Raw genomic sequence first — 115,030 nt, 5'->3', positions numbered from 1 at the left:
CGGGTGTCATGGGAGACACGGGGGTCGTGGGGGTCTCGGGTGTCACGGGGGCCGCCGGGGTCACGGGCGCCGTGGGGGACGTGGCCGCCCCGGGCGGCACGGGGGCTCCGGAACCTCCGGGTCCCCCGGGCCGCCCGGGCCCGTCGGAGACTCCGGATCCCCCGAATTCGTCGGAAGCCCCGGGCTCTTCAGGTCCCCCGGGCCCCGGAGGCCCCCCGGATCCGCCAGCTCCCCCGGATCCCCCCGATCCGCCAGCTCCCCCGGATCCCCCGGATCCGCCAGCTCCCCTGGATCCCTCGGATCCGCCAGCTCCCCCGGATCCCCCGGAAAGGAGATCCGTCGGGGACTCCGCCAGGAGGACGGTGCCGCTCAGCAGCTCGAAGGCGTACCGCAGCGCGTCCAGCGCCGGGCCGATCCGCCAGGCCGCCCGGTCGCGCGGGCCGATCGCGTTGGAGACCGCCCGCAGCTCCGCCACCGGCACACCGTGCAGGGCCGCGGCCTCCGCGACCCCGAAGCCCTCCATCGCCTCGGCGGCGGCGCGCGGGTGCCGGGCGGCCAGTTCGGCGGCGCGGGCGGCGGTGCCGGTCACCGTGGAGACGGTCAGCACGGGCGCGACCAGCTGCGACAGGCCGCCCGCCGCCAGCACGGCGGCGAACCGGGCGGGCAGCCCCGGCGGCGGCAGGTGGACCGAGCGGCCGAAGCCCAGCTCCTCGACGGCGAGGTAGCCGTCCGGCGTACCGGCGCCCAGATCGGCGGCGACCAGGGCGTCCGCGACGACGACCGAGCCGAGCGGGGCGCCCGGCGCGAACCCGCCGCCGATGCCGGCCGAGATCACCAGGTCGTACGGGACCGGCGCGGCGGCCAGCACGGTGGCCGTCGCGGCGGCCGCGGCGGCGGGCCCCACCCCGCCGGCCAGCACGTCCACGGTGTGCTGCGCGCGCGCCGGCGACCCTGCCGGCGGTGCGCTCCCCGGTACGGCACGGGGGGCGGCGTCCGGAGGCGGGAGGGCGCGGTCGTAGCGGCGTACCGAGGGCGTCCCGGAGCGGTACGGGCCGGCGGCCGGAACGGCGACCGGGCCGGACCAGCCGGTCAGCCCGCGGCCGACGGAGTCCGCCTCCGCCGCCACCGCCGTCACCACCAGGACCCGCAAGGTCAGGACGACTTCTTGAGCTTGAAGTGCCAGACGCCGGTCAGCTTGTTGCCGCTGCTCTCGACGATGCTGATGTTCTGCTCGGTGGTCGCCTCGCCGGACTGGGTGGAGAAGAAGGCGTTGGCCGGCAGCGTCCGGTACGTCTTCTTGTACGGCTCCTGCTCCGCCTGCTGGCCGCCGATGAAGATCGTCCAGCCGCGATCGGCGATCTCGGGGTCGACGCCGAAGCGGATCTTGTCGTCCGTCGAGACCTTGACCGCCTTCCCCTCCTTCTTCGTCAGACAGTCCTGGATCACCGACTCCTTGAGCGCCTTGCCGTCGTTGTAGCAGGCGGCCTCGGAGTTGACGGATTCCGACCCGACCGTCACGGTCGCGAGCGGGGTCGGCTTGTCGCAGGCGGACAGTACGAGGAGCCCGGCGGCGGCAGCGCCCAGCGCGGCCCCGGCCCGGCGGGCCCTACCGGAGAAAAACGCAACGGTCATGGGGCGAAGGCTATCGGGCGGTCCCGATCGCGCCACGCGCGGGTACGGCGTGCCGCCTCACGCCACCGTGCGGGTACGGCCCGCGCGCCGCCTCACGCCACGCGCGGGTACGGCGTGCCGCGCCGGGCGGCGGTGAGCAGACCGCGCAGGGTGGCCGCCGCGCCCAGCGCCAGGATCGCCGCCGCCACCGACATCCCGAGGCTTCCGTTGAGCGGCAGCGCGATCCCGATGGCGCCGCCCACCACCCACGCCATCTGGAGCAGCGTCTCCGAACGGGCGAAGGCCGAGGTGCGCACCGCCTCCGGCACGTCCCGCTGGATCATCGCGTCCAGCGACAGCTTCGACAGGGCCTGCGACAGACCGGCCACCGCGCCCAGCACCGCCACCGCGAACCCGCCGAAGAAGACGGCGGCCACGATCGACGCCGTCAGCGCCAGGGCCAGCATGGTGGCGATGATCGCCTCCGGGGCGCGGGACCGGAGCAGTGCCCCCACCGCCGTGCCGCAGGCGTTCCCCACCCCGGCCGCCACGCCGACGATGCCCAGCGACACCGCCGCGCTCTGCCCGGCCAGTGGCTGCTCCCGGAGCAGGAACGCCAGGAAGAAGATGAGGAAGCCGGAGAGGATCCGGTGCGCGGCGTTGGCCTGGAGCCCGTGCAGCACCGAGGGCCCCACCGTCCGCAGGCTCGGCTTCCGCTCGCCGTGCGGCAGCATCCGCACCCGGCGCTCGCCCTTGGCCGAGTCCACCTTGGGCGGCATGGACAGCGCCAGGAACGTTCCGGCGACGAAGAGCGCACAGGCGCCGTAGAGCGGCCAGCCGGGCCCGATCCGCTGGAGCCCGGCACCGATCGGCGCCGCCGCCCCGGTGGCGAGCAGCCCGGCCAGGGTCACCCGCGAGTTCGCCTTCACCAGCGAGAAGGCGGGTGGCAGCAGGCGCGGCACCACGGCGCTGCGCACCACCCCGTACGCCTTCGACGCGACCAGCACGCCCAGCGCCGCCGGGTAGAGCTCCAGGCCGCCGGTGGCCACCGCGCCGGACATGGTGAGCGCCAGCACCGCCCGGGTGAGCATCGCCCCGGCCATCGCGGCGCGCCGACCGTGCGGCAGCCGGTCGAGCAGCGGACCGATCACCGGAGCCAACAGGGTGAACGGGGCCATGGTGATGGCCAGGTAGAGCGCCACCCGGCCGCGTGCCTCGTCGGTCGGCACCGAGAAGAAGACGGTGGAGGCGAGCGCGACGGTGACCAGTACGTCCCCGGCGCCGTTCACCGCGTGCAGCTCGATCAGCTTGCCGAGCCCGGATTCCCCGGCGCCGTGGGCGTGGGTGGCTCTGCGGATGCCGCGCGCCGCGCCGGTGAACGGCAGGCGCAGGACACGTACGACCGACCGGCCCGCCCTGCGCAACGGCCCGGCACCCCTGCCCTCACCCTCGCCCCCGGACGAGCTCGCGGCTGCCATCTCGTCATAGTGCCCCAGGACCCCGCCGCACGAACCGGCCGACGGGCCGTGGCGGATCACCGGCGAGTCATCGGCGGACGACTGGCGGACGACCGGCGGATTGTCGTCGTGGACAGATCCGGCCACCGGCGGGTCCGATCGCCGTCCCGGCCGGATCGCCGGTACAGGCTGAACGCGGGTGGGCCGCCGGAGCCGCCCGTACGGGCTGAGCGCCGGGACGGGGCTGCTCGCCGTCGGAGGACCGGATCGCCGGCACCGGGGCTGCTCGCCGGAGGAGGGCCGGGTCCGCCGGTACGGGGGCCGGGGGACGGCCACCGGCGAGCAGGCGAGGCGGCGAGCAGGGGAGGCGGCGAACGGGGGAGACGACGAACGGGGGAGACGACGAACGGGGGAGACGACGAACGGGGGAGACGGGGCAGTGGCCGGGCGGCGGCCGGGGGGTTCGGGGCCGGCGAGACGGGCCGTCGGGGCGGGGGCGGTGGGCGCGGGGCGGCGGAGGAGGTAGCGTGCGTAGCGCGCCACCGGCGGTCCTTTCCGGCCGCGCGCCTCTTCGGCATCCCGCAGAATGGTTGACGTGAGGTGTGCCCGGTTCAGGTCGGGCGCGGACGTCGATGCGGCCCTCTGGTCCGCTCCGCCCGCCGCCCGTACGCCGTGATCCGGCAGGCGCATCCGTGAGACGGCGTAGAGAGAAGCGAGACCTGTGAGTGCTGCGACGACGCGAAGCCGTACTACGCGTACCCCCGCCCCCGACCGACTCTGCGCCGAGGCGGTCGAGCTCGCCCGGGAGGCGGCCGAGGAGACCGCGGCTCCCGGTGTGGTCGGCGAGCACGTAGGGGTCGAGGCGGACGGCGACCGGGTCGTCACGCACTTCTTCGAGTGCAAGGAGCCCGGCTACCGGGGCTGGCGCTGGGCCGTGACGATCGCCCGCGCCTCCCGCGCCCGGGTGGTCACCCTTGATGAGACGGTTCTGCTGCCCGGCCCCGACGCCCTGCTGGCCCCCGCGTGGGTGCCCTGGAGCGAGCGGCTCCGCCCGGGGGACATGGGCCCCGGCGACCTGCTGCCGACCGAGGCGGACGACCTGCGTCTGGAGCCCGGCTGGACCGGCGCCGACGAGCCGCTGCCCAATTCGGCCGTCTCCGACGAGGTCCGGGGCCCCGGGGACACCCCGGCGGCGGGCCCGGAGGCGTACGAGGACGGCAGGGGCGCGGCGGACGCCGGAAGCGCGGAAGCCGTCGGTGCTGCTCCCGCCCGGGGTGCCGTCTCCGCCGTCGCCGAGGAGCTGGGGCTGCGCCGGTCCCGGGTGCTGTCCCGGTACGGCCTCCATGTCGCCGCCGACCGCTGGGAGGAGGCGTTCGGCGCCAAGGCCCCGATGGCCCAGGCGGCGCCCGCGCCCTGTGTCTCCTGCGGCTTCCTGATGCCGCTGGCCGGCTCGCTGCGGCAGGCGTTCGGGGTGTGCGCCAACGAGTTCTCGCCCGCCGACGGCCGGGTGGTGTCGCTCACCTACGGCTGCGGCGGCCACTCCGAGGCGGCCGTCATGCCCCAGCCTCCGCGTCCGGCGCCGCCGGTGCTGGACTCGCTGGGCGCCGACGCCTTCCCGCTCCGGCCCGACCGGGACGCCGGTTTGGTCCCGGCCGCCGCCCCGGACGCGGAGGCGGAGGACCTGGGCCACTCCTGAAACCCCGGGAGCGCCCGGAGCACCCACGGCACCGGAGCATCCGGGCGTACCCCGTGGCCAGCCGCCGGCGGTGACGGTCTCGTGGCCGCCGTCACCGAACGGCGAGACGCGCAGACCGGTGACGCCGGCCGGGAACGAGTCGCCCGGGGAGATCCGCGGCCGATGGCTGCGCCGGGCGCCTTCCGCCGGGGTCCCGGTGGTCGGCCGGGCCCCGTGGCCCGAGCCGCCGGCCGGGCCCGCGGGCTTCCCGCCGCCGTCGGCCGGGTCGCGCGGTGACACCCGCGGGGCGCCGGGCCCGAGCGTGCCCAAGCCCCCCTTCACGGTGAGGGTCAGGATGCCGGCGGCCCGTTCCACCGGCTCGCCGCCCGTGGTTCCACCGTGGCGGTGAGGACGGCCGGGGTGCGCCGCCCGTGGTCGGTGCGAAGGTCCCGTGAGGGTTCCGGTACGCGCCGGTCGGCCGGGTCGTCGTCCGGCCGGCCGGCTCCCTCCGTCGACCGGACGGCTCGTCACGGGTGGGTGGACGCCCGCCCCTCGCGGGCGTTGTGGGCGACCCCCCTGGGCGTTGCGGGTGACCGGACCGGGCGTTGTGCGGGTGCCCCAGGTGTTGCGGGCGCTCACTCCTCCGACCCGCCTCCCCGGTTCCTCGGGGCCCCGGGCCCCGGTTCGCCCGGTCCCCCCGAGACATGGTCCCGGCTCCTCCGGGGACACGGTTCTGGCACCCCAGGGCGTCGGTGCCGGCTGCACGGTGGCCGTGCGGGGGCGATCCGGGGTACGCGATACCTTCGGCAACGGAGCCTCTACGGACCCGGCGGAAGCCGCCACGGCCGAAGCCTCTACAGAGCGGAGCACAACGTGAACGGGTGGGCGACGGCGGCCGGCGGGGCGGACCCCTTCGGGACCGCACGGCTGCGGCGCGGGGTGCTCGACTCCTGGGGCGCCGGACCGGCCCGGTTCCGGGAGGACGCCAACGCCGAGGAGGACCTGGCGCTCGGCGGCTACCGCGACCGGCTCGTGGTCGAGCTGGCCCAGAACGCCGCCGACGCCGCCGCCCGCGCCGGGGTGCCCGGCCGGCTCCGGCTCACCCTCCACCCGGCGGGCCCGGGGACCCCCGCCGTGCTGGCCGCCGCCAACACCGGGGCGCCGCTGGACGCGACCGGCGTCGAGTCGCTGAGCACCCTGCGCGCCTCCGCCAAGCGGGAGGGCCACGAGAGCGCGGTCGGCCGGTTCGGCGTCGGCTTCGCGGCCGTGCTCGCGGTGAGCGACGAGCCCGCCGTGCTGGGCCGCCACGGGGGCGTCCGCTGGTCCCTGCGTGAGGCCCGGGAACTGGCCGCCGACGCCGCCATGTTCAGCCCTGGCCTCGGGGACGAGCTGCGCCGCCGGGACGGCCATGTGCCGCTGCTGCGACTGCCGTTGCCCGCCGAGGGGGCCGCGCCCGAGGGGTACGACACGGTGGTCGTGCTGCCGCTGCGCGACCCGGCCGCCGAGGGCCTGGCCGAACGGCTGCTGGACGGGGTGGACGACGCCCTGCTGCTCACCCTGCCCGGGCTCGCCGAGGTGGTCGTGGAGACCCCGGGCGGCGGCACCCGGGTGCTCTCCCGCGCCCAGCAGGGCCCGTACACCGTGATCCGGGACACCGCCCGGGACACCGACCGGGTCGAGCGCCGCTGGCGGACGGTGACCCGCACCGGCGCCATCGCCGCCGAACTGCTCGCGGACCGGCCGCGCGAGGAGCGGCTGCGCCCGCACTGGACGGTGACCTGGGCCGTGCCGGTGGACGGCGAGGGCGCCCCGGTCCGGCCGGACACCGCCCCCGTGGTGCACGCCCCGACGCCGACCGACGAGCCGCTGGGCCTGCCCGCGCTGCTGATCGCCACCTTCCCGCTGGACACCACCCGGCGCCATCCGGCGACCGGGCCGCTCACCGACTTCCTGGCCGCCCGCGCCGCCGAGGCGTACGCCGAACTGCTCGGCGCCTGGCGGCCGGTGAGCACCGGCACCCTGGACCTGGTGCCCGGGCCGCTCGGTACCGGCGCCCTGGACGGGGCGATCCGGGCCGCCGCGCTGGAACTGCTGCCCCGGGTGCCGTTCCTGGCCCCGGCCGCCGGGCCGACTGCCGGATCGGACGCCGGGCACGCCGCAGGATGGGACGCCGGGCAGGCCGCCGGGCCGGTCACCGACGACCGGCCGGAGGCGGCCGACGGGGCCGAGGCGGACGAACACCCGCTCGCCCTGCGGCCGTTCGAGGCCGAGGTGGTGGAGGGCGCCGGCGCCGACACCGTACGGGTGCTCGCGGAGGTGCTGCCGACCCTGCTCCCCGCCGGGCTTGAGCGCCGGGCCGAGCTGCGGGCGCTCGGGGTGGGCCGGCTGCCGCTGGGCGACGCCATCGACCGGATCGCCGGCGTGGAGCGGGCCCCCGAGTGGTGGCGGCGGCTCTACGAGTCGCTGGCCGGTGTCGACCCGGACCGGCTGGCCGGGCTCCCGGTCCCGCTGGTCGGCGGGCGCACCGCCACCGGCCCCCGCCAAGTCCTGCTGCCGCTCCCCGACATGCCGGTGGACCTGACCCGGCTCGGGCTGAAGGTCGCCCACCCGGACGCCGCCCACCCGGTCCTGGAGAAGCTGGGCGCCCTGCCCGCCACCCCGCGCGCGGTGCTCACCACGCCCCAGGTGCGGGCCGCCGTCGCCGCCTCGCTGGACGACGGCGAACTCTGGGACGAGGACACCCCGGACGCCGAGGAGCTGGCCGAGATCGTGCTGGCGCTCGTCCGGGAGGCCGCCCTGGAGCCGGGCGACGAACCCTGGCTCGGCGCGCTCGCCCTCCCCGACGAGGACGGCGAACTCGCCCCGGCCAGTGAGCTGGTGCTCCCCGGCAGCCCCTTCGCCGCCGTGCTGCGCCCCGACGAACTGGCGCTCTGCGACGCGGAACTGGCCGAGCGCTGGGGCGAACAGCCGCTCACCGCCTGCGGGGTGCTGGCCGGCTTCGCCCTGGTCCGGGCCGCCGACGTGGTGCTGGACCCGGACGAACTGGAGCCCCGGGACACCGACTTCCCCGAGCCCGACGACGCCGGGCTGCTGGACGCCGTCGACGTCTGGTGCGAGGACGTGCTCGACCGGCTGCCCGAGTCCCCGGTGCCGCCGGTCGCCACCGAACTGACCGCCGTACGCGACCTGGAGCTGGTGGACGACGACGCCTGGCCGCAGGCGCTCGCCCAGCTCGCCCGGCCGCCGCTGCGGGACGCGCTGGTCCAGCCGGTGCGGGTGCTGCTCCCGGACGGCACCACCGAGAACGTCCGCTCCTACACCGCCTGGTGGCTGCGCGGCCACCCGGTGCTCGACGGCCGCCGCCCGGCCGGTCTCCGCGCCGCCGGGGCCGATCCGCTGCTGGCCGGGCTGTACGACGCGGCCGACACCACCGGCTTCGCGGACGCCCAGGTGCTGCGCGCCCTCGGCGTCCGTACCTCGGTCGCCGCCCTCCTCGACGAACCGGGCGGCGCCGCCGAGCTGCTGGCCCGGCTCGGGGACCCGGACCGCCCGGTGTCGGGCGCCCAGCTGCACGGGCTCTACACCGCGCTGGCCGGGCTCGACCCCGAGGAGGTCACCCTCCCCGACGAGCTGCGCGCGGTGGTGGACGGCGAGGTACGGGTGGTGGACGCGGCCGACGCCCTGGTGGCCGACGCCCCCGACCTGCTCCCGCTCACCGCCGGACTCCCGCTGCTCCCGGTCGCCCCGGCCCTGGCGGGCGCCCTCGCGGAGCTGCTCCAGGTCCGGCGGCTGGGCGAGGCGGTGGTGGCCGAGGTGACGACGGACGGCGAGGAACACGACGTACCCGATTCGGTGCACGCGCTCCTCGGGCCCGGCACCCCGGCGACCTACCAGGAGCACGAGGAGCTGCGGGCCGGCGGGGTCGAGCTGGACTGGCGCCGGACCCCCGACGGCACCCTGCACGCCGCCACCCTGGAGGGCGTCGCCGCCGGTCTCGCCTGGGCCGCCGGCCAGTGGCCCCGCCGCTTCGAGGTCGCCGCGCTCCTGGAGGACCCGTCCCGCACGGCGGAGCTGGCCCGGGACCGCTGGTTCGACTGACGGGCGGTACGGGCGCCGGCGGCGGCGTACGAGAACGTACGAGAAGGGGGCCGGCGGCGTACGAGAGGGGGCCGACGGCGTACGAGAGGGGGCCGGGCCCGGTTCCACGACCGGGCCCGGCCCCCTCCCCGTACGGCCTGCCCCGTACGGCCTGCCCCGTACCGGCATGACCCGTACGCTCCTACCTCTTCGCCTCCGCCGTCTCGGTTGCCGCCTCCGCCTCCGCCACCCGCAGCCGGCGGTCCGCCTGCCGCCAGCCGAGCTCCAGCAGCACCGCGCTCACCGCCGCGACGGCGACCGCCGTCCAGGGCACCACCGTCCCGACCAGCCGCAGCGCGAAGAAGTTCTGGAGCCAGGGCACCACCAGCACCACCAGGAACGCCCCGCCCATCGCCGCCACCAGCGCCACCCGCCACCAGGTGTAGGGCCGGGCGATGATCGCCAGCACCCACATCGACACCAGGAACAGGGTGAGCGTGGCCGCGCTGGTCTCGGCGCCCAGCGCGTCCGTACCGGTGTAGTGGTGGCGGGCGAACAGATAGGTGGCGAAGGTGGCGACCGCCGCGACGATGCCGCTGGGGACCGCGTACCGCATCACCCGGCGGACGAAGTGCGGCCTGGCCCGCTCGGTGTTGGGCGCCAGCGCCAGGAAGAACGCCGGGACGCCGATGGTGAGCGTGGAGAGCAGCGTCAGATGGCGCGGCAGGAACGGATACTCGACGCCGGTGCAGACCACCAGGATCGCCAGCAGCACCGAGTAGACGGTCTTGGTGAGGAACAGGGTGGCGACCCGGGTGATGTTGCCGATCACCCGCCGCCCCTCGGCCACCACCGACGGCAGGCTGGCGAAGCTGTTGTCGAGCAGCACGATCTGGGCGACCGCCCGGGTGGCCTCGGAGCCCGAGCCCATCGAGACGCCGATGTCCGCGTCCTTGAGCGCGAGCACGTCGTTGACCCCGTCGCCGGTCATGGCGACCGTGTGCCCGCGCGACTGGAGCGCGCCGACCATCTCCCGCTTCTGCTGCGGGGTGACCCGGCCGAAGACCGCGCCGTCGTCCAGCGCCCGGGCCATCTCGTCCCGCTCGGCCGGCAGCTTCCGGGCGTCCACGGTCTGCTCGGCCCCGGCCAGCCCCAGCTTTCCGGCGACCGCGCCCACCGAGACGGCGTTGTCGCCCGAGATGACCTTGGCGGCCACCCGCTGGTCCGCGAAGTAGCCGAGGGTGTCCGCCGCGTCCGGCCGGAGCCGCTGCTCCAGGACGACCAGGGCGGCGGCCCGGGCGTCCCGGGTCACCTCCGGGTCGGCCAGCCCGCCGGTGACCCGGGCCAGCAGCAGCACCCGCAGCCCCTGCTGGTTCAGCTCCTCGGTCTCGGCCAGCACCGGGTCGCCGTCGGCCAGCAGCACATCCGGCGCCCCCAGCAGCCAGCGGCTCTCCGCCCCGCCCCGCGCCCCGGCGTCCCCGTCCCGCGTTCCGGTCCCGGCGGCCTCCTCGCCCCGCGCCCCGGTCCCGGCGGCCCGGTGGCTCGCGCCGCTCTCGCCGCTCTCCTCGAACACCGCGCCGCTGTACTTGCGGGCCGAGGAGAACGGCAGCGCCTCGGCGCACCGCCAGCCGTCGCCGTCCGGGTAGGCGTCGATGATCGCCTGGAGCGAGGCGTTGGGGCGGGGGTCCGCGCCGCCGAGCGCGCCCAGCACCTTCCGGGCGTACGCCTCGTCCGTGCCGTTCAGCGTCCGCAGCTCGCTGACGTCCATGCCGCCCTCGGTGAGGGTGCCGGTCTTGTCCAGGCACACCACGTCCACCCGGGCCAGCCCCTCGATGGCGGGCAGCTCCTGCACCAGGCACTGCTTGCGGCCCAGGCGTACGACCCCGATGGCGAAGGCGACCGAGGTGAGCAGCACCAGCCCCTCGGGGATCATCGGCACGATGCCCCCGACGGTCCGGGCGACCGAGTCCCGGAAGGCGGCGTTCTGGGCGACCAGCTGGCTGATGACCAGCCCGATCGCGGTCGGGACCATCATCCAGGTCACGTACTTGAGGATGGTCGAGATCCCGGAGCGCAGCTCGGAGTGGACCAGGGTGAACCGGGACGCCTCCTCGGCGAGCTGGGCCGCGTACGCCTCCCGGCCGACCTTGGTGGCGGTGAACGCGCCGCCGCCCGCCACCACGAAACTGCCGGACATCACCTGGTCGCCCGGCTTCTTGACCACCGGGTCGGCCTCGCCGGTGAGCAGCGACTCGTCGATCTCCAGGCCGTCGGCCTCGCTGATCTCGCCGTCCACCACGACCTTGTCGCCGGGGCCCAGCTCCACGCAGTCCCCGAGGACGAGCTCCGAGGTGGGTACCGCGACCGCCGCCCCGTCCCGCCGGACGGTGGGCTTCGACTCCCCGATGACCGCGAGTCCGTCCAGGGTCTTCTTGGCGCGCAGCTCCTGGATGATGCCGATGCCGGTGTTGGCGATGATCACGAAGCCGAAGAGGCTGTCCTGGATCGGCGCGACGAACAGCATGATCACCCAGAGCACGCCGATGATCGCGTTGAACCGGGTGAAGACATTGGCCCGGACGATCTCGGCGGTCGTGCGCGAACTGCGCACCGGTACGTCGTTGACCTCGCCGCGCGCCACGCGCTCGGCCACCTCGGCCGCGCTCAGCCCGCCCGCCCGGTGGTCCACGACGCGTTCCGGCCGGTCCTCACCCGTCCCGCCCGGCCGGGCGTCCGGCCGCTGCTCCACCGTCCCGCCCGCCGTCCCGTCGTCCGGCCGGTGTGCCGCCGTCCCGTCCGCGTCCGCCGCGCCGTCCACGTCCGCCGCGCCGTCCGCGTCCGCCTTGCCGGCCGTCGTCCCGCCCGTCTTGTCGCCCGTCACCCGCTCCGTCATGGTTCCGACGGTACGGGCGGTGCCCGCGCCGCGCGGCCGGAGCAGGGCCAAGATCCGACCGGCGGATGACCAGGACCCTTCTCAGGTCGGACCCCGGGTCCCTTCCGCCCGGCCGGCTACGAGGCGGCCGGGCCGGGCCGCTCCGCCCGGGCGGCGTCCCGCTTGATGGCGGCGTCGCGGCGGCGTACGTACCAGATGCCGATCAGCCCGAGCCCGGCCCCGGCGAGGCAGGTCCAGATCCACCAGGTCAGGTCGCGGTCGGCGTACCAGCCGTAGAAGGGGACCTGCGCCAGGAAGAGGACGAACCAGATGATCGTGCCGCCGGTGATGGTGGCGACGACGGGCCCCTCCAGGGGTTCCGGCGCCTCGTACTTGGGGGTCCACTTGGCCATACGCCCAGTCTAGGTGCCCCCTGTTCCGGCCCCACCGGGCACGGCCCGGCCCCCACCGGACACCGCCGGGTCTCGATTTCCTTTCTGTCTACGCGCGAAGATGGCGATCTTCGCCTTATCTCTTCATACTGAAACAGCTTGCTACTGACCGGTTCTGTTCGGATGAACCTCCAAAGAACGGGTAAAGATCCCGGGTCGCTCCGGGGCGCCGCGTCCCCGGGTCGCTCCGGGGCGCGGAAGAGCGAGCCCCACCGTCCCTCCCCGCACCCAGAGGTTTCGCATGCCCTCCTCGGCCACCGCTCCGGTGGACGCCGGCGCCCAGCCGCCGTCCCCCCGGCAGCCGACCAGCGGCCTGGACCGCTTCTTCAAGATCTCCGAGCGCGGCTCCACGGTCGCCCGGGAGGTGCGCGGCGGGTTCGCGACCTTCTTCGCGATGGCGTACATCATCGTGCTGAACCCGATCATCCTCGGCAGCGCCAAGGACATGTACGGCCACCAGCTCGACAGCGGCCAGCTGGTCACCGCGACCGTGCTCACGGCGGCCTTCTCCACCCTGCTCATGGGCGTCATCGGCAATGTGCCGATCGCCCTCGCCGCCGGGCTCGGCGTCAACACCGTGGTCGCCCTCCAGCTGGCGCCCCGGATGTCCTGGCCGGACGCGATGGGCATGGTCGTGCTGGCGGGCGTGGTGGTGATGCTGCTGGTCGCCACCGGTCTCCGCGAGCGGGTCATGAACGCCGTGCCGCTGGGGCTGCGCAAGGGCATCGCCATCGGCATCGGCCTGTTCATCCTGCTCATCGGCCTGGTCGACTCCGGCTTCGTCTCGCGCATCCCGGACGCCGCGCACACCACCGTCCCGCTCCAGCTCGGCGGAAACGGCCATCTCACCGGCTGGCCGGTGCTGATCTTCGCGCTGGGCTGTCTGCTCACCCTGGCGCTGATCATCCGCAAGGTGCCGGGCGCGATCCTGATCTCCATCGTGGTGATGACGGTGGTCGCGATGGTGATCAACGCCGTCGCCACCGTCCCGTCCTGGGGCCTGACCACCCCGAAGTGGCCGGGCAACCCGGTGGCCTCCCCCGACTTCGGCCTGATCGGCAAGGTCAGCCTCTTCGGCGGCTTCGAGAAGGTCGGGCTGCTCACCGGCTGTCTCTTCGTCTTCACCGTGCTGCTGTCCTGCTTCTTCGACGCGATGGGCACCATTCTGGGCGTCGGTGACGAGGCCGAGCTGATGGACAAGGACGGCAACTTCCCGGGCATCAACCGGGTGCTGCTGGTGGACGGCCTGGCGGTCGCCTCCGGCGGCGCGAGCAGCTCCTCCGCCGCCACCTGCTTCGTCGAGTCCACGGCGGGCGTCGGGGAGGGGGCCCGTACCGGCCTCGCCTCCGTCGTCACCGGCGGGCTCTTCTCGGTGGCGCTCTTCCTGACCCCGCTGGCCACCATGGTGCCGTCCCAGGCCGCCACCCCCGCCCTGCTGGCGGTGGGCTTCCTGATCCTGGCGGGCTCGGTCCGGGACATCGACTGGAGCGACTTCACCATCGCGGTGCCGGCGTTCCTGGCGATGCTGATGATGCCGTTCACGTACTCGATCACCCATGGCATCGGCATCGGCTTCATCGCCTTCAGCGTGCTGCGGCTGGCCGCCGGGCGCGGCCGGGAGGTCCCGGTGGCGATGTACGCCGTCTCGGGGGTCTTCGTCTTCTACTACGCGATGCCGGCGCTGGGCCTCACCTGAGCGTCTCGCGTATGTACGCGGGTGAGCGTCCCGCGTACGTGTCGCACGAGCCCGTCCCGCGCGAGCGCCCCGGACCACCCGGTCCGGGGCGCTCGCGCCGTCTCCGGCGCCCGTACCGGCCCGGCCGGCCGCGCCGTTTCCGCTCCGCGGGCACCCCGGGTGCGGGTGGTCAAGGCCACGTCCGGCGGCGGTCGTTCCGGTGGTATTTAGCCAGGGTAATGAGTTAAGCTAAGGACATGCCAGTCCTCTTCCACGGCGACCCGGCCGACACGGCTGCCGTGAACTCCCTTCGCTCGGCCGTCATGCGGCTGGGCCGACGCCTCAAGCACCAGCGGGTGGACGAGTCGCTGAGCCCCACGGAGATGTCCGTGCTCGGCACCCTCGCCCGCTGCGGCTCCGCCACCCCCGGCGAGCTGGCCCGCAAGGAGCACGTCCAGCCGCCGTCCATGACCCGGATCGTGGCGCTGCTGGAGGCGAAGGGCCTGGTCGGCCTGGAGCCGCACCCCGAGGACCGGCGCCAGAAGGTGGTCAGCAGGACCGAGCTGGCCGAGGCCATGCTGGAGGAGTCCCGCCGCAAGCGGAACGCCTGGCTGGCCCAGCTGGCCGAGGGCCTGGACGAGGACGAGTGGCAGAAGCTCCGCGCCGCCGCCCCGGTCCTGGAGAAGCTCGCGCACCTCTAGCGCCGGCGCTCCCGGGCACCCGTACCTCCCCTCCTGTTCTCCCACCCGCCCACTCCCCTGATCCCACGGCCCGAAGGACGTCCCACGAGTCACCCCACACCGCACCCCGCCCACCAGCGACCGAGGAGGCGAACCCCTTTGAGTTCGGGACCCGGAGCAGACTCCGCCCCCGCACGCAACCACGACGACGACATCACGACGACGCCTGCCGCCTCGGGGACGTTCTCCTCGCTCAAGGTGCGCAACTACCGTCTCTTCTTCAGCGGCGCCATCGTGTCCAACACCGGCACCTGGATGGCCCGCATCACCCAGGACTGGCTGGTCCTCAGCCTCACCGGCTCCGCCGCCGCGGTCGGCATCACCACCGCGCTCCAGTTCCTGCCGATGCTGCTCTTCGGGCTGTACGGCGGAGTCGTCGCGGACCGGTACCCCAAGCGGCGCCTGCTGCTCGCCAGCCAGGGCGCCCTGGGCCTGCTCGGCCTGGTGCTCGCGGGCCTCACCCTCTCCGGGCACGTCCAGGTCTGGCACGTCTATCTGATCGCCTTCCTGCTCGGCATGGTCACGGTGGTGGACACCCCGTCCCGGCAGTCCTTCGTCTCCGAGATGGTCGGCCCGGCCCAGCTCCGCAACGCGGTCAGCCTCAACAGCGCCAACTTCCAGTCCGCCCGGCTGGTCGGCCCGGCGGTCGCCGGTGTGCTGATCGCCTCCATCGGCAGCGGCTGGTCCTTCCTGGTCAACGGCCTGTCCTTCCTCGCGCCGCTCGCCGCCCTGCTGCTGATGCGCCCCGAGGAACTGCACAAGGTGGAGCGCGCCCCGCGCGGCAAGGGCCAGCTCCGGGAGGGCCTGCGGTACGTCGCCGGGCGCCCCGAGCTGATCTGGCCGATCGTGCTGGTCGGCTTCATCGGCACCTTCGGCTTCAACTTCCCGATCTGGCTGACCGCCTTCTCGGACGGTGTCTTCCACGTCGGCGCGGGCACCTACGGCTTCCTGAACACCCTGATGGCGGTCGGTTCGCTGATCGGCGCCCTGCTGGCCGCCCGGCGCGGCAGCTCCCGGCTGCGGATGCTGGTGGTCACCGCCATGCTGTTCGGCGGGCTGGAGATCGCGGCCGCCTTCTCGCCGTACTTCTGGCTCTTCGCGGTCCTGCTGGTGCCGGTCGGCATGCTGGGCCTGACGGTCAACGTCACCGCCAACTCGTCGGTCCAGATGGCGACGGACCCGGTGATGCGGGGCCGGGTGATGAGCCTGTACATGATGGTGTTCGTCGGCGGTACGCCGCTGGGCGCGCCCCTGCTGGGCTGGGTGACCGACACCTTCGGCGCCCGGATCGGCTTCGCCACCGGAGGGGCGGTCTCGCTGGCCGCCGCCGCCGTGATCGGCCTGGTGCTGGCCCGGGTGGGCGGCCTGAAGCTGCGCTTCGAGATGCGGCACGGTCACCCGCAGGTGCGGTTCGTCCCGCGCGAGCGCCTGGCGACGGCGGCCTGACGCCGTGCGGCTCTTCGCGGCCGTGCTGCCGCCGCCGGAGGCCCTGGCCGAGCTGTCCGCCGAGGTGGAGCGCCTCCGCGCCCGGGAGCTGCCCGGAGCGGAGGCGCTGCGCTGGACCGGGCCGCCCGGCCGGCACTACACGCTGGCCTTCATGGGCGAGGTGGAGGAACGGCTGCTCCCGGAGCTGGGCGAGCGGCTGGGCCGGGCCGCCCACCGCACCGCGCCCTTTCCGCTGGCCGTGCACGGGGGCGGGCGGTTCGGCCGGCGGGTGCTCTGGGCGGGTGCCTCCGGCGGGGTGGACGCGCTCCGGGTGCTGGCCGGCCGGGCGGAGGCCGCGGCCCGGCGGGCGGGCGTCCCGATGGCGGAGCCCCGCCGCTACCAGGCCCACCTGACGCTCGCCCGCAGCCGGGTGGACGTCGACCTCCGCCCGTACGCCGAGGAGCTGACCGCCTTCGCGGGTACGCCCTGGCGGGTGGCCGAGCTGGTCCTGGTCCGGAGCAACCCGCCGGCCCCGGGCGTGCCGGGTGCCCGGCCGCGCTACGAGGCGGTCGGTTCCTGGCCGCTCGGCGGCGCCGGTTAACCTCGGACGGTGGACCCGAAAACCCGTAACCGCGTCATGGCGGTCGTGCTCGTCCTGATGTTCGTGATCATCGCCGTGGCCGCCGCGTTCAACTGACCGCCGGCCGGGGCCGCCGGCCCGCCCGTCTGCCTCCCCCGACCGCCCGGGTGGCCCGGCGCCGACCGTGAGCCCCCGGGGCCGCTCAGGCCGCGAGCCCCCGGGTGGCCCGGCGCCGGTGAACCCCGGGGCCGCTCCGGCCATGAGCCCCGGGTGGCCCGACCGGCCTCCGGATGACCGCCCAGGTGGCCGGCCCCGGCCGTGGCTCCCGGACCGCTCAGGCCGTGAGCCCCCGGGTGGCCCGGCCATGAGCCCCGGGTGGCCCGACCGGCCTCCGGATGACCGCCCGGGTGGCCCGGCGCCGACCGCCAGCCCCCGGGGCCGCTCAGGCCGTGAGCCCCCGGGTGGCCCGGCGCCGGTGAACCCCGGGGCCGCTCTGGCCATGAGCCCCGGGTGGCCCGACCGGCCTCCGGATGACCGCCCAGGTGGCCGGCCCCGGCCGTGGCTCCCGGACCGCTCAGGCCGTGAGCCCCCGGGTGGCCCGGCGCCGGTGAACCCCGGGGCCGTGTGCGTGAACGCCCGGGCCGCCCGGTCCGTACCTCTCCAAGACGGGCGCCCGGCCACTCCCTCCCCCCTCCGGGCGCCCGTCCCGCCTGTCTCCCCCGGGTCTGCCCACCGGGCCGAGGCCCCCACCGGGCCGAGGCCCCCACGAGGCCGAGGCCCCCGCCAGGCCAAGCCCCCAGCCCCCACCGCCCCCTGTCAGGGCCCGGGGCCCCTACCAGGCGAAGGCCTCCGGCGAGGGACCGGGACCCGGGAAGATCGCGTCCAGCCCGGACAGCACCTCGTCGCTCAGCTCCAGCTCCGCCGCCCGGAGCGCCGAGCCGAGCTGCTCGGCCGTCCGCGGCCCCACGATCGGCCCGGTCACGCCCGGCCGGGTGAGCAGCCAGGCGAGCGCCACCTCGCCGGGCTGGAGGCCGTGCTTGTCGAGCAGGTCCTCGTACGCCTGGACCTTCTCCCGCACGGCCGTGTTGGCCAGCGCGTCCGCCGAGCGGCCCGAGGCCCGGCGCTTGCCCTCGTGCTCCTTCTTGATCACCCCGCCCAGCAGTCCGCCGTGCAGCGGCGACCAGGGGATGACGCCCAGGCCGTACTCCCGGGCGGCCGGCAGCACCTCCATCTCGGCGCGCCGCTCGGCCAGGTTGTAGAGGCACTGCTCGCTGACCAGTCCGAGGCTCCCGCGCCGGGCGGCCAGCTCATTGGCCTGAGCGATCTTGTAGCCGGGGAAGTTGGACGAGCCGGCGTACAGGATCTTGCCCTGCTGCACCAGGACGTCGACCGCCTGCCAGATCTCCTCGAACGGCGTCTTCCGGTCCACGTGGTGGAACTGGTACAGGTCGATGTGGTCGGTGCCCAGCCGCCTGAGGCTGGCCTCCACCGAGCGCCTGATGTTCACGGCCGAGAGCTTGTCGTGGTTGGGCCACCACTCCCCGTCCGGCGCCATCGAGGCGTACCCCTTGGTGGCCAGCACCACCTTGTCCCGCCGGTCCCCGCCCTTGGCGAACCAGGAGCCGATGATCTCCTCGGTCCAGCCCTTCCGGGCGCCCCAGCCGTAGGCGTTCGCCGTGTCGAAGAAGTTGAGGCCCGCGTCCAGCGCCGCGTCCATGATCGCGTGGCTGTCCGCCTCATCGGTCTGCGGGCCGAAGTTCATGGTGCCGAGGACGAGTCGGCTGACCTTGAGTCCGGTACGTCCGAGCTGCGTGTACTCCATGCCCGCCAGCCAAGCCCTTCGAGCCCGCTCCAAGCAAGAGCCCCCGCCGCGCCGCCCCTCAGTCCCGGGGGAAGTCGCCGGTGTCGAGCGTGATCCCGGCGGGCGTACCGGTGAGGTCGACCGGCTCGCCGAAGTCGACGGTCGTCCGCACCCCGTACGCTCCCTCACTCGGTCGCGTGGCCAGATGGGAGCGGCCCCGGCCCCGGGTCGACGATCAGATACCCAGGCACGCCTGCCCGGGCGCACACGTCCTTCTTGAGCCCGTAGTCACGGGCAGCGGTACCCTCCGAGGCCACTTCCACCACGAACTCCACCCTTTCGTACCGGCCCCGACCCCTCGTGTCCTTCTTCTCCTCCGGCCCCTCCGCCTTCTCCTCCGCCCGCAACTGGGCGGCGTCCGGGCAGGAGCCGTTCAGTCGCCCCGGAAAGCCGATCCGCACATTCGACAGCAGGCGCTGCCTCGGATGGACGCCGCGCAACTGCTCGACGACACTCAGCAGGATCTCCCGGTGCCCCTCTGCCTGCGGCGACATCAGTACGGCCCCCTCCACCACGTCCACCCGGTAACGACTGAACTCGGGCACTGCCTCCACCATCTCGAACAGGGAGTCCAGCATCCGCTGATCGTCCTCGTCACCCTCCATGCGTCCACCCCTCCGGCACCCGCCCGCGACCCTTCACCCCCCCAACGGCCCCTCACGCCCCTCCGACACGGTTGGACCGGCTGCTGTGGGCCCTGTGGCCGAAAAGGGATGTCGACTGCGAAAGGGCGGGACAGACGCCTTGGGTGTGCGTCATGGTCCCGGCATGAAGAAGGTCGCAACGCTGTCCGTGACAGCCCTCGGTGTAGCGTCCCTCCTGATCTGCCCCGCCGCGTCTGCGCAAGCAGCGCCCTACTGGAACAAGGCCCGGGCAAGCACAACATCAAGAAGTGCAAGGTGGTCAACGGCCCCCTCAACGGCAAGCCGGACAAGGTGAGCGGTGCCCGCCTGGAGTACTGGGGCTATGCCATCAGCGGCGGGCGTCAAGTGAAGATCATCGTCATCGCGCAGTACGCGCGCAAGACGTCTGACGGGAAGTACGATGCCGGCCCCGGCCAGAAGATCGGCGTCATCACTGCCTACTGCAAGGGCATGAACAAGTGCCCCAACTGGATCAACGAGTGAGCAGTATGTGTGAAGAGATCACCAGGCGGCAGGCGGACATCACCCGCCTGCTGCTGCGCCACATCCAGGCGCCCCTCTCCGGTGACCTGTGCCTCCGGGGCGTCCTGCCCGCCCCGGCCGCCGCCGATGCCGTCCGCGTCGTCGTGGGGCCCCCGGGCGCCCACGCCCCGGACGGTTGCACGGCCTACGAGATCCCTCTCCACACGGGTGACGACGAGGCTCTGACGGGGTACGACGTCATCGGCCTGCTCCGCGCCCTGGGCGCGAGCACGCACATTCATCCCAGCGACCGGGTCAGCGTCGTGCTGGGCATGACCCTCGTCCGGATCGACCCCGCCACGCTGAGGCCGGCTCCGCTCACCCGCGACGACAACGCCCTGACGATCCTCCGGACCCTCGTCCACCCCTATACCGAGGAACAGCCGGACCCCCGTCTGCTCGGCTTCCTCTTCCTGGGGGAGGACCGGCTGCGCCTCTACCTCGACGCGCAGGATGTCCCCGGCGTGGTCGCGGCGGACGTGGGCCTCTTCGGTGCCGTCACCGCCCTGCTGGCGGCCCTGCCGGCCCTGCTCACCGAGGAGGAACGCGCGACGGTGGACCCCGCGGACCCGCACTGCTCCCGCCTGGTGGACCTCACCCACTGGTGAGCGGCCCGACCTACCGGGCCCGCCCCACTGGGGCCGTCATGCCTGCGCGATCGCCTCGAAGATGTCGGCGTCGGTCTCTCGCTGCCAGGCCGGCAGGTCGGGCCGGTCCGCGCCTTGGGCCGGCCCGCTGATCCGCCCGGCCGGGGGAGCGGCAGGTGTACCGGGCGGCCGGGGAGCGGGGCGCGTGAGGACGCCGGCCGGCCGTAAAAATACGGCGCCCGGTGCACCCTCTTCCGCCTCCGGGGCCGAAGTGGATGCGGAGAGGCGGCAATTGACCTTCCCGAGCGAACGGAGGCCGAGCCGCTCTACCGAACGACCATCGAGCCACCGACGAAGGCTGACGCACGACCATGAACCACAGCGAAGCGGCCCGGCAGACCGCCCTGCGCGCCCTGTCGCGCGAGATCACCCACGACCTCGGCAAGCCCCTGGAACCCGCCTGGGACAAAGTGTTCTGGACCGTACCCCGGGAACGGTTCCTGCCGGACCTGATCCACCAGGGCCCGGACCTCACTCCGATCGACCGGTCCACCGACCCGGAGCGGTGGTTCTGGGCGGCGTACGGGGACGAGCCCGCGATCACCCAGCTCAACGGCGGCGACGAGCCGGGAGCCGGGGAGGTGCGGTGGGCCTCCTCCTCGGTCCCGGCGCCGTCCGTCGCCTTCCGGATGCTCGACATGCTGGACGTACGCGACGGTCACCAGGTGCTGGAGATCGGCACCGGCACGGGCTGGAACGCCGCACTCCTCGCCCAGCGGGTCGGCGCGGAGAACGTGACCAGTGTCGAGGTGGACCCGCTGCTGGCCGTGCGGGCGGCGGAGAAGCTGCGGGAGAACGGCCAGGACGTGGAGGTGATCTTCGGGGACGGGGCCGTCGGCCACCCCCGCAACGCCCCCTACCGGCGGGTCGTCGCCACCTGCTCGGTGCGCCGGGTGCCGTACGCCTGGATCGAGCAGACGAAGCCGGGCGGGATCGTTCTCACGCCCTGGAGTTCACCCTGGTTCGACTACGGGCTGTTGCGGCTCACCGTGGACGGCCACGGGCTCGCCTCCGGCTGGTTCGCGCCGGACGCGGTCTGCGCGCCGCTGGCCCAACAGCGGTCCTATGGCATGGATTTACGGAACCTGGTACGTCAGGAGGGCGCGGCCGAACGGTCGTTCACCAGGCTCTCACCCTGGGCGGTCACGGGGGACGAGTGGAGCGCCCGGTTCGCCGTCGGCCTCCAGGCCCGGGACGTCCGGCACGTCTGGGACGAGGACGGGCCGGCCCTCCGGCTCTGGCTGGCCACCACCGACGCCACCTCCTGGGCCGCCGTGGACGACAACGGGGGCGGGGAAGGGCGGTACGCCGTACGCCAGTTCGGGGTCCGTCGGCTGTGGGACGAGGTGGTGGCCGCGTACCACTGGTGGCGCGGCGCCGGTGAGCCCGGACCCGGGCGCTTCGGCCTGACCGTCCACCCGGGCGGAGGCCACGTCCCCTGGCTCGACACCCCGGACCGCCCGGTCCCGGTGACGGGTTAGGTCCGTTCCCGGGCAGGACCGGCAGTGGACCCGGGGCCGGACGCGCACCCGGGAAGGGGCGCGGACCCGGGAGGGGTGCGTGCCCGGGAAGGGGCGCGGACCGGGAACGGGTGTGGTGGCTACCAGGGCACGACCTGGCCCTGGTGGTCGACGAAGTGGAGACCGGGCTTCCCCCGGTGGTTCTCCATGGTCTCCACCACCCCGGGAACGGACTCCTCCACGCTCAGCTCGGCGTACGGACCGCCGAGTTCGGTGCGCACCCAGCCCGGGTCCATCAGCAGCAGGGCCCGCGGGTCCTCGGCGTTGCGCGCGGCGTAGCAGCGCATCAGCTGGTTCAGCGCGGACTTGCTGGCCCGGTACAGGTCCTGTCCGCCCCGGGTGTTGTGGGTGATGCTCCCCTGGTCGGAGGACATGACGCCGATGGTTCCGTCCGGCGCGACCAGCGAGCGGAGGGTCTCCACGACGCGCATCGGGCTGAGCGCGTTGGTGACCATCACCTCGGTGAACATGTCCGTCGGCACCTCACCGATCGGCAGGTCGCCGCGCGTGATGGCGGCGCTGACGAAGAGCAGGTCGAGGGTGCGCCCGGCCAGCCGGTCGCGCAGGGCTGAGATCTGCTCGGGCTCGGTCATCTCCAGCGACTCGACGGTCAGCCGTCCGCCGGAGGTCTCGGCCAGGTCGTGGAGGCCGGTGCGCCGGCTGCCGCGCACGGTGCCGATGACGTCCCAGTCCCGGCGGAGGTACTCGGCGGCGATGCCGAGGCCGAGGGTGCGGGAGGCCCCGACGACGAGAGCGGTCTCGCGGGTGTCAGTCATGTGGTCCGGGTCCTTCGTGGATCGGGTGGCCGGGCGGCCGGGTGGTCTGCCCGGTTTCGGGCGGCCGGATGGTCGTGGGCCGGGTGGTCTGCCCGGCTTCGGGCGGTCGGGTGGTCGGTGGCCGGGTGGGCTGGACGGGTCGAAGCGGTCGGGGCCGGCGCGAGCGTCGTCCACGGCCGTTTCCGGGGTCCTCGCTCCGGGCGTGCGACCGGCCGTCCGGGCGTCCGGAGCACGCGGGTCGTCCGGTACGGCCGCATGATTCGGAACACCCAAGTCGTCCGTATCGACCGGGTCATCCGACCTGTCCGGGTCGCCCGGTTCAAGTTTCCGAGTGGTCCGGCCGGGCGTCCAATACCCTTTCCGACCCTTCCGGCCGCATTGATACCGTCCGGGCATGGACCTGGATCTGCGCAAGCTCCGCTACTTCGTCGCGGTCGCCGAGCACCGGCAATTCGGCCGGGCGGCACAGGCGTTGTTCATCACCCAGCCGGTCCTGAGCCGCCAGATCCGGGCGTTCGAACAGGAGTTGGGGTGCCCGCTCTTCACCCGGACCACCCGCAGTGTCGAACTGACCGCCGCCGGGCGGCAGCTGTACGACGAGGCGCGACTGATCACCTCGGTGGTGGACACGGCCCTGCGGCGGGTGCACGAGGCCGAGCGGGGTGAGCAGCGGCTCGTCGTCGCCTTCGCGCCCGGTCTGCGGGTGTCCGACGCGATACGGGCCTTCACGGCCCGCCATCCGGAGGTCGGGATCGATCTCTTCCCGCTCCGCTGGTGGGAACAGGACGCGCCGCTCCGCGACGGCCGGGCGCATGTCGGCTACGTCAGGCGCCCGTTCGACGACTCGGGTCTGCGGACCGTGCCCATCGGACACGAGACCAAGGTGGCGTGTCTGCCGGTGACGCATCCGCTGGCCGGCCGTGACTCGCTCACCTCGGCCGACCTGGACGGCGAGCCGATGCTCGACATCAGAAAGCGGCGGACGTTCTCCGCCGAGGAGAAGTTCGAGGCCATCGCCTCCGGGCAGGGCATCGCGCTCGTCCCCGTCAGCGTCGTGGGCTGGTACTCCCGCCCCGACCTGGTCTATCTGCCGGTCACCGACCTCCGGCCGGAGGAGACGTGCCTGGCGGTGCCGGAGGACGGCCGCGCGGATCTCGTACCGGCCTTCCTGGAGATCGCCACCCCCACCCTGCGCGGGCTCTCCGCCGGCGCGGCGACCGGGCAGGGCTGAAACAGGGGCTGAAACGGCCCCAGGACCGCGTGATCCCCCGCGTCCATCAGGGCCCCGGCGGGCCCCGCCGCGTCGCCTCAGCGGCCCTCGTACGCCCCGCCCAGCCCCCAGGCCTGGTGCATCGCGGTGGCGAAGGCGGCGGCCAGCTTGTGTTCGCCGGACGGGCTCGGGTGGGTGCCGTCGTAGGTGTCGGCGCGCAGGTCGTACGCCTCCGGGGGCGAGGCGAGCAGCAGCGGGGAGGCCGGGGTGTCCAGGTCGGCGACGGCCTTGGCGAGCAGGTCGTTGAAGCGGGCGCACTCGGCGGCGAAGGGGGCGTCGGCCAGGGCGCGGGAGTTGGGGATCACCGGCAGCAGCACCGCCCGGACGGACGGGTTGGCGGCACGGGCCCCGGCGAGGAAGGCGCGGACGTTCCCGGCGGTCTGGTCGCTGTTGGTGTAGAAGCCCAGGTCGATCAGGCCCAGCGACACCAGCAGCACATCGGCCTTGGTGCGGGTGACCGCGGGGCCGATCAGCGGCGCCATGTGCTGCCAGCCCTCGCCCCAGCCCGCCAGGTGCTTGCGCGCCTTGTCGGGGAAGGCGGGGTCGGCGTACGCGTCGGAGACCGGGGCGCCGGCGGCCGGGTCGTACAGCTCGGAGCGCGGGCCGACGATCCGGTAGGGGCCGCCGAAGGTGGCGTTGAGGTGCTGCCACATGCGGTAGCGCCAGGTGTAGTCGCCGGCGCGCCCGATGGTCATGGAGTCACCGACGAACAGGAAACGCATGTCGGCCATCATCCCCGACCGGGGCCACCGGCCGGGAGGCGAGCGGTGTGACCATGGACACTGGGACCATGCGTCCGCTGCGTACCGTCCCGGAGAGCCGGGGTCGGGTCCGGGGCCCGGCCCGGGACCGGGCCCCGCGTCCGGCCCGCCTCCGGGCCCTGCCCGCCGCCCTGCTGCTCGCCCTCGCCCCCGTACTCCTCCCCCTCTCCGTGCTGCTCCCGGCCGGGCCGGCCGCGGCGGACGACGGCGACGGGGGATTCACCCTCCGGGACCCGCGCATCACCGAGTCCAGCGGCCTCGCCGCCAGCCGGGCGCACCCCGGGGTCTACTGGACCCACAACGACCAGGACGGCCCCCGGGTCTTCGCGGTCGACGGGCGCACCGGCCGGACGGTCGCCACGGTCACCCTGCGCGGCATCGGCACCCCCCGGGACATGGAGGCGATCTCGGTGGGCCCGGACGGCGACGTCTACGTCGGGGACATCGGGGACAACCGCAACGGCAGCTGGCCCCATGTGTGGATCTACCGCTTCCCGGAGCCCCGCGAGCTGCGCGACCAGACGGTGAACGCCACCCAGTTCACGGTGGTCTACGCCGACGGCCCCCGGAACGCCGAGGCGCTGATGGTGCACCCGAAGACCGGCCGGGTCTACATCGCCTCCAAGAACGAGGACGGCGGCGGGCTCTACGAGGGCCCCGAGCGGCTGTCGACGGGTGGCAAGAACGTCTTCCGGCGGATCGGGGAGGTGCCCTGGGTCACCGACGGCGCGTTCTCCCCGGACGGTACGGAACTGGTGCTGCGCAGCTACTTCAGCGCGCGGGCGTACGCCTGGAAGGACGGCCGGCCGGGCGCCGAGAAGCCGGTCCCGGCGCCGTTCCAGCGGCAGTCGGAGTCGGTGACGTACACCCCGGACGGCTCGGCGTACCTCTTCGGCTCCGAGGGCGCGGGCAGCGGCGTCACCGCCGTGGAGCGGGAGGGGCGGCGCGAGGGAGACGGTACGGCTCCGGGGGCGTCCGGCGCTCCCTCCGCGTCCGCCTCCGGCCCGTCCGGGAGCTCGGCCGGGGGCGGGGACGGCGGCGGTACGGGGAAGGGGAGCGCCACGATCGGCGCCCTGGTCCTGGCGGGCGCAGCCGCCGTCTGGTTCACCACACGCAGGCGCCGCCGGCAGGGCTGAGCGCGGCTCCACCGGCAGGGGCTGAGCGCGGGCGCCGCCGGCAGGGGCTGAGCGCGGGCGCCGCCGGTCCGGCTCGGAAGCCCTGACAGAAGCTGTCGATCAGGTGGCTGCCGGCTCGGTCGGTCGTCGGTCTTGTCGCGTCGCGTCGCGTCGCGGGGAAGGGGATGGCGCGGCCTCGGATCGTCTCGGACGAACTGCGGTCGCTCATCGAGCCGTTGCCGCCCGTGCCGGGTCCGAAATCGGTCGAGGGCGGATCGCGGGTCCCGGATCGGCAGACGTTGTGCGGGATCCTGTTCGTCCCGCACACGGGCATCCAGTGCCCGCACACGGGCATCCAGTGGGAGTACCTGCCGCAAGAGCGGGGAGTCGCTCGGGCACGACCTGCGGGCGGCGACCGGCCGCGCGGAACGAGGCCGGCGTCCGGGGCCGCCGCTACGACCTCGGGCCGGATGATCCCTCGCGCACTGCCGCGTCGAGGTTCTTGCTCCGGAGCCAGGTGCGGATGGCCTGGACGTGCTCCGCCTTGCGTTCCAGCGGCAGCCAGTGCCCGGCGGGCAGACGCGTGACCGTGAGGTCCGAGCAGGCCGCACGCATGGGGTCGCCCTGGCGGTTTCCCGTGATGTTGCAGATCGCGTCCCACTCGCCGTTGACGAACAGCACCGGCTGCGACAAGCGGCCACCGTGGGGTGCCTCGCGCGCGTAGGCGATGTTGGCGTCATCGTTCGTGTACCACGCGGAGGGGCCGCGGAAGCCGCGCGCCGTGAACGCCCGGACCAGCACGTCGAAGTCCGCCGGTGGCCAGAGGCCCGGGTCGGCCGGAGTCGGCGCGGCGCGGTGCGCGGCGCCGAAACGGCCGCCGTCGCGCGTGACCGTCGCTGCCGGCGAGACCTCGCCGGTCGCGGCGGGGCTGCCAGGCCGGTAGACCGAGGCCAGCGTCGCCGCCTGGTCTGCGTCGAGGTCGGTGACGGCCGCCTCGAAATGCGTCGTGTAGTAACGGTAGTAGTCCCATTGGCCATCCGGATACCGGTCTGCCGGATAGACCGTTCGGTCGACCAGCGGCACGAGGGTGGCCAGGCTGGTCGCGTCGGGAAAATACGCCCACGACGTCAGCACGACGCCACGGCAGCGCGCGGGCTCGTGCGCGGCCAGCGCACCGGCCACGGCGCTGCCCCAGTCGTGGCCGACCCAGATCGCGGTCTCGCCGCCGAGGTGGTCATGGAGTTCCGCCATGTCGGCCACGACTTCGCTGACGGTGTAGGCGTCGTTGGCCGCCGGGGCGGAAGATCCGCCGTAGCCGCGCAGGTCAGGAGCGACACAGTGCCAGCCATCGGCGGCGAACGCGTCCATCTGGGCGCGCCACAGCAGACCGATGCCCGGCCAGCCGTGGAGAAAGATCATCAGCGGCCCGTCGGCCGGCCCGCACTCGAGGTAGTGCGTTGTCTGCCGAGGCGTGCCGAACGTGCGCGATGCCAACGCCGGGGACGCGTCCGGCCGAAGCCCGTTCTCGCCGGCCCGCCGGCTCGCCCGGACGATCCCGGCGGCCGTCGCGACCAGAACCAGCGCGATGTCCGACACCCCGTACGCGACGGCTGTCGGCTTGAGCCCGAACCGTTCGACGGCAAGCCCGGCCGCGAGCGCCGGCACGCTGAACGCGAGGTAGCTGACGAGGTACATCGTCGCGTACACCTGCCCTCGCCGGGCGGCCGGCGCGGCCTCGCCGAGCGCGTTCACGGCGAACCGGAACGCCGCGCCGAAGCCGAGTCCCGCGACTGCCGATCCCGCGACGTAGAGCGCCGGCGCACCCATCAGCAGCGCCGCGATCGTGACCAGCACGCCGGCGGTGAGAGCGCCGTAGCCGAACCACTCGCGCAGTCGCGGCGGCAGGGCTGCCGAGACGACGGTGCCCGCCGTCCCCGCGGCGAAGAACACCCCGAGCACGATGCCCACGACGAAGTGACTGCGCACGCCGAGGACGGTGCCGAGTATCGACGACCCGAGCGACAGGTACAGGCCGGCGAGCGCCCATGTCGCGCCGATCGACGGAACCAGTACGAAGAAGGCCGGCCGTGTGCCCCGGGGAAGCCCGGCGCTCGGCAGAAGCGCCTGCCGGATCGATGCTCGCGTCACCGGCTCGGGGCGAGCGCGTTCGGGAACCAGCCATACGAGCGCCGCGAGTACCAGATAGGCGGCGGCGAGGATCCAGAAGACGAGTTGGCGAGGGCGGGGCGCGAACTCCACCAGGGTGCCGGCGAGGATCGTCCCGATCGCTATTCCCAGCGCGGGGACCGCGCTGCTGACGATCGACCCGAACCGCGGGTTCGGCGCGGAGTCCATGATCATGGCGGTAGTGGTGCCGGCGGCGGCGCCCACGGCGAAGCCCTGCACGATACGCGCGGCCATGAGGCCCCCGGAGCCTCCGGCGATCGCGAAGAGCAGCATGCCCAGCGCGAGAAGCATCAGGGCTCCGGAAGCGACCGGCCGTCGGCCCACCCGGTCGGAGAGCGAGCCGACGGTCAGCAGGGCGGCGAGCAACGCGAAGACGTAGACGGCGAAGACGACCGTCAGCGTGAACGCGGAGAAGCCCCAGAGGCGCTGATAGATCGGATACAGCGGCGACGGCGCGGAGGCGGCCGTCAGCGTCGCGGCGCCGGTGGCCCCGGCGACGAAGAAGGAGACTGGACGGTTGAGCACAGGACCTCCGTCATAAAGCAATGATCTTTGCTTTAATCACGGTAGAGCACGGCCTGGTAAAAGCAAAGGACTTTGCGTAGGGTGGTCATGTGCCTTCTCACGCAGCTGCGCGTCGCCCCGGAGGGCGGAGCGGACGGGTCCTGGCCGCGATCCACGCGTCGGTCGGCGAACTCATGGGCGAGGGCGCCGACAAGATCACCTTTCCCGTCATCGCGGAGCGGGCCGGGGTCAACCCGACGACGCTGTACCGACGTTGGAGCAACGTCAACGCACTCCTCGAGGAAGTCGCGGTAGCCGCACTGACGCGAGACGGGGAGTCGGCACCCGACACCGGATCGCTTGAGCGGGACCTGACGGAGTGGGCGGACATCATCGCCCGCGACATCACCCGCCCCGAGCGGGTCCGCTACCTGCGCGCGATGCTGGCGGCCCGCGTCGAGGCCGTCTCGCACTGTCCGGTCACGGAGACCCGCCGCGACCAGGCGGCGGAGATGGTACGCCGCGCCCGCGAACGCGGAGAGCCGACGCCGACGGCCTCGCAGATCCTCGACCACGTCATCGCGCCGCTCTATCACCACGTCGTCTTCGCACTGCGCGTCGATCACGAGTACGCACGACGGCTGGTCCGCGACGTACTGGCCATGGTCCGCTGAGCCGGTGTCGGGGGCTCGTCCGGGGTGCCCTGGTGCCGCCGCCGTCCCGCTGAACGCCACCACGGGCCGGACCGGGGACAAGGATCGCGAGGCACGCCTTGTACGACCGCGCCGCCGGCTGTTCGGGCGCGCCGCCGGCTGTTCGGGCGCGGCACGCCGCCTTTGTCAGGATCTCCGTCAGGGCCTCTGTCAGGACCTCTTGGGCGCGGCTTGCCGGTCCTCGCCGCCGGTGGACTGCCGGTCGCGCGCGGCGACCTGCGCCTCGACCCCGCGCAGCAGGGCGGCGAGACCGAACTCGAAGTGGTCGAACTCGTACGAGAAGGAGTCCTCGGAGAGCCCGGCCATCGTCGGGAACTCCCCGCTCTCCATGGCCTGGACGAGGAACGGTTCCTGCCGCTTCCAGAACTGGTCGATCGCCATCCCGGACTCCCGGACGGCCGCCGCGGTGTCGGCCTCCAGCCGGGCGATGCCGGAGACGAAGGCATGGACGGAGATCACGACGGAGATGGTCTCCGGGTCGCTCAGCCCCATGCCCCGCAGTCCGCGCAGTGACGCCTCGAAGCTCCGGAGCGTGCCGGGGCCCAGCACGGTCCGGGCCTCGTTGACCTTCAGCAGCCAGGGGTGGCGCCGCAGGAGGGCGAGTTCGGCGCGGGCCATCAGCTCGACGGCGGCCCGCCAGTCGCCGTCGGCCGGCCGGGGAGCGTCGGGCGGCGGCGTCTGGAGGTGGTCGAGCATCAGGTCCAGCAGTTCGGCCTTGCCGGGGACGTACCGGTAGAGCGACATGGTGCCGACGCCCAGCTCGGCGGAGAGGCGGCGCATCGAGACCGCCTCCAGTCCCTCGGCGTCCGCGACCTCGACGGCGGCGGTGACGATCCGCTCCAGGGTCAGCCCGCGCTTGGGGCCCCGGGTGGGCCGCTCGGCGGTACCCCAGAGGAGCTCCAGGCTGCGGGTGATGTCCCCGCCACCGCCCTTGTCGCCCCCGGGGGCCTTCGGGGTCGCCCTGTCGCCGCCACCGCTGCCGTTCATGCCGAACAGATTAAACCGTGACAGCGAGACTGAGTACGGTGTACTCTGCGGCGAAACAGCGTACGGCGTACTCAGTGATCGGGGCATCGCCGTATGCCGGCTGACCGCTGTCTCCGAGGGGGCGAGGACATGCACGACTGGGCGGTACGGGCCGAGGGCCTGGAGAAGAGATACGGCGAGAAGCGCGCCCTGGACGGGCTGGACCTGGCGGTGCGGCCCGGCACCGTGCACGGACTGCTCGGGCCCAACGGAGCGGGCAAGTCCACGGCGGTGCGGGTGCTGGCGACCCTGCTCCGGTTCGACGGCGGGCGCGCCGAGGTCGCCGGGGTCGATGTGGCGCGCGAACCCCGGCGGGTGCGGGGCCTCATCGGGCTCACCGGGCAGTACGCGGCGGTGGACGACCAGCTCACCGGCCGGCAGAACCTGGAGATGTTCGGCCGCCTGTTCCATCTGGGCGGCCGGTCGGCCCGGAGCCGGGCGGTCGAGCTGCTGGAGCGGTTCCGGCTGACCGAGGCGGCCGACCGGGGTGTCGAGAGCTACAGCGGCGGCATGCGGCGCCGGCTCGACCTGGCCGCTTCCATGATCCTTTCTCCCCGGGTGCTCTTCCTGGACGAGCCGACGACCGGGCTCGACCCACGCGCCCGGGGCGAGGTGTGGCAGTCCGTCCGGGACCTGGTGGCAGCGGGTACGACGGTCCTGCTCACCACCCAGTATCTGGACGAGGCGGACCAGTTGGCCTCGCGCATCACGGTGGTGGACCGGGGCCGGGCCATCGCGGACGACACCCCCGAGGCGCTCAAGAACCGGGTCGGCGGCGACCGGATCGAGGTCGTGCCGGTCGAGGCCGCCGACCTGCCGGCGGTCGCCGGGGTCGTCGCCCGGGTCTGTCTCGGTGAGCCGCGCGTGGACGAGGCGGCGCGCCGGGTGCACGCCCCGGTCCGCGACCGGGTGTCCGCGCTCTCCGAGGTGGTCCGGGCCTTGCACGACAAGCGAGTCGCCGTCGAGGACGTCGGGTTGCGCAGACCCAGTCTGGACGACGTCTTCCTGCGCCTGACCGGGCGGGAGGCCGTCACCGTATGAGCACCACCGCAACCGCATCGTCCGCATCGTCCGCATCGACACCGACCGGGCGCGGCAGGCTGTACTGGGCCCTGGCCGACAGCTGGACCGTCGTCCGCCGGGTCCTCACCCACTACCGCCGCAAGCCGGTCCTCATCGCCTGGCAGCTCGGCTTCCCGATCGTCTCGGTGCTGCTGTACGGCTATGTGCTGGGCGGCGCCATGAGGCCGCCCGGCGGCGGCGAGGCGGCCGACTACCGGAACTACCTCCTCCCCGGCATGTTCGTGATGACCATGAGCTTCGGCTTCATGCACACGGCCACCGCCGTGGTGCACGATCAGAGCAAGGGCGTCATCGACCGCTTCCGGTCCATGCCCATGGCCCCGTCGGCCGTCGTCACCGGGCGCGGGCTGACCGACCTCATCGTGGCCTGCGCCGAGCTGTCCATCCTGCTGGCCACCGCCCTCGCGATGGGCTGGCGCGCGGAGAGCGGGGTCGCGGGGGCGGCCGGCGCCTTCGGGGTGCTGCTCCTCCTGCGGTTCGCCCTGACCTGGGTCGGTGTCTGGCTCGGGCTGCTGGTGCCCAACCCCGAGGCGGCCGGCGGGCTCTTCGTGGTGGCCTTCCCGCTCACCATGGTCTCCAGCGTCTTCGCCGCGCCCAGCACCATGCCCGGCTGGCTGGGCACGGTGGCCGCCTGGAACCCGCTCTCCGCCACCGCCGGCGCGGCCCGAAGCCTGTTCGGCAACGAGATCGGCAGCGACGGCAGTTGGGTCCAGGAGCACGCGCCGCTGATGGCGGTGGTGTGGCCGCTGGCGATCACAGCCGTCTTCCTGCCACTCGCCATCCGCCGCTACCAGCGGCTGAGCCGCTGAGGAGGGGGCGGGTGGGCCCGGCACAGGGGGGGAGTGCGGGGCCCACCCGAGAGGGGGGATGCCTCCCGGCTACCCCGCCCCGCCCCACTCAATCAGCCCGATTCTCAAAACCCGACCACCCCGGCCCGCCGGAGCCACCACGTCCTGGCCCGCCCCCGGGGCCGAGCCAGTACGAGGCCGGCACAGCTCCGCGCCCGAACCGGGTGCTGGCCCGCCACCCCGCGCGTGCGGGGACGACACCGATGAGGAGATCGAAGGACTCGGCCTGCTCGGACCACCCCCGTGCGTACGGGGATGACCACTAGGTCCGTGAACATCGCCATGCGGGCCTCGGACCACCCCCGTGCGTACGGGGACGACCACCCCCGGGAGCACCGGGAGGTAGTAGACGCAGGAACACCCCCGTGCGTACGGGGACGACGGGCCGGTGGGGAGGGGCGGCAGATGCTCCGCCGGAACACCCCCGTGCGTACGGGGACGACACTTGCTGAGCTGCAGCGATGCTAGCAAGTGCGCCGGTTTTCGTTTACCGGCTCACAATGCTTCTTGGCATCAAACTGCGTGAGAAAGCACCCCATTTGCTCTCACTCCGTGCTTGCGCCGAGTCCCTCGCCGCCAGTTGGCGAGCGAGTCGAGGAACGGGGAAATGAGGAGCTGGGCCGTCGTGGCGGGGTCGATGCCGAGGATGCCGCCGACGACCGGGTTCCAGTTCTCCTGGGTGGCCTCGGTGACCTCGCCCACCTCAAGGGCGGAGTAGACGGCCACCCTCTCGGGGTTTCCAACGAGGACGCGGAAGTGCGCCCCGGGCGCCAGCCCCTCGGGCTCCTCGAACACCTGGCCGTTGAGGCGCATGCGTGTGGTCGGGTCACCACCGAAGTCGAGGATCAGGCCACGGTAGGAGTCAGCCATTGAGCACTCCCGGTGCGGTAGCGGGAAGCGGGGAGAAGGAGATGAGAGTGGTCGTCAAATATCCCTGAGGACGGGCCCAGTGACCAGAGGGCAGGCAGGCCGGGGCCGAAGCCGCGTCAGTCGGGCGTTGGGATCAGGGCTGCCGCACGGGCCGGACCATCGCGGCGAACACCGGAGAGTCGGGAAACGGTTGCTGTTCCCGCAGCTTTCGATAGCCCCACGCCTCGTACACGGCCTGCACGGCGCCGTCGCCGGCGGAGGGGTTGACCAACAGGGTGACCCGCTCCTCGCGGCGACACGACAGCCACGCCTCGTGGATCTGCCGGGCCACCCCGCGCCCGCGCCAGGGCTTGCGGACGACGATCTCGTTGAGGGCCACGGTGCGCTCTCCGTCTTCGCGGACGGCCTCCGGTGGGAGCTCAGTGATCATTGGCCTCCACCAGCGAGTGTCAGCGCCGAGTGTCATACCGAAGCAGAATCCCACCGGTTCACCGCCCTCCCGGGCGAGTGCGGCGGTCCATCCAGGGCGCGAGGCGTATGTGCTCAGGCGCTCGTCGAACCGGGCGACGGAGTAGAAGTCCCCGGTCAATCCGAAGTCCCGGTGCCGGACCTCGGCATGGATAGCGAGGATGTGCTCTCTGATCTCGCCCAGCCGGGCCACGTCGTAGTGGTCGATCTCCGCCGTCACTGAGGGTGCCCCCTTCGCTCGGTGTGACCATTTGTCCATTCCCTCGCACAGCGCGTTCCACCCACCGTGCTCGCCCCCCCCGCTGAAGCCGGCCAACAGCTCAAGCGGGGACTGCGTAAGGACTTTTGCCTCGATGGCGCGGCTGTGCGGGGAGCCGAAGGACCGACGCGGGAGCATTCGTCAGAAGACGGGCGCTTGCCACTCCCGCTCCAGGATGGCGTGAACGACGGAGTCCCGCCATCGGCCGTTCTTGTTGATGTGCTCGCGAATGGTGCCTTCTTCCACCATCCCGGCCGCGCTCATGGTGCGCGCGGAGGCGATGTTGTCGGGTGCCCGGGCACCCCAGACGCGATGCAGGTCCAGTTGCGCGAAGGCCAGGCCCAGCAGCAGGTGCACGGTTTCGAGTCCGTACCCGCGCCCCCAGACGTCCGGGCGGAGAGCGAAGCCCATGGTCGCCGCCCGTGGCTGATGCGGATCGGAAGCCAACCGGGCGAAGCCGATCAACCCGTGCCCTGGGTCCCCATGCACTGGGCCGATGACAGCCAGGGCGTACTCGCTGCGGGGGTTCTCCCGAGCAGCGGCAAGCGACCGCTGCACGATGCCGCGCACCTGTTCACGGGTGCGCGGCCCGAACGAGAGGTGGGCGGTCGCCTCGTCGCTCCCGTAGATCGCGAGGACGGCGTCGGTGTCACCCTGCCGGAGTTCACGGAGCCGCAGACGGGGGCCCCTACGCGATACCGGGTTCACGAGCGCACCGTACCGGGTCAGTTGCGGCGCCCCGCCAGCAGGGCCGGCCGCTGCGGTGGGAAGGAGTCGATCTCCTCCCGCAGCTGCCGCGCACCGGCGGCCGTACAGGCAGGCCCGAGCGTCGAACTGCCTTTGCATCACCCTGGGATGGTGCAACGGAACCCGGTGTCGTCGTCGAGCATGTCGGCGCTCGCGGTGTTGCGCAGCGAGGGGGTGGCGCGTTCGAAGGGACTGGTGAAGGCGGAACCCTTCAGCTCGTACCGGCCAGGTCCGTCAGCTCCTGGGCTGGAGCACCACTCCCAGACGTTGCCGCACAGGTCGAAGACCCCATAGGGGCTGATCCCGCTCTGGTAGCGGGTGACGGGCGTGGTGGTGTCTATCCCGGCCTCAGCGGTGTTGCATTTGGCGGCGGTAGGCTCGTTGCCCCAGGGGTAGGTGCGTCCCTTCGTTCCACGTGCCGCCTTCTCCCACTGCTGTGCGGTGGGGAGGGTTTTGCCGCACCAGTGGGCGTATGCAGTGGCGTCGTGCCATGTCACCCAGACGACGGGATGCCCGCCCAGGCCCTCGGGGCATTGTCCATCGGGCCAGTGGGGCGGAGTGCGGTGGCCGGTGGCATGGACGAAGCGTGCGTAGTCGAGGTTCGTCGTGGGATGGACGTCGATCAGGAAGCTGGCGATCCATGTGGCTCGATTCTGGGGACCTGCGAGGTAGATGCCCTCTTCGACGGGGACCATCAGCTTGCCGTCCCCGGAGTGCCGGATGGTGCGCGGGTCGCGGCGCAGCAACTGTTCCGTCCGTGCGTCGTGGTCAGCGGCGGCCGTCTCGGTGAGCAGCGCGGCGAAGCGCTGCTGCGCGGGGATACCGGCGCGGGCGAGGAGGGTGTCGAGGGCCTCCTGGTTACCGGGGCGCAGCCGGATGCCGGCGCCCCGGTGTTCCCAGGTGACGACCTGGCGTTGGCTGACGCCTACCAGGGCGGCGAAGTCTCTGCCGCTCTTGCGCATGGCCGCGCGTAAAAGAGCCACTTCTCGACCGGTCCATCGGGGCACTCCTGACATGCCGCCCGCCTAGATAGTGTCGCCGGGGATGGCGCGGTAGGCGTCGCGCAGGGTCGTGAGCACGGGGTGCTCTATGGCCAGGGGGGTGTGGTCGATGGCGGAGATGGCTCGGACGCCGACGGAGACATTGGTGGCGAACGCGGCCTTCATGCCCTTGGCTTCGTCGAGCGTGATGGGCGTGACCTGGTGGGCAGCGTGCTGCTGGAGCAGAGCCATGGTCACTCCGGGCAGGACCGGGGCCTGGGGCCACACGACGGAGTCGTTCTGATCGATGAAGCCGATGTTCCAGGTGACGCCCTCGCTGACCCGGTCGTCGGGCCCGATGAACAACGCGTCGTCATAGCCGGTTGCCTGGGCGGTACGGCGGATGTGCAGGGAACCGAAGAGACCGGTGTGCTTCACCAGTGGCAGGTCGCGTTCGTACCGGACACTGCGAACGCGCATGGGCGGGGGTGACAGCTCACCGGCCGGGCGCACGGTCACCAGGACGGCGGGCTCAACCGCGTCCACCGGGCGCCCCATGTTCACGGCGGGGTCGTAGACCGTCACCCGGATCGTGCACGGTACGTCGTCCCGACCTTCCAGGGCGAGACGAATGTGGGTGAGAACGCAGTCGGGGTCCAGGGTGGCTCCCCAGACCACCTCGCAGTCCCGTACCAGGCGCTCCAGATGCATGGACAGACCCCGTACACGGCGTTCAGCGTCCACGCGCATGGACGTGAAGTGTCCCAGGCTCGTCAGTGCCAGAGGCAGCAAGTCCTCAGCTGTGGCGGGCCTTCCGTTCAATGTGGCCATGCCCGACAGCATGTCAGGACAGACGGGCACATCGATGCCTGACGGGCGTTACTGACGAGTCAACTTCATCGCTACTTCCTTCCACTGCCCTTCCCTGTGGGTGTTCTCTGGTCACCAGCCGGACACACAAGGTGATCGCCTTGGAGGCGCGCCCAAGTGGTCCCTCCTGTGCTCCTCGTCACTGGAGACCCCGCATGCCCAAGACCTGCACGTACGACCTGTCGCCGCGCACTTTCGCGACACCCATCGCCATTGGGTGTCAAACGGCGGCCATACAGGACAGCAGTGATGCCAGGACGCGCCGATGCGCTTGGTCGCGCAACGACGACCGCTCCGGTGCCGGGGACACCAACGGCTGGGCGCCGATCCACTCGGACGACGAGTTGGCTCGGATGGCCGACCTTCTCCGGGTCGGGCAGCCGGTGGAGCCGCTGTACGACGTGCTGGAGCTGCTCCTTGGGCCCAGCGGCGCGTTGGCCGACGCGGAGATCGAGGGGCTGGTCGGGCGGCTTCAGGGCGTGCCGGGCCGGCTTGCGGCCGTGGTGGTGGAGTGGTTCAAGGGCCGGCCGGAGGGCCGGGCCGGGCGGTTGGTGGAGCGAGCTCGGGCGCTTGAGCGGGACGACGAGGCCGTGGCGGTGGGTGGTCCGCTGGGGTATCTGCGGCGGCTCGCTGTGGTCACCGAGGGGCTGCTCGACGTGCTGTTGGAGGGCGCGCCACCGGTGGTGGTGGCATGAACGGCCGGCGGGTTGTCGCTTCCCCGGTGCACGAGGCTTTCGCCGCGGTGATCCCGGGTGACCTCGCGGAGATCGCGGGGGCGCGGGAGTCGCTGGAGCGGCGGGTGGTCAAGTGGGGGTGGCCGGAGCCGGACGCCGTGGTGCTGGTGGCGCACGAGCTGGTGGCCAACGCCGTCCGGCACGGGTGCCGCAGCTCCGGGGACACGGTGCGGCTGGCCGCTCATCGCGCGGAGCGGCTGCTGCTGATCACGGTGGAGGACCCCTCCCCGGACCCGCCGGTGCCGCGCTCGGCGGGGCTCGGCGCCACGGACGGGCGGGGACTGGCGCTGGTGGACGCGCTGACCACCTGCTGGGGTTACGGACCGGCTGCGGAAGGCCCCGGCAAGCAGGTCTGGTGCCTGATCAGCGACGGCAGTTGCCCGCCCTGAGCCGCTGTGGACGGCCCCACGCCCTCTTCGCCGTCCTGCACCCGGGCCGTACCCGCTTCCTCCTCGGACACGGCGGCTCCATCCCACTTCACACGCCCATGGCAACGGGACCAACTTGTGATCATCAAGGACCACCACGGATCCGGCATGACCGGACCGTACGCCCCCGCCTCCTTCACTGGCCCCCGGTGGTCCCGGTGAGGCGGCTCGGGTGGAAGAAGCCCCGGCTCACCGAGGAACAGCGGAAGGTGCGGCGCGATCTGGAACGCATCTTCTTTCCCCGCCGCAGGGTGCGCGACTGGGCGCTGCGCCCGGTCTGGTGGGCGGAGGACTGGTGGAGCCGGCACGTCCGCCACCGGGAACTCCACCGCATGTTCGACGTCATGCGGGCCCGGGTGGATGCCGCCACGCCTCCCGAGTGGCGTACGCCCGAGCACGCCCGCCGGGGCCTTCAGCGGCTGCGGAGCGAGCACGCCGACCACAAGCGCGAGGTGATCCGGCGGGCGGTTGCCGAGGCCGGGCCGGACTCCCTGCCGCCGGGGACCGGGCCGGGGGACGCGCCGTGACCGGCCCCGGGCGCACATGCCTCCCGTACTCGGCGCCGGGGGGCCGGAGTCGGAGGAGCGGGTGCTCGTGCTGAGCGCGGAGGGCCACGACGACCGGCTTACAGCCGACTGGGTGCTGGACGGCCGCCTCCAGGACCTCGTGGAACGCGTACGCCGCGACTGACCGCCCGCCGGGTATGGCGCGCGCCCGCCACCGGGGCCCCCGGGCCCTGCGCCGGCGGGCGCGCGTCGGCTGCCTGCAGCCGGAGGGAGGCGGACGGCTGGGCCGTGTTTTGAAACTGGCGCACGATGGGGACGACCGCGTTCCGATCGAAAGAAGCCTCGTGGTTGACTCCGTGCTGAAGCACTCCTTGCGCCGTCTCCGCTCTGTGAAGTCGCAGCGGCCGCCCACAGCGGACTCCGTCGAGTTCGCTGACTGGCAGGAGGAGGTCGCTGATGCCTTGGACGCGTTGGCCTGCGTGCTGGTCTTCGAGGACGATCGAATTCGTGCCGGAGCGGAGGCAGCCGCTGCGCGGGAGCACGCCGCGGAGATTCGATGTCGGTGCGGGGGCGGGGCCGGCGAGCACTGATGTTGCGGGCGGCCGTCCAGACGGTGAGGTCGCGGGCGATGTCGTCGATGCTGGTCGAGGTGGCGACCTCGTGCTCGTTCCGGGTGGTGTCGCGGCGGACGATCTCATAACCGCCTTCGTCCAGACCGGAGGCCTCCCACCGGCCTTTCCGCGTCGCTTGCGGTTCCTGGTCTGGTCGGCCGGCTCCGGAATCGTGCCCCGGATCCCGCGCTTTCGCAGGTGAACCCGGTTGGCGCGAAATGAGCACGCCTTGTCGCCCCTCACCCGCAGTGGACGGACTCGGGAACGGCCTGGCCCGACGCGAGGGCCCCGGATGCCTTCAAGGATGGCCGTGAACTACGGGCTGTCGCCGCGCTGCCCGGCGGTGACCAGAAGGGACAGCGGCCGCTGGCCCTGTTCGCAGGCCAGGTGGACCTTTGTGGTGAAGCCCCCCGGGACCGGCCCAGGCCGTGGTCGTCCGGCTCGGTGCCGACCCCGCCCGGCGGTTCCTTCTGGTCTTGGCCGTTGTGGCGGGCGCCTGCGGCAACGACGACCGCCCGGGCCTGCCGCTTGGTCACACCACCGGCCGGGTGCCGTCCCGCTGCCAGCGACGGAAGAGTCCGTAGACCGTCTGCCAGGGTCCGACTCCGACGGGAGATCCCGCCACGGAGCACCGGTCCGCACCCGCCACCGGATCCCGTCGATCAGCTTGCGCCGGCCTACCGAGGGCCTGCCCAGGACCGTCACCGGCAGCAACGGCTCCAGCAGAGTCCACTGCTCATCGGAAAGATCCCCTCGTCCCACACCCAGATCATCGCGATGCGGGACGAGGAGCGGAGCCCGCTTCCCCCACACAGCCTAGGCGGGCAGGTTCTCGATGACGTGGTCCACGCAGGCGGTCAGGGCCTCGACGTCGGCCGGGTCGATGGCCGGGAACATGGCGACGCGCAACTGGTTGCGGCCGAGCTTGCGGTACGGCTCGGTGTCCACGATGCCGTTGGCGCGCAGGACCTTGGCGATCGCCGCCGCGTCGATGTCGTCCGCGAAGTCGATGGTGCCGATCACCTGGGAGCGCTTGGCCGGGTCGGTGACGAACGGGGTGGCGTGCTTGGACTGCTCGGCCCAGCCGTACAGCGCCCGGGCGGAGGCGGCGGTGCGGCCGGTGGCCCACTCCAGACCGCCCTGGCCGTTCAGCCACTTCAGCTGCTCGTTGAGGAGGAACAGGGTGGCCAGCGCCGGGGTGTTGTACGTCTGGTTCTTCAGCGAGTTGTCGATGGCGGTCGGCAGCGAGAAGAACTCCGGCACATGGCGACCCGAGCCGTGCACCCGGGCCGCGCGCTCCAGGGCGGCCGGGGAGAAGACGCCGATCCAGAGCCCGCCGTCCGAGGCGAAGGACTTCTGCGGGGCGAAGTAGTAGACGTCGGTCTCGGTGATGTCGACCGGCAGGCCGCCCGCGCCCGAGGTGGCGTCCACCAGGACCAGGCTGCCCTCGTCGGCGCCGGCCGGGCGGCGGATCGGCGCGGCGACACCGGTGGAGGTCTCGTTGTGGGTGAGCGCGTACACATCGGTGCCCGCCTCGGCGCGCGGCTCCGGGTGGGTGCCGGGGTCGGCGGAGATGACGGTGGGCTCGGCCAGCCAGGGGGCCAGCTTGGCCGCCTTGGCGAACTTGGAGGAGAACTCGCCGAAGGAGAGGTGCTGCGACTTGTTGTCGATGAGCCCGTGGGTGGCGACGTCCCAGAAGGCGGTGGAGCCGCCGTTGCCCAGGATCACCTCGTACCCGTCGGGCAGCGAGAACAGCTCGCGCACACCCGCGCGGACCTCGCCCACCAGGTTCTTGACCGGCGCCTGGCGGTGGGAGGTGCCGAGGAGGGAGGCACCGGTGGCGGCGAGGGCGTCCAGCGCCTCCGTCCGCACCTTGGAGGGGCCCGCGCCGAAACGGCCGTCGGCGGGCTTGATGTCAGCGGGAATCCGGATCTCAGCCACGGTCCGGAGCCTAGTGCCTCCGGGTGGGGGCCGAGAGCCATGTCCGTGACCTGAGACGTCGACCTGAGACGACGATCTGAGACAACGAATCGGGCTGAGACATGGCTGGGGCCGGTCGGGACGGGACGGGGGAGGCGGAGGGCCGGTACGCCTTTCCTGGACGCCTGGACGCCTGGACGCCTGGACGCCTGGACGCCGGGTGCCCGTCCCGCTCGCCGGGCGGGGAGGGCTCAGCGGAGGCGTACCGGGAGTTCGTGCAGGTCGTTCTGGGTCACCACCGGCTTGTTGCGCAGCTCGGTGGCCGGGACCGCCAGGGCCAGGTCCGGGAAGCGGGCGTAGAGGGCGGGGAGGGCGATGCCCGCCTCCAGCCGGGAGAGCGCGGCGCCCGGGCAGACGTGCGGGCCGTGGCCGAAGGAGAGGTGCCGGTTGGGGGAGCGGGTGAGGTCGAAGGCGTCCGCCGTCGGGCCGTACTGGGCCGGGTCGCGGCCGATCGCGGCATACGAGACGATCAGCGCCTCGCCCGCCGGGAGGGTCCGTCCGGCCACCGCCACGTCCTCGGTGGCGAACCGGATCAGTACGTGCGAGGTCGGCGTCGACCAGCGCAGGGTCTCCTCCACCACGGCGTCCCAGCCGGCCGCCCCGGAGCGGACCAGGGCGAGCTGTTCCGGATGGGTGGAGAGGTTCACCACGGCGTTGACGATCAGGGAGATGGTGGTCTCATGGCCGGCCGCCACCATCAGCTGGAGGGTGGAGACGATCTCCTGGTCGGTCAGCCGGTCGCCGTTCTCGGAGGCGAGGATCAGCGCGCTGGTCAGGTCGTCGCCGGGCGTGGCGCGCCGGTCGGCCACCACCGCGGCCATCATCCCGGCCAGCTCCTCCAGGGTGGCCACCACCTCGGCGGGCGGTGTCTGGGTGGAGAAGAACTTGTCGAAGAGGATCTTCAGCCGGGGGTGCCCGGCCGGGTCGACACCCATCAGGTCGCTGATCACATACATGGGCAACGGGTGGGCGAACTCCGCCTTGAGATCGACGACTTCGCCCGCCGGGCGCCGCTCCAGCGCGTCCAGCAGGCCGGCCGTCAGCTCGGTGATCCGGGCCCGCATCCGCTCCACCCGGCGCGGGGTGAGCGCCTGGGCGACCAGGGAGCGCAGCCGGCGGTGGTCCTCGCCGTCCACGGTGAGCATCGAGCGGCCCGGGTTGGCGAGCCCGATCAGCGGCCAGTCCGGCGGTATCTCGCCGCGCTGCCAGGCACCCCAGACGCCGATGTCCTTCACCAGCCGTTTATCGGTGAGGAGTTGGCGGGCCTCGGCATGGTGGGTCACCGCCCAGACCGGCACCCCGCCGGGCAGCAGCACCCGGGCGAGCGGCCCGGCGGCACGCAGCCGGGCCGTCTCCCCGGCCAGGTCCCGGACGAACGGGTCCAGAGGGATGGGGTGTTGGGCTCCGTCCGGGGAGGCCCCCGGTACGTGTCCGGCGGCCCCGGGCGCGGCGCCCGCACCCGGCCCGGTGCCCAACCCCGGCCCTGCGCCCGCGCCCGGCCCGCCACCCGCCCCCGGCCCTGCGTCCGCACCCGGTACGGGTCCGGTGGCCCCAGGCACGCCACCCGCCCCCGGCCCGCCACCCGCCCCCGGTACGGGTCCGGCGGCCCCGGGCGCGGCGCCCGCCCCAGGCCCCGCCGCCGTCATACGGCGCCGCCGAGTGCCGGGGTCGGGGAGAAGGTGACCGGCAGCTCGGTGAGGCCGCGCAGCCAGGGGGAGGGGCGGCGGGTGAGGGAGTCGGCCGGTACGGCGAGGTCCAGATCGGGCAGCCGGTCGAGCAGCACCTCGATCCCGGTCCTGGCGATGACCTCGGCCACCTCCTGGGCCGGGAACGGACAGCGGTGCTCGCCGTGGCCGAAGGAGAAGTGGGCGCTGTTGCCGCCGGTGAGCGCGGTGTGGTCGATGTGCACCTGCGGGTCGGCGTTGGCGGCGGCCAGCCCGAGCAGCAGCAGGTCCCCGGCCCTGATGTGCCGGCCGCCCAGCCGGGTGTCCCGGGAGGCCCAGCGCCCTGCCACGTTCTGGGTCGGGGTGTCGGCCCAGAGCACCTCGTTCATCGCCTCGGCCACACTGTGCCGGCCGCCGGAGAGCGAGGCGGCGAACCGGTCGTCGGTGAGCATCAGCCGCAGCGAGTTGCCGATCCAGTCGGCGGTCGGCTGGTGGCCCGCGGCCATCATCACCATCAGGTCCTGGGCGACCTCCTCCACCGTGAAGCCGGACGGGTCCTCCAGCATCCGGGAGGCCACCGAGTCGTCCGGTTCGGCCTGTTTGGCGGCGAGCAGCGCGAACATCGAGCCGGCCAGGTGCTGTTGGCCGGCGAGCGCGCGTTCCCGGCCGTCGATCATGTCGTTGAGCGCGGTGACCAGGGCCGGTCCCTCGTCGTCGGGCACGCCGTAGATCTTCACCAGCACCCGGACCGGCAGCAGCATGGCGTACCGGGCCACGAGGTCGGTGTGCCCGACGCCGCAGAAGGCGTCGATCAGCCCGTCCGCGTACGTCTCCGCGTACTTCCGCAGCGTGAACGGATCGACCGACTCCAGCGCGTCCCCGATCATCCGCGCCCGCTGCCGGTGCCGCTCACCGACGGTGTACAGGATCGAGGGCTGCCTGCGGCCGATCATCGGCAGCAGCGGCCAGTCCGGCGGGATGTTGTCCCACTGGTTCCACAGCTCCGAGTCGCGGCTGAAGAGCACCGGATCGGCGGTGACCTGGTGGAGTTCGCGGTAGTCGAGCACCAGCCAGGCCGGGACGTCGCCGTCGAGCAGCACGGGCGCGACGGCTCCGTGCTCCCGCCGTATCTCCCGGTAGAGCTGGGTGGGCTCGGTCTGGAACCGGGGCCCGGACAGGGGCACGGGGGCGGTCATGTTCTGGTCTCCCGGAGGGCTTGGGCCTGGAGGTGTTCGAGGAGGGTGATCAGGACGTACTTGCTGGACGAGCGGTCGCGGGCGTCGCACTCCACCAGCGGTACGTGCTCCGGGAGGTCCAGCGCCTCGCGGATCTCCTGCTCGGTGTGGACCGGGCCGCCGAAGTCGTTGCAGGCCACGATGAACGGGGTGCCGTGGTGTTCCAGCCGGTCGATCGCGTACCAGGAGTCCGCGAGCCGCCGGGTGTCCACCAGCACCACCGCGCCGAGGGTGCCGGAGAAGAGCCGGTCCCAGAGGAACCAGAACCGTTCCTGGCCGGGGGCGCCGAAGAGATAGAGGACGTTGCGGGCGTCCAGGGTGATCCGGCCGAAGTCGAAGGCCACGGTGGTGGCGGTCTTGGTGCCCACCCCGGTGAGGTCGTCGACGCCCTCGCCCGCGCGGGTCATCGTCTCCTCGGTGTTGAGGGGACGGATCTCGCTGACCGAGCGGACCATGGTGGTCTTGCCGACCCCGAAGCCGCCCACCACGACGATCTTCAGCCCGTTGTCGGCGGTCCCGGCCAGCGGCGTACGGGCGTGCCTGCCGGTGCGCGCGCCGGTGTCCGGACCGGCGTCCGGGGCGCCGGTGTGCGTGCCGGAGTCCGTGGCGGTCGCCGGGGCGCCGGTGCCCGTGCCGGGGGTGCCGGTGACGGAGGGGGTGGCGGTCGGGGTGCCGTGCGCGGGGTCAGAGGTTGCGGAGTCCAACGAGCACCTGTTCCAGGAGGTCGGGGTCGGGGAGGCCGTGTGTGCCCGGGTGCCGGGAGGTGCGCGGGTGGCGGGCGCTGATCCGGCCGGTGGCGAGCAGGTCCGCGAGCAGGATGCGGACGATGCTCACCGGCAGGCCCAGTTCGGCCGCCACCTCCACCACGGCGGTCGGCCGCCGGCACAGGCGCAGGATCGTCCGGTGCTCCGACTGCATGCCGGGCACCGGCTCGGACTCGGTCACCACCAGCGTGACCAGGTCGAACGGCGTGTCGTCGCCGGCGCGGGTACGGCCCCCGGTGACCGTGTAGAGGCGGTCCGGGGACTCGTCGCGCGGGCCGGGGGCGCTCATGTGGCGCGGGGCTCGGCGTGCAGGTACTCACCGAGCTGCTCGACCAGTTCGCTCATGTTGTGGCCGATCAGGCCGACGTCGGAGTCGTCGGCCGCCACCACCGCGAGATGGGCGCCGGCACCCGCCTCCACGATGAGCAGGACACCGCCGTAGAACTCGGCCATCGCCGACCGCACCCCGCCGCTGCCGTCACCGAACTCCATGGAGGCGCCGTGCGACAGGCTCTGGATGCCCGCCGATATGGCGGCCAGCTGGTCGGCCTGGTCGACGGAGAGTTCGGGCGTACGGCACAGCTTGAGGCCGTCCCGGGAGAGCACCAGGGCGTGCCGGGTGCCGGGGGTGCGCTGGAGGAGGTTCTCCAGCAGCCAGTTGAGCTTCTCGTCGGTGGTGCTGGACATGCCGGTCATCAGGGGGTGCCTTCCGTGGTGGTGCGTACCGCTTGGCGGAAGCTGCTGAAGCGGGCCGCCGCGGTCCGGTGCCCGGCGGGCACCGAGCCGTCGGCGGGGGCGGCGGGGGCGGTGGGGGATGCCGTGGAGGCCGGGGACGCGGTGGAGGCGGTGGACGCCGTCGATCCGGCGGCCGTGTCGTCCGAGCCATCCGCGCTCGGTGCTCCGGTACGGGCATGGCGCCCGGTCGCCGGTCCGGGGAGGGGCTCGGTGCCCGGGGTGGCGGGAGCGCCGGCCGGGTGGGCGGCGGCCAGCGTCTGGCCCCGGCGCCGCTTGGGCAGCCCACCGGGGGTGGTGGGCCCGCCGGAGGCCACGCCGGCCCCGGTGCTCGGGAACGCGGTCGCGGTCATGGCCGTCGCCGTGGCCGTGCTCGCGGGCTCCGGAGCCGGCGCCGCACCCGGTCCCGGCTCCAGGGCCAGCGGGCCGCGGCCGGCGGCGCGCGCCGGGAGCGCGGGCGTCCCGTTCGCCCGGTCCGCGCCGGCCGGCCGGTCCTCGGGGCGGTCGGTGCGCACCACCAGCTCCTGCGGCAGCATCATCAGGGCGCCGGTGCCCCCGCGTGCCGAGGGCCGGAACGACACGGTCAGCCCGTGCTTGCGGGCCAGCCGGCCGACCACGGCGAGACCGAGGCGGGTGCCGGAGAGGCCGGTCAGGTCGGTGCTCTCGGCGGTGACCGCCCGTTCGGCGCGCCGCAGTTGGACGTCGCTCATCACCAGGCCGCTGTCCTCGACGGTGATGACCAGACCGGCCGGGACCTCCTCCACATAGACATGCACCTCGGCGGTGGGCGGCGAGAAGTTGGCCGCGTTGTCGAGGAGTTCGGCGAGCGCGTGCATCACGCCCTCGGCCGCGTGCCCGGCGATCGCCGCGTCGCTGGTGGAGTGGAGCCGTACGCGACGGTAGCCGCCGATCCGGCCCATGGCGCCGCGCAGGATGGACTCCATCACGATCGGCCGGGCCCAGCGGCGGCCGGACCGGGCGCCGGTCAGCACCGCGATGGAGTCCGCGAGCCGGCCGGCCTGGGCGGTGCGGTGGTCCAGGTGGAGCAGATCGGTGAGCACGTCCTCGTCGGTGTGCCGGTGCTCCATCTCGCGCAGGTCGGCCAGCATGCCGGTGGCCAGCGCCTGCATCCGGCCGGCCGCGTTGGCGCAGGCAGCCACGGCGGCGGCCCGGTTGGTCTCGCTGCGGGTCGCCTCGCGCCGGGCGCGTACCGCCTCGGCGCGGGCCTCCGCCATCTGCCGGTCGGCGGTCTCCCGGGCCTCGCTGATCCGTTCGTCGGCGCTGCGCCGGGCCTCGCTCACGGTCCGCTCGGCGCCCGCCCGGGCCTCCACCACCCGCTGCTCGGCGCTCTCCCGGGCCTCGTTCACCGCCCGGTCGGCCTCGGTCCGCACCCGCGCCATCTCCTGGTCGGCGGTGGTCCGGGCCTCGGTGACGGCCCGTTCGGCACGGCTGCCGGCCTCCGCGACCGCCTGGTCCGCCCGGGAGCCCGCCTCCGCGACGGACCGGGCGGCCTGGGCCTGGGCCTCCGCCGTGACCCGCGCGGCCTCGGCGGTGGCGCGGGCGGCCCGGTCGCGGGCCTCGGCGACCGTGCGGGCGGTGTCGGCCGCCCGGCGCTGGGTCTCGTCGGTGAGCCGAGCCCGTTCGTCGCGGAGCTGCCGGGCGGTACGCAGCCCGTGCGCGGCGACGGTGACCGCGGCGGTCAGCGCCACCGCCGCCGCGACCGCCACCCACAGCACCGCGTCCCGCCCCGCCTCCGGGGCGGCGGCCACGGCCACCACGCAGAGCAGGCCGGTCACGGCCGCCGTTGTCAGCAGGACCGGTACGACCGGCCGGAAGGAGGAGTGCGACACGTCAGTCCTCGGAGCGTGGGCGGACAACTGGAGCCGTCGAATCCCGACAAACTCTGGTCACTATAGGAGAGTTGACGATCACTTTGGGAAGTCTCCTCGCTCCTTGTGGGCTTTCTTACGTCCCGCTCCGCGCACGGCTCCGCGTACGGCGCTGTGCGGCTCTCCGTCCGGCCGCACATCCGGCCCGACGTCCGGCCCCCGGCGGGCCTTCTCACGGGCCCGTGGCTGAGAACCCGTGAAATGTCCAAGAGTAGGTGTTGACAACACCCATCGGACGCCCGGGGTCGCCGCGGCCGACTCCCATGGACCCTGTCGGTCACGGCGGGCCGCCCGTACGTCCTCGCGGGTACGGAAGTCTCAGCTCCGGTCCCGGACACGCAAGCACGGCGGCGAGAAACCGAGTTGGGGCCGAGTGGGCGCGGGGGACGCCGGCCGCCGTCGTGTCACCGGTGCGCGGGCGGGTACATCAGTCTGTACCCGCACCTTCCGCGCCACCCGCCCCGTGCGCGTCAGTGGCCGACGCACAGACGAGGAATGGACGTGCCCTCATACCTCAGCCGGCGCCGGACCAGGACATGGCTCTCCCGGGGCCTCGCGTTCACGGGACGGCTGCTGGACGAGTACCCGGAGCGGGTGACCCCCGAGGGGAGGCCCGGACAGCTGGCCTTCATCTGCGGAGTCCCGCTGGGGATCATGACTCTGGTGTGGGCCGCCTGCGCGGCCGAGGGACTGGCAACGGCCCCCGGGTGCAGCCCGGCGACCCTGCTGCATGTGGCCGTCCCGGCGGCCGGGGACGGCGTCACGGCCTGCCGGACGCTCCCGCTCGTGGCCGATCTCCCGAGCGCCGCGCTGGGGTTCACGTCGACGCTCGCCGTGACGCTCTATCTCACCTTGATAACCCGGCTGGCGCGGCTGAAGGAGGAGATCGTCGAGTCCGGCCTGGTGCGGTCCCCGGACCTCGCGGCGGGAGACCTCGCCCGCCGTCTCACCGCACTGGAGACGCGCGTCCGCATAGGGCGGCCGGCCAAGACGGCCCTGGCGTTCGCGTGCGTGGCCGGCAGCGCCGGGCTCTACTTCTGGGCCTACGACGGAGGCCGGGCCTTCACCGATCTCTCCGCGGTCTCCGCGTCGCACCCCTCGATGGAATCGATCAGGGTCTCCTGGTGGGCGAACTATCTGGAGCACCCGCTGATGGCGGCCATCTGGATTCTCATCGGATCGCTCGGCCTCTACTTCGCCGCCAAGCAGGGCTACATCTATCAGCGGCTCCTCGCGTTCTCCTGGGGAGCGCGCGGGATGTGGGACTTCCAGTATGTGTCGCGAGCCCAGAACGACGACTTCGGCTGGAAGCCGGTGGGCCGGGTGATCACCATGGTGTACCTGGGCTTTCTCAACTTCACCGTCTCGCTGACCGCCGCCGCCTATCTGCTGCGCGGGGAGTCCGGCGACTGGAAGAACCCGGTCGTCGGTGTCGTGGCCCTGGTGGGTATCTGGGCCAACGCGGGAATCCTGCTGGCGCTGCTGACGGTGATGATCAGGAACCACCGCTCCGTCGTGGAGCGGCAGCGGAGCGCGGTCGCCGCCGAGATCGCCCGGGTCCGGGAGGAGGCGCGCTCCGGTGCGGTGACCGACGACGCCAGGCTCGCCCTGCTGACGGCCGAGGGCGGCCTCCTCTACGAGGCGCCCCGCTGGTATCCGCTGCGGGGCCGGCTCAAGCCGATCTTCTCCCTGCTGCCGATCCTGCTGACGCTCTACAAGTTCAGCGAGGAGTTCACCAAGCTCAAGTGAGCGGCGCGGGGATCCGCCGGGGCGGGCCTTTCGGCGGCGGGCGCTGTGCCGCCGGGTGCTCGGGGTGTGTCCGGGTGGGGCGAAAGTGGCTGGGGTGGTTCGGGGCTGTGGTCGTACGGTGGGATGAATGCGCGACGAGTGATGAGTGACCTGTCACGAGCGATCTGTGACCCATGATCTGTGGCCCGAGACCTGTGACCCGTCACGAGCGACAAGCGACCCGTGCCCCGTGCCCCGTGCCCCGTGATGAAGGCTGAGCCGTGAACGACACCACCCGAACCGGAGGCCCGGCGGCGCGCGCCGGTGCCGTGGAGGATCCGGCCGCCTCGGCCGTCGTGCTGCCGGAGGCCGCCGCGGCGCGGTCCGGCGGACCGGTGCCGGGCGGTGGGCGGCGGGGGCCGCTCGGGCCGGTGGCGCTGGTGGTGGCGGGCGGGCTGTCGGTGCAGTTCGGGGCCGCCGTCGCGGTCATGCTGATGCCCCGCGCGGGCGCCGTGGGGGTGGTGACCCTGCGGCTGGTGCTCGCCGCCGTGGTGCTGCTGATCGCCTGCCGCACGAGGCTGCGCGGCCACTCGCGGGCCGACTGGGGCACCGTGGTGGTGTTCGGCGCCGCGATGGCCGGGATGAACGTCCTCTTCTACCAGGCGGTCGACCGGATCCCGCTGGGCGCGGCCGTGACGCTGGAGGTGCTGGGGCCGCTCGCGCTGTCGGTGCTCGCCTCCCGCCGGCTGGTCAATGTGGTGTGGGCCGGGCTGGCGCTGGGCGGGGTGGTGCTGCTGAGCGGCGGCGGCTTCGACCGGCTCGACCCGGTGGGCGCCGGGTTCGCGGTGGCGGCGGGCGCGATGTGGGCGGCGTACATAGTCTTCAGCGCCCGCACCGGCCGCCGCTTCCCGCAGGCCGACGGGCTGGCGCTGGCGATGGCCGTCGGCGCGCTGCTCACCCTGCCGCTGGGCGTCGCGGAGGCGGGCGGCAAGCTGCTGGACCCGGTGACGGTGGGGCTCGGCCTCGCGGTGGCGCTGATGTCCTCGGTCCTGCCCTACACCCTGGAGCTGCTGGCCCTGCGCCGGCTGCCCGCGCCGACCTTCGCCGTGCTGATGAGCCTGGAACCGGCCATCGCGGCGACGGCCGGGTTCCTCGTGCTGCACCAGGCGCTTTCGGCCACCGACGCGCTGGCCGTCGCCCTGGTCGTCGCGGCGAGCATGGGCGCGGTCCGTACGCAGGCCAGGGGTGGCGCCGGGCGGCGGGGCGAGGCGCGCGGCTGAGGGCGCGTCCCCGGGAGGCCCTCCGCGGGCCCGGGCCGATGCCGTCGGCCGATGCAGCCGTCCGAGGCCGGCCGCGCCGGCCGGAGCCCGGCGGAACTCGGGCGGAACACGGCCGGAGATCGGCCGAAACCTGGCCGCAATCAAAGCAAGCATGCTTGATTGTTTCTGGCGGCGCTGCCATGCTCCGGGGCACACCGCCGCGTCCGGGGGCTCCGTCCGCCGGGTCGTGACACCGCCGTGCCGCCGTGCCGCGTGCCCCGGAGGGAGCGCACCGTGTCCGAAGCCCCCGCTGTGCTGGACGATCTGCGCGAGGAGAGCGAGGAGCTCGACCGGCTGGTCGCGGAGCTGCCGCCCGGCGCCTGGGCCACGCCCACCCCCGCGCCCGGCTGGACCGTCGCCCACCAGATCGCCCATCTCGCCTGGACCGACGAGGCGGCCCTGCTCGCCGCCACCGACCCCGGGGCCTTCGCGACCGCCGCCGAACGGGCCGCCGCCGCGCCGGACCGGTTCGTGGACGAGGGCGCCGAGGCGGGCGCCACCGCCGCGCCGGACGCCCTGCTCGCCCGCTGGCGGGAGGGCCGGGCCCGCCTCCACCGGGTGCTGGCCGAGGCCCCGGCGGGCAGCCGCTTTCCCTGGTACGGGCCGCCCATGAGCGCGACCTCGCTCGCCACCGCCCGCCTCATGGAGACCTGGGCGCACGGCCAGGACGTGGCCGACGCGCTCGGGGTCGCCCGGCCGCCGACCGCCCGGCTGCGCCATGTCGCCTGGCTCGGGGTGCGGGCCCGGGACTACGCGTACGCCGTACGGGGGCTCCCCGCCCCGCCCGGACCGTTCCGGGTGGAGCTGCGGGCCCCGGATGGCAGGGAGACCTGGGCGTACGGCCCCGAGGACGCGCCCCAGCGGGTCACCGGGCCCGCCCTGGACTTCTGCCTGCTGGTCACCCAACGGGTCCACCGCGACGACACCGCGCTCCGGGCCGAGGGCGCCGAGGCGGACCACTGGCTCACCGTCGCCCAGGCGTTCGCCGGGCCGCCGGGTCCGGGACGGGCGCCCGCGGCGGGGTCAGCGCCTTCGGCGGGACGGGCACCCGCGACCGGGCCGTCACCCGTGACGGGGCCGTCGCCTTCGGCGGGACGGCCACCCGGGACGGGACGGGCCGGGGCCGGCGGGCGGGGCGGGGCATGAGGGCCCCGCGGGCCCCGCTGCGGATCGGAAACGCGTCCGGGTTCTACGGCGACCGCTTCGGAGCCGTACGGGAGATGCTCACCGGCGGCGCGCTGGACGTGCTCACCGGCGACTATCTGGCCGAGCTGACCATGCTCATCCTGGGCCGCGACCGGATGCGGGACCCCTCCCTCGGGTACGCCAGGACGTTTCTGCGCCAGATGGAGGAGGGGCTCGGCCTCGCCCACGAGCGGGGCGTCCGCATCGTCACCAACGCGGGCGGCCTCAACCCGGCCGGGCTCGCCGCCGCCCTGCGGGAACTGGCGGAGAAGCTGGGGCTGCCGGTACGGATCGGGTACGTGACGGGCGACCGGCTCCCGGCGCCCGACGGGGTGCTGACCGCCCACGCCTATCTGGGCGCCGGCGGCATCGCGGCCTGTCTGCGCGGCGGCGCCGAGGTGGTGGTCACCGGCCGGGTCACCGACGCCGCGCTGGTCGCGGGACCGGCGGCCTGGTGGTTCGGCTGGGACACGGAGCGGGTGGACGGCCCGCAGGCGTACGACCGGGCGGCCGGGGCGGTGGTCGCCGGGCACGTCCTGGAGTGCGGCGCCCAGGCGACCGGCGGCAACTACGCGTTCTTCCACGAGCACGACCCGGCCGCGCTGCTCCGGCCCGGCTTCCCGCTGGCCGAGGTGTACGAGGACGGTTCGGCGGTGATCACCAAGCACCCCGGCACCGGTGGCTTCGTGGACACCGGCACGGTCACCGCCCAGCTCCTCTACGAGACGGCCGGCGCCCGCTACCCGGGCCCGGACGTGACGGCCCGGCTGGACACCGTACGGCTCACCCAGGAGGGCCCGGACCGGGTGCGGGTCTCGGGCGTCCGGGGCGAGCCGCCGCCCCCGCTGCTCAAGGCCGGGCTCAGCCGGCTCGGCGGCTGGCGGAACGAGGTGGTCTTCGTGCTGACCGGACTGGCGATCGAGGCCAAGGCGGAGCTGGTCCGGGCGCAGATGGAGGCCGCGCTGGACGCGTCCGGGGCCCGGCCCGCGGAGGTGCGCTGGGAGCTGGTCCGCACCGACCGCCCGGACGCCGCCACCGAGGAGACCGCCTCCGCCCTGCTGCGGCTGGTGGTGCGCGACCCGGCGCAGGACGCGGTGGGCCGGTCGGTCACCGGGGCCGCCGTCGAGCTGGCCCTCGCCGGCATCCCGGGCTTCCATCTGACCGCCCCGCCCGGCAAGGGCGCGCCCTACGGTGTCTTCGAGGCCCGGTACGTCGAGCCCGGCGAGGTCGAGCACCTGGCCGTACTCCCGGACGGCGAGCGGCTGGTGGTGCCCCATCCGGCCGGGACCCGCCCCCTGGAACCGGTGGCCGACCCGCCGCTCCCGGCCCCGCTCCCGGCCGGACCGGTGCGCCGGGCGCCGCTGGGCCTGGTCGCGGGGGCCCGGAGCGGTGACAAGGGCGGGGACGCCAATGTCGGTGTCTGGGCCCGCTCGGAGGACGGCTGGCGCTGGCTGGCGCACACCCTGACCACCGAGCTGTTCCGCCAACTGCTGCCGGAGACAGCGGCCTTGGATGTCACCCGCCACCCGCTGCCCAACCTCCGCGCGCTGAACTTCACCGTCGCCGGGCTGCTGGGCGAGGGCGTCGCCGCCCAGGCCCGTTTCGACCCGCAGGCCAAGGCGCTCGGCGAATGGCTCCGATCCCGTCATCTCGACATCCCGGAGGCGTTGTTGTGAATCCGTACGCAGGGGAGGGGCCACCGGCCCCGGTTCCCGACCCGGTCCCGGCCCCGGTTCCGGGGGATGCCCCGGCCCCGGCCCCGGCCCCGGTCTCGGCCCTGGCCCCGGGGGAGGTCCCGGCTCCGGCCCCGGAACCGCAGGGCGACACCGCCGGGAGGTCCCGCCGATGACCGTGCTGCGCACCGCCGTCGATCCGGCCGCGCCCGAGTACGCCGCCCATCGCGCCGCCATGCTGGAGAAGCTGGCCGCCCTGGAGACCGAACACGCCAAGGCGCTCGCGGGCGGCGGCGAGAAGTATGTCGAGCGGCACCGGAAGCGCGGAAAGTTGCTCGCCCGGGAGCGGATCGAGCTGCTCCTCGACCCGGACACCGCCTTTCTGGAGCTGTCCCCGCTCGCCGCCTGGGGCAGCGACTACCCGGTGGGCGCCTCGCTGGTCACCGGGATCGGCACCGTCGAGGGCGTCGAGTGCCTGATCACCGCCAACGACCCGACCGTGCGCGGCGGCGCCTCCAACCCCTGGACGCTCAGGAAGGCGCTGCGGGCCAATGAGATCGCGTACGCCAACCGGCTGCCCTGCGTCAGCCTGGTGGAGTCCGGTGGTGCCGATCTGCCCTCCCAGAAGGAGATCTTCATCCCCGGCGGGGCGCTCTTCCGGGACATCACCCGGCTCTCGGCCGCCGGAATCCCCACCGTCGCCGTGGTGTTCGGCAACTCCACCGCCGGTGGGGCGTACGTCCCCGGCATGTCCGACCACACCGTGATGATCAGGGAGCGGTCGAAGGTCTTCCTCGGCGGCCCGCCGCTGGTGAGGATGGCCACCGGCGAGGAGAGCGACGACGAGTCGCTGGGCGGCGCCGAGATGCACGCCCGGGTCTCCGGGCTGGCCGACCACTACGCCCTGGACGAGCCGGACGCGATCCGCCGGGCGCGCCGGATCGTCGCCCGGCTCAACCACCGCAAGGCGCACCCGGATCCGGGCCCGGCCGAGCCGCCGAAGTACGACCCGGAGGAGCTGCTCGGGATCGTCCCCGGCGAGCTGCGCACCCCCTTCGACCCGCGCGAGGTGATCGCCCGGATCGTGGACGGCTCCGACTTCGACGAGTTCAAGCCGCTCTACGGCACCAGCCTGGTCACCGGCTGGGCCTCGCTCCTCGGCTATCCGGTCGGCGTACTGGCCAACGCCCAGGGGGTGTTGTTCTCCGCCGAGTCGCAGAAGGCCGCGCAGTTCATCCAGCTCGCCAACCAGCGGGACATCCCGCTGCTGTTCCTGCACAACACCACCGGCTACATGGTGGGCCGGGAGTACGAGCAGGGCGGCATCATCAAGCACGGCGCCATGATGATCAACGCGGTCGCCAACTCCCGGGTCCCGCACCTCTCGGTCCTGCTGGGCGCCTCCTACGGCGCCGGGCACTACGGCATGTGCGGCCGCGCCTACGACCCCCGGTTCCTCTTCGCCTGGCCGAGCGCCAAGTCCGCCGTGATGGGACCCCAGCAGCTCGCCGGGGTGCTGTCGATCGTGGCTCGCGCGTCGGCCGCCGCCAAGGGACAGCCCTATGACGACGAGGGGGACGCGGCGCTGCGGGCGATGGTGGAGCAGCAGATCGAGGCCGAGTCGCTGCCCGCCTTTCTCTCCGGGCGGCTCTACGACGACGGGGTGATCGACCCGCGCGACACCCGCACCGTCCTCGGGCTCTGCCTCTCCGCGATCCACACGGCACCGGTCGAGGGCGCGCGCGGCGGCTTCGGCGTCTTCCGGATGTGAGGGACCAGATGGCTGAAACCGGTATCAGGAAGCCGGAGTCGCGGTCGATCCGCACCCTGCTGGTCGCCAACCGGGGCGAGATCGCCTGCCGCGTCTTCCGCACCTGCCGGGAGCTGGGCATCGCCACCGTGGCGGTGTACTCCGACCCGGACGCGGACGCCCTGCACGTACGGGAGGCGGACGCGGCGGTACGACTGCCGGGGGCCGCGCCCTCGGAGACGTACCTCCGGGGCGAGTCGATCGTGCGGGCCGCGCTGGCGGCGGGCGCCGACGCGGTGCACCCGGGGTACGGATTCCTCTCCGAGAACGCGGAGTTCGCCCGCGCGGTGCTCGCCGCCGGACTGATCTGGATCGGCCCGCCGCCCGAGGCGATCGAGGCGATGGCCTCCAAGACCCGGGCCAAGGAACTGCTGGGCGTGCCACCGCTCACCGAGGTCACCGGGGCGGAGCTGCCGGTGCTGGTCAAGGCGGCGGCCGGCGGCGGCGGGCGCGGGATGCGGGTGGTCCGGAAACTCTCCGAGCTGGAGGACGAGTTGGCGGCGGCCCGGGCGGAGGCGCTGGCGGCCTTCGGGGACGGTGAGGTGTTCGTCGAGCGGTACGTGGAGCACGGCCGCCATGTCGAGGTGCAGGTGCTCGCCGACGGCCAGGGCACGGTCTGGCTGCTCGGCACCCGGGACTGCTCGCTCCAGCGCCGCCACCAGAAGGTGATCGAGGAGGCCCCGGCACCCGGTCTCGGCCCGCGCCTCACCGAGCGGCTGTACGAGCTGGCGGGGCGGGCCGCCCGGGCCACCGGCTACCGGGGCGCCGGGACGGTCGAGTTCCTGGTGACGGGGGGTGGAGCGGACACCTCCGACGGCGCCGAGGGAGAGAAACCGGGCGGCGGGGCCGACGACACCTCCGGCCACAGTGCGCCAGGTGCCTTGGGGGACGGCGACCGCGAGGGCGCGGAGCCGGGCGACGGCACCTCCGGCTCCCGTGCGCCGGGTACCTCCGGCGGCGAGGCGCACTTCCTGGAGATGAACACCCGGCTCCAGGTCGAACACCCGGTCACCGAGGCGGTGTACGGCATCGACCTGGTGGCCTGGCAGATCCGGATCGCGGAGGGCCGGCCGCTGCCCTCGCCCGAGCCGCCACCCGCCTCCGGCCACGCGGTGGAGGCCCGGCTCTACGCCGAGGACCCGGCCGGTGGCTGGGCACCCCGCACCGGCCCGCTGCACCGGCTGGAGCTGCCCCGGGGTCCCGGACTGCGGGTGGACACCGGGTACGCCTCCGGGGACACCGTGGGCGTCCACTACGACCCGCTGCTGGCCAAGGTGGTGGCCCGGGCACCCGACCGGGCGGAGGCGCTGCGGCTGCTGGCCCACGCCCTGGAGCGGGCGGTGGTGCACGGGCCCGGCACCAACCGGGAGCTGCTGGTCCGGTCGCTGCGGCACCCGGAGTTCCTGGTCGGGGGCGCCGACACGGGCTTCTACGACCGGCACCTGCCCGCGCTCACCGGGCCGGAGCCGGACGAGGACCTGGCCGCGGTGGCCGCCGCGCTGGCGGTCGCGGCCGGGCGGGGCGGGCCGTTCGGGGCGTGGCGGAACCTCCCCGCCCGGCCCCAGCTCGGCCGGTACGGCGACCACGAGGTGCGCTACCGGCCCACCCGGGACGGCTCCTTCGCCGTGGAGTCCCACCCCGGGGTGCGGGTGGTGGCGGTCGCTCCCGACCGGGTGCGCCTGGAAGTCGCCGGAGTCGTACGCCGCTTCGACGTGGCGGTGTACGGCGGCCACGTCTACGTGGGCCCGCACCGGCTGGCCGTCCACCCCCGCTTCACCGACCCCGCCGCGCGGGCCGAGCCCGGCTCGCTGCCGGCGCCCATGCCCGGCACCGTGGTGCGGGTGGCCGAACTGGCTCCGGGCGACCGGGTGGTGGCCGGGCAGCCGCTGGTGTGGCTGGAGGCGATGAAGATGGAGCACCGCATCACCGCCCCCGCCGACGGCACCCTCACCGCCCTGTACGCCGTCCCCGGCCGCCAGGTCGAGCTGGGCACCCTGCTCGCCGTCGTCCAGGCCGCCACCCCCGAGCCGCCCGGCGCTCCCGAGCCGCCCGGCGCTCCCGGGCCGTCCGGCCCTTCCGGGCCGTCCAGTGCCGCCGAGCCGCCCGGCACCTCCGGGCCGTCCGGTGCTCCCGCCGGCCCGGAGCCGTCCGGTGTTCCCACCGGCCGGCGGAGCCCGTAGTCCCTGCCTCGCCCCACCCTCTCGTATGCCCACCCCCCACTCCGCCCCCACCGCCCGACTCGACCGGAGGACCAGCCATGTCCGCAGCCATGTCCGCAGTCATCGAGACCGAGGAACAGTCCGCACTGCGCGCCGCCGTCGCCGCGCTCGGCCGCCGCCACGGGGTGGCGCACGACCGGGACGCCCTCTGGGCCGAGGCGGGCAAGCTCGGCTACCTCGGGGTCAACCTTCCCGAGGAGTACGGCGGCGGAGGCAGTGGCATGGCGGAACTCTCCATCGTGCTTGAGGAGTTGGGCGCGGCCGGCTGCCCGCTGCTGATGATGGTGGTCTCGCCCGCCATCTGCGGCACGGTCATCGCCCGGTTCGGCACCGAGGAGCAGAGGGCCCGCTGGCTGCCCGGGCTGGCGGACGGCAGCCGCACCATGGCGTTCGGCATCACCGAGCCCGACGCGGGTTCCAACTCGCACCGGATCACCACCACCGCCCGCCGGGACGGCGGCGACTGGGTGCTCACCGGCCGCAAGGTGTTCATCTCCGGTGTGGACCTCGCCGACGCCACCCTGATCGTCGGCCGCACCGAGGACGCCAGGACCGGCCGGCTCAAGCCCTGTCTCTTCGTCGTCCCACGCGATGCCGAAGGGTTCGGTCGCCGGGCCATCCCGATGGAACTCGACGCCCATGAGAAGCAGTTCGAACTGACCCTGGACGAGGTGCGGCTCCCCGCCGACGCGCTGGTGGGCGACGAGGACGCCGGGCTGCTCCAGCTCTTCGCCGGGCTCAACCCGGAGCGGATCATGACCGCCGCCTTCGCCCTCGGGATGGGCCGGTACGCGATCGGGCGCGCCGTCGGTTACGCCAAGGAGCGCCAGGTGTGGAAGGCTCCCATCGGCTCGCACCAGGCCATCGCGCATCCGCTGGCGCAGGCGCACATCGAACTGGAGCTGGCCGCCCTGATGATGCGCAAGGCCGCCCACCTCTACGACACGGGCGACGACCTGGGCGCGGGCGAGGCGGCCAACATGGCCAAGTACGCCGCCGCCGAGGCGTGTGTCCGCGCGGTCGACCAGGCCGTGCACACCCTGGGCGGCAATGGGCTCACCTGTGAGTTCGGGCTCGCCCGGCTGATCACGGCGGCCCGGGTGGCCCGGATCGCCCCGGTCAGCCGCGAGATGATCCTCAACTTCGTCTCCCACCAGTCCCTGGGCCTCCCCAAGTCCTACTGAATCCGTCAGGTCCGTCGGATCCGTCGGACCCGTCAGGCCCGTCAGATCCTGCCGGGCGTCCCCGGGGTGTTCGGGGCGCGCGGTCCGGGGGAGAAGGAAACTCACCGGGGACGGCGTGCCCGCCCGCATGTCCGGGCAGGCGTCCGGGCAGGCCGCCCCGTACGAGAAGTTCCGGCGCGGCGCCCTGGCGGCGGGCGTGCCACCGGTCGCGTCCGGGAAGCACCCGCGGCGCACCCTACGGGAGGGCGAAGGCGCATGACCCTGGTCACCACCGCGTACGAGCGCGGCATCACCACCCTGACCCTGGACTCGCCGGAGAACCGCAACGCCCTGTCGGCGCGGCTGGTGGCCGAGCTGGCGGAGCAGCTCGCGCGGTGCGGCGCCGACCGGTCGGTGCGGGCGGTGGTGCTCGCCCACACCGGCTCCACCTTCAGCGCGGGCGCCGATCTCAAGGCGCCGCCCAGCCCGTACGCCTTCGTGGCGCTGCTCCGGCAACTGCTGGAGCTGCCCAAGCCGGTGCTGGCCCGGGTCACCGGCAAGGTCCGGGCGGGCGGGCTCGGTCTGCTGGGCGCCTGTGACCTGGTGGCGGCGTCGGCGGACGCGGAGTTCGCGCTGACCGAGGTGCGGATCGGGGTGGCGCCCTCGATGATCTCGCTCACCCTGCTGCCCCGGCTCGACCCCCGGGCGGCGGCCCGCTACTGCCTGACCGGCGAACCGTTCGACGCGGCCGAGGCGGCCAGGATCGGCCTGGTCACGGCGGTGCCGGCCGGGCCGAAGGAGGACGTGGACACCGTGCTGGCGCCGATGCTGGAGGGGCTGCGCCGGGCCTCGCCGCAGGGGTTGGCCGAGGCCAAGCGGCTGGTCGCGGCTAGGGTGCTGGAGACCTTCGAGCGGGACGCCGAGGATCTCGTCCAGCGCTCGGCCTCGCTCTTCGCCTCGGCGGAGGCGCGCGAGGGCATGACCGCCTTCCTCGAACGACGGGACGCCGCATGGGTGTTGTGACCTCCGAGACCTCCCGTACCCCCGGCGCGCCCGGACCCGCCGGAGCCCCCGCTCCGTCCGGCGCGGCCGGGGGTACGGAAGCTTCTGGTCCGTCCGGGGCGGCCCGGGGGCCGAAGCAGGACCGCAGCCGGGCCACCCGGCGGCGGCTGCTGGAGGCGGCGGTGGCCTGTCTGGCCGAGCGCGGCTGGCAGGGCTCCACCGTGACGGTGGTCGCGGAACGGGCCGGTGTCTCCCGGGGCGCCGCCCAGCACCACTTCCCGACCCGGGAGGATCTGTTCACCGCCGCCGTCGAGTACGTCGCCGAGGAACGCTCCCACGCCCTGCGCGAGCTGCCGGGCCAGGACCGTCCGGCCGTGGTGGCCGCCCTGGTCGACCTCTACACCGGCCCGCTCTTCCGGGCCGCCCTCCACCTCTGGGTCGCCGCCTCCGACGAGGAGCAGCTCCGCCCGCGCGTCACCGAGCTGGAGGCCCGCGTCGGCCGCGAGACCCACCGGATCGCCGTGGAACTGCTGGGCGCCGACGAGTCGCTCCCGGGTGTCCGCGAGACGGTCCAAGGCCTGCTGGACATGGCCCGCGGCCTGGGCCTCGCCAACCTCCTCACCGACGACCGCCCCCGCCGCGACCGGGTGGTGGCCCAGTGGTCCCGGCTGGTCGAGGACGCGTTGCGCGCCCCCGCCCCCTGACCGGCGGGCTCGTCAGGCGTGGCGCCGGAGGTCGCGCACCCGGCAGCGGATGCCGGGAGCGCTCGCCAGTTTGGCGTCCAGCGTGATGACCTCGGCGCCCAGGCTCTCGGCCAGCGCGATGTACGACGCGTCATAGGGCCACATGTTGTGTCGTAGCTCCCAGATGCGTGGCAGCAGGGACACATGGTCATAGCGACGCAGCCGCATGCGCCCCAGCAGCGTCAGCGCGCGTGCGGCCTCGTCCTCACTCAGCTTTCCGCCTCGCACCAACCCGCGCAGGACGGAGGTGCACTCCAGATCCACCCCGTGGGGAGCCGCCAGCCGGGCTCCTGCCGTGGATGTGCGAATGAGTTCGGCGGTGGCGTCGGCCCCCACCAGAAACTCGACCAGCGCCGACGTGTCGAGGACCAGAACCCGTGTCACCACGCGCGTGACTCGCGCAGGTCCTCGACAACTCCAATGACGTCATCGGCGGTGACATGGCTTCGCGCCGCGATCCCGCGTGCTTCCTCCGCCGCCTCCACCGGGGTCAGCAGGCTCGCCTCGTCGGCCAGGAGCTGATGCACATATGCCTGGAGTGACTGCCCGGCCCGTGCCGCACGCACCTTGAGGGTCGTCAGTATGTCGTCGGACACGTCACGTACATGGATCGTCGCCATGCAAGCATTCTAGTCCCATTGGGGCCAGACTGCACGCTGTACGCGTGGACGGCGCCGCGCCCGGGAGCTCCGGGCGCGGCGCCGTCCGTCATGGCGGGACGGGAGTCCCGGCGGAGCCCGGCGTCAGCCGGTGATGGCCTCGTGGCCGGGGACCTCGCGCGGGTCGCGGGCGCCCGGGCCGGTGTAGCGGGCGGAGGGGCGGACCAGGCGGCCGGTGCGCTTCTGCTCCAGGATGTGGGCGCTCCAGCCGGCGGTGCGGGCACAGGTGAACATCGAGGTGAACATGTGCGCCGGGACCTCCGCGAAGTCCAGCACGATGGCCGCCCAGAATTCGACGTTCGTCGCCAGCACCCGGTCCGGGCGGCGGTTGTGCAGCTCTTCCAGGGCGGCCTTCTCCAGCGCCTCGGCCACCTCGAAGCGCGGGGCGGCCAGCTCCCTGGCGGTACGGCGCAGCACCCGGGCGCGCGGGTCCTCGGCGCGGTAGACCCGGTGGCCGAAGCCCATCAGCCGCTCGCCCCGGTCGAGCGCGCCCTTGACGTACGCGGTGGCGTCGCCGGTGCGCTCGATCTCCTCGATCATGCCCAGCACCCGGGAGGGCGCCCCGCCGTGCAGCGGGCCGGACATCGCGCCGACCGCCCCGGAGAGCGCGGCGGCCACGTCGGCGCCGGTGGAGGCGATGACCCGGGCGGTGAAGGTGGAGGCGTTCATGCCGTGCTCGGCGGCCGAGGTCCAGTAGGCGTCGACGGCCTTGACGTGCTTGGGGTCCGGCTCCCCGCGCCAGCGGATCATGAACCGCTCGACCACCGAACGGGCCTTGTCGATCTCACCCTGCGGCACCATCGGCAGCCCCTGGCCGCGTGCCGACTGGGCGACGTACGAGAGCGCCATCACGGCGGCCCGCGCCAGGTCCTCGCGGGCCTGCTCGGCGTCGATGTCCAGCAGCGGTTTCAGGCCCCACACCGGGGCCAGCATGGCGAGCGCGGACTGCACGTCGACCCGGATGTCCCCGGAGTGCACCGGGATCGGGAACGGCTCGGCGGGCGGCAGCCCGGGGTTGAACGCCCCGTCCACCAGCAGCCCCCACACATTGCCGAACGAGACCTGGCCGACCAGGTCCTCGATGTCGACGCCGCGGTACCGGAGCGCGCCGCCCTCCTTGTCCGGTTCGGCGATCTCCGTCTCGAACGCGACGACTCCTTCGAGCCCGGGAACGAAGTCGGACATCAGGCGGCTCCTCGTGGTGAGTGCGACAACTGGCCGTGCGACAACTGGCGACAACGTGCGACGACCGGGGGTCGGCCGTCCCGTCTTCCAGCCGTCCGGTCGTGGAAAGGTCACAGTGACCCGGCCTAGAGTCTGTACGGTTCCTCCGATGCGGGGAAGCGTGACGTCCGGCACACTGCCCCGAACCGGTCAAGAAGGATTGGCGGCCTTTCGTACGGGGCAGACTGGACCGGCCCGGAAGGCCCCGCCGGTGCGGCAGGATGGCCGGGTGACCGACGCCCTGGACCCCGCCGCCCTCGACCCGGCCGCCATGCGTGAGCAGTACCGCACCCGGGAGCTGTCCGAGGAGGATCTCGTGCCCGAGCCGATGGACCAGTTCGCACACTGGTTCGCGGAGGTGGCGAGCAGCCCCGCGATCCACGAGCCCAACGCCATGGTGGTCGCCACCGCCACCCCCGACGGCCGGCCCTCCACCCGTACGGTCCTGCTGAAGCACTACGACGCGCGCGGCTTCGTCTTCTTCACCAACTACACCTCCCGCAAGGGCGCCGAGCTGGCGGCCAACCCGCGGGTCTCACTTCTCTTCCCCTGGCATCCGGTCGCCCGCCAGGTCATCGTGACCGGCACGGCCGCCCGCACCGGCCGGGACGAGACGGCGGCGTACTTCCGCACCCGTCCGCACGGCTCCCAGCTGGGCGCCTGGGCCAGCGACCAGTCCTCGGTGATCGGCTCCCGCGAGGAGCTGCTCGCCCGGTACGAGGAGCTGGCCGCCCGCCACCCGGACGGCGAGCCGGTGCCGGTACCGCCGCACTGGGGCGGCTTCCTGGTGGTGCCGGAGACCATGGAGTTCTGGCAGGGCCACGAGAACCGGCTCCACGACCGCCTGCGGTACGTACGCCGGCCGGACGGCGGCTGGGAGACCGAGCGCCTGGCTCCCTGACGACCCCGGCGGAAAAAGAAGGGGGGCAAAAGGGGGGATAAGGGGGCAAGCGGAAACCCGCGGGCCCTTTCCCGGCTCCCGGAGCGGGGCTCCGGAGACCGGGGTGTCGGCCGGATGTGCCGACGGGCCCGCGGGTCGGTGACTGCTTGGTTTGCGGCAGGAGGCCTGCCGACATTGCACAGAGTGCGACGACAGGCCTTAGCCCGCAGTCACCTCACGCATCCGAAAAGAAACCACTTCCGGATCACCTCCTTTCTCGTGTGCTCCACACCCTAGGAACCGGCCCCGGCGACCCACAACCGCTTTTTCGGGAGAGCCGGGGACGGCCGCCGGTACCGCCCGGCCGGCACCCGCCCGCCGGCTCGGCGCCCCGGCGCTTCGGTGCCCCACACCTCGGTGCCGGTCAGTTCCGGAAGCCGGTACCGGTCAGCGCTGGTCAGTGCTGGTCGGCGCTGGTCAGTTCCGGAAGCCGGTGCCGGTCAGTACCGGAAGAAGATCCGGTCGCGGTTCTCGCGCAGCACCCGGCCGTTCCACTCGTGGCCGCCGTCCACATTGCCGGAGCGCAGCAGCGGCGGCTGGACGCCCCGGGCCGCCAGGGACTCGGCCGCCGCCGCCATGACGGCCTGCATCAGCGCGCTGGTGACGACCGTGGAGGCGGGGGCGAAGGGGGCGTCTATCCCCTCGTGCGTCAGCTCCGCGTCCCCCACCGCGATCTTGGAGTCGAGGACGAGGTCGCAGTGGTCCTTGAGGAAGGTGCCCGAGGAGTGCCGGGAGCGGGTCTCCGCCGCGTACGCCAGCGAGGTCACCCCGATCACCGTCAGACCCAGCGCCCGGGCGTTCAGCGCCATCTCGACCGGCAGGGCGTTCCGGCCGGAGAGCGAGACGACGAAGAGGACGTCCCCGGCCGCCGCCGGGGAGGAGTCGAGCACCGCGCCGGCCAGACCGTCCACCCGCTCCAGCGCCGAACCGAGCGTGGCGGGCATGACGTCCACCCCGACCGCGCCCGGGACCGCGAGCAGGTTCATCACGGCGAAGCCGCCGGCCCGGTAGACCACGTCCTGGGCGGCGAGCGAGGAGTGGCCGGCACCGAACGCGAAGAGCCGCCCGCCGGAGGCGACCGCGTCGGCCACCGCCACGCCGGCCGCCGCCACCCGGGCCGCCTCCTCCTCGCGCACCCGCTCCAGCAGACCGATGGCGGCGTCGAAGAACCGGCCGGCCAGCTTGCTCTCGCCCATCTCGCCCATCTCCGAAGCCCCTTCCGTCGTGTCGCGGCTCACGGTGCGGTCCGGACCATTGCTCTGTCAATACGGTGCCGCGCCGTCCGCGCCCCGGTTGTCGGAGCGATGCGTCAGAATTGGCGCAGGGCCAGCGCACGATTCTTATCGAGGGGCATGTATGTCCGGACTGATCGACACCACGGAGATGTACCTCCGCACCATTCTCGAGCTCGAAGAGGAAGGTGTGGTGCCCATGCGCGCCCGTATCGCGGAACGGCTCGACCAGAGCGGCCCCACCGTCAGCCAGACGGTCGCCAGGATGGAGCGCGACGGTCTGGTGACCGTCGCCGGCGACCGGCACCTGGAGCTCACCGACGAGGGCCGCCGGCTCGCTACGCGCGTCATGCGCAAGCACCGGCTCGCCGAGTGTCTGCTGGTCGATGTGATCGGCCTGGAGTGGGAGCAGGTGCACGCCGAGGCGTGCCGCTGGGAGCATGTGATGAGCGAGGCGGTGGAGCGCCGCGTCCTGGAGCTGCTCCGCCACCCGACCGAGTCGCCGTACGGCAATCCGATCCCGGGCCTGGAGGAGCTGGGGGAGAAGGCCGAGGCCGAGGCGTTCCTGGACGAGGGGATGGTCTCGCTCGCGGAGCTGGACGCCGGCCCCGGGGGCAAGACGGTGGTCGTCCGCCGGATCGGGGAGCCGATCCAGACCGACGCCCAGCTGATGTACACCCTGCGCCGCGCGGGGGTGCAGCCCGGCTCGGTGGTGAGTGTCACCGAGTCGCCCGGCGGGGTGCTGGTCGGCAGCAGCGGTGAAGCGGCCGAGCTGGACGCCGAGGTGGCGTCGCACGTCTTCGTCGCCAAGCGGTGAGCCGAGCGGTGAGCCCGGCGCCGTGCGGCCGGTGACACCGTGAAGCCGCGAGGGCCGCGGAGCCGCGGAGGCATGAAGCCGTGAAGCGGTGGTGTCGCGGAGCGGTGACATCGTGAAGCGGTGAGGCGGCGGCCGACGGGGCGGCGCGCTCGGGGTGCCGAGCCCGCGACGGCGCGTGCGAGGCGGGGGTGGTCCGCCCCGGATCTTCGGGTCCGGGGCGGACCACCCCCGCTTTCGCGTTCCGCCGCGGTGCTCCTCACGGTGGGACTTCGCGGTGGGTCTTCCCGGCCGGTTCTTCACAGCCGGTTCTTCACGGGGCCCGTCGCGGCGGGTCCTGCGTGGTGGCCCCTCGGGTGGGACGTGTCGTGGAGACGGCGGGTCTTCCGATACGGCTTCCGCCACGGCTCCGGGGGTACGGAGTGTTGTCGGTACGGCTCCGGTGCCCCGGCTCCGGGGCGCGTGTCCGGAAGGGCCGAACCGGCGCGGCACGCCGGGCGCGCGTGCCAGTCTGGTACCGGCATATGACCGCCGGCGCGGACCGGCCGGCCGGGACGGGAGGAGCGGAGCATGGACGGACGCGGAGGGTGCCTGCCGCGGAGGGCCCCGGCGCCGCGCGGCGCCGGGGCCTCGCCTCCCCTGTGCTGACCCGGAGCCCCGAGCTCTCAGGGTCGATCCCCACGGACCGGTTTTCCCCGAGCGGTCCGCCTCCTGCTGGAGATCTCCCCTCGACCGGGGGCATCAACCCTTGAGCGGTGTCACTCGAAAGAGCGGTATTTCCGGGTGATCACGGGGTATCGAAAGTAAGTTCGATAGTGTGCGGACGGCACTGATGGTGTTGACGGCACCGGTGGTGCCGATGGTTCAGGGCAGTGCCGGATCGGGACCCGCGCCCGGACCCGGTGCCGGAGCCCGGTGCCGGACGAGCCGGCGGAGAAGGCCGACAGACCGGCCGACAGACAGGGGGTGCCAGAGCGGATGGTGCGACGCACCGACCTGGCCGGGACCGGCGGCGTACGGCTGGCGGCCTGGGAATTCACCGACCGGCCCAAGAGACGGGCGGCCGGGTCCGGGCACGCGCCCGGCGTGCTGCTGCTCCACGGGCTGATGGGCCGGGCGGCCCACTGGGCCACCACCGCCCGCTGGCTCGGGGAGCGGTACCGCCCGGTCGCGCTCGACCAGCGCGGTCACGGCCGCAGCGGACGCCCCGCCGACGGGGCCTACCCACTGGAGGCGTTCGTGGCCGACGCCGCCCTCGCCGTCGAGCGGCTGGACCTGGCCCCGGTCGCCCTCGTCGGCCATGCCATGGGCGCACTGGTCGGCTGGCGGCTCGCGGCCGAGCGCCCCGATCTGGTCCGGGCGCTGGTCATCGCGGACATGCGGCCCTCCGCCCGGGGCGCCGCCTCGCAGCGGGAGTGGGAGGAGTGGGTCCGCACCTGGCCGGTCCCGTTCGCCACCCTCGCGGACGTACGGAAGTGGTTCGGCGCCGACGACCCGCACATCGAGCGGCCCGATCCGGCGCGCGGCGCCTTCTTCGCGGAGGTGATGGCCGAGCGGCCGGACGGCTGGCGCCCGGTCTTCTCCCGCCGTCAGATGCTGCGCGCCCGGGCCGGCTGGGCGTACGACGCCCACTGGGAGTCGCTGGCCCAAGTGCGCTGCCCCACCCTGGTGGTGCGCGGGCTCGACGGGGAACTGGGCCGGGCGGAGGCCCAGGAGATGGTCCGGGTGCTGCCCCAGGGGCGGTACGCGGAGGTGGCCGACGCCGGGCACTTCCTCCACTACGAGCAGCCCGAGGGCTGGCGCGCGGCGGTCGAACCGTTCCTCACGGAGACGACCCAGCCACCGCCCCCGGCCTCCTGACGATCCCCCGGCCTTCTGACGGCTCCTTGGCGGGGGCGCCGTCCGCCGGACCCCGCCCGCCCGCCACGGCCGCCCGACCGGGGCGGGCAGGCGGACGACGCCCCCCCCCCCGCACCGGGCGCCGGCGGCCCGGAAGCCCCCGGCGCCGGAAGGGGACGGCCGGACGGATCGGCGCCGGAACGGGCCCCGAACGACCTCCGCCGGAACGGCCCACCCGAACGACCTCCGCCCGGACGGGCCGCCGGGGCCGGGTGGTCGGGCGGGGCCGGCCGGGTCAGCCGAGCCGGGCGGTGCGGGCCGCGGCGGCGTCCCGGCCGCAGGCGTAGGCGAGCGGGCTGATGAGCTCCTCGGCGTCCGGCAGCCAGCGGTTGGCGGGTGTCGGGCGGCGCGCCCACTGCACCGCGCCCCGGCCGCCGATCCGGGTCGGCGGGGCGGCCACGTAATGGCCCTCGCCACGACCGGCGAGGTCGATCCCGGCCGGCGCCCAGCCCAGCTTCCGTACCAGCCCGGCCACCTTGGCGGCGCCACCGGGCAGCACGAGGAAGAGCATCCGCCCGCCGGGCACGCAGACGACCGGCCCCGTCGGCAGCTCCATCCGCTCCAGCCGGGCCAGCGCCAGAAAGCCCGCCGGCTCCGGCACGTCCAGCACGTCGAAGGTGCGGCCGGCCGGAAGCAGCACCGACGCCCGGGGCTGCTTCCCCCACAGCCGCCGCACCGCGACCGCGCTGCCGGTCGCCTGGCTCGCCCAGTCGGGGCGCGTGGGGTGTGCCCCGGGCGCGAGGCACCCGGAGTCGTCGCAGGAGCAGCGCTCGGTCCCGTCCACCACCTCCAGCCAGGTGCCGGGGAACACGTCCCAGTGCCGTTCTTCCGCGTATCGCACGGCGCTGTCCAGCAGTTGTTCGCCACGCTGCCGGGGGATGGGCGCGGCTTCGGTGACTCCCACGGTCTCTTCGGTCTTCTCCACGAAAAAGCTCAACTTCCCACCCGAATAGCGGTTACGGGGCGCGGGGAGGGAGGTCGGGGAGCACCGATCCGCCGTCCGGGGCGCATGGGTGCATGGGCGGGGGCGCGCACGAGCGGCCGAGGCGGCGACAGGGTAATCACTGGCGTCGGGGGCGACGGATCACCGGGCAGGCACGGGGCGACCGGGCCGACCGGGCTCACCGGCCGGGCGCACCGGGCGGCCGGGCAGGCGCGGACTCACCGGGCAGGCACGGACTCACCGGGTGGGCCGGCCGGACCGGGGGACCGGGTCGGCCGGGTCGGCCGGGTCGGAACTGGAATCCGGCCGGTTCGGCTTTGCGGGTCGCTCCGGGGGCTCGCCGGATTTTTCCGGTGCCCTCCGGTTTTTCCCGGACAACTTCTGCATTCTCGGCATACCAGCCGGGCAGTGTTCCACGCACTGATCACCCGGCATCTGGGGGTAGTAGGCATGGCAGCGAGGCCACTTGTCGCCCGTCAGCCGAACGAACGGCTGCAGGCTCTCATCCAGGAAGCGGGGTGCTCCAACGCCGGGCTGGCCCGTCGCGTCAACATGGTGGGCGCGGAACGGGGGCTCGATCTCCGGTACGACAAGACCTCCGTGGCCCGTTGGCTGCGCGGACAACAGCCGCGCGGCCGCGCGCCCGGAATCATCGCGGAGGCGCTCGGACGCAAACTGGGGCGCACGGTCACGATCGACGAGATCGGCATGGCCAACGGCAAGAACCTCGCCTCGGGCGTGGGGCTGCAGTTCTCGCCGACCGTGCTCGGCGCGATCGAGCAGGTCTGCGAGCTGTGGCGGAGCGACGTGGGGCGCCGGGACTTCCTCTCCGGTTCGGCGGTGGCCGCCTCGGCGCTGGTCGAGCCCAGCCGGGACTGGCTGATCACCGCCACCGACCCGCAGGTGGCCCGGCAGGCCGGCGCGCGGGTGGGTGCCTCCGACGTGGCGGCGGTACGGGCGATGACCGACGCCCTGAACGATCTCGACCACCGGTTCGGCAGCGGGCATGTCCGCCCGGTGGTGGTCCACTACCTGAACAGCGTCGTCTCCGGTCTGCTGGCCGGCTCCTACCGGGACTCGGTGGGCCGCCAGCTCTTCGCCGCCGTGGCGAGACTGACCGAGCTGGCCGGGTACATGGCGGTGGACACCGGCCAACCGGGGCTCGCCCAGCGGTACTACATCCAGGCCCTCCGGCTCGCCCAGGCGGCCGGCGACCGGGCCTACGGGGGCTATGTGCTGGCCGCGTCCATGAGCCACCTCGCCGCCCAGCTCGGAAACCCGCGCGAGATCGCCCAGTTGGCCCGGGCGGCGCAGGAGGGCGCACGGGGGCACATCACCCCGAGGACCGAGGCGATGTTCCTGGCGGCGGAGGCCCGGGGACACGCGCTGATGGGCGACGCCCGCACCTGTGACACGGTGGCCGCCCGGGCGGTCGCGGCGCTGGAGCACGCCGACCCCGAGGCGGGCGACGACCCGGTCTGGATCAGCCACTTCGACCAGGCCTACCTCTCCGACGAACTGGCGCACTGCCACCGGGACCTGAACCGTCCGGACGCCGCCGCGCGGGCCGCCCGGGAGTCGCTGGACGGCCACCCGGAGACCCGGGCCAGGAGGCGGGCGATCGGCCTGGTGCTGCTGGCCACCGCCCAGTTGCAGCGGCGCGAGGTGGAGCAGGCGTGCCACACCGGCACCCGGGCCGTGGAGTTGCTGGCCGGGCTGCGCTCCTCGCGCGGCACCGAGTACCTGGAGGACTTCCAGCAGCGTCTTGAGCCGTACGGAGAGGAGCCCGCGGTACGGGAGTTCGGCGCCCGGCTGGAACTGGCGGTGGCCTGAGCCGGAACGGCCGGCGGCCCGAACCGGGACGGGCAATGGCCCGAGCCGGGACCGTCGGCGCCCGAGCCCGAACGGGCGGCGATACGAGCCGGGACGGGCGGCTCGTGCCCGAACGCGCCGCGACCCGGGCCGGGATGGCCGGCGGTCCGAGCCGGAACCGGTCGGCGGCCCGACCGCGGGCCCGGCCACCCGGCCGGTACCGGGCGCCGGGAAACGGGGGATTGGTCACACCGCCCCGGCGCAAGCGCTGATCACCCGGCCCTTCAACAGCGTTCGGACAGAGGTTCTTGTTACTGCGCCCGGGAGCGGGTGCGAGGCCCCCGACCCACCCGGTAGCGTGAACCGACGCTTCAGCAGCTCGAAAAACAGCTCGAAAAATCTCGGACACGAATCACAAGGTTCACAAGGTTCACATGTGGGAGTCCCGGTGACGCACAGCGGACAGGGCCAGGGCCAGGAGCCGCACCATCCGCAGCGGCCCGCGCACGAGGGCATCGTGCTGCCCTCCGACGGCGGCCCGGCGTGGCACCCGTCGGCGGGCGCCGTACCGGCGGGCGGGCAGGCCTGGAGCGGCGACTGGGGCCCGGCCGGCGACCGGCCGGGACCGTACGGCGGTGAACCGGCGGCCGGCCAGCACGGACAAGCCGGGCAGCACGGGCAGCACGGGCAGGGCTCGTACGGCGGCGCACCGGAGGCCCCGGGCCCGTACGGCGGAGCCCCGGAGAGCCCCTCCCCGTACGGCGGGCAGTCCGAGCAGCCGGCCTGGGGAGCGCACTCCGGCCAGGCACCGTACGGCGGCGCGTCCGGGCAGTCGTACGAGAGCTACTCCGGTGTCTCCGGGCAGCCGGCCCAGGGATACGGCTCCGGCGCCCAGCCGCTGCCGCCCGAGGTGGTCCCGGGCGCGGCGGCCGACACCGACGCCACCCAGTATCTGCCGCCCGTCCCGTCCGGCTCCGCGCCCCCGCCGGGCGGACGGGCCGGGGACGCCACCCAGTACCTGCCCCCCGTCCCGGGCGCGTCCGGACAGCAGGGGCAGCCGGGGCAGTCGGGGCAGCACGGCCGGCCCGGCCCCGACGCCGATCCGACCCAGTACATACCGCCCGTCCCCGGCGGCCAGGAGCGGCGCACCCCGGCCGAGTTCGACAACTTGTTCCGCAGCGATGACGCCGGGGGCGCGGGAGCCGCCGGGACGACCCGCCCGATCCCGCCCTACCGGGACGCGCCGCCGGAGCCGTACCAGGAACAGCGGCACCACCAGCCCCCGCAGCCGCCCTACGGCACCGAACCGGCCTACGAGGGGCCCGGATACGAGCCCGAGCCGCGCAAGCGCCGGTCGTCCAAGGCCCCCTTGATCGCGGCCGTGGTCGTGGGCTGCGCAGCAGTCGGTCTCGGCGCGGGCGCGCTGCTCGGCTCCGGGGGCGACGACGAGCCGAAGGCCGGCACCGACAAGACGGGTGTCGCCGCCGCCTCCTCGCCCACCGCCCCGGCGTCCGGCGGCTCCGCGCAGCCGGCCCCCGACCCGGTCAAGGCGCAGGCGACGGCGCTGGACAAGCTGCTCGCGGAGAGCAACGACAGCCGGGAATCGGTGATCGGGGCCGTGGAGAACATCAAGTCCTGCCAGAACCTGGACCGCGCCGCCGCCGATCTGCGCGCCGCCGCCGGACAGCGGCGCGGACTGGTGACCAAGCTGGGCGGGCTCTCCGTCGACAAGTTGCCCGACCACGCCGCGCTCTCCGCCGCCCTCACCAAGGCGTGGCAGGCGTCCGCCGCCGCCGACGACCACTACGCGGCCTGGGCCACCCAGGTCAAGGGCGCCCATGGCTGCAAGGACGGGCACGCCCGCAACACCGCCAGCTTCGCCCGGGCCAACCGGTCCAGCGGCGAGGCGACCTCCGCCAAGCAGCGGGCCTCCGGCCTCTGGAACGCCATCGCGGCCACGTACGGCCTCACCTCCCGGGGCCCCGCCCAGCTCTGAGCCCGGGGGCCCGGCCCGGCGCACGGCCGTCCCCCGGGACGGCGCGTGACCGCCATGTCGCCCCGGGACGGCGCGTGACCGCCCGGTCGCGGCCACCCGGGTCCGGGGCCGGCCGTTTCAGCCCTTCCGGCCCTTCCGGCCCTTCCGGCCCTTCCGGTCGTTTCAGCCGTACGAGACGTCCCGGAGCGTCCGGCCCACGTCCACGAATCCCTGGCGCTGGGCCACCAGCCGGCCGGCCCGCACCACCTGGAAGGTCACGTCCCGGTTGACGATCCGGGGGTAGCCGGGCATGCCCAGCAGATCCTCGTACCGCCAGCGCAGCCGGGGCGTGAGCCCGCCGGTGTCCACCGTCACGCCCCGGTTGAGCGTGTACGAGAGCCGGTGCGGTGTGACGTCCTTGTCGCCCAGCGACTCCACCGCCGCGCGGAGCACCGTATAGGCGATCCAGGTGGTCTGGACGCCCGCGTCCGCCGGATCGATCCGGTTGTCCCCGAAGGCGTGCGCGCGGATCACCCGCTTCATCGGATTCCAGCGGGCGTCCCCGGCGTCCGGGTACCAGCCGGTGATGTACGCCCCCTCGAAGGGGCCGTGCGCCCCGCCGGTCCGGTCCACCAGCGGCTGGTCCACGCTGCCGAGGACCGAGGAGACCCGGATCGCGCGGCCGTCGGACGGCAGCCGCCGGAAGGAGTCGAAGAAGTGCTGCGTCCGCTCCCCGAGGGCGGCCGTGACGCAGCCGCCCCTCTTCCCCGCCTCGCGCCGCGCCTGCTCGGCCGCCTCGGTGTACTCGCCCGCGTCCTCGGCGGCCGGGATGTCGGTGGCGGTGTCCCGAGTGCCCTGCGAGAGACCGGAGTTCAGCAGATAGCGCAGTTGGTCACCGGCGATGGTGTCGGGCCGGACCAGCGAGACCCGTGCGCAGGAGGCGGCGAGCTGCACCCCGTTGCCCGCGAGCAGCGCCGCCTGGCCGCCGTTGACCGGATAGGAGAGATAGCTGGTGAACTCGTCGGCGGAGACGCCGTAACCGCCGATGTACGGGATGCCCGCCGCCTCCAGCGGAGCCATGAAGGCCCGGCCGTTCTGGCTGTACGAGCCGACGACGGCGGCCACGCCCTCCGCCACCGCGCGCCGGGCGCAGTCCCCGGCGGCCCGGGAGTCGTTGCGCTCGTTGCAGGTCAGCACGCGCAGCTCCCGGCCGCCGATGCCGCCCCGGGAGTTGACCCAGCGGGCGTACGCCTGCGCCATGGCCGGCATTCCGGGCATATTGGTGGCGCGGGTGTCCTCGGGCGCCCAGGTCATCACGGTGAGGGGCGCCCTGGACCCTCCGGACCCGCCGGTGAACGACTGGAGAGCCCCGCAGCCGGTCAGTCCGGCCGCGCCGCTCAGCACGGCCGCCGTGACGAGCGCGGCGCCCCGGAGGGGGAGGCTCCGGGGACGTTTCCCGGGCCGGGTCCGGAGGGAGCTCCGGGTGGGCCGGTGGGGAGGGGTGGAAGGGGAGGGAACGGATCGCCTGCCGCTGCCGGTCATGTCCCCACACGGTTCCCGTTCCGGGGTAACGGGATGGTGGAGGTTGTTCAACCCACGGCGACGGCCGGGTGAATTGCGGAGGCGGCGGCTCGCCGGGAGGCGCCCGCGGTGGGCGGTGGCTCGCCGGAGGGGCACCCCGCGGCGGGAGGGCCGGGGCGGACACGGGGCGGCGGGCACGGGGGCGATCCGTCCGCTTCGGCGGGGAAGGGGAGGGGAGGGGAAGGCGTGATTCGCCGCCGAGGGGAGCGCGAGGGGAACGTACGATCGAAACGTGTCCGCTTCCGTGAACCCTTCCCGTCGTGGCCGCCGCTCCTCCACCATGGGCGGCATGCCCTTGAACGACATGCCGTGGTGGCGCTGGCGCAGCAATGTGCGCTCGGCGCTGCACATGCTCTCCGACCCCGCCTTCCAGCGGGACTGCTGGCTGGCCGGCCGCCCGGGGTACGGGGACGTCACCGACGCCGTCTACCGGCTGGTCGAGGACACCTGGCTGGACAACTGGTCGGCCGAGAAGTACGTCGGCACGATCTTCCGGGACTCGGGCGAGGCCGCCCTGGTGGACGTGGCGGTGCTGCGGGTGCTGCGGATCATGCACCAGGTGGGCGCGGACGCCCCGGTCAGCGCGTTTCTGGAGCACCACGGCTGGCCGGAGGCGATACGGGCGGCCCGCGAGGCCCATGTCCGGCTGGCGGCGAACGACGGGGACGACCCGGACACGCCGCCCGCCTCCCTGGACGCCCTCGGCGCCATGACCCGGGCGGCGTGAGGCCCGACCCGGTCCGGGTCCGGGCCGTTCCGGCCCCCGCCCGCCCGCCCGCTCCGATCCGGCCTCCCGGTTCCGTCCGGCCGGGCCCGGCGCGTTCCGGCTTCCCGCCCCCGCTCTCCGGCCCGGTCCGGGGAACGGACTGGTGGCGGCCCGGGGGCGTCCGGTATGGCATCCTGCGAGGATGACTGACCAGTACGTCCTCACCCTCTCCTGCCCCGACAAGCAGGGCATCGTGCACGCCGTGTCGAGCTACCTCTTCATCACCGGCTGCAACATCGAGGACAGTCAGCAGTTCGGCGACCGGGACACCGGTCTGTTCTTCATGCGCGTCCACTTCTCCGCCGAGTCCCCGGTGACCGTGGAGAAGCTGCGGGCCAGCTTCGCCGCCGTGGGCGACTCCTTCTCGATGGACTGGCAGATCCACCGCGCCGAGGAGCGGATGCGGGTGGTGCTGATGGTGTCCAAGTTCGGCCACTGCCTCAACGACCTGCTCTTCCGCTCCCGGATCGGCGCGCTGCCGGTCGAGATCGTGGCCGTGGTCTCCAACCACACCGACTTCGCGGAGCTGGCCGCCTCCTACGACGTCCCGTTCCGCCACATCCCGGTCACCAAGGACACCAAGGCGGAGGCCGAGGCCGAGCTGCTGGAGCTGGTGCGCGGCGAGAACGTCGAGCTGGTGGTGCTCGCCCGGTACATGCAGGTGCTCTCGGACGACCTCTGCAAGCAGCTGAGCGGCCGGATCATCAACATCCACCACTCCTTCCTGCCGAGCTTCAAGGGCGCCAAGCCCTACCACCAGGCGCACACCCGGGGCGTGAAGCTCATCGGCGCCACCGCCCACTATGTGACGGCCGACCTCGACGAGGGCCCGATCATCGAGCAGGAGGTCGAGCGGGTCGGCCACGACGCCACCCCCGAGCAACTGGTCGCCGTCGGCCGGGACGTGGAGTGCCAGGCGCTCGCCCGCGCCGTCAAGTGGCACGCCGAGCACCGCATCCTCCTCAACGGCCGCCGTACGGTCGTCTTCCCCTGACCCTGACCCTGCCTCCGGGGCCCCCGACCCTGCTTCCGGGGGCCTGACCCCGCTTCCGGGGCGCCCCGCCCCGGGGGCGCGGCTTCCCCGGGATCGGCTTCTCCCGGTGCCGGCTCCCCCGGCCGGCTCACAACCGGCTGAGCGAGGCCGCCGCGTGGAGGACGTCGTGGATCGCCTCGCGGTCGCCGCGCCGGCCGAGCGCGGCCTCCTCGGGCGGGACGTGCCCGGCGACCAGGCGGCAGAACTCCTCGCCCTCCACCGCGACCTGGGCCACGGCCCGGTCGGGCGCGCCGAACGCCGCCGGGGAGTCCAGCGCGATGTACCAGTCGCCACCGCCCGCGCCCTCCACCTCCAGATGCAGCGAACGGCCCGGAGCGCCCGGCACCACCAGGTGCTGGGCCGGACCGGCGAGTCCGGCGCGGCGGCGGTGGGCGAGCGCGGCGGGCAGCAACCGGGCGGCCAGGTCGATCATGTGGTGCAAGTGGGCACCGCTGGGCGGGCCGTACGGATACGAGACCGCCTGCGCGATGTCGTCCGCGTGCATCCAGCACTCGAAGGCCCGGTCGAGCAGCGCGTCCCGCAGCGGCAGGGAGAAGTCCCCGTAGGAGACGGACAGGTCGGCCACGCCCCGGCCCGCGAAGGAGACCGTCCGGATCAGGGCGTGGCTCTGCTCCCGCCAGGGCGTGTGCACGGCCCGGGTGAGCGGATGCCGCCCGCCGTCCCAGTACGCCTCGGTCCGCTCGGCCGGGGCACCCGGCGGAAACCCGGCGTCGGGGCCGGGGACCGCGGTGGTGGCCCCTGACGCCCGGTCCGGCGGCCGGAGCGTGATCAGCGGGTCGTCCAGTCCCAGCGCCGAGGCGACGATGCCGTCCACCGCCGTGAGATGGCCGATGACCCCGGCGACCGTGGTGCGGCGGCTGGCCGGGCGCTCGCCGTCGAACCAGCGGAGCCGTACCGGGGCGTGCCACTCCGGGGGCCCGATGTCCCGGAGCAGCGCGTCCAGCCGGGCGGTCTCCGCGTCGTACGGCTCCGCCCAGCCGGGTACCGGGATCCGGGCGGGCCGGCGGCCCAGGCAGTTCTCCAGCACCCGGGAGCGCAGCAGCGGGTCCAGGTCGAGTTCCCGCTCGCGGGGGTGCAGCAGCCCGACGGCGTCCCGGAGCCGCAGCGCCTCGTCGGCGCAGGGCGCGCACTCGGTGAGGTGCGCCTCGACCGCCGCGCTCTCCTCGGCCGAGCAGGCGGTCAGCGCCCAGGCGCCGAGCAGTGACTTCAGCAGCTGGTGCGGGAGCGGCCCCGGTTCCGCCGGCCCGGACGACGCCGCGCCGGGCGGGCGCTCCGGGTCCGGTATGTCCACCGACGGGACAGAGGCGCGGCCCTCGGTGGCGGTGTCGTTGCCGTCGTCGGCGACGGGGACGCCGGATGTGCCGCAGGCGTTCACGACACCATCGGCTTCACCGGCTTCATCGGCTTCATCGGTGTCACGGTGGTCATCGGCCGCCCGCCGGGGTGCCGGTATGCGGGGCACCGCCGCGTGCGCCCGCGCCGGATCTCCGGGACCACGGGGGACCCGGGGTTCGTCCGGGCGACGCGGACCCCGGGGATCCCGGCGTTCGTCCGGATCGTGCGGGCCGTGCGGGTCCCGGTGTTCGTCCGGATCGTGCGGGCCGTGCGGGTCCCGGTGTTCGTCCGGGCCGTCCGGGCCGTGCGGGCCCTGGGGGTCGTCCGGGCCGTCGCAGGGGTCGGTCACCGGGGCCCTCCGGAGGCGGGTGGCGGCGTCAGGCCGTCCAGCGGGCGGGTGTGGGCGGTGGACAGCAACTGGAGTCCCAGGCGCAGCCGGCGCCGCGCCTCGTCCTCGGTCACGCCCAGGTCGGCGGCGGTCTGCCGGTAGTCCCGGCGCTGGAAGTAGGCCAGTTCCAGAGCGGCCCGGAGCGGGGCCGGCATGGACGACACGATGTAGTCGGCGCGGGCGGCCACCGCCGCCCCGTGCACCTTCCGCTCCACCTCGTCGGGCGAGCCCCCGCCGCGCTCCGCGAACGCCCTGGCCTCCGTCTGCCGCAGCCGGTGCACCGCCTGCCGGCTGGTCAGCCGGGCGACCCAGGAGCGCAGTGAACCCTCCCGCCTGGGGTCGTACGCGTCCGGGTTCTCCCAGATGTAGCCGAAGACCTCACGGGTGACCTGGTCGGCCGCGTCGTCGTCGCCCAGCACCAGATGGGCCGTGCCGTGGACGAGCGTGGCGAAGCGGTCGTACAGCTCACCGAGCGCGGCCGCCTCACCGCGTGCCAGCCGCTGCTGCATCAGGCGGTCCCGGCGCGGTGGTGTGTCCTTGGCCATACCGAGCCCTCCGAGTCCTCGACGCCTCCGCCCCGTGCTCCACCAACCGTTCCCCGCTTCCGAATGTAGTGCGCCGTCCCGACAGCGCACTCCCCTTTGCCGCAAGTGCGCCCCCCATGCCGGTCCACGGTGGTAAGGGCCGAGGTAAGGACGGGGTCAACTCCGGGGGCATCGTGTTTCATGGAGGGGGCGGCCGGGCAGCAGCCGCCAGCAGGAAGCCGGACTTCCGCATCCCCGGCCTCAGGGGCCCCACGGGGCGCTGGATTCCCGGGACGCGGTGATCCCGTGGCGCGGGAAGCGGGAGGCACGGCCCGGCGGTCCTCGGGCCGCTGTCCGCGGGCCGTCGGCCCTCGCCCGCCGGCCGTATGTCCTGTTCAGTTCCATGACGAAAGGTGAGGCGCGTGACTCTCACGGTGGACGTGACCGAGCACGGTGCCTGGACCGTGCTGAGCATCAAGGGCGAACTGGACCTGGTCTCCTCGCCCGTCGTCCGCCGGCGGGTGCACGACGCGGTGGCGGACGGACGCCACGACGTGGTGCTCGACCTGTCGCAGGTGTTGTTCTGCGACTCCAGCGGAGTGGGCGTACTGATCGCGGCCCGCCGGCTGCTCCACTCCTGCCGGGGCAGACTGCGGCTGATACTGCCCGCCCGGGGCGCCGTGGAGGGTTCGCACGTCAACCGGGTGATGAGCGCCCTCGGCGTACGGCGGCTCTTCACCGTGTACGCGGATGTGGCCGCCGCCACCGGGGACGACGCCGAGCCCCTCTCCGCCTGACGGCGACGCGGCGGCCGGGAGCGACGGGCCCGGGGGCCGGGTGCCCCGGGTCGGGGCGCGCGTGACCGGGTGCCCCCGGGTCCGGGCGCGCGTGACCGGGTGCCCCCGGGCCCGGTGCGCGTGACCAGGGGGCGGGCCGTATCGGTTTGCTCCGGCCGGGCCTTGCGCGGCGCGCCCGTGGGTACTCTCCCGGCATGGACGCAGAGGACTTGTACCAGCGCCGGGTCGCCGCCCGGTTCGGCGCCTTCGATCAGGACGGCAACGGCCATATCTCCCGCGAGGACTTCACCACCGCGGCCACCCGGGTGCTGGCGGAGTTCGGGACGCCGTTCCGCTCCGACCGGGGCCAAGCCGTCTCGGGCGGCGCCGAGGCATTCTGGCAGGGCCTGGCCGGCATCGCGGACGTGGACGGGGACCAGCGGGTCAGCCGGGGCGAGTTCGCGCACGGCGCGGTGAAGCGGCTGCGGGACAACCCCGACCGGTTCGCGGAGATCGCACGCCCCTTCCTCCGGGCGGTGCTCGCCCTCGCGGACCCGGACGGCTCCGGCGCGGAGACCACCGGGGTGGCACGGGCCCTGCGGGCGCTGGGCGTCGAGGCGGACGCGGCGGAGCGGGCGGCCAAGTCCCTGGACCCGGAGGGCACCGGCCGGGTGGCGGAGAAGGAGGCGGTCACCGCCTTCGCCCGCTACTTCGTGACGAAGGAGCCCTGACCGGAGATCCCGGCCGGAAACCCCGGCCGGGCCCCGGCCCGTGAGCCGGGGGTGACACACAGTCGTTCCTGTGTTCTGCCCCCGGCCGGGGGCCGTCACGGGCCGGAGTCGGGGCGGCGCTCCGGTACGCTCCATGGGATGCGCGTGGTTCTGGAGCCGGGATGTTCGGGTGGGGTCCGTGCGGCGGCTCCGCTGCCGGGCCGCCCTGCCGTCGGCGCCGCCGGAGACCGCTCCGGGCGTCCTCGTTCGACTCCCGGGAATGCGCGTCGCACAGTATGCGGTACGCGTACTCCTTCGCGCTGGAATATGCCCGAAGCGCTTGTTGTGGTGACGGAACGTCAACCATGCTTTTCCGCAAGGAAATCACGGTCGGTGACGACTGTGACTCATGGGACGCATGTCGCCGTCGCGAGGCGAGGGGCGATGTGTCCGCCGATTCGGATGGTGTGAGCGGTGCAGGTGCTTCAGGTTCAGTTGGAGATCGGCCCCGACCCCGCCGAGGTGGGCCGGGCGCGCAGATGGGCCCGTTCCAGGCTGGCCGGATCGGGTGTGCGGGCCGACGAGCCCCTGGCCGAGACGCTGGTGCTGCTGATCTCCGAGCTTGTCACCAACGCCGTGGTGCACACCGGCTGTCCGGCCGTGCTGCGGATGCTGTTCGGCACGCCGGAGGGCGGTGACGGCGGCGCGGAGGAGGGCTGTCCCCTGGTCGGTGCCGGCACGGTCCGGGTGGAGGTGGCCGACGCCAGCGCCGTACCGCCGCGCCCCCGGTGCGCCGCGGGGGACGACACCAACGGCCGGGGCCTGGAGCTGGTGGACGGGCTCGCGGACCGCTGGGGCTGGAAGCGCGAGGGCGGCGGCAAGAGCATCTGGTGCGAGGTGGACCGCGCGGCCCCGGTGATCCGGACGGCACTGCGCGAACCGGCCGACCGGGACCGCGCCTTCGCCCGTTGACCCGCCTTCCCGGGCCGGCCCCCGGAGCGGATCCCCGCTCGGGTTCCCGGTCGGATCCCCGCTCGGGTTCCCGGTCGGATCCCCGCTCGGGTTCCCGGACCGCGTCCTCGGGCCGCGTCGTCGGATCGCCTTCCCGTTGGCCGGAATGAGCCCCCTGTGCGCCGTCAGCAATCGGGCAAAACAGGTAAACCCCCGGTGAACTGTTGACGGCAGGTGGTGGGGTGATCACCCTGGGGAGAGCGATTCGTGGCGAGGGGACGCCGAGGGCCGACGTCCTCGGCGAGTGCGGGTCGTGGTCCGGCACGGCCCGCTCAGGAGCCACACAGGGCCCGCCGGCGCAGCGGGTGGCGGCCGTACGCGCCGTGCTCGGGGTGCGCGCGACCGCGCCGCCATCCGCTGTCGGCCCCCTCGGTCGTCTCGCCCCCTCCGCCCTCCCCGACCTCCCGCCTCTCGGCCTTGTCGGCCTGCTCCGCCCGGTCGGCGTCCTCCGGAGCCCGGCGCGGGGAATTCCGGTGGACGTGGGGGTCCGGTCGGCCGTTACGGTCCCCGCATGTCCTACCGTTCGCTCCTCACCCGTCCCGTACTGGCCTGGTGCGCCGTCAGTGCGGCGGCCCGGGTGCCAGTGGCCATGGCGCCGCTCGCCCTTGTCTTCCTGGTGCGGGAGCGCCCCGGCGGGTACAGCCTCGGCGCGGTGCTGGCCGCCTGCTACGTGGTGGGGGAGATCGCCGGAGCGCCGCTGCTCGGTGCCCGGCTCCGCCCCGAGCGGGCCCGGCGCCAGTTGGCCGGCGGACTTGCCGGGGGTGCCGCCGCTTTCACCGGGCTCGGGCTGCCGCACGGGGCGCATCCGGTACTGCTGGGCGCCCTCGCCTGTGTCGCCGGGGCGGCGCCTGCCGCGGCCGGGGGCGGGATGCGGGCCCTGCTGACCGCCCTGGTGCCGCCCGGTGCCGTCACCCGGGCGATGAGCCTGGAGTCCATGCTCGGCTCCGGCGTCTGGGCCGCCGCGCCCGCCGCCACCACCGGGCTGGCGCTCGGCGCGGCACCGTACGCCCCGATGCTGCTCGCGGGAGGACTGATGGCTGCCTCGGTCGCCGGGCTGTGGCTGCTCCCGGGCGGCTGGGCGGCGGACGACACCGACCGGGGCGGTGCCTCGGTGACCCGGCTGCTGGCCCGCGCCTGGCCGGTCTACCTGCTCGGCGCCGCGAGCATGACCCTGTTGGCGCTCGCCGAACTGGTTCTCCCCGCCCTGCTGGAGCAGCGGGGCGTCGCGGTCGGCTGGGCGGGGCCGTTGCTGGTCGGCTACGCGCTCGGCATGGGGGTGGGTGCCTTCCTCTACGGGCTCCGCCCCTGGCCCGGCCGGCTGCCGGTGCAGGGCCTGGTGTTGCTGGCCGGGGTGACCGGGTGCGTACTGGTGCTGGCCCTCGCGCCGTCGCCGGCGGCCGTCGCGGCGGGTCTGCTGGTGGGCGGGGTGCTCCAGGCGGGGGTGTCGCTCTCCCGGAACCTGACCTTGCGCCAGGTGCTGCCACCCAGCGTGCTGGCGGCGGGCTTCTCGGTGATGTACGCGTCGGTGGGCGCCGGCTACGCGGTGACCGGCGCGCTCGCCGGCGGGCTGCTCCGGGTGGCGGCCCCGTCCACCGCCATCCTGGCCGGGGTGGGGCTGACCGTGCTCGTCGCGGGGGTGGCCGCGGTGGCGGAGCACCGGACGTACCGGGCCGCCGCCTCGTCCGGACCGGTTCAGGAGCCGGTGTCGGAGGCGGGCCCGGCTGACTCGGCGGATCCGGGGGCGGTGGCGCGGAAGGTGCGGCGGTAGGTGGTGGGGGACACACCGAGGGCGGCCACCAGGTGCTGGCGCAGGGACTGCGCGGTGCCGAAGCCGGCGCGGCGGGCCACCTCGTCGATCGAGAGGCCGGTCGACTCCAGCAACTGCCGTGCCCGCTCCACCCGCTGGCGGGTCAGCCACTGGCCCGGGCTGATCCCGGCCTCCTCCCGGAAGCGGCGGGTGAAGGTCCGTACGCTCATCGCCTCCCGGGCCGCGAGGTCGCTCAGCCGCAGCGGTTCATGGAGCCGTTCGAGCGCCCAGGCGCGGGCCGCCGTGGTGGTCGCGGTAAGCGGCTCGGGGAGCGGGCGCTCGATGAACTGCGCCTGGCCGCCGTCCCGGTGGGGCGGTACGACGGTGCTGCGGGCCACCTCGTTGGCGACGGCCGCGCCGTGGTCCCGGCGCACGATGTGCAGGCAGAGGTCGATGCCGGCGGCGACCCCGGCGGAGGTGAGCACGTCCCCGTCGTCGATGAAGAGCACGTCCGGGTCGACCCGCACCGACGGGAAGAGCCGCTGGAAGTGCTCGGCGTGGAACCAGTGGGTGGTCGCCGGGCGGCCGTCCAGGAAGCCGGCGGCGGCCAGGACGTAGGAGCCGGTGCAGATGGAGACCAGCCGGGTGCCGGGCCGGATCCGGCCGAGCGCGGCGGCCAGTTCCCCGGGCAGCCGCCCCTCCTCGTACGCCGTACCCAGCGCGTGCGAGGCGGGCACCACCACCGTGTCGGCGGTCTCCAGCGCCTCCGCGCCGTACGCCACATCGACCGTGAAGTCGGCCTCGGTACGGACCGGTCCGGCGGTCACTCCGCAGGTGACGATCGAGTAGAGCGGCCGGCCGCCGGGGGTCCTCGCGCGGCCGAAGATCCGGTGCGGGATGCCCAGTTCGAACGGGATCAGCCCGTCCAGGGCGAGGACGGCCACCCGGTGGGGCGGCGGAGTGCCGTCGCCGGGCGCCGGGCCGTCCGGTCCGGAGGCGGGCGAGAGGCGGGGGCTGGTCGGGCTGGTCGGACTCATGGCCCGATCCTATCGAAAGCTGTCATTCGGGCCAGTGGTTCCGTGTTCACCGAATCAGCAGGATGAGGATGTGACCCAGACGACCCCGCCGCCCGCCGCCCCGGTGACCGCCTCCGGCTCCGTGCCCACCTCCGCCTCCGGCTCCGCGAGTGCTCCTGTGAACGCTTCCGCTCCGGGTGGCCCGCCGGGCCGGAGACGGTTCCGGGTGCACCGGGCGTGGTCGGTCGCCGCCGTCACCTTTGTGACGATCATCGGCGCCGCCGCCTTCGGCTCCCTGCCCGGTCTGCTGATCGAGCCGCTCCACCAGGAGTTCACCTGGTCGCGCGGGACCATCGGGCTCGCCGTCTCCGTCAATCTCGCGCTCTACGGCCTCACGGCGCCGTTCGCCGCCGCGCTGATGGACCGGTTCGGCATCCGCCGGGTGGTGGCGGTCGCACTCTCGGTCATCGCGGTCGGCTCGCTGCTCACCGTCTGGATGACCGCCGCCTGGCAACTCGTCCTCTACTGGGGCCTGTTGGTCGGCATGGGCAGTGGCTCCATGGCGCTGGCCTTCGCCGCCACCGTGACCAACCGCTGGTTCGCCGCCCGGCGCGGGCTGGTGACCGGCATCCTCACCGCAGCCGGCGCCTCCGGCCAACTGGTCTTCCTGCCGCTGCTCTCCTGGCTGGTCCAGGCGCACGGCTGGCGCCCGGCGGCCGTCACGGTCGCGCTCTCGGCGCTCGCCGTGGTGCCGTTCGTCTGGCTGCTGCTCCGCGACCACCCGGCGGACGTGGGCCTCGCGCCCTACGGGGCGACCGAGCCGGTGCCCCGGCCCGTGCCGGTGCCGGGCGCGGCCCGCCGGGCGGTCACCGTGCTGCTCTCCGCCGCCCGTACCGGACCGTTCTGGCTGCTCGCGGGCACCTTCGCCATCTGCGGGGCGTCCACCAACGGGCTGGTCAAGACGCACTTCGTGCCCGCCGCCCACGACCACGGGATGCCCATCACGGCGGCCGCCTCGCTGCTCGCGGTGATCGGTGTCTTCGATGTCGCCGGCACCATCGCCTCCGGCTGGTTCACCGACCGCTTCGAACCGCGCCGGCTGCTGGCGGTGTACTACGCCCTGCGCGGCATCTCGCTGCTCTTCCTGCCGATGCTGCTGGCACCGGCCGTGCACCCGCCGATGGTCTTCTTCATCGTCTTCTACGGGCTGGACTGGGTGGCCACCGTGCCGCCGACCATCGCCCTCTGCCGGGAGCAGTACGGCGACGACTCCGCCATCGTCTTCGGCTGGGTGCTCGCCTCCCACCAGGTGGGCGCGGCGGCGGTGGCCTTCGCGGGCGGTCTGGCGCGGGACGCCTTCGGCTCGTACGACGTGGTCTGGTACGCCTCCGGCGCGCTCTGCGCGGCCGCCGCCCTGATGGCCCTGGTCATCCGCCGCCGCCCCGCCCGCGCCCAGGCCCCCACCCCGGCCGCCGTGGCCCCGGCCGCCTGACCCGGCGGCCGGCGGACACCCGGGAGCGCGGCGGTGGACGGCGGCGGGGGCGCACCCCCTGACCCGGCGGCCGGCGGTTCCGGCGGGTGCCGGGCTCAGTGCCCGGCGGCGCGCAGTACGGCGTACGGGCCCCGCCGTCCGGCGTCCTCCGGGAGCCAGCCGGCGGTGACCCACCCCAGCACACCGGACCCGCCGGGTGTCCCGGGGCGCAGCGCGCGGACGATCGTGAGGGTGACCGGACCGGTCGCGGTCTCCACCGTCACGTGGGTGCCGTCCGGTCCGTCCACCACCGCCGTCGGCCCGGCCGGGTCGGTGAGGGCGGTGCCGCCGAAGTGCGGGACGACGGAGGGGTCGGGGGTGTCCGAGACCCGCTGCATCTGCGGTTCGGCGGCCCCCTGGATCAGCGCCAGCAACTGGCCGACCAGCACCGGGTCATGGGCCCCGTCGTAGACCCAGCGCTTCCCCAGCACGCCGTGCTCGGCGGTGCCGACCAGGCCCTCCTCCGCCCCGTCGAGCGGCGCTCCCCGGTAGGTGAGCGGCACGTGGTAGACCGCCGTCGGGCCGCCCGAACCGTCCGCGATCGCCATGAACTCCAGGCCCACCTCCCCCGCCGGGTCGTCGAGCCGGAAGCCGCCCGCGCGCTCCGGGCGCGGCTCCCGGTCCCCGCCGGTGTACCAGGGGCGGCCGGGCAGCCAGTCGGCGAGCAGTTCCAGCTTGCCGGGGGTCAGGGTCGTCTGATGAATGACAGCCATGCGCCCGAACCTACGCCGTCCGGCCCGCCGTTGCCGTCGGGGCCCGCCGGGGCCGGGGTGCGGTACGGGCGATGGAGCGGGCTATCCGGCGGGCGTCCAGGCCCAGTTCACGCAGGGTGCCGCTGATCGGGGTGGTGAAGCCGGTGAAGTAGAGGCCCCGCGCGTGGTCGGCGGTCCGGGCGCCGTGGGTCCGTGGCAGCCCGCGCCGGTCCAGTACGCCCAGCTCGCCGGCCAGCGCCTCCAGCCCCCGCCGGTACCCGGTCGCGGCGATCACCGTGTCGGGGGTGATCCGGGTGCCGTCCGCCAGCACCACCGTGTCGCCGTCGAAGGACTCCACCGCCGCCACCGGCTCCACCCGGCCGCTCCGTATCGCCCTGATCAGTCCGGTCCGTCCGGTGTCCTGCACCGGGATGGCGCCCTGCCGGGCCCGTGAGTAGAGCCCGCCGGCCGGCCGGGGCAACCCGTGCGCCGACAGGTCGGGCACCGAGAGCCGGGCCAGCACCCGGGCGCCCGCGTCCACCAGCCGTACCGGCAGCCGGCGCACCAGGACGGCGGTCGCCTGGGCGGGCCAGCCGAGGGTGGAGCGGCGTACCAGGTGCGGCGGGGTGCGCACCGCGAGCCGTACCCGGGCGGCACCGCCCCGGGCGAGGTCCACCGCCAGTTCGGCACCGGTGTTCCCGGCGCCGACCACCAGGACGTCCCGGCCGGCGAAGGGCGCCGGATTCCGGTAGTCGCTCGCGTGCAGCAGCTCGCCGCCGTACGACTCCAGGCCGGGCCACCGCGGCAGGTGCGGCGTGTGGTTGTAGCCGGTCGCCACGACCACCGCCCGGCCGGTCAGCAGCCGCCCGCCGGTGGCGTGCAGGGTCCACAGCCGCCCGACCCGCACCAGCCGGGTGACCTCGACGCCGGTGACGACCTCCAGCTCGTGCGCCTCGGCGTACTTCTCCAGGTAGCGCACCAGATCGTCCCGGGCCACCCAGCGGCCGAACCGGCGGGGCAGCCGCAGCCCGGGCAGCGACGACCGGCGCCGGGTGGTGTGCAGCCGCAGCCGGTCGTAGTGGCGGCGCCAGGAGTCCCCCAGCGCGTCGGACTTCTCCAGGACGACGGCCCGTACGCCCCGTTGGCGGAGCGCGGCGGCGACGGCGAGTCCGCCGGGGCCGCCGCCGACGACGTACACCGGGTACACGGGGTACAAGGAGTACGGGGACATGTCCTGGGTGAGTCCGGCCATGGACGCCCAGCGTAATGATCCGCTCACACCGTGGGTCTCGGTCGCGAGGGCATTCGGTTGCGATCCGGTCACGCCGCCAGGGCCGGGAGCGGTTCCCGGGTCCGGCCGCCTGGACCGGAGCGGTTCCCGGGTCCGGCCGTCAGGGCCAGAGCAGTTCCCGGGTCCAGCCGCCGTCGTCCGCCCGGCGGTAGCGCAGCCGGACATGGCGCCGGCGGGCGTCGCCCTGGAAGAACTCGACCTCGGCGGGCGCCAGGGTGTACACCGTCCAGCTCTCCGCCCGCGCCTCCGGTTCCGCCTCGGCCCGCGCCCAGGCGGCGTCGAGCGCCCGGTCCAGCTCGGCCGCCGACGGCAGCGGTTCGCTCTGCCGGCCCGCCAGCGCCGAGGCCAGCGCCCCGGTCGAACGCACCCGCAGATCGGCGTCGGCCTCCTCCCAGGTCCCCGGGGAGACCCGGCCCCGCACCCGCACCTGCCGCCCCTGGACGGACCAGTAGAAGCCGAGCGCCGCGTCCGGGGCGGTGGCGAGCTGGTGGCCCTTGGCGCTGGTGGCGTGCGAGGCGAAGTGCCAGCCGCGCTCATCCGCGCCGTGCAGCATCAGGGTCCGTACGTCCGGTCGTCCGGTGGCGTCCACCGTCGCCAGTGTCATGGTGTGCGGCTCGGGCTGCCCGGCCGTGGCCGCCGCGACGAACCACGCGTGGAAGAGCGGCAGGGGCGCCTCGGGGGCGCCGTCCGGATCGAAGGCGGGCAGCTCGGTGTCCCAGACCCGCTGCGCGCGCAGGGTCTCCTCGAACTCACCGGGGCTGACGGAGGGGTACGGGTGCTCACTCATGGAGCCATCATGAGCCGCCGCCCTCCCGTACCGCGTCTGCGCATCGCCCTTACGGCCGTAGGACCGGATGCGCGCCGGGAACGCACCACGCCCGGGGGCGGGCACCCCGGGGGGCATCCGGAAAAGTCGTTCCGGAAGGCCATTCCGGCAGTTCATGGCCGGCAGTTCATGCCGAAAGGTGCCGGGAATATGTCGGGAGAGGGGCCGGAGAGATGAGGGAAAGGGCGCCGGAAAGGCCCTTCGGGGCGGGCCCGGCGCCCGTTACCGGGACGGCTTCCTTCCGGTGATGCCGAGATGGACCAGCAGCGCCAGATTCGGGCGCAGTTCGGCCTGTTTGACTCCCCAGGTCTGAAAACCCTTCTGGTGCGAGGCGACCGCCGCCAGCATCGTGACCAGTGCGCCGGCCATTGCCGCCGGATTGATGTCCTTGTCGAGCCTGTTCTTCGCCTGGAGTTCCCGCACGGAGTCCGCGAGCGAGGTGGTGACCGAACCCAGGATCTTCATACGGAGTTTGTAGAACCGCTTGTCGCCCTCGGCCGCCCCGAGATCGATCACCCGGAGAATGGCGTCGTTTCTCCGCCAGAAGTCCATGAAGCCGTCGACCAGTTCCTCCGACGACTGCCAGCCGGCCTTGCCGGCCCAGGACCGGCCGGCGACCAGTTCGGTCAGTCCGGTGCCTTCCCGGGCCATTTCTTCCGCGATCTCCAGAACGGCGCCCTCGACGTCCGGGAAGTACTGGTAGAAGGTCGCGGGGGACGTGCCCGCCTTCCGGGCCACGTCGATGACTTTGACGTCCCGGTACGGCGAGGAGCTGAGCATCTCGCTGAGGCAGTCGAGCAGCTTCTGCCGCGTCGCCTGACCACGCCGACCGGCCACGCGGCCGTCGACGGTGCGTACTTGTCCTGTCATGTCGTCAGCTTACCGAGGGGTGATCGGACCGCGATTCGGCCGACTGCAAATGGGTGCGACCCGGTACGGGACGGGTACGTACCGGAATTCTCCCCCTGCGGCTCCCGTCCCGCGCCAGTAGCGTGAATGGAGGCGCCGCCGCCCCGCCCCTCCCCGGGAAGGAATCCGTCCATGAGCGCATTCACCGAGGGCACTCCCTGCTGGGCCGATGTGCTGCTCCCCGACCTCGAAGCCGGAAAGCGCTTCTACGGGGGCCTGTTCGGCTGGACGTTCCCCGGTGACCGGCGGCCCGGAACGGAAACGCCGGTGGAGCCGGGAACCGGGAAAGGGACGGGAACGGGCGCGGGCGGCACGAGCGGCGCGAGCGGCGCGAAAACCGGGGGCGCCGCCGGGGCGGCGTACGGCCGGTACGCGGACGCCTACAGCGACGGCAGACGGGTCGCCGCCCTGGCCGCCAAGCGGGACGGCCGGATGCCGACCGCCTGGGGCGTCTACTTCGCCACCCCGGACGCGGTCGCGCTCACCGCGCGGATCAAGGACGCCGGCGGGCGGATGGTGACCGATCCGGTGGCCTTCGCCGACCGGGGCGTGCTGGCGGTCGCCGCCGACCCGGGCGGTGCCGTCTTCGGGCTCTGGCAGGCGGGCGCCCTGAGCGGCTTCGAGAAGCAGGGCGTGCCCGGTTCGTTCTGCTGGACCGAGGTCTACACCCGGGCCAAGGACGCCGTCGACTCCTTCTACGAGGCCGTCTTCGGCTTCCAGGTGCGCGATCTGGAGGACGACCCGGCCGTGGACTTCCGGGTCTGGTCACCGGCCGGGACCCGGGCGAGCGACGAGACCGCCGTCGGTGGCCGCAGCGTCATCACCGACGCCTTCCCGGCCGAGATGCCCGCCCACTTCCTCACCTACTTCGCGGTCGAGGACTGCGACGACACCGCCGCCGGGGCCGAGCGGCTGGGCGGCCGGGTGACCGAGCCGCCGTTCGACACCCCGTACGGCAGGATCGCGGTGATCGCCGACGACCAGGGCGCGGTCTTCGCCGTCCTGGCGGAACCCCACGCCGCCTGACCCCACACTGCCTGCCCCCGCCCCGCCTGCCCCCGCGCTGCCCGGGCCTGTCCCGCCCGTCTACCGTGTCCGCCCGGCCGCCGTGCCCGGCCACCCGCCGTGTCCGCCCATCCCGCCCGGCGGCCCATCGCGCCCGCCCGTCCCGCCGTCCGTCCGTGGCTGTCCGTGGCTGTCCGGTTTCGGGACGAGACACCCCGATCCGCCCCCTGGGTTCGCAACCGCCGCCCCGGACAGGAAGAATCAGGGGGCACGGGGCCGTGATCGCACGGCCCCGACGGGGAGGTGGCTAGCAAGTGGATCAGCTGACGCAGCACGACCCGCGGCGTATCGGCCCGTTCGAAGTGCTCGCCCGGCTCGGGGCCGGCGGCATGGGGCTGGTGTACCTGGCGCGGTCGGCCTCGGGGAGGCGCGTCGCGATCAAGACGGTCCGGACGGAGCTGGCCGAGGACCAGCTGTTCCGGGTCCGCTTCACCCGCGAGGTGGAGGCGGCCCGGGCCGTGTCCGGCTTCTACACCGCAGCCGTGGTGGACGCCGACCCCCGGGCCGCCGTGCCCTGGCTGGCCACCGCCTATGTCCCCGCGCCCTCCCTGGAGGAGATCGTCAACGAGTGCGGCCCGCTGCCCGCCCAGGCGGTCCGCTGGCTGGCGGCGGGTATCGCGGAGGCGCTCCAGTCGATCCACGGCGCCGGCCTGGTCCACCGCGACCTCAAGCCGTCCAATGTCCTGGTCGTCGAGGACGGGCCCCGGGTGATCGACTTCGGTATCGCCTCGGGCGTCTCCAACACCCGGCTCACCATGACCAACGTGGCCGTCGGCACCCCGGCCTACATGTCCCCCGAGCAGGCCCGGGACTCCCGCAGCGTCACCGGCGCCAGCGATGTCTTCTCGCTCGGCTCCACCCTGGTCTTCGCCGGCACCGGACACGCACCCTTCCACGGTGCCAACCCGGTCGAGACCGTCTTCATGCTGCTGCGCGAGGGCCCCGACCTCACCGATCTGCCGGACGAGCTGCGCCCGCTCATCGAGTCCTGCATGCAGATGGACGCGACCCGCCGCTCCACCCCGGCCGACCTCCAGACCCAGCTGGCCCCGCACCTCTTCGCGGGCGGCGACGACAGCGGTTCCGCGTCGGCCTGGCTGCCCACCCGGGCGACCGCCATGATCGAGCACCGCCGGGGCGGCGGCCGTACCACCCCGCCGCCCCCGGTCGCCCCGCCCCGTCCGGCCGGGCCGCCGCCGGGCCCCGGCGCCGGGACCGGCTGGGAGCCGGCCGCGCCCGGGGGCGACCCGCGCACCGGCCAGGCCCTCCCCGCGCCCGCCCGTGGCCCGGTGGCACCCGCCCGCCCCGCCGGACCGGGCGCCGCTCCGGTGCTCACCGGCCCCGGAGGAGGGCCCGGCGGAGGCTCCGGCCCCGCCCCCGACGGGGCCCCGGTACGGCTGCCGGGCGCCGCCGTGCCGATCGGCCCGGGGCCCCGGGTCTCCGACACCACCCGGGCCGCCGCCCTGCCGGGTGCCGGGGCCACCACCGGCTGGGTGCGCCCGCCGGCCGGCGCCACCGGGGTCGCCGAGCCCGCGCCCACCGGTCCGCCGCTGCTCACCGCCCCGCCGGCGCCCGCGCCCGAGGCGGCCGACCCGGGCCACTGGCGGCCCTGGCGGTTCCGGATGTCCAACGACGTGTGGGGCACCCCGGTGGTCGCGGGCGAGCTGCTCTACGTCACCTCCTTCGAGGTGCATGCCCTGGACACGGGCAGCGGCCGGCGCCGCTTCAAGACCCGGGACGTGGCCTGGTCCATGGCCGTGGACGGCGGCCGGATCCACGCCTCCGACGGCCCCTCGCTCTACGCCCTCGACGCCCAGGACGGCAGCGAGCGCTGGCGGCTGAGCACCGACGCCTGGGTGTACGCCCTCCAGGCCGACCGGGGCACCGTGGTCACCGCCACCCGGGGCGGCGGCGTCCAGGCGTGGGAGGCGTCCAACGGCGCCAAGCTCTGGGAGATCACCGGCGCCCAGACCGACTTCGAGACCGCGGAGGCCGGCCCCTCGGTCCACGGGGACACCGTCTTCGTCTGGCAGAACGCCCGGCTGCGCGCCCTGGACGCCCGCAGCGGCACCGAGCGGTGGTCGTACCCGATCGGGGACGCGGCCTCCTGCGGCGGCGTACCGGTGCGCCTCACCGTGGCCGAGGACGGCTGTGTCCACGTCGTCGCCGGCACCCGGGCGCTCTCGGTGGACCTGCGCTCCGGCCAGGTGCGCTGGCACTTCGAGGCCCCGGCGGTCTTCCTCTCGCCGCCCGCCTTCGCCCCCGGCCCGGCCGTCACCGGCGGCGGGGTCTATCTCGCGGACTACCTGGGCACGGTGTACGCGCTCGACGCCGCGACCGGCAAGGACCGCTGGCGGATCGCCACCGAGGCCCGCCAGTCCGCCGAGCCGGTGCTGGTGGCGCACGGCAACGTCCATGTGGGCAGCGGCAGCGCGCTCTACACCCTGGACGCGGTGACCGGCACCCCCAAGTGGCGGTTCGCGGCCGGCGGCCCGCTCGTCGGCGCCCCGGTGGTGGCCGACGGCCGGGTGCACTTCGGCTCGGCCGACCATGTGCTCTACACCCTGGACGCGGGCGGCGGCCAGCTCCGCTGGAAGCTCACCACCGGCGGCGAGATCACCGGCTCGCTGGTGGCCCGGGCGGGCGTGGTGTACGCGTGCAGCAAGGACCGCTGCGTCTACGCCTTGGACGCCGCCAAGGGCACCGCCACCGGCCGCGGCCCGGCCCCCCGCTAGCCCGCGCCCCGATCCGTGCCTCCCGGCTGTGGGTCCGGTGGCCCCAGGGTCCGGTGACCCGTGCCGGTCAGCCCCGGCGGGGTCCCTCGCTGGGCGCCCCCGGCTCGTCCCCGTACGGCCGCCGCCGCTCGTCGTACGGGCCGCGCTGCTCGTCGTACGGCCGGCCCTGCTCGTCGGTGGCTGGCTGCCGCCGCTCGTCGTACGGGCCGCGCTGGTTCTCGTACGGGCCTTCGCCGGTGCGGGGGAGCGGCTGGGTGGGCGGGCCGTCCGGGGGCCCACCGGGCTGCTGCCCGTACGGGGCGGGCTCGTACGGCTCCTCGTACCGCTCCTGCCGCGGCTCTCGGTACGGCTCCTGGTACGGCTGGTCGTCCCGCCGGCCGTACGGCTGCCCGGTGTCCTCGTACGGCTGCCGCCCCGGTTCGCCGTACGGCGCTCCCGCCGCGTCCGGTGCCGGTTCCCGGCGGGCCCGGCTGCGGGGGCGGCCGCTCATCACCGCCGAGGCCAGCAGCAGAAGCACCCCGCCCCCGGCCGCCGCGGCGACTCCCAGGCCGAGCCCGGAGCCGTCGGAGTCCAGGCTCAGTTCGCCGGCCGCCTGGCCCTGCCGGACCATCCACAGCACGGTGAAGCCCAGCACCACCACACCGGCCAGCGCGACCAGCGGCCGTGACCGCAGCAGCAGGGCGATCAGCGTCAGCAGCGCGGCGCACGCGAACGGCAGCAGCAGGGAGGTGGCGAGGTCCGCCCGGGCGGCGCCGATGCCCCCGAACAGATCGGCGACCCGGTAGTCCCGGCCGTGACGGCCGTCGTACCAGGCACGGAAGGGGCTCCAGACGGCGGCCGCCGCTCCGATGAGAGCCAGGACGCTGCCGAGGACGTTGCGGATCATCGTCGGTCTCCTCCGGTCCGGCGCGGCCCTGGGGCCCGGTCCGACTCCCGGTCCCGACGCTACGCCCGCCGGGTCCCCACCGCCACAGGGACGCCGGCCTTGCTTCTGGCCCCGACTCCCGGGGGCACCCCGCCCGGGGCCGCCCCGCCCGGACCCGGCTCCGGACGCGCGAAGGCCGCGACGGCTTCCCCTTCGCGCCGTCGCGGCCTGCTTCCCTACGGAGCGGGACGGATCACTTCACGGGCTCGGCCGTGGCGTGGATGTTCCCCAGCGGCTCGATGCCGTCCGCCAGGGAGGTGCCCAGCGCGGCGCCGTCCAGGACGGGGTCCTCGTCGTGACCGATCGGCTCGGTGGCGGCCGGGCCGTTCCTGGTGATCAGCCGCTCGGCCGGCGAGCCCGTGGCGTGGATGTTCTTGATCTCGATCCCGTCCGCCGCCGCGACCGTCTCCGTGCCGGTGGCGTGGATGTTCCCGGGCTCGGCGACCGGCTGGTCCAGAGTGACCTGGGTGACCTCGCTCATGATGGGTTCCCTCCCGTTGTCGTGCGTGTTCCGGTGGTGCGTAAAGGCCCGCCCGGCTGCTCCCCCGAGCGCTGCCGGACGGGCCTCAGGCGGGGCCGTTCCGTGGAATCCGGAGCCGATGGCCCCTCCGGCGACCCGCCTGCCCCCCGACGCGACGGATCGTTGAGACAGAGCATGCCGGGGGGCGATAAACGAACGATGAACGCCCTGGCCGGGGTGTCACCCCTGGGCGACGGCCGGCTCGTCGACGGAGACGTCGGTGAAGGCGGTGTCCCCGAGGGCGGGGTCCTCCAGGCCCGACTCCTCGAAGTCGGCGTCATCCGCTCCGCCGAGCCCGCCGAAGAGTCCCGACAGGACCTCCTCCGGCTTCAGCTCGGTGGCACCGGTCGGGGCGATCGGCTTGGCCGCCGCGCCACGGCCGACGCGCAGGGTGAACCCCAGCTTGTCGATCTTGGCCTTGGCCTTGGCCGGGATCTCCTTGTCCGACTTGGCCAGCTCGGTGAGGTCCACGGACATCTCTTCCAGCGCGCCGTTCTTCAGCTGGAAGTTGGCCGTCACCTTCCCGGTCGGGGCCTCCTTCAGGTCCTTGGCGGTCGGCAGCGGAGCGCTCATCGGCAGCTCCTTGGCCATCGGCCGGATCGCCTCGACCAGCTCGGTCACCAGGGTGCGGAAGGGGGCGACGGCGCTGATCTGCTCCGTGCCGTCCTTCGCGCTCGCCGTGGTGAAGTCGACCTCGCGGGAGACGACGGCGCCCACCTTGTCCAGCAGCTTCTGCTGGGTCTTGGCGTCCATCGAGGGCTCGGGCGACGGCTTGCCGGAGCCCTTCGGGCCGCCCAGCGCCCCCTCGCGGGCCTTCTTCGCCTCGTCCAGGGAGAGCTTCACCCACTCGCCCTGGAGCAGCTTCTTGAACCCCGCGGCCTGCGGCGGCAGTTCGTCGGCGCTCGGCAGCGGCGCGCCGGCGACCTTGCCGAGGGCCTTCACATCGGCCTTGACGTACATGATGTCGTCGACCAGCCGGTAGTCGATCAGGGTGCCTTCCGGGCTGGTCAGCGTCATGCTCATGCCGGTGTAGTCACCCTCACCGGACTCGCCCAGCGGCTTCTTGGACTCGATGGACACGGCGAGCTTGGCGCCCATCAGGAAGTCGGCGGCCTGCGGCGGCATCTTGTCGTCCGGCGCCGAGTCGGAGTCCAGCGCCTGAAGCGTCTGCGCGTCGGTGTCCAGGTCCAGTTCGAAGGAGAGCGACTTCTCCTTGCCGAGCTGGTCGAAGGCGCGGTCCAGCTTCTGGCCCGCGGACAGGTTCTGCACCGTGCCGCACGCGGCGGAGCCGGCGAGCACGGTGGCGACGACGGCGGTGGCAGTCAGGGTCTTTCGTATGGCGGTGATGACCGTCTCCTTGGGAAGGTGACCACAGAGGGTGGTCACAGGAAAGACTTACGAACCGCTTACATGGTTGCAATCGAAAAACCCCCGCGGCCCCCCGGTTTCCCCGGTGAAGGACATCCTGGCACGCCCCACTGACAGTGCTGTCAGCGCTGACAGCCGCGTCGGCCCCGGCAGGGCGGCCCCCCTGCCGGGCGGCTCCCACCGGGCGGCCCCCGCGTCTCAGGCCCCCGCCGGGCGGCCCCCGCGTCTCAGGCGCAGGCCATCGGCCGCAGCAGGGACCGGACTTCGGCCGCCTCGGGGGCGTCCAGCTCCTCGTAGATGCGCAGCGCCTCCTGCCAGCAGACCTGGGCGCGGCCGCTCTGTCCCACACTGGCTAGCGCCCGGCCCAGCACGGTGAGCACATTGCCGCGCCGCCACTCGCCGCCGATGCCGTGCAGCACGGTGAGCGCCATCTCGGCGCGGGCGGCGGCCTGGGCGGGACGGCGGGCGGTGATGTCCACCTCGGCCAGCCGGAAGAGCGTCATGCCCTCCCAGAGCCGCTGCCGGCTGTCCCGGAACACCTCCAGCGCCTCCCCGAGCCGGTCGGCGGCGGCGGTGAGGCTCCCGCTCTGGGTGAGCGCCAGGCCCAGCGCGTACCGGCCGTTGGCGCCCTTGAGGGCGTGGCCCATGGTGTCGTACATCTCGGTGCCCTGCTGGGCGAGGGTGACGGCGCTGTCGGTGCGGCCGGTGGCGAGATGGATCCGGGACAGGTTGCAGAGCGCGCTGGCCTCGCCCGCCCCGTCCTCGCAGGTGCGGAAGTCCCGGATGGCGCGGGCGAGATGACGCTCGCCCTCCTCGTACCGGTGCTGGTACAGCGCTATCACGCCGCTGGTGTTCGCCGCCCAGCAGCGGACCAGCAGGTCGCCGGTCTCCCGGGCCAGCCGCAGCGCCTCCCCGGCCTCCGCGTCGGCCAGGTCGAACCGGCCCGTGACGTGCTGGACATAGGCCAGGCAGATGGCGGCGCGGCCCTCGGTGCGGGGATCGGCGTGGCCCCGGGAGGCGTCCCGCAGGGCGGCGGCGACCGTCTCGTACTCCTTGGAGTTGGCGCCCGACTCGGCCAGGTCCAGGGCGGCCCACAGCAGATCGACCGCCCGTCGCAGGGTGGCGCCGCCGGCCGACTGGCGCACACAGGCCAGCAGGCAACTCGCCTCGGCGTACAGCCAGTCCTGGGCCGCGTGCCGGTCGCCGAAGGCCAGCCCGGGGCGGGCGGCGGGCTCCAGATGGTCGGCCAGCCGGTCGCCGGGCCGCTCGATCGCGTACACCCGGGCGGTGGTGGCCAGATAGAAGTCGAGCAGCCGGGAGAGCACCGACTCCCGCTCGCCCGGCGGCTGTTCGTCACGCTCCGCGCAGGCACGCGCGTAGAGTCGTACGAGATCGTGGAAGCGGTAGCGGCCGGGTGCGGCCGACTCCAGCAGCGAGGTGTCGACCAGCGACTCCAGCAGGTCCTCGGCCTCCTGCTCGGGCAGGTCCAGCACCGCCGCCGCGGCCGCCAGCGAGATGTCCGGCCCGTCCGCGAGGCCCAGCAGCCGGAACGCCCGGGCCTGGGCGGGCTCCAACTGCCCGTAGCCCAGCTCGAAGGTGGCCTTCACCGCGAGGTCGCCCGCCTGGAGCTCGTCCAACCGCCGTCGCTCGTCGGCCAGTTTGGCGGCGAGCACCGCGACCGTCCAGGTGCGCCGGGCGGCCAGCCGGGAGGCGGCGATCCGGATCGCCAGCGGCAGGAAGCCGCAGGCGGCCACCACGTCCAGCGCGGCCTCCCGCTCGGCCCGCACCCGCTCGCCACCCACGATCCGGGTGAAGAGCTGAAGCGCCTCCTCCGGCGACATCACGTCCAGGTCCACCAGATGGGCGCCGGCCAGGTCCACCATCCGGATCCGGCTGGTCACCAGCGCCGCGCACCCCTCGGTGCCGGGCAGCAGCGGGCGGACCTGGGCGGCGTCCCGGGCGTTGTCCAGCAGTACCAGCACCCGGCGGCCGGCGAGCGCGGAGCGGTAGAGCGCCGACCGCTCCTCCAGCGAGTCGGGCAGCGCCCCCTCCGGGGTGCCGAGCGCCCGCAGAAAGGCGCCGAGCACCGTCTCCGGCTCGGCCGCCCGCGCCGCCGTGCCCTGAAGGTCCACATAGAGCTGGCCGTCCGGGAAGTGCGGCCGGGCCGCGTGCGCCACATGCACGGCCAGGGTCGTCTTGCCGACCCCGCCGATGCCGGCCAGCGCCGAGACGGCCATCACCGAGCCCTCGGCACTGGCCAGCCGGTGCCCCAGCTCCCGTACGAAGGGTGCGCGGCCGGTGAAGTCCGGCACGGTCGCCGGGAGTTGTGCCGGTCTGGCGACCACGGGCGCGGGTGCGGCGGCGGCCTCCGGCGGTGCGGCCAGCTCCTCGTCGGCGCGCAGGATGCGCTGCTGGAGCCGGGCCAGCTCGGGGCGCGGATCGACACCCAGCTCCTCCGCCAGCAGCCGCCGGGTGTCCGTGTACACCGCCAGCGCCTCCGCCTGCCGGCCGCTGCGGTAGAGCGCCAGCATCAGCAGCTCGCGCAGCCGCTCCCGCAGCGGGTGGGCGGCGGTCAGCGCGGTCAGCTCGGAGACGGCCTCGGCGTGCCGGCCCGCCTCCAGGTTCATGTCGAGCCAGGTCTCCAGGAGGGTGAGCCGCCACTCCACGAGCCGGGCGCGCTCGGTCTCCGCGTACGGGCCCGGCACCGAGGCCAGCGGCTCGCCGTCCCAGAGCTCCAGCGAGTTGCCCAGCAGCTCCCGCGCCCGGCCCTGCTCGCCCGCCGCCCGGGCCTTGTCCGCCTCGGCGGCCAGCTCCCGCGCCACATGCAGGTCCAGCGCGTCCGGCCGGCTGCGCAGCGCGTACCCGCCCGACTCGCTGACCAGGGTGCCGGTCGGCAGCACCTTGCGCAGCCGGGAGGCGTACGTCCGGACCGCCGCCAGCGCCCTGGGGGGCGGCTCGGTGCCCCAGATGGCGTCGATCAGCTGGGCGGCCGTCGCGGTGCGGCCGTCGCGCAGCAGCAGGGCGGCGAGCAGCGCGCGCTGCTGCGGCGACCCGGGCGACAGGGCCTCCCCGCCGCGCCAGGCGCGCACCGGGCCCAGCACGGCGAACCGCAGGCCGTTCGCCGCGCCCTGCCGAGGCCCGTCCTCGCGGTCCATAGCTCCCCCTGCCCCGTACCTTCCGTACCCGCCGGTCCGTACCGCTGGTCTCGCCCCCCGACAGTCTGCCCTGCCGACACCGACCCCGTCAGCAACGGCCGCCCGGCCTTCGCCGACCGGCCGGATCGCCCGGTCGGCCGGTCGCCCGATCGGCCGACCGCCGGTTGCCCGGCTGGCCGCCCGACAGGCGGTGCCGGGCGCGCGGAGGCCGGGTGCGGGGACAGGCACCGGGGGCCGGGTGCGGGCGGTCAACCCGTCACCCGTACCCGGCACCCGCGTGTACCCGCTCCGGGCCCGGCGGAACGCCGTACCGCCGGACGCGCCCGATTCCCCCGACGGGGCCGAGGGGTCCGGCGGTTCCGTCGGGGCCGCTCAGACCCCGCGGACCCCCAGGACCCCGCGAACCCCACAGGGCACGGGTCAGAGAACGCCCGACTCCGCGATGGTGACCTTGGCCGACGGACGGCCGCTCTGCGAGCCGAGGCCCTCGATGCGCTTGACCAGCTCCATGCCCGCCTCGTCCGCGACCTCGCCGAAGACGACGTGCTTGCCGTCCAGCCAGTCGGTCACGATCGTGGTGACGAAGAACTGCGAGCCGTTGGTGTTGCGGCCGGCGTTGGCCATCGAGAGCAGGCCCGGGCGGTCGTGCTTGAGCTGGAAGTTCTCGTCCGCGAACTTCTCGCCGTAGATGCTCTTGCCGCCGGTGCCGTCACCGCGAGTGAAGTCACCGCCCTGGAGCATGAAGTTCGGGATGATCCGGTGGAAGGAGGAGCCGGCGTAGCCGAAGCCCTTCTCGCCGGTGGCGAGGGCGCGGAAGTTCTCCGCGGTCTTCGGGACCACGTCGTCGAAGAGGTTGAAGGTGATCCGGCCCGCGGGCTGGTCGTCAATGGTGATGTCGAAGTAGACCTTGGTCGTCATGGCCCCATCCTGACATTCCGCCGCCGGGCGCTTGTCAGTGGCGGTCGGTTCAATGGCTCGTATGGGCGATGTGACACGCGACGAGGACTGGTACGGACGGACGCTGGGCAGCGAGGTCCGCCACGAGGAGCGGACCTTCTACGACACCGACTGGACCGAGGTCCTGGCCGAGGGCGCGGTCTTCGAGAGCTGCGTCTTCTCCGGGGTGCGGTTCAACGCCTCCCGCCACGAGGGCGCCGCCTACACCAACTGCGTCTTCCGCCGCTGCTCCTTCTTCGACGCCCGGTTCACCGGGTGCAAGGCCGTCGGCAGCCGCTTCGACGACTGTACGTACGGTCTGCTCACCGTCTCCGGCGGCGACTGGTCCTACACCTCCTGGCCGGGCGCCCGGCTCGGCAAGGCCGTCTTCGAGGATGTACGGCTCCGCGAGGCCGACCTCACCGGTGCCCGCCTGGACGGCGCCGCGCTCACCCGCTGCGACCTCGCCGGCGCCCTGCTGCGCGGCGCCTCGCTGACCGGCGCCGACCTGCGCGGCTCCACCCTCCCGGACCTCGACCCCCGCACCCTGGCCGCCACCCGCGGCGCCCGCATCGACCTGGCCCAGGCCGCCGCCCTCGCCGCCGGCCTCGGCTTCGACGTGGGCTGACCGGGACGCGGCCCCGGCCCACCCGCCGACCCGGCCTTCCGCATGGCCCCCGGCACACGTCGTCCGGTGCGCGCTTCCGGATGGCCCCCGGCACACGGCGGCCGGTGTGCCCTTCCGCGCGTCGCCCGGCACGGCGGCCGGTGCGGCCTCGGTGCGGCAGCCGGCCCGCCCTTCCGCGTGGTCCCCGGCGGGGCCGCAGGAGCGACCCGCAGGCGCGGCCCGTCAGCGCGGCCCCCGATGTGACGTCAGTGTGTCGCGAGCCAGGCGAATCCGGCGCCCCCGACGGCCGCGCCCGCGGCCAGCGAGAGCGGCCGGTTCCGGCGCAGGCTGTAGGCCACCACCAGCGCGGTGGCCACGACCACCAGCGAACCGACGACGCCGCTCAGCCACCCGCCGCCGAACCCGTACTCGTCACCGTGCCGCCACAGCCACGCCAGCCAGGCAAGTCTCATGTGTCCCCCCGAAGTTGTCCCCGGGGATCCTAACGCGCGCCGGCCCCCGCCGATCGCCGCCGCCCTCCGCCGTACGGGCCTCCCGCGCCCCGCACGAGAAGCCCGGCCGCCCGCTCCACCTCGGCCTCCGTGGTGCCCCTGCCGACCCCGAGCCGGAGGTGTCTCGCCGGGCGGTTGTGGTTCAGCGGTTGCCGGTCCAGACGATGCGGTCGGCGAAGCCGCCTCGTTCACGGGCCTTGGTCTGACGGATCGCTTCCAGCGCGGCCGGGTCCATGCCCAGGTCCCGCGCGAGCGCGTGGACGACTTCCAGTATGTCGGCCAGTTCGTCGGGTGCCGTCGAGCTGTCCGCCGCGAGGAACTCCTGGACCTCTTCGAGCAGTTTGTCGCGCAGTCGGCCGCGGTATTCGTCCGCCCCGGCCGTATGAGTCATCGGCTCGGCGCCGTCCGCGCGGATGATCTCCGGGATGCGGTCCCGTACGAGCTTGCCGCGGCTGTTCATGTCTGCGCTCCCGGGCTCGTCCTTCGTGGCCGCGGAGTGGTGTCGGCCGGCCTGCGTCGTGCGGTCTCAGCGTAGGGGCCGCCTCGGAGGAGGGGGGCCGGTCAGGTCAGGGTGGCGAAGAAGGCACGGAGGTCGGTGACGAGGAGGTCGGGGGCCTCCATGGACAGGAAGTGGCCGGCCCGGCCGAGTTCGGTCCAGCGGACGATGTGGTGGTCGCGCTCGGCCCAGCGGCGGACGGTCACGTCGTGGGCGGAGACCAGGACGGCGGTGGGTACGGAGCCCCGGGTGTCGGTGTCGGCCGGGGTGGTGGCGGACTCGGGCCGGGCGTTGGCGGTGATCTCCTCGTAGTAGATCTGGGCGGCCGAGACGGCGGTGCCGGTCAGCCAGTACAGGGAGACCTGGGTCAGGATGCGGTCCCGGTCGATGCCGTCCTCCGGGAGGCCGTCCGCCGGTTCGGTGAGTTCCTTGAACTTTTCCACCATCCAGGCGAGTTGGCCGACCGGTGAGTCGGTGAGGGCGTACCCCACCGTCTGGGGGCGCTTGGAGTTGCACCGGAGATAGCCGTCGTTGAAGCCCCGCATCGCCTGCCGGCGCCGCTGCTCGGTCTCGGTCAGGCCGTCCGTCTCGCCCTCGGCGCCGGACGGGAAGGCGAGCAGGGCGTTGACATGGATGCCGATGACCCGGTCGGGGTGCTGCCTGCCGAGGTGCGGGGCGATCCAGGAGCCGGTGTCGTACCCCTGGACGCCGTACCGCTCGTAGCCGAGCGTCTCCATCAGGCCGGCGCACACCCGGGCCATCGCGGCGGCGTCCATGCCGGGTCCGGCCAGCGGGGTGGAGAAGCCGAAGCCCGGCAGGGACGGGACGACCAGGTGGAAGGCGTGCGCCGGGTCGCCGCCGTGGGCGCGCGGGTCGGACAGGGGCCCCAGCACGTCCAGGAAGTCCGCGACCGAGCCCGGCCAGCCGTGCAGCAGCAACAGCGGGGTGGCGGCCGGCTCGGGGGAGCGCACCTGGAGGAAGTGCAGGTTCTGGCCGTCGACGGTGGTCAGGAACTGGGGGTGGGCGTTGAGCGCCGCCTCCTGGGCTCGCCAGTCGTAGCCGTCGGCCCAGTACGCGGCGAGGCCCTTGAGGTAGCCGACCGGGACGCCTCTGCTCCAGCCGGTGCCCGGCAGCTCGGCCGGCCAGCGGGTGGCGGCGAGCCGGGCGCGCAGGTCGTCCAGCGCTTCCTGGGGGACGTCCACCCGGAAGGGGCGGGGACTCGGAAGGTTCGCCGGAAGGTTCATGGGGGCGACGGTAGAAGGGGGCGCGGTCAGTTCCGGTCCGGTACGCGGGGAGAAGCCGGATCCGCCGGGCGGAAACTTCCACGGGAAAATCGCGCGGGAAAATTTTGAACCGGGCAAATCGGGCGGGGGTGCGGTTCTCGCAGGAGGTACTCCGGGTAACCGAGCCTGGGATCGGCACGTTTGGTGGCCGTGTCGACCTTTCTTCTGCTGGCTGAGTGCCCTGCGTGGGCATGCAATGGAAGGGAAAGATCGGCGCCTTCGGCCTTCCGGATACCGAAATCGCAGCCCTTAGCGTCCTGGCCATGACTCAGGTGGAAGCACGGCCCCGGGCCGGAGACGCGGTGACGACGGCGCCGGACGCCGCCGTGCCGGGCGGCGCGTCCGACGCCGGAGGCGTACGCGGCAAGGGGCTCGGCGGGAACTCCGTCGGGCTCGTCGGCAGTGCGGTCATCGGTGTGTCGACCGTCGCCCCGGTCTACTGCCTGACCTCCACCCTGGGCTCCACCGCCGGCGAGGTCGGGCTCCAGATGCCCGCCGTCTTCCTGGCCGGTTTCCTGCCGATGCTGCTGGTGGCCTTCGCGTACCGGGAGCTCAACCGGGCGATGCCCGACTGCGGCACCTCGTTCACCTGGACGGTCAAGGCCTTCGGGCCCCGGGTCGGCTGGATGTGCGGCTGGGGGCTGGTGATCGCGACGATCATCGTGCTCTCCAACCTCGCGGGCGTCGCCACCTCGTACTTCTGGCTGCTCGCCGGGGAGCTCACCGGCGACCCGGGCGTCGCCGCGCTGGACGGCGACAAGGCCGTCCACATCCTCACCTGTCTGGGCCTGATCGCCGTCGCCACCGCCATCAGCTACCGGGGCATGACCGCCACCAAGAGCGTCCAGTACACCCTGGTCGGCCTCCAGCTCGCGGTGCTGGCCATCTTCGTCGTGCTGGCCTTCGGGAAGGCGGGCGACGCCGCCTTCCCGACCGGCGCGGAGTTCTCCTGGTCCTGGCTGAATCCGTTCGCCGTCGGCTCCTTCTCCGCCTTCACCGCCGGGCTCTCGCTGGCGATCTTCATCTACTGGGGCTGGGACGCCTGCATGGCCACCAACGAGGAGACCACCGGCAGCGACCGCACCCCCGGCCGCGCCGCGCTGATCACCATGGTGGTGCTGGTCGGCTCGTACCTCGCCACCGGCATCGCCGCCCAACTGGTGGTGGGCTCCGGCGACCGGGGCCTCGGCCTCGCCAACCCGGACACCTCCGACAATGTCTTCGCCGCGCTCGCCGGTCCGGTGATGGGCGGGGCGCTCGGCGTCACCCTCTTCGTCGCCGTGCTCGCCTCCGCCACCGCCAGCCTCCAGACCACCTTCATCCCGGTCGCCCGCACGGTCCTGGCGATGGCCACCTACGAGGCCCTGCCGCACTCCTTCACCCGGGTGCACCCCCGGTTCAAGACCCCGGGCCAGGCCACCGTGGTGGCCGGTGCCGCCACCGGCGTCTTCTACACGGTCATGACCCTGGTCAGCGAGAACGTCCTGGTCGACACCATCTACGCCCTCGGGCTGATGATCTGCTTCTACTACGCCCTGACCGCCTTCGCCTGTGTCTGGTTCTTCCGCGCCGAGCTGACCCGTTCCGTGCGGGACGCGCTGCTGAAGGGCGTACTCCCGGCCCTCGGCGGGCTGATGCTCACCGCCGTCTTCGGCAAGACGCTGTACGACATGTGGGACCCGGCGTACGGCTCCGGCTCCGCCGTTCTCGGCGTCGGCTCGGTCTTCGTCATCGGCGTCGGGCTGCTGCTCCTGGGCGTGGTGATCATGCTGGTGATGCGGCGGCGCAGCCCCGCCTTCTTCCGGGGCGAGGTACTGACCCGGGAGACCCCGTCGCTGGTCGTCCCCGACTGAGGGAGCCCGCCACGGCCGGGTGGCCGGGGCGGGCTCCCTGCCGGGCCGGGCGGCCGGCGGCCGTCGTGCGGGGGACGGCGCCCCGGGGCAACCTGGACGGTATGAGCGACTCGTGCGACCTCCACGCCATCGCCGGTGAACACCTGGCCGCCGCCCGGGACAGCGAGCACGGCCGCAGCGCCCTCCTGGTCCTGCGGCAGCGGCCGCTCCGCCAGACCGTCATCGCCCTCACCGCCGGCACCTCGCTGGACGAGCACACCACCCCGCCGGCCGCCTCCCTCCAGGTGCTGCGCGGCACGGTACGGGTGACCACCCGGTCCGGCGACACCGAGCTGACGACCGCCGCGCTCCATCTGCTGCCGCCCGAGCGGCACGGGGTCACCGCCGTGACGGACGCGGCGATCCTGCTGACCGCCGTCAACGACTGAGCAGCTGTCTACGACTGAGCGGCGGCCGACGACCGGGTGGCCGGCGACGACTGAGCGGCCGGCGACGACCGGGTGGCCGGCGACGGCGGCTGCCGTCGAAGACTGGTCGGCCGTCGAAGACTGGGTGGCCGTCGAAGACTGGGTGGCCGTCGGCGGCCGGCCGCCGACGACTGTGGGGCCGCCGACGACCGGGTGGCCGCCGGCGGACGACTGAGCGCCGTCGGACGACCGAGCGGCGGCCCGGAAGGCCGCGTCCTCACCGCCGGGCGCGGACCAGCAGATAGAGGAAGTACGGGGTCCCCACCACGGCGGTCATGACCCCGGCGCCCAGCTGGGAGGGGGCGATCACGGTACGGCCCAGCAGGTCCGCCCCGGTGACCAGGGCCGCCCCCAGCAGCAGGGCCACCGGGACCACCCGGACGTGCCGGCGGCCCACCAGGGCGCGGGCGGCGTGCGGGGCGACCAGGCCCACGAAGCCGATGGTGCCGGTGGCGGCGACCGCCGTGGCGCTGAGCAGCACGCTCACCACCAGCATCCCGAGGCGCGCCCCGGCCGGCCGCAGCCCGAGCAGCCGGGGGGTGTCCTCGTCCAGGGCGATGAGGTCCAGCTCCGTACGGCGGCCGACGGCCACGGCGACGGCGGCGGCCAGGACCAGCGCCACCGGCACGGTGTCGGGCAGGGTGCGTCCGTACGTCGAGCCGGCCAGCCAGGTGAGCGCCCGGGTGGCGTTGAACGGGTCGGTGAGCACGATCAGCAGGCTGATCAGCGCCGCCGTCCCGGCCGCCACCCCGATGCCGACCAGGACCAGCCGGTTCTGCTGGAAGCCGCCGCGCGCGGCCAGTCCGAAGACCACCACGGCGGCGGCCGCGGCCCCGGCGAAGGCGGCCCCGGCCAGCCCCCAGGACCCGGCCACCGGAACCGTGGTGACCAGCAGTACGGCTCCGAGGGCGGCGCCGCCGGAGACGCCGAGCACCCCCGGGTCCGCGAGCGGGTTGCGGGTCACCGCCTGGACCAGCGTGCCGGAGAGCGCCAGCGCGGCCCCGGCCAGCAGCGCGGCCACCACCCGGGGCACCCGGGTGTCCAGGACGAAGGTGACGGCCTGGCCGGAGCGGCCCGTCGCCCAGTTGGCGACGTCCCCGAGCAGCAGTTTGGCGTCGCCCAGCAGTACGGCGGCGATCGTCACCCCCACGAGCACCGCCACCAGCAGCAGCAACGTGACCAGGAAGGCACCCCGGCCGGGGGTCCGCATCCGGTCCGGCTGGGCGGCCCCGGGCGTCTCCCGGGTGCGCAGCGCCATCACCACCAGGAAGCCGGCGCCCACCACGCTGGTCACCACCCCGGTCGGCACCGCGACCGCCAGGTCGCTCGGCACCAGCGCCCGCAGCAGCACGTCGGAGCCCAGTACCAGCGCCGCGCCGGCCAGCCCGGCCACCGGCAGCCCGGCCCGGGCCCGCAGCAGTCCGCGCGCCCGCCGGCCCAGGGGGCGTACCAGCGCGGGGGCGCAGAGCCCGACGAAGCCGACCGGACCGGCGAGTGTCACCGCCGTGGCCGACAGCAGGGCCGCCAGGGCCACCACGGTCGTCCGGGTGGTCCTGACCGGCACCCCGAGGCCCCGGGCCGCGTCGTCACCGAGCCCGAGCGCGTCCACCCGGCGGCCGAGGAGCAGCAGCCCGGCCAGGGCCGCCAGGGCCAGTGGCGCGGTCTGGAGCACCCCGTTGAAGCCGTTCTGCGCGATCGAGCCCTGGCCCCAGTGGTAGAGGCCCTCGGCGTGCTGCGGGAACAGCAGGAGCAGCGCCTCGGTGACGGCTCCCAGGCCGAGGGCGAGGGCGCTGCCCGCGAGCACCAGCCGGACGGTTCCGCCGCCGGGTCCGGAGAGTCCGAGCACCAGGACGGCGGCGGCGAGGCCGCCGGCGAAGGCGACCCCGGAGGAGGCGAGCAGCGGCACCGTCACTCCGGTGACGCCGACGGCGGTGAGGGCGAGGTAGGCGCCGGCGTTGACGGCCAGGGTGTCCGGCGCGGCGAGCACATTGCGGCTCACGGCCTGGAGGGCCGCGCCCGCCGCGCCCAGGGCGACGCCCACCAGGATTCCGGCGGCGGCCCTCGGCAGCCGGGAGGCCACCACCACGGAGGCGTCACCCGCGCCGGCCCGGCCGGTGAGCGCCCGCCACACCTCGGCCGGGCCGGTGGCGGCGGTGCCCTGGGTGATGTCGACGGCGGCGAGCAGGACGATCAGCAGCACCAGCGCGGCCGTCACCGCGACCGTTCCGGCGGGGGACCGGCCTGCGGGAGGCCGGCCGGCCGGGTTCGGCCGCGCGTGCCCGGCGGGCGCGGTCGGGGCGGTGACGGCCATGGCGCTACCGCTTCTCGGCCGCGGTCTTGGTCAGCGCGCCGACCACACTGTCGACGTATGCCGACATCGACCCGGGGCCGCCGAACATCCAGATGCCGTCCTTCAGCCGGTGCACCCGCTTCGCCTTGACGAAGGCCAGCGAGTTCCAGACCGGGTTCTTGACGAGCGCGGTGGAGACCAGGTCGCCGCCGTCGCTGTCATTGGCGATGTAGGCGAACCGGACGTCCTTGCCGAGCCCGGTCAGTCCCTCCACATCGGTGGTGGCCAGGCCGTAGTCCTTGTCGCCCTTCATGGTCCAGGCGTTCTTCAGGCCGAGCGCCTCATTGACCCCGCCGAGCAGCGAACCGCTGGTGTACGGGCGGATGCTGACCTGGTTGGAGACGACATAGCCGTCCGCGAAGGCGATCTCCTCGCCGCTCAGGCCGGCGTCCGCGAGGGCCTTCTTGCCGGCCGCGAGCTTGGTCTCGAAGGACTTCTTGAGCGTGGCCGCCTGCGCGGTCCGGCCGGTGGCCCGGGCTATCAGGTCCAGGTTCTTGTTCATCTGGCCGAGCGGGTCGGCCGCGTCGCCCGGACGCACCTGGATCACCTTCGCCACCTTGCGCAGCTGCGTGACGGCCGCCGCCGGCAGATCGGTGGTGGCGATCACCACGTCGGGGCGGAGGGCGGCGACGGTGTCCATGCTGGGCTCGCCGCGCAGCCCGATGTCCTTCGGGGCGTTCCGGAGCGGTACGGCGCTGTCCCACGCCTTGTAGCCCTTGACGTCCGCCACGCCGACCGGGTCCACACCGAGCGAGACCAGGGACTCGACGATGTTCCACTCGGTGCCCACGACCTTGGTGGCCGGGGCGTCGAGCTTCACGGTGGCGCCGGTCGCGTCGGTGACGGTGACCGGCCCGGTGGAGGCGGAGGCGGAGGCCGCCGAGTCGCCGGGGGCGGACTCGGTCGTACCGCAGCCGGCCAGCAGCAGCGCGGCGGCGGTGACGCCGGCGGCGACGGAAGAGGAGGAGGTGAGGAGGCGTCTCATGAGCGGGTACGGGACCTTTCCGGACGGTGCTGAGCCGGGGCCGGCAGCGGGTTCTGGGGGTACGGGGAGTGTGTGGGGACTACGGGGAGTTCTGTGAGGTCTGGGGAGTGTGTGGGGTGTGCGAGACCGGGGGGATCCGGGTTTCCTGCTGGACTCGGGAGGTCTGCGTTCCCCAAGGCCCCTGCGGACCCCGGGAATTCAGCGGGTCCTGAGGGCTCTGCGGGCTCTGCGGGGCCTCCGGCGTCCGGGAGCGTTCCTGGGACTCCGGGGGCCGGGGGTGCTCCGGGGCTTCCGGGGACTGAGCCCGCGGGGCCCGGGCGGGCTCGGGGGGCTGGTCGCCGGCGGCGCCCGGGGCCCGGTCCCCGGCCCCGCCCCGGGAGTGGTGCCGGCCCAGCGCCCGGGTGCGCGGGCGGCCGGTCAGCGGGTCGGTGACGACATCGATCCGGATGCCGTACATCTCGGTCAGCCGGTCCCCCGTCAGCACCTCCTCCGGCGTCCCGTCCGCGACGATCCGCCCCGCCCGAAGCAGGGCGATCCGGTCCGCGACGGACGCCGCCTGGTCGAGGTCGTGCAGGACGACACCGACGGCGATCCCGTGCTCGTCCGCCAGGTCGCGCACGAGGTCGAGCAGTTCGATCTGGTAGCGGAGGTCGAGGTAGGTGGTCGGCTCGTCGAGGAGCAGCACCCCGGTCTCCTGGGCGAGACAACTCGCCAGCCAGACCCGCTGGAGCTGCCCGCCCGAGAGATGGTCGGCCTCCCGCTCGGCGAGCTCGGTGACCCCGGTCAGGGCGAGTGCCCGGTCCACCGCGGTACGGCCCCGGGGGTCGGGTCTCCCCCAGCGCCCCCGGTGCGGATAGCGGCCGAACTCCACCAGGTCGCGGACGCGCAGCCCGCTCGGGGTCGGCCGCCCCTGGGTCAGCAGCGCCACCCGCCGGGCGAACTCCCGCGCGGACAGCGCCAGCCCGTCGGCCGCCTCGGGGCCGCCCGGGTCGAGCTCCAGCCGCCCGCTCCGGGCGGTCTGGAGCCGGGCGAGCGTCCGGAGCAGGGTGGACTTCCCGCTGCCGTTCGGGCCTACCAGCGCGGTCACCTCGCCGGGCCGGAGGCGGAGGGCGGCGCCGTGCACGACGTCGTCGCCGTCGTACGCGACGGTGACGCCCTCGGCCGCCAGCTCATGCCCGCGCGGCCCGGGTTCGTCTTGAACCGGAGCTCCCGATTCCGCTTTCCCTGGATTCACGCGGCGAAGGTTAGCCTAACCTTACAAGAGTGCGGACCCCCGGGCCCCGCCGTCCGGCCGCTCCCGCCCCAGGAACACCGGATTGGTGAAGGCCGCCATCGCCCCGGGCAGCCCGGGAAGCGTCGCCGGGTGGCGTACCTCGGCCCGGACGTACGCGGCGTAGCCGGCCGTCGTCGTCCACTCCACCACCGCTGCCGCAGTCCTGGCTCCTGTCCCGATGGCGGCGCCCGTCGCGGTCCCGGGTCCGGTCGTGGCGGCGGCGCTCCTCCCGGACCCAGGTCCGGTCGTGGCGGCGGCGGCGCCCGTGCCCGCTCCGGCTCCCGGGGGCGGGGTCGGTCCCGGGAGCGCGGCCGTCCGGAGGACCCCCTGGTCCGTCACCAGCCGTGCCGTGCAGCCGGGCGCCGCCCCGGTCACCGCCAGCCGTACCGTCACCGGAGTGTCCGGCGCCACCCGCAACCGCTCGCCGGGCCCGGCCACCGCGCCCCGGCCGCCCGTCGCGGTCAGCTCCACCGAGAGCGCGGCGGACTCGGATACGTACGAGCGTCCCGCCCGCAGCCCGGCCAGGATCGCGGCCCGGCTCAGCTCGTCGGCGAGCACCACGGTCTGCGGCAGGCCCACGTGGTCCGGCTCCCGGTGCGCGTCGCTGCCGCCCATCGCGGGCAGCCACCGGCCGCTCCCGGTCAGCCGGGCGTCCCAGTCCCCGAGCGCCAGTTCGTCCTCGGCGGTCCAGGGGCCGTTCCACACCTCCACCGCGTCCGCCTCCGCGTAGCCGTGCTTCCAGGCGCACCCCGGGCACCCGGCGTGCGGATGCGCCGGGACCACCAGTCCGCCCGCCCGGTGGATCCCCCGCGCCACCCGCCCGAACCGGCCGTCCCGCGCCCGGTACCGCCAGTCCGCGAAGGCGCCCGGGTCGGTGCCGATCGCCACGGCGTGGCCGGTGCGGGTGGTCACCTCCTCGCCGGTGAGGATCAGGAGATCGTCGCCCCAGAGCCCCTCCCAGGCCGCATGGGCCGAAGTGGTGTTGTGCTCGGACGAGTTGATGAAGTCGAGCCCGGCGGCCCGGGCGGCGGCGGCCACCTCCGCCGGGGTGCGCCGCCCGTCCGAGTGCACGGTGTGCAGATGGCAGTCGCCCCGGTACCAGGCCCGCCCCCGGCCCCGCGCCCGTCCGGGCGGATGGACCGGCTCGGGCGTCCGGCCGGGCGGGCCGAACCGCAGGGTGACGGTGAGGGTGTACGCCAGCCCACCGGGCGCCACCGTGTACGGCGCCAGCACCACCTGCCAGGTGCCCGGCCGGACGGGACCGGGCAGATAGCCGGGCGTGGCCGCCTCCGCCCGTACCGAGAACTCCGACCGGGCCCCGCCCGACCAGCCCCGGAACCCCTCGGCGCCGGTGCCGCGTTGGTCGAAGAGCCCGATGTCCAGGGCGTTGCCGGGTGTTCCGGCGGGCACGGGCGGCCGCTCGTAGGTGTAGGAGACGGCCAACTCCCGCACCCCGGGCGGGACCTGGAGCGGCACATAGACATAGTCCGGGGCGCCCGGCGGCAGGTTCCCCCGGACCGTGTACGTCCGCTCGCCGCCGGCCGGGCGCCCGTCGCTCCCGTCCCCGCCGTCCGCGTACGCCGCCGGTGCCGAGGCCAATCCCGGGGCCGGGCCTTCCGCGAGCACCGCCCCGGCCCCGGCCGCCACGAACGCCCGCCTGCCGAAGGCCGGTTCGGGCCCCGCTTCCCGGCGCCGGACCTTCCCGGTGCGCCCGGCCGTACCCCTGTCCGTACGCCCGGCCGTGCCTTCGCCCGTACGCCGGTCCGTACGTCCGGCCGCATCCTCGTCCGTACGTCCGGCCGCACCCTGGTCCGTACGCCCGTCCGTGCCCTCGGCGGCCGTACCTTCGTCCGTATGTCCGTCCGTCAGTTCGCCTCTGCGCTCGTACCCGCGCTCGTCCATGGACCCACTCTCCGCCCATGGCGACCGTCAGGGGTCAACTCCTCGCCAACTGGCGGCGAAACCCTCGCGTTACGGCACCGAACACTCCGCGCCGGACGTACGTTGGCGGTATGCGCATTGCCACCTCGATGTTCCTCACCGACGAGACCATCACCCCCGTACGGCTCGCGCGCGAGCTGGAGGAGCGGGGCTTCTCCGGGCTCTACGTCCCCGAGCACACCCACATCCCCGTCGAGCGCACCAGCCCCTATCCATTGGGCGGCGACCTGCCGCCGGAATACGGCCGTACGCTCGACCCGTTCGTGGCGCTCGCCCAGGCGGCCGCCGTCACCGAACGGCTGACGCTCGGCACCGGGATCACCCTGGTCGCCCAGCACGACCCCATCCACCTGGCCAAGCAGGTGGCCAGCCTGGATCACCTCTCCGGCGGCCGGTTCACCTTCGGCGTCGGCTACGGCTGGAACCGCGAGGAGGCCGCCGACCACGGGGTCGTGTGGAAGACCCGGCGGGAGCGGGTGCGCCGGCACTTCGATGTGATGCGCGCCCTCTGGTCGGCCGAACCCACGGCGTACGAGGGTGAGTTCGGCTCGGTCCGGGCCTCGTACGCGTACCCCAAGCCGGCCGGCGGGGCACCCCGGATCCTGTTCGGCGGGGTCGCCGGCCCCACCGTCTTCCGGCACATCACGGAGGTCGGCGACGGCTGGCTGCCGATCGCCGGCGGCAGCCTGCCCGAGGACCTCGCGGCGCTCCGGTCGGAGTGGGAGGCGGCCGGCCGCGACCCGGAGGCGCTGCACATCCTGCCGCTCGTCCCGCGCCCCGGCGCCGAGAAGCTCGACCGGCTGGCCGACCTGGGGATCCGGGAGGTGGTGCTCCAGCTCCCGCCGGCCGGGGCCGACGAGGTGCTCCGCGCCCTGGACGCGTACGCCGAGCACCTCTAGGGCCGGTGGGCCCCGGTCAGGTCCTCCGGCGTCACCCGAACGCGTTCTCGCCGCAGTAGCCGTGCGCGGTGCCGAGGATCTGCGAAACCTGCTTCCCGGTCAGTTCGAGCTCCTGCTTCGTCTTCAGGGCCTGGTCGACGAGGGCCTGCCCGCGGGCGACGCAGAGCGCGTCGCCATGAGCGACGAGTGCGTCGTCGCTGACGCGGTCCAGATCCGGATAGTGTCCGCGGATCGTCTTGAGGTAGAGCTTGGCGGACAGCCCGGTCGGCTTGTGCCCGTCGGCGGAGCCCGCCGACGGGCCGCCGGACGGGGCGGCCGAGGCGGACGCGGACACGGGTGCGGACGGCGGCGCGGACGCGGTGGCCGGTGTCACCGGGGCGCCCGGGCCGTGATCGCCGGACGGGCCGCAGGCCGAGGCGCCGAGCGCGGCGAGTGCGAGGCAGGCGGTGAGCAGGGGCAGACGCTGGTGCATGGATCTCCTGGGACAAAGACGAACAGAAGGATCTTGCCCCATGCCCGGAGTGCTCCACGACCGCGTTTCCTCGTGAACCGGGCGGGTCACACCGCCCACGGAGTACGACTCGTCACCTACGCCGGTGCTCGGCGGCCCTCCAGTCTCCGGGGATTCCCCGGTCTCCGGGGGCTCACCGGTCCCGGAGGGCCCTCTTGCGCCGGCCGGGGGCGTGTAGTGCGCTGACCCCCATGAAAACGAGGAGCGTTGCCACCCTGACCGCCGCTCTGGTCCTCGGGACCCTGCCGGCCGGGGTGGCCCAGCCGGCCGCGGAAGCCGCCGGGCCCCGGGCTTCGGAAACCGCCGTTCACGCGGATGGGACGACCGCCGGAGCGGTTCCGCCGGTGGTCGCGTCCGCGTCGGGGGCCATGTCCGCGTCTGCGCCCACGCCGCCCGCGTCAGCGGCCCCGTCCCGGCCGGGGGTCGCGCCCCGGCTCCCGGGGGTGGATCTCGACACCGTGACGACACCGGAGCTGCAGGCCCGGATGGCGAGCGGCTCGCTGACCTCGGCCGAGCTGACCCGGACCTATCTGGGCCGGATCAGGGGCATCGACCCCCGGCTCCACGCGGTGCTCCGCACCGACCCGACCGCGCTCCACCAGGCCGCCGCCAGCGACGCCAGGCACCGGCGCGGTGCCGTCCTCGGACCGCTCGACGGCATCCCGGTGCTGCTCAAGGACAATGTGGACACCCGGTCCATGCCGACGACGGCCGGCTCGCTGGCCCTCGCCGGGAGCCCGCCGGACGCCGACGCCGTCCTGGTCACCCGGCTGCGGGAGGCGGGGGCGGTGATCCTCGGCAAGACCAATCTCTCCGAGTGGGCGAACTTCCGGGCCGCCAAGCCCACTTCTGGCTGGTCGGCGGTGGGCGGCCAGACCAACAACCCGTATGTGCTGGACCGCAACCCGTGCGGGTCGTCGGCCGGTTCGGCCGCCGCGCTCGCCGCCTCGCTGGCCCAGGTGGCGATCGGCACCGAGACGGACGGCTCCATCGTGTGCCCGGCCGGGATGAACGGCGTGGTCGGCCTCAAGCCCTCCCTCGGGCTGGTGAGCCAGTCCGGTGTGGTGCCCATCTCCGCCGAGCAGGACACCGCCGGGCCCATGGCACGCAATGTGACCGACACCGCGCTGACCCTCTCGGTGATCAGCGACCCCGGCGGCCGGACGCATCCTCGGGGCCGGACCGCCAACGGTGTTCCCGGTACCGGTGCTCCGTACGCCCCCACACCCTCGGCCGGGCTGCGCGGCAAGCGGATCGGGCTGTGGCGGCTGCCCTCGCTCGGCCCGGAGGTGGACGCCCTGATGACCGGCACGGCGCGGCGGCTGCGGGACGCCGGAGCCGAGGTCGTGGAGGTGACCCCGCCCTACCAGGACCGGCTGGCGGCGCTCGAATTCCCGGCGCTGCTCAGCGAGTTCCACCGGGACATCGACGCCTATCTGGCGACCCGCCGGGGCCCCCGGAACCTCGCGGGGCTCATCGAGTTCAACCGCTCCCACCCGGCGGAACGGACCTGCTTCGCCGGACAGGAACTCTTCGAGCAGGCCCTCGCCGCGCCGCCCACCAGCGATCCGGAGTACCGGGCGGCCCGCGCCGAGCTGCGGGACCTCTCCCGGCGCTCGATCGACGAGACCCTGGCCGCCCACCGGCTGGACGCCATCGCCGCCCCGGCCAATCCGCCCGCCTGGACGACCGACTGCGCCCGGGGTGACAACGACATCGTCCCGTCCTCCACGCCCGCCGCCGTGGCCGGGTATCCGTCGCTCTCGGTGCCCGCCGGCTTCGTGGGCGAGCTGCCGGTCGGGCTGCTGCTGACGGCCGGCGGCCACCAGGACGTCCGGCTGCTGTCGCTGGGCGGTGCGGTGGAGCGGGAGCTGCGCGCCTGGCGGGCCCCGCGCTACCTCCCGACCACGGGCCCCGCCGCCCGGCACTGAGCCGTCGCGTCCCGCGGGCCGTGCGCCCGGGGCCGGGCTTCCGGCCGGCCCCGGTCCGGCTCGTCCCCGCCCGGCCCGGTCCGGCCCATCCCGTCCCGGTCCGATCCGGCCTGTTCCGGACGGGTGGCGGGAGTGCGCGCCCGCTGCCCGGGCCGTCGGCCGGGCGCTCGTATGCTCGGTGGATGACCACCACGGGAAACGGCAACAGCACCGGGGCGGCGCCGACCACGCCGCCCACCGCCAACGCCATGCGCCGGGCGCTGCGGCGGGCGCGGGACGGGGTCGCGCTCGACGTCACCGAGGCCGCCGTGCTGCTCCAGGCGCGCGGGGACGACCTGGCGGACCTCACCGCCTCGGCGGCCCGGGTGCGGGACGCCGGGCTCGCGGCGGCCGGGCGGCCCGGTGTCATCACGTACTCCAAGAGTGTGTTCATCCCGCTCACCCGGCTCTGCCGGGACCGGTGCCACTACTGCACCTTCGTCACCGTGCCCGGCAAGCTGCGCCGGGCCGGGCACGGGATGTTCATGTCCCCCGACGAGGTGCTGGACATCGCCCGGCGCGGCGCCGAACTGGGCTGCAAGGAAGCCCTGATCACGCTGGGCGACAAGCCCGAGGACCGCTGGCCGGAGGCCCGGGAGTGGCTGGACGCGCACGGCTACGACGACACCCTGGCGTACGTCCGGGCCATGTCGGTGCGCATCCTGGAGGAGACCGGGCTGCTGCCCCACCTCAACCCGGGGGTGCTCTCCTGGACCGACTTCCAGCGGCTGAAGCCGGTCGCCCCCTCGATGGGGATGATGCTGGAGACCACCGCCGAGCGGCTGTGGAGCGAGCCCGGCGGCCCGCACCACGGCTCCCCGGACAAGGAACCGGCCGTCCGGCTGCGGGTGCTGGAGGACGCCGGGCGTTCCTCGGTGCCGTTCACCAGCGGGCTGCTGATCGGTATCGGGGAGACGTACGAGGAGCGCGCCGACTCGCTGTTCGCGCTGCGCCGGGTGGCCCGGGCGTACCACGGCATCCAGGAGCTGATCATCCAGAACTTCCGCGCCAAGCCGGACACCGCGATGCGCGGCATGCCGGACGCGGAGCTGGACGACCTGGTGGCCACCGTCGCCGTCGCCCGCCACATCATGGGCCCGTCCGGCTGCATCCAGGCCCCGCCGAACCTGGTGGACGAGGAGTACGGGCGGCTGATCGGCGCGGGCATCGACGACTGGGGCGGGGTCTCGCCACTCACCCCCGACCATGTGAACCCCGAGCGCCCGTGGCCGGAGATCGACCTGCTGGCCGAGCGGTCGGCGGCGGAAGGTTTCCGGCTGGCCGAACGGCTCTGTGTCTACCCGGAGTTCGTCACCCGGGGTGAACCGTGGCTGGACCCCCGGGTGCTGCCGCACGTCCGGGCGCTGGCCGACCCGGAGACCGGTCTCGCCCGGCCGGACGCGCGGCCCGGGGGACTGCCGTGGCAGGAGCCGGACGAGGGCTTCACCCCCTCGGGCCGCACCGATCTGCACCGCACCATCGACACCGAGGGCCGCACCCACGACCGGCGCGCCGACTTCGACGCGGTGTACGGCGACTGGGCGGCGCTCCGCGAGGCGGCGGCGCCCGGGATGGTCCCGGAGCGCATCGACACCGATGTGCGCGGAGCCCTCGCCGTCGCCGCCGACGACCCGACCCGGCTCACCGACGCCGAGGCGCTGGCCCTGCTGCACGCCGACGGGCCGGCCCTGGACGCGCTCTGCCGGGTCGCGGACGACCTCCGCAAGTCCGTCGTCGGCGAGGACGTCACGTACATCGTCACCCGCAACATCAACTTCACCAATGTCTGTTACACCGGCTGCCGGTTCTGCGCCTTCGCCCAGCGCCGCACCGACGCCGACGCCTACACCCTCTCGCTCGACCAGGTGGCGGACCGGGCCGCGCAGGCGTGGGAGGTGGGCGCG

94 protein-coding genes and 4 pseudogenes (1 of these 98 cut by a window edge) are annotated in these 115,030 nt (G+C 74.1%); 48 read left to right on the top strand and 50 right to left on the bottom strand.

Translation table 11 applies throughout. The features are described 5' to 3' along the window. Positions 1–346: 346 nt before the first annotated feature. From NX801_RS09845 to NX801_RS09835, 3 genes and pseudogenes are all read right to left on the bottom strand, one after another. Positions 347–1,150 (bottom strand): annotated as a pseudogene (locus tag NX801_RS09845) (futalosine hydrolase); the annotation flags it as partial. A 2-nt stretch (positions 1,151–1,152) separates the two neighbouring features. Beyond that, positions 1,153–1,632, bottom strand: coding sequence for a DUF2771 domain-containing protein (locus tag NX801_RS09840; RefSeq protein WP_258786912.1), 480 nt, complete (start codon positions 1,630–1,632; stop codon positions 1,153–1,155). Positions 1,633–1,724: 92 nt separating this feature from the next. Beyond that, the gene (locus NX801_RS09835; protein ID WP_258786911.1) at positions 1,725–3,089 is read right to left on the bottom strand and encodes an MFS transporter; all 1,365 of its coding nucleotides are present in this window, start codon (positions 3,087–3,089) and stop codon (positions 1,725–1,727) included. Between the two features lie 700 nt (positions 3,090–3,789). Between NX801_RS09835 and NX801_RS09830 the strand changes: the two genes are divergently transcribed. Both NX801_RS09830 and NX801_RS09825 read left to right on the top strand, forming a co-directional pair. Then, positions 3,790–4,764 carry a DUF3027 domain-containing protein gene (locus tag NX801_RS09830; protein ID WP_258786910.1) on the top strand — a complete coding sequence of 325 codons (975 nt, stop codon included), beginning with the start codon at positions 3,790–3,792 and terminating at the stop codon, positions 4,762–4,764. Between the two features lie 852 nt (positions 4,765–5,616). Then, positions 5,617–8,841 (top strand): sacsin N-terminal ATP-binding-like domain-containing protein, encoded by a 3,225-nt coding sequence (locus tag NX801_RS09825; protein WP_258786909.1) that lies wholly within the window; start codon positions 5,617–5,619, stop codon positions 8,839–8,841. Between the two features lie 181 nt (positions 8,842–9,022). Here the strand turns inward: NX801_RS09825 and NX801_RS09820 are convergent, their stop codons facing one another. Both NX801_RS09820 and NX801_RS09815 read right to left on the bottom strand, forming a co-directional pair. Next, positions 9,023–11,713, bottom strand: a complete 2,691-nt coding sequence (locus NX801_RS09820) for a cation-translocating P-type ATPase (RefSeq protein ID WP_258786907.1) — start codon at positions 11,711–11,713, stop codon at positions 9,023–9,025. Between the two features lie 116 nt (positions 11,714–11,829). Next, positions 11,830–12,105, bottom strand: a complete 276-nt coding sequence (locus NX801_RS09815; RefSeq protein ID WP_258786906.1) for a DUF2530 domain-containing protein — start codon at positions 12,103–12,105, stop codon at positions 11,830–11,832. A 280-nt stretch (positions 12,106–12,385) separates the two neighbouring features. On the opposite strand from NX801_RS09815, the gene NX801_RS09810 reads away from it, so the two are divergent. The 4 genes from NX801_RS09810 (at position 12,386) to thpR (ending at position 16,585) form a co-directional block, all read left to right on the top strand. Continuing rightward, positions 12,386–13,840 (top strand): NCS2 family permease, encoded by a 1,455-nt coding sequence (locus NX801_RS09810; protein ID WP_258786905.1) that lies wholly within the window; start codon positions 12,386–12,388, stop codon positions 13,838–13,840. A 236-nt stretch (positions 13,841–14,076) separates the two neighbouring features. Further along, positions 14,077–14,520, top strand: a complete 444-nt coding sequence (locus tag NX801_RS09805) for a MarR family winged helix-turn-helix transcriptional regulator (RefSeq protein WP_258786904.1) — start codon at positions 14,077–14,079, stop codon at positions 14,518–14,520. Positions 14,521–14,658: 138 nt separating this feature from the next. Next, complete coding sequence (locus tag NX801_RS09800) at positions 14,659–16,005, top strand: MFS transporter (protein ID WP_258786903.1); 1,347 nt, start codon at positions 14,659–14,661, stop codon at positions 16,003–16,005. A 4-nt stretch (positions 16,006–16,009) separates the two neighbouring features. Continuing rightward, entirely contained in the window at positions 16,010–16,585 is a 576-nt protein-coding gene (thpR, locus tag NX801_RS09795; RefSeq protein ID WP_258786901.1) for an RNA 2',3'-cyclic phosphodiesterase, read from the top strand. An 811-nt stretch (positions 16,586–17,396) separates the two neighbouring features. On the opposite strand, the gene NX801_RS09785 is transcribed toward thpR, so the two are convergent. Both NX801_RS09785 and NX801_RS09780 read right to left on the bottom strand, forming a co-directional pair. Next, positions 17,397–18,386: an aldo/keto reductase gene (locus NX801_RS09785; protein WP_258786900.1), complete on the bottom strand. Its 990-nt coding sequence runs from the start codon at positions 18,384–18,386 to the stop codon at positions 17,397–17,399. A 164-nt stretch (positions 18,387–18,550) separates the two neighbouring features. Beyond that, complete coding sequence (locus tag NX801_RS09780; RefSeq protein WP_309505811.1) at positions 18,551–19,030, bottom strand: Uma2 family endonuclease; 480 nt, start codon at positions 19,028–19,030, stop codon at positions 18,551–18,553. A gap of 294 nt (positions 19,031–19,324) precedes the next feature. Between NX801_RS09780 and NX801_RS09775 the strand changes: the two genes are divergently transcribed. The 3 genes from NX801_RS09775 to NX801_RS09765 all read left to right on the top strand — a co-directional run bounded on the left by NX801_RS09775 (position 19,325) and on the right by NX801_RS09765 (position 21,719). Further along, positions 19,325–19,552: a hypothetical protein gene (locus NX801_RS09775; RefSeq protein WP_258786899.1), complete on the top strand. Its 228-nt coding sequence runs from the start codon at positions 19,325–19,327 to the stop codon at positions 19,550–19,552. Next, the gene (locus tag NX801_RS09770) at positions 19,549–20,199 is read left to right on the top strand and encodes a hypothetical protein (RefSeq protein ID WP_258786898.1); all 651 of its coding nucleotides are present in this window, start codon (positions 19,549–19,551) and stop codon (positions 20,197–20,199) included. The genes NX801_RS09775 and NX801_RS09770 overlap by 4 nt, the downstream gene beginning before the upstream one ends. Before the next feature lie 350 nt (positions 20,200–20,549). Then, on the top strand, positions 20,550–21,719 hold the full coding sequence (locus tag NX801_RS09765; RefSeq protein ID WP_258786897.1) for a methyltransferase domain-containing protein: 1,170 nt from the start codon (positions 20,550–20,552) through the stop codon (positions 21,717–21,719). A gap of 119 nt (positions 21,720–21,838) precedes the next feature. Here NX801_RS09765 and NX801_RS09760 read toward each other — a convergent pair whose 3' ends face one another. Next, on the bottom strand, positions 21,839–22,534 hold the full coding sequence (locus NX801_RS09760; protein ID WP_258786896.1) for an SDR family NAD(P)-dependent oxidoreductase: 696 nt from the start codon (positions 22,532–22,534) through the stop codon (positions 21,839–21,841). A 394-nt stretch (positions 22,535–22,928) separates the two neighbouring features. Here NX801_RS09760 and NX801_RS09755 point away from each other — a divergent pair, with 394 nt between their 5' ends. Then, a complete protein-coding gene (locus NX801_RS09755) occupies positions 22,929–23,765 on the top strand; it encodes a LysR family transcriptional regulator (RefSeq protein ID WP_258786895.1) in 837 nt (278 codons plus the stop codon). Between the two features lie 77 nt (positions 23,766–23,842). Here the strand turns inward: NX801_RS09755 and NX801_RS09750 are convergent, their stop codons facing one another. Next, complete coding sequence (locus tag NX801_RS09750) at positions 23,843–24,526, bottom strand: GDSL-type esterase/lipase family protein (protein WP_258786894.1); 684 nt, start codon at positions 24,524–24,526, stop codon at positions 23,843–23,845. Between the two features lie 68 nt (positions 24,527–24,594). Between NX801_RS09750 and NX801_RS09745 the strand changes: the two genes are divergently transcribed. Beyond that, positions 24,595–25,701, top strand: coding sequence for a WD40 repeat domain-containing protein (locus NX801_RS09745; RefSeq protein WP_258786893.1), 1,107 nt, complete (start codon positions 24,595–24,597; stop codon positions 25,699–25,701). A gap of 432 nt (positions 25,702–26,133) precedes the next feature. Here the strand turns inward: NX801_RS09745 and NX801_RS09740 are convergent, their stop codons facing one another. After that, positions 26,134–28,392 (bottom strand): alpha/beta fold hydrolase, encoded by a 2,259-nt coding sequence (locus NX801_RS09740; RefSeq protein WP_258786891.1) that lies wholly within the window; start codon positions 28,390–28,392, stop codon positions 26,134–26,136. 89 nt (positions 28,393–28,481) lie between these two features. Here NX801_RS09740 and NX801_RS09735 point away from each other — a divergent pair, with 89 nt between their 5' ends. Next, the gene (locus tag NX801_RS09735; RefSeq protein WP_258786889.1) at positions 28,482–29,045 is read left to right on the top strand and encodes a TetR/AcrR family transcriptional regulator; all 564 of its coding nucleotides are present in this window, start codon (positions 28,482–28,484) and stop codon (positions 29,043–29,045) included. 189 nt (positions 29,046–29,234) lie between these two features. Here NX801_RS09735 and NX801_RS09730 read toward each other — a convergent pair whose 3' ends face one another. Then, positions 29,235–30,071, bottom strand: coding sequence for a TetR/AcrR family transcriptional regulator (locus NX801_RS09730; protein ID WP_258786888.1), 837 nt, complete (start codon positions 30,069–30,071; stop codon positions 29,235–29,237). Between the two features lie 129 nt (positions 30,072–30,200). Here NX801_RS09730 and NX801_RS09725 point away from each other — a divergent pair, with 129 nt between their 5' ends. After that, a complete protein-coding gene (locus NX801_RS09725) occupies positions 30,201–31,151 on the top strand; it encodes an ATP-binding cassette domain-containing protein (RefSeq protein WP_258786887.1) in 951 nt (316 codons plus the stop codon). Further along, entirely contained in the window at positions 31,148–32,002 is an 855-nt protein-coding gene (locus tag NX801_RS09720; protein ID WP_258786886.1) for an ABC transporter permease, read from the top strand. The genes NX801_RS09725 and NX801_RS09720 overlap by 4 nt, the downstream gene beginning before the upstream one ends. 552 nt (positions 32,003–32,554) lie before the next feature. Here NX801_RS09720 and NX801_RS09715 read toward each other — a convergent pair. From NX801_RS09715 to NX801_RS09695, 5 genes are all read right to left on the bottom strand, one after another. Beyond that, positions 32,555–32,911 (bottom strand): hypothetical protein, encoded by a 357-nt coding sequence (locus NX801_RS09715; RefSeq protein ID WP_258786885.1) that lies wholly within the window; start codon positions 32,909–32,911, stop codon positions 32,555–32,557. Positions 32,912–33,044: 133 nt separating this feature from the next. Next, entirely contained in the window at positions 33,045–33,599 is a 555-nt protein-coding gene (locus tag NX801_RS09710) for a GNAT family N-acetyltransferase (protein WP_258786884.1), read from the bottom strand. Positions 33,600–33,779: 180 nt separating this feature from the next. Continuing rightward, positions 33,780–34,346: a GNAT family N-acetyltransferase gene (locus NX801_RS09705; protein ID WP_258786883.1), complete on the bottom strand. Its 567-nt coding sequence runs from the start codon at positions 34,344–34,346 to the stop codon at positions 33,780–33,782. Positions 34,347–34,483: 137 nt separating this feature from the next. Then, positions 34,484–35,368, bottom strand: coding sequence for a formylglycine-generating enzyme family protein (locus tag NX801_RS09700; protein WP_258786882.1), 885 nt, complete (start codon positions 35,366–35,368; stop codon positions 34,484–34,486). A gap of 42 nt (positions 35,369–35,410) precedes the next feature. Beyond that, a complete protein-coding gene (locus tag NX801_RS09695; RefSeq protein ID WP_258786881.1) occupies positions 35,411–36,196 on the bottom strand; it encodes an aminotransferase class IV family protein in 786 nt (261 codons plus the stop codon). Positions 36,197–36,588: 392 nt separating this feature from the next. Here NX801_RS09695 and NX801_RS09690 point away from each other — a divergent pair, with 392 nt between their 5' ends. From NX801_RS09690 to NX801_RS09675, 4 genes are all read left to right on the top strand, one after another. Beyond that, on the top strand, positions 36,589–36,930 hold the full coding sequence (locus NX801_RS09690; RefSeq protein ID WP_258786880.1) for a DUF6415 family natural product biosynthesis protein: 342 nt from the start codon (positions 36,589–36,591) through the stop codon (positions 36,928–36,930). Between the two features lie 26 nt (positions 36,931–36,956). Continuing rightward, positions 36,957–37,358, top strand: coding sequence for an ATP-binding protein (locus NX801_RS09685; protein ID WP_258786879.1), 402 nt, complete (start codon positions 36,957–36,959; stop codon positions 37,356–37,358). Between the two features lie 197 nt (positions 37,359–37,555). Beyond that, positions 37,556–37,924 carry a hypothetical protein gene (locus NX801_RS09680; protein WP_258786877.1) on the top strand — a complete coding sequence of 123 codons (369 nt, stop codon included), beginning with the start codon at positions 37,556–37,558 and terminating at the stop codon, positions 37,922–37,924. A 16-nt stretch (positions 37,925–37,940) separates the two neighbouring features. Further along, positions 37,941–38,087 carry a hypothetical protein gene (locus NX801_RS09675; protein WP_258786876.1) on the top strand — a complete coding sequence of 49 codons (147 nt, stop codon included), beginning with the start codon at positions 37,941–37,943 and terminating at the stop codon, positions 38,085–38,087. Between the two features lie 742 nt (positions 38,088–38,829). On the opposite strand, the gene NX801_RS09670 is transcribed toward NX801_RS09675, so the two are convergent. The 8 genes from NX801_RS09670 to NX801_RS09635 form a co-directional block, all read right to left on the bottom strand. Next, positions 38,830–39,276, bottom strand: coding sequence for a transposase (locus NX801_RS09670; RefSeq protein ID WP_258786874.1), 447 nt, complete (start codon positions 39,274–39,276; stop codon positions 38,830–38,832). Between the two features lie 54 nt (positions 39,277–39,330). Then, positions 39,331–40,455: a phosphoserine transaminase gene (serC, locus tag NX801_RS09665; protein WP_258786873.1), complete on the bottom strand. Its 1,125-nt coding sequence runs from the start codon at positions 40,453–40,455 to the stop codon at positions 39,331–39,333. A gap of 230 nt (positions 40,456–40,685) precedes the next feature. Continuing rightward, entirely contained in the window at positions 40,686–41,885 is a 1,200-nt protein-coding gene (locus NX801_RS09660; protein WP_258787000.1) for a cytochrome P450 family protein, read from the bottom strand. 251 nt (positions 41,886–42,136) lie between these two features. Next, positions 42,137–43,354 (bottom strand): cytochrome P450, encoded by a 1,218-nt coding sequence (locus tag NX801_RS09655; protein ID WP_258786872.1) that lies wholly within the window; start codon positions 43,352–43,354, stop codon positions 42,137–42,139. Beyond that, on the bottom strand, positions 43,351–43,917 hold the full coding sequence (locus tag NX801_RS09650; protein WP_258786999.1) for a GTP-binding protein: 567 nt from the start codon (positions 43,915–43,917) through the stop codon (positions 43,351–43,353). Before NX801_RS09650 ends, NX801_RS09655 begins: the two co-directional genes overlap by 4 nt. Positions 43,918–44,077: 160 nt before the next feature. After that, entirely contained in the window at positions 44,078–44,446 is a 369-nt protein-coding gene (locus NX801_RS09645) for a DUF742 domain-containing protein (protein ID WP_258786871.1), read from the bottom strand. Then, positions 44,443–44,844, bottom strand: a complete 402-nt coding sequence (locus tag NX801_RS09640) for a roadblock/LC7 domain-containing protein (RefSeq protein ID WP_258786870.1) — start codon at positions 44,842–44,844, stop codon at positions 44,443–44,445. The genes NX801_RS09645 and NX801_RS09640 overlap by 4 nt, the downstream gene beginning before the upstream one ends. Before the next feature lie 8 nt (positions 44,845–44,852). Then, entirely contained in the window at positions 44,853–46,739 is a 1,887-nt protein-coding gene (locus NX801_RS09635; RefSeq protein ID WP_258786869.1) for a sensor histidine kinase, read from the bottom strand. 534 nt (positions 46,740–47,273) lie between these two features. Here NX801_RS09635 and NX801_RS09630 point away from each other — a divergent pair. The 10 genes and pseudogenes from NX801_RS09630 (at position 47,274) to NX801_RS09590 (ending at position 59,581) form a co-directional block, all read left to right on the top strand. Then, positions 47,274–48,527 (top strand): hypothetical protein, encoded by a 1,254-nt coding sequence (locus NX801_RS09630; RefSeq protein WP_258786868.1) that lies wholly within the window; start codon positions 47,274–47,276, stop codon positions 48,525–48,527. 338 nt (positions 48,528–48,865) lie between these two features. Continuing rightward, entirely contained in the window at positions 48,866–49,786 is a 921-nt protein-coding gene (locus NX801_RS09625; protein ID WP_428986115.1) for an EamA family transporter, read from the top strand. A gap of 273 nt (positions 49,787–50,059) precedes the next feature. After that, on the top strand, positions 50,060–50,971 hold the full coding sequence (locus tag NX801_RS09620; protein ID WP_258786867.1) for a TIGR03084 family metal-binding protein: 912 nt from the start codon (positions 50,060–50,062) through the stop codon (positions 50,969–50,971). Beyond that, the gene (locus tag NX801_RS09615) at positions 50,968–52,686 is read left to right on the top strand and encodes an acyclic terpene utilization AtuA family protein (protein WP_258786863.1); all 1,719 of its coding nucleotides are present in this window, start codon (positions 50,968–50,970) and stop codon (positions 52,684–52,686) included. Before NX801_RS09620 ends, NX801_RS09615 begins: the two co-directional genes overlap by 4 nt. A gap of 169 nt (positions 52,687–52,855) precedes the next feature. Continuing rightward, on the top strand, positions 52,856–54,454 hold the full coding sequence (locus tag NX801_RS09610; RefSeq protein ID WP_258786862.1) for an acyl-CoA carboxylase subunit beta: 1,599 nt from the start codon (positions 52,856–52,858) through the stop codon (positions 54,452–54,454). Positions 54,455–54,462: 8 nt separating this feature from the next. Continuing rightward, positions 54,463–55,281: pseudogene (locus NX801_RS30990) on the top strand (biotin carboxylase N-terminal domain-containing protein); the annotation flags it as partial. 168 nt (positions 55,282–55,449) lie between these two features. Continuing rightward, positions 55,450–56,502, top strand: a pseudogene (locus NX801_RS30985) (biotin/lipoyl-containing protein); the annotation flags it as partial. Between the two features lie 260 nt (positions 56,503–56,762). Then, a complete protein-coding gene (locus NX801_RS09600) occupies positions 56,763–57,896 on the top strand; it encodes an acyl-CoA dehydrogenase family protein (RefSeq protein ID WP_428986114.1) in 1,134 nt (377 codons plus the stop codon). 255 nt (positions 57,897–58,151) lie between these two features. Then, positions 58,152–58,898: an enoyl-CoA hydratase family protein gene (locus NX801_RS09595; protein ID WP_258786859.1), complete on the top strand. Its 747-nt coding sequence runs from the start codon at positions 58,152–58,154 to the stop codon at positions 58,896–58,898. Then, on the top strand, positions 58,886–59,581 hold the full coding sequence (locus tag NX801_RS09590) for a TetR/AcrR family transcriptional regulator (protein WP_258786858.1): 696 nt from the start codon (positions 58,886–58,888) through the stop codon (positions 59,579–59,581). The genes NX801_RS09595 and NX801_RS09590 overlap by 13 nt, the downstream gene beginning before the upstream one ends. A 12-nt stretch (positions 59,582–59,593) precedes the next feature. Here the strand turns inward: NX801_RS09590 and NX801_RS09585 are convergent, their stop codons facing one another. The 3 genes from NX801_RS09585 to NX801_RS09575 all read right to left on the bottom strand — a co-directional run bounded on the left by NX801_RS09585 (position 59,594) and on the right by NX801_RS09575 (position 61,464). Further along, the gene (locus NX801_RS09585; RefSeq protein ID WP_258786856.1) at positions 59,594–60,007 is read right to left on the bottom strand and encodes a type II toxin-antitoxin system VapC family toxin; all 414 of its coding nucleotides are present in this window, start codon (positions 60,005–60,007) and stop codon (positions 59,594–59,596) included. Next, complete coding sequence (locus tag NX801_RS09580) at positions 60,001–60,240, bottom strand: FitA-like ribbon-helix-helix domain-containing protein (RefSeq protein ID WP_258786854.1); 240 nt, start codon at positions 60,238–60,240, stop codon at positions 60,001–60,003. The genes NX801_RS09585 and NX801_RS09580 overlap by 7 nt, the downstream gene beginning before the upstream one ends. A 123-nt stretch (positions 60,241–60,363) precedes the next feature. Further along, positions 60,364–61,464, bottom strand: coding sequence for a citrate synthase 2 (locus tag NX801_RS09575; protein WP_258786853.1), 1,101 nt, complete (start codon positions 61,462–61,464; stop codon positions 60,364–60,366). Positions 61,465–61,774: 310 nt separating this feature from the next. On the opposite strand from NX801_RS09575, the gene pdxH reads away from it, so the two are divergent. Then, on the top strand, positions 61,775–62,404 hold the full coding sequence (pdxH, locus tag NX801_RS09570; RefSeq protein ID WP_258786997.1) for a pyridoxamine 5'-phosphate oxidase: 630 nt from the start codon (positions 61,775–61,777) through the stop codon (positions 62,402–62,404). Between the two features lie 479 nt (positions 62,405–62,883). Here pdxH and NX801_RS09565 read toward each other — a convergent pair whose 3' ends face one another. Continuing rightward, positions 62,884–63,639 carry an SIS domain-containing protein gene (locus NX801_RS09565; protein WP_258786996.1) on the bottom strand — a complete coding sequence of 252 codons (756 nt, stop codon included), beginning with the start codon at positions 63,637–63,639 and terminating at the stop codon, positions 62,884–62,886. Between the two features lie 160 nt (positions 63,640–63,799). Between NX801_RS09565 and NX801_RS09560 the strand changes: the two genes are divergently transcribed. Together NX801_RS09560 and NX801_RS09555 are read left to right on the top strand one after the other, a co-directional pair. Then, positions 63,800–64,492: an iron-dependent transcriptional repressor DtxR gene (locus NX801_RS09560; protein ID WP_258786852.1), complete on the top strand. Its 693-nt coding sequence runs from the start codon at positions 63,800–63,802 to the stop codon at positions 64,490–64,492. A 975-nt stretch (positions 64,493–65,467) separates the two neighbouring features. After that, on the top strand, positions 65,468–66,349 hold the full coding sequence (locus NX801_RS09555; protein ID WP_258786850.1) for an alpha/beta fold hydrolase: 882 nt from the start codon (positions 65,468–65,470) through the stop codon (positions 66,347–66,349). A gap of 274 nt (positions 66,350–66,623) precedes the next feature. Here the strand turns inward: NX801_RS09555 and NX801_RS09550 are convergent, their stop codons facing one another. After that, positions 66,624–67,313, bottom strand: a complete 690-nt coding sequence (locus tag NX801_RS09550; protein ID WP_258786849.1) for a bifunctional DNA primase/polymerase — start codon at positions 67,311–67,313, stop codon at positions 66,624–66,626. Positions 67,314–67,781: 468 nt separating this feature from the next. Between NX801_RS09550 and NX801_RS09545 the strand changes: the two genes are divergently transcribed. Continuing rightward, positions 67,782–69,164, top strand: coding sequence for an NsdA family TPR-like regulatory protein (locus tag NX801_RS09545; RefSeq protein WP_258786848.1), 1,383 nt, complete (start codon positions 67,782–67,784; stop codon positions 69,162–69,164). 427 nt (positions 69,165–69,591) lie between these two features. Beyond that, on the top strand, positions 69,592–71,139 hold the full coding sequence (locus tag NX801_RS09540) for a hypothetical protein (RefSeq protein ID WP_258786847.1): 1,548 nt from the start codon (positions 69,592–69,594) through the stop codon (positions 71,137–71,139). 162 nt (positions 71,140–71,301) lie between these two features. Here NX801_RS09540 and NX801_RS09535 read toward each other — a convergent pair whose 3' ends face one another. Beyond that, a complete protein-coding gene (locus NX801_RS09535; protein WP_428986110.1) occupies positions 71,302–72,432 on the bottom strand; it encodes an ABC transporter substrate-binding protein in 1,131 nt (376 codons plus the stop codon). 547 nt (positions 72,433–72,979) lie between these two features. Here NX801_RS09535 and NX801_RS09530 point away from each other — a divergent pair. Together NX801_RS09530 and purU are read left to right on the top strand one after the other, a co-directional pair. Then, positions 72,980–73,426, top strand: coding sequence for an SCO4402 family protein (locus NX801_RS09530; RefSeq protein WP_258786995.1), 447 nt, complete (start codon positions 72,980–72,982; stop codon positions 73,424–73,426). 181 nt (positions 73,427–73,607) lie between these two features. Beyond that, positions 73,608–74,459, top strand: coding sequence for a formyltetrahydrofolate deformylase (gene purU / locus NX801_RS09525; RefSeq protein WP_258786845.1), 852 nt, complete (start codon positions 73,608–73,610; stop codon positions 74,457–74,459). 127 nt (positions 74,460–74,586) lie between these two features. Here the strand turns inward: purU and NX801_RS09520 are convergent, their stop codons facing one another. After that, a complete protein-coding gene (locus NX801_RS09520; RefSeq protein ID WP_309505810.1) occupies positions 74,587–75,894 on the bottom strand; it encodes a zf-HC2 domain-containing protein in 1,308 nt (435 codons plus the stop codon). A gap of 305 nt (positions 75,895–76,199) precedes the next feature. Continuing rightward, complete coding sequence (locus tag NX801_RS09515) at positions 76,200–76,787, bottom strand: sigma-70 family RNA polymerase sigma factor (protein ID WP_258786844.1); 588 nt, start codon at positions 76,785–76,787, stop codon at positions 76,200–76,202. Positions 76,788–77,188: 401 nt separating this feature from the next. Between NX801_RS09515 and NX801_RS09510 the strand changes: the two genes are divergently transcribed. The 4 genes from NX801_RS09510 to NX801_RS09495 all read left to right on the top strand — a co-directional run bounded on the left by NX801_RS09510 (position 77,189) and on the right by NX801_RS09495 (position 81,031). After that, positions 77,189–77,563 carry an STAS domain-containing protein gene (locus NX801_RS09510; protein WP_258786843.1) on the top strand — a complete coding sequence of 125 codons (375 nt, stop codon included), beginning with the start codon at positions 77,189–77,191 and terminating at the stop codon, positions 77,561–77,563. 194 nt (positions 77,564–77,757) lie between these two features. Further along, positions 77,758–78,273 carry an EF-hand domain-containing protein gene (locus tag NX801_RS09505; protein WP_258786842.1) on the top strand — a complete coding sequence of 172 codons (516 nt, stop codon included), beginning with the start codon at positions 77,758–77,760 and terminating at the stop codon, positions 78,271–78,273. Between the two features lie 453 nt (positions 78,274–78,726). Further along, on the top strand, positions 78,727–79,224 hold the full coding sequence (locus NX801_RS09500; protein WP_258786841.1) for an ATP-binding protein: 498 nt from the start codon (positions 78,727–78,729) through the stop codon (positions 79,222–79,224). Positions 79,225–79,774: 550 nt separating this feature from the next. Then, positions 79,775–81,031 carry an MFS transporter gene (locus NX801_RS09495; RefSeq protein ID WP_258786839.1) on the top strand — a complete coding sequence of 419 codons (1,257 nt, stop codon included), beginning with the start codon at positions 79,775–79,777 and terminating at the stop codon, positions 81,029–81,031. Here the strand turns inward: NX801_RS09495 and NX801_RS09490 are convergent. Next, the gene (locus NX801_RS09490) at positions 80,956–82,047 is read right to left on the bottom strand and encodes a GlxA family transcriptional regulator (RefSeq protein ID WP_258786837.1); all 1,092 of its coding nucleotides are present in this window, start codon (positions 82,045–82,047) and stop codon (positions 80,956–80,958) included. The two genes, NX801_RS09495 and NX801_RS09490, sit on opposite strands and share 76 nt — an antisense overlap. A gap of 157 nt (positions 82,048–82,204) precedes the next feature. On the opposite strand from NX801_RS09490, the gene NX801_RS09485 reads away from it, so the two are divergent. Next, positions 82,205–83,518 (top strand): MFS transporter, encoded by a 1,314-nt coding sequence (locus NX801_RS09485; RefSeq protein ID WP_258786992.1) that lies wholly within the window; start codon positions 82,205–82,207, stop codon positions 83,516–83,518. A 95-nt stretch (positions 83,519–83,613) separates the two neighbouring features. Here the strand turns inward: NX801_RS09485 and NX801_RS09480 are convergent, their stop codons facing one another. The 4 genes from NX801_RS09480 to NX801_RS09465 all read right to left on the bottom strand — a co-directional run bounded on the left by NX801_RS09480 (position 83,614) and on the right by NX801_RS09465 (position 87,236). Continuing rightward, a complete protein-coding gene (locus NX801_RS09480) occupies positions 83,614–84,270 on the bottom strand; it encodes a maltokinase N-terminal cap-like domain-containing protein (RefSeq protein WP_258786835.1) in 657 nt (218 codons plus the stop codon). A 10-nt stretch (positions 84,271–84,280) separates the two neighbouring features. After that, entirely contained in the window at positions 84,281–85,501 is a 1,221-nt protein-coding gene (locus NX801_RS09475; RefSeq protein ID WP_258786834.1) for a flavin-containing monooxygenase, read from the bottom strand. Between the two features lie 139 nt (positions 85,502–85,640). Beyond that, a complete protein-coding gene (locus NX801_RS09470) occupies positions 85,641–86,327 on the bottom strand; it encodes a pyridoxine/pyridoxamine 5'-phosphate oxidase (protein WP_258786833.1) in 687 nt (228 codons plus the stop codon). Between the two features lie 261 nt (positions 86,328–86,588). Continuing rightward, complete coding sequence (locus NX801_RS09465; RefSeq protein ID WP_258786832.1) at positions 86,589–87,236, bottom strand: TetR family transcriptional regulator; 648 nt, start codon at positions 87,234–87,236, stop codon at positions 86,589–86,591. A 171-nt stretch (positions 87,237–87,407) separates the two neighbouring features. Between NX801_RS09465 and NX801_RS09460 the strand changes: the two genes are divergently transcribed. Both NX801_RS09460 and afsK read left to right on the top strand, forming a co-directional pair. After that, positions 87,408–88,301: a VOC family protein gene (locus NX801_RS09460; RefSeq protein WP_258786831.1), complete on the top strand. Its 894-nt coding sequence runs from the start codon at positions 87,408–87,410 to the stop codon at positions 88,299–88,301. A gap of 293 nt (positions 88,302–88,594) precedes the next feature. Beyond that, positions 88,595–91,075 carry a protein serine/threonine kinase AfsK gene (gene afsK / locus NX801_RS09455; RefSeq protein ID WP_258786830.1) on the top strand — a complete coding sequence of 827 codons (2,481 nt, stop codon included), beginning with the start codon at positions 88,595–88,597 and terminating at the stop codon, positions 91,073–91,075. A gap of 67 nt (positions 91,076–91,142) precedes the next feature. Here the strand turns inward: afsK and NX801_RS09450 are convergent, their stop codons facing one another. The 5 genes from NX801_RS09450 to NX801_RS09430 form a co-directional block, all read right to left on the bottom strand. Beyond that, positions 91,143–91,961: a chromosomal replication initiator protein DnaA gene (locus tag NX801_RS09450; RefSeq protein WP_258786829.1), complete on the bottom strand. Its 819-nt coding sequence runs from the start codon at positions 91,959–91,961 to the stop codon at positions 91,143–91,145. A gap of 232 nt (positions 91,962–92,193) precedes the next feature. After that, on the bottom strand, positions 92,194–92,481 hold the full coding sequence (locus NX801_RS09445; protein WP_258786827.1) for a hypothetical protein: 288 nt from the start codon (positions 92,479–92,481) through the stop codon (positions 92,194–92,196). A gap of 219 nt (positions 92,482–92,700) precedes the next feature. After that, a complete protein-coding gene (locus NX801_RS09440) occupies positions 92,701–93,906 on the bottom strand; it encodes a hypothetical protein (protein WP_258786826.1) in 1,206 nt (401 codons plus the stop codon). Positions 93,907–94,115: 209 nt separating this feature from the next. After that, entirely contained in the window at positions 94,116–97,043 is a 2,928-nt protein-coding gene (afsR, locus tag NX801_RS09435; protein WP_258786825.1) for an SARP-family global regulator AfsR, read from the bottom strand. 420 nt (positions 97,044–97,463) lie between these two features. Continuing rightward, positions 97,464–97,961: a peptidylprolyl isomerase gene (locus NX801_RS09430; protein ID WP_258786824.1), complete on the bottom strand. Its 498-nt coding sequence runs from the start codon at positions 97,959–97,961 to the stop codon at positions 97,464–97,466. Between the two features lie 61 nt (positions 97,962–98,022). Here NX801_RS09430 and NX801_RS09425 point away from each other — a divergent pair, with 61 nt between their 5' ends. After that, entirely contained in the window at positions 98,023–98,607 is a 585-nt protein-coding gene (locus tag NX801_RS09425; protein WP_258786823.1) for a pentapeptide repeat-containing protein, read from the top strand. 245 nt (positions 98,608–98,852) lie between these two features. Here the strand turns inward: NX801_RS09425 and NX801_RS09420 are convergent, their stop codons facing one another. From NX801_RS09420 to NX801_RS09410, 3 genes are all read right to left on the bottom strand, one after another. After that, positions 98,853–99,059: a hypothetical protein gene (locus tag NX801_RS09420; protein WP_258786819.1), complete on the bottom strand. Its 207-nt coding sequence runs from the start codon at positions 99,057–99,059 to the stop codon at positions 98,853–98,855. A gap of 181 nt (positions 99,060–99,240) precedes the next feature. Beyond that, on the bottom strand, positions 99,241–99,558 hold the full coding sequence (locus NX801_RS09415) for a nucleoside triphosphate pyrophosphohydrolase (protein ID WP_258786818.1): 318 nt from the start codon (positions 99,556–99,558) through the stop codon (positions 99,241–99,243). A gap of 101 nt (positions 99,559–99,659) precedes the next feature. Then, a complete protein-coding gene (locus tag NX801_RS09410) occupies positions 99,660–100,838 on the bottom strand; it encodes an epoxide hydrolase family protein (protein ID WP_258786816.1) in 1,179 nt (392 codons plus the stop codon). A 302-nt stretch (positions 100,839–101,140) separates the two neighbouring features. On the opposite strand from NX801_RS09410, the gene NX801_RS09405 reads away from it, so the two are divergent. Both NX801_RS09405 and NX801_RS09400 read left to right on the top strand, forming a co-directional pair. Next, positions 101,141–102,730 carry an APC family permease gene (locus tag NX801_RS09405; protein ID WP_258786815.1) on the top strand — a complete coding sequence of 530 codons (1,590 nt, stop codon included), beginning with the start codon at positions 101,141–101,143 and terminating at the stop codon, positions 102,728–102,730. A gap of 101 nt (positions 102,731–102,831) precedes the next feature. Beyond that, the gene (locus NX801_RS09400; RefSeq protein WP_258786814.1) at positions 102,832–103,158 is read left to right on the top strand and encodes a cupin domain-containing protein; all 327 of its coding nucleotides are present in this window, start codon (positions 102,832–102,834) and stop codon (positions 103,156–103,158) included. Between the two features lie 256 nt (positions 103,159–103,414). Here the strand turns inward: NX801_RS09400 and NX801_RS09395 are convergent, their stop codons facing one another. From NX801_RS09395 to NX801_RS09380, 4 genes and pseudogenes are all read right to left on the bottom strand, one after another. Then, positions 103,415–105,508, bottom strand: coding sequence for an iron ABC transporter permease (locus NX801_RS09395; RefSeq protein ID WP_258786813.1), 2,094 nt, complete (start codon positions 105,506–105,508; stop codon positions 103,415–103,417). A 4-nt stretch (positions 105,509–105,512) separates the two neighbouring features. Further along, positions 105,513–106,532 carry an iron-siderophore ABC transporter substrate-binding protein gene (locus tag NX801_RS09390; protein ID WP_258786812.1) on the bottom strand — a complete coding sequence of 340 codons (1,020 nt, stop codon included), beginning with the start codon at positions 106,530–106,532 and terminating at the stop codon, positions 105,513–105,515. A gap of 373 nt (positions 106,533–106,905) precedes the next feature. Continuing rightward, a pseudogene (locus tag NX801_RS09385) lies at positions 106,906–107,766 on the bottom strand (ABC transporter ATP-binding protein); the annotation flags it as partial. 21 nt (positions 107,767–107,787) lie between these two features. Continuing rightward, positions 107,788–109,707, bottom strand: a complete 1,920-nt coding sequence (locus tag NX801_RS09380; protein WP_258786811.1) for a CehA/McbA family metallohydrolase — start codon at positions 109,705–109,707, stop codon at positions 107,788–107,790. Between the two features lie 110 nt (positions 109,708–109,817). On the opposite strand from NX801_RS09380, the gene NX801_RS09375 reads away from it, so the two are divergent. Next, positions 109,818–110,645 carry an LLM class F420-dependent oxidoreductase gene (locus NX801_RS09375; RefSeq protein WP_258786810.1) on the top strand — a complete coding sequence of 276 codons (828 nt, stop codon included), beginning with the start codon at positions 109,818–109,820 and terminating at the stop codon, positions 110,643–110,645. A gap of 31 nt (positions 110,646–110,676) precedes the next feature. Here the strand turns inward: NX801_RS09375 and NX801_RS09370 are convergent, their stop codons facing one another. Continuing rightward, on the bottom strand, positions 110,677–111,117 hold the full coding sequence (locus NX801_RS09370; protein ID WP_258786809.1) for a hypothetical protein: 441 nt from the start codon (positions 111,115–111,117) through the stop codon (positions 110,677–110,679). 230 nt (positions 111,118–111,347) lie between these two features. On the opposite strand from NX801_RS09370, the gene NX801_RS09365 reads away from it, so the two are divergent. Beyond that, a complete protein-coding gene (locus NX801_RS09365; protein WP_428986109.1) occupies positions 111,348–113,087 on the top strand; it encodes an amidase in 1,740 nt (579 codons plus the stop codon). 182 nt (positions 113,088–113,269) lie between these two features. After that, positions 113,270–115,030: the 5' portion of a bifunctional FO biosynthesis protein CofGH gene (locus NX801_RS09360; RefSeq protein ID WP_258786807.1), read on the top strand. Its footprint extends 849 nt past the window's final position; only the first 1,761 of its 2,610 coding nucleotides appear in the window; it begins with the start codon at positions 113,270–113,272; the stop codon falls past the right edge of the window.

The sequence above is a fragment of the Streptomyces pyxinae genome, assembly GCF_024756275.1.
GTDB classification, from domain to species: Bacteria; Actinomycetota; Actinomycetes; order Streptomycetales; family Streptomycetaceae; genus Streptomyces; species Streptomyces pyxinae.
This window is presented reverse-complemented; position numbering and strand designations above follow the sequence as displayed.

Bases quoted from the DNA above. Each gene is read 5' to 3' on its own strand.
- NX801_RS09765 (WP_258786897.1), top strand. From the start codon at position 20,550: ATGAACCACAGCGAAGCGGCCCGGCAGACCGCCCTGCGCGCCCTGTCG.
- NX801_RS09410 (WP_258786816.1), bottom strand. From the start codon at position 100,838: ATGAACCTTCCGGCGAACCTTCCGAGTCCCCGCCCCTTCCGGGTGGAC.
- NX801_RS09755 (WP_258786895.1), top strand. From the start codon at position 22,929: ATGGACCTGGATCTGCGCAAGCTCCGCTACTTCGTCGCGGTCGCCGAG.
- NX801_RS09580 (WP_258786854.1), bottom strand. From the start codon at position 60,240: ATGGCGACGATCCATGTACGTGACGTGTCCGACGACATACTGACGACC.
- NX801_RS09835 (WP_258786911.1), bottom strand. From the start codon at position 3,089: ATGGCAGCCGCGAGCTCGTCCGGGGGCGAGGGTGAGGGCAGGGGTGCC.
- NX801_RS09645 (WP_258786871.1), bottom strand. From the start codon at position 44,446: ATGAGCGCCCCCGGCCCGCGCGACGAGTCCCCGGACCGCCTCTACACG.
- NX801_RS09820 (WP_258786907.1), bottom strand. From the start codon at position 11,713: ATGACGGAGCGGGTGACGGGCGACAAGACGGGCGGGACGACGGCCGGC.
- NX801_RS09445 (WP_258786827.1), bottom strand. From the start codon at position 92,481: ATGAGCGAGGTCACCCAGGTCACTCTGGACCAGCCGGTCGCCGAGCCC.
- NX801_RS09420 (WP_258786819.1), bottom strand. From the start codon at position 99,059: ATGAGACTTGCCTGGCTGGCGTGGCTGTGGCGGCACGGTGACGAGTAC.
- pdxH (WP_258786997.1), top strand. From the start codon at position 61,775: ATGCGTGAGCAGTACCGCACCCGGGAGCTGTCCGAGGAGGATCTCGTG.
- NX801_RS09725 (WP_258786887.1), top strand. From the start codon at position 30,201: ATGCACGACTGGGCGGTACGGGCCGAGGGCCTGGAGAAGAGATACGGC.
- NX801_RS09470 (WP_258786833.1), bottom strand. From the start codon at position 86,327: ATGAGTGAGCACCCGTACCCCTCCGTCAGCCCCGGTGAGTTCGAGGAG.
- NX801_RS09785 (WP_258786900.1), bottom strand. From the start codon at position 18,386: ATGGAGTACACGCAGCTCGGACGTACCGGACTCAAGGTCAGCCGACTC.
- NX801_RS09630 (WP_258786868.1), top strand. From the start codon at position 47,274: ATGGACGTGCCCTCATACCTCAGCCGGCGCCGGACCAGGACATGGCTC.
- NX801_RS09655 (WP_258786872.1), bottom strand. From the start codon at position 43,354: ATGACCGCCCCCGTGCCCCTGTCCGGGCCCCGGTTCCAGACCGAGCCC.
- NX801_RS09815 (WP_258786906.1), bottom strand. From the start codon at position 12,105: ATGGCCAAGTGGACCCCCAAGTACGAGGCGCCGGAACCCCTGGAGGGG.
- NX801_RS09480 (WP_258786835.1), bottom strand. From the start codon at position 84,270: ATGGCTGTCATTCATCAGACGACCCTGACCCCCGGCAAGCTGGAACTG.
- NX801_RS09590 (WP_258786858.1), top strand. From the start codon at position 58,886: ATGGGTGTTGTGACCTCCGAGACCTCCCGTACCCCCGGCGCGCCCGGA.
- NX801_RS09370 (WP_258786809.1), bottom strand. From the start codon at position 111,117: ATGCACCAGCGTCTGCCCCTGCTCACCGCCTGCCTCGCACTCGCCGCG.
- NX801_RS09375 (WP_258786810.1), top strand. From the start codon at position 109,818: ATGCGCATTGCCACCTCGATGTTCCTCACCGACGAGACCATCACCCCC.
- NX801_RS09750 (WP_258786894.1), bottom strand. From the start codon at position 24,526: ATGCGTTTCCTGTTCGTCGGTGACTCCATGACCATCGGGCGCGCCGGC.
- NX801_RS09840 (WP_258786912.1), bottom strand. From the start codon at position 1,632: ATGACCGTTGCGTTTTTCTCCGGTAGGGCCCGCCGGGCCGGGGCCGCG.
- afsR (WP_258786825.1), bottom strand. From the start codon at position 97,043: ATGGACCGCGAGGACGGGCCTCGGCAGGGCGCGGCGAACGGCCTGCGG.
- NX801_RS09760 (WP_258786896.1), bottom strand. From the start codon at position 22,534: ATGACTGACACCCGCGAGACCGCTCTCGTCGTCGGGGCCTCCCGCACC.
- NX801_RS09565 (WP_258786996.1), bottom strand. From the start codon at position 63,639: ATGGGCGAGAGCAAGCTGGCCGGCCGGTTCTTCGACGCCGCCATCGGT.
- NX801_RS09495 (WP_258786839.1), top strand. From the start codon at position 79,775: ATGTCCTACCGTTCGCTCCTCACCCGTCCCGTACTGGCCTGGTGCGCC.
- NX801_RS09505 (WP_258786842.1), top strand. From the start codon at position 77,758: ATGGACGCAGAGGACTTGTACCAGCGCCGGGTCGCCGCCCGGTTCGGC.
- NX801_RS09415 (WP_258786818.1), bottom strand. From the start codon at position 99,558: ATGAACAGCCGCGGCAAGCTCGTACGGGACCGCATCCCGGAGATCATC.
- NX801_RS09805 (WP_258786904.1), top strand. From the start codon at position 14,077: ATGCCAGTCCTCTTCCACGGCGACCCGGCCGACACGGCTGCCGTGAAC.
- NX801_RS09615 (WP_258786863.1), top strand. From the start codon at position 50,968: ATGAGGGCCCCGCGGGCCCCGCTGCGGATCGGAAACGCGTCCGGGTTC.
- purU (WP_258786845.1), top strand. From the start codon at position 73,608: ATGACTGACCAGTACGTCCTCACCCTCTCCTGCCCCGACAAGCAGGGC.
- NX801_RS09600 (WP_428986114.1), top strand. From the start codon at position 56,763: ATGTCCGCAGTCATCGAGACCGAGGAACAGTCCGCACTGCGCGCCGCC.
- NX801_RS09430 (WP_258786824.1), bottom strand. From the start codon at position 97,961: ATGACGACCAAGGTCTACTTCGACATCACCATTGACGACCAGCCCGCG.
- NX801_RS09575 (WP_258786853.1), bottom strand. From the start codon at position 61,464: ATGTCCGACTTCGTTCCCGGGCTCGAAGGAGTCGTCGCGTTCGAGACG.
- NX801_RS09695 (WP_258786881.1), bottom strand. From the start codon at position 36,196: ATGGCCACATTGAACGGAAGGCCCGCCACAGCTGAGGACTTGCTGCCT.
- NX801_RS09720 (WP_258786886.1), top strand. From the start codon at position 31,148: ATGAGCACCACCGCAACCGCATCGTCCGCATCGTCCGCATCGACACCG.
- NX801_RS09545 (WP_258786848.1), top strand. From the start codon at position 67,782: ATGGCAGCGAGGCCACTTGTCGCCCGTCAGCCGAACGAACGGCTGCAG.
- NX801_RS09390 (WP_258786812.1), bottom strand. From the start codon at position 106,532: ATGAGACGCCTCCTCACCTCCTCCTCTTCCGTCGCCGCCGGCGTCACC.
- NX801_RS09465 (WP_258786832.1), bottom strand. From the start codon at position 87,236: ATGACAGGACAAGTACGCACCGTCGACGGCCGCGTGGCCGGTCGGCGT.
- NX801_RS09490 (WP_258786837.1), bottom strand. From the start codon at position 82,047: ATGAGTCCGACCAGCCCGACCAGCCCCCGCCTCTCGCCCGCCTCCGGA.
- NX801_RS09395 (WP_258786813.1), bottom strand. From the start codon at position 105,508: ATGGCCGTCACCGCCCCGACCGCGCCCGCCGGGCACGCGCGGCCGAAC.
- NX801_RS09515 (WP_258786844.1), bottom strand. From the start codon at position 76,787: ATGGCCAAGGACACACCACCGCGCCGGGACCGCCTGATGCAGCAGCGG.
- NX801_RS09450 (WP_258786829.1), bottom strand. From the start codon at position 91,961: ATGATCCGCAACGTCCTCGGCAGCGTCCTGGCTCTCATCGGAGCGGCG.
- NX801_RS09640 (WP_258786870.1), bottom strand. From the start codon at position 44,844: ATGTCCAGCACCACCGACGAGAAGCTCAACTGGCTGCTGGAGAACCTC.
- NX801_RS09475 (WP_258786834.1), bottom strand. From the start codon at position 85,501: ATGGCCGGACTCACCCAGGACATGTCCCCGTACTCCTTGTACCCCGTG.
- NX801_RS09610 (WP_258786862.1), top strand. From the start codon at position 52,856: ATGACCGTGCTGCGCACCGCCGTCGATCCGGCCGCGCCCGAGTACGCC.
- NX801_RS09810 (WP_258786905.1), top strand. From the start codon at position 12,386: ATGCCCTCCTCGGCCACCGCTCCGGTGGACGCCGGCGCCCAGCCGCCG.
- NX801_RS09400 (WP_258786814.1), top strand. From the start codon at position 102,832: ATGAGCGACTCGTGCGACCTCCACGCCATCGCCGGTGAACACCTGGCC.
- NX801_RS09595 (WP_258786859.1), top strand. From the start codon at position 58,152: ATGACCCTGGTCACCACCGCGTACGAGCGCGGCATCACCACCCTGACC.
- NX801_RS09675 (WP_258786876.1), top strand. From the start codon at position 37,941: ATGCCTCCCGTACTCGGCGCCGGGGGGCCGGAGTCGGAGGAGCGGGTG.
- NX801_RS09560 (WP_258786852.1), top strand. From the start codon at position 63,800: ATGTCCGGACTGATCGACACCACGGAGATGTACCTCCGCACCATTCTC.
- NX801_RS09780 (WP_309505811.1), bottom strand. From the start codon at position 19,030: ATGGAGGGTGACGAGGACGATCAGCGGATGCTGGACTCCCTGTTCGAG.
- NX801_RS09745 (WP_258786893.1), top strand. From the start codon at position 24,595: ATGCGTCCGCTGCGTACCGTCCCGGAGAGCCGGGGTCGGGTCCGGGGC.
- NX801_RS09380 (WP_258786811.1), bottom strand. From the start codon at position 109,707: ATGGACGAGCGCGGGTACGAGCGCAGAGGCGAACTGACGGACGGACAT.
- NX801_RS09690 (WP_258786880.1), top strand. From the start codon at position 36,589: ATGGCCGACCTTCTCCGGGTCGGGCAGCCGGTGGAGCCGCTGTACGAC.
- NX801_RS09425 (WP_258786823.1), top strand. From the start codon at position 98,023: ATGGGCGATGTGACACGCGACGAGGACTGGTACGGACGGACGCTGGGC.
- NX801_RS09460 (WP_258786831.1), top strand. From the start codon at position 87,408: ATGAGCGCATTCACCGAGGGCACTCCCTGCTGGGCCGATGTGCTGCTC.
- NX801_RS09365 (WP_428986109.1), top strand. From the start codon at position 111,348: ATGAAAACGAGGAGCGTTGCCACCCTGACCGCCGCTCTGGTCCTCGGG.
- NX801_RS09530 (WP_258786995.1), top strand. From the start codon at position 72,980: ATGGGCGGCATGCCCTTGAACGACATGCCGTGGTGGCGCTGGCGCAGC.
- NX801_RS09535 (WP_428986110.1), bottom strand. From the start codon at position 72,432: ATGACCTGGGCGCCCGAGGACACCCGCGCCACCAATATGCCCGGAATG.
- NX801_RS09730 (WP_258786888.1), bottom strand. From the start codon at position 30,071: ATGAACGGCAGCGGTGGCGGCGACAGGGCGACCCCGAAGGCCCCCGGG.
- NX801_RS09405 (WP_258786815.1), top strand. From the start codon at position 101,141: ATGACTCAGGTGGAAGCACGGCCCCGGGCCGGAGACGCGGTGACGACG.
- NX801_RS09715 (WP_258786885.1), bottom strand. From the start codon at position 32,911: ATGGCTGACTCCTACCGTGGCCTGATCCTCGACTTCGGTGGTGACCCG.
- NX801_RS09555 (WP_258786850.1), top strand. From the start codon at position 65,468: ATGGTGCGACGCACCGACCTGGCCGGGACCGGCGGCGTACGGCTGGCG.